The 115,343-nt window shown below is 64.0% G+C and carries 93 protein-coding genes, 2 pseudogenes and 1 riboswitch (2 of these 96 only partly in view); of the genes and pseudogenes, 51 read left to right on the top strand and 44 right to left on the bottom strand.

The window, feature by feature from the left end; all coding sequences use genetic code 11:
• On the top strand, positions 1-482 hold the final stretch of the coding sequence (locus AC56QX_RS30595) for a zinc-binding dehydrogenase (protein WP_497112285.1). Its footprint begins 1,045 nt before the window's first position; the window shows 482 of its 1,527 coding nt (coding positions 1,046-1,527); its start codon lies beyond the left edge, outside the window; its stop codon occupies positions 480-482.
• A gap of 188 nt (positions 483-670) precedes the next feature.
• A complete protein-coding gene (locus AC56QX_RS30590; RefSeq protein WP_497112284.1) occupies positions 671-1,705 on the top strand; it encodes a LacI family DNA-binding transcriptional regulator in 1,035 nt (344 codons plus the stop codon).
• Here the strand turns inward: AC56QX_RS30590 and AC56QX_RS30585 are convergent.
• The 3 genes from AC56QX_RS30585 to AC56QX_RS30575 form a co-directional block, all read right to left on the bottom strand.
• Entirely contained in the window at positions 1,693-2,643 is a 951-nt protein-coding gene (locus AC56QX_RS30585; RefSeq protein WP_497112283.1) for an alpha/beta hydrolase, read from the bottom strand. The two genes, AC56QX_RS30590 and AC56QX_RS30585, sit on opposite strands and share 13 nt — an antisense overlap.
• Before the next feature lie 23 nt (positions 2,644-2,666).
• Positions 2,667-3,815, bottom strand: a complete 1,149-nt coding sequence (locus AC56QX_RS30580; RefSeq protein WP_497112282.1) for a Gfo/Idh/MocA family protein — start codon at positions 3,813-3,815, stop codon at positions 2,667-2,669.
• Between the two features lie 266 nt (positions 3,816-4,081).
• Entirely contained in the window at positions 4,082-4,843 is a 762-nt protein-coding gene (locus AC56QX_RS30575) for a DeoR/GlpR family DNA-binding transcription regulator (protein ID WP_027036118.1), read from the bottom strand.
• Between the two features lie 162 nt (positions 4,844-5,005).
• Here AC56QX_RS30575 and AC56QX_RS30570 point away from each other — a divergent pair, with 162 nt between their 5' ends.
• From AC56QX_RS30570 to AC56QX_RS30515, 12 genes are all read left to right on the top strand, one after another.
• Positions 5,006-5,806 (top strand): beta/alpha barrel domain-containing protein, encoded by an 801-nt coding sequence (locus AC56QX_RS30570; protein ID WP_477220999.1) that lies wholly within the window; start codon positions 5,006-5,008, stop codon positions 5,804-5,806.
• Between the two features lie 3 nt (positions 5,807-5,809).
• Positions 5,810-6,760 carry a PfkB family carbohydrate kinase gene (locus AC56QX_RS30565; RefSeq protein ID WP_497112281.1) on the top strand — a complete coding sequence of 317 codons (951 nt, stop codon included), beginning with the start codon at positions 5,810-5,812 and terminating at the stop codon, positions 6,758-6,760.
• Between the two features lie 89 nt (positions 6,761-6,849).
• Positions 6,850-7,995, top strand: a complete 1,146-nt coding sequence (locus tag AC56QX_RS30560; protein ID WP_497112280.1) for an ABC transporter ATP-binding protein — start codon at positions 6,850-6,852, stop codon at positions 7,993-7,995.
• A 124-nt stretch (positions 7,996-8,119) separates the two neighbouring features.
• Positions 8,120-9,367, top strand: coding sequence for an ABC transporter substrate-binding protein (locus AC56QX_RS30555; protein ID WP_027058377.1), 1,248 nt, complete (start codon positions 8,120-8,122; stop codon positions 9,365-9,367).
• Between the two features lie 134 nt (positions 9,368-9,501).
• Complete coding sequence (locus AC56QX_RS30550) at positions 9,502-10,398, top strand: carbohydrate ABC transporter permease (protein ID WP_477302156.1); 897 nt, start codon at positions 9,502-9,504, stop codon at positions 10,396-10,398.
• Positions 10,399-10,403: 5 nt separating this feature from the next.
• A complete protein-coding gene (locus AC56QX_RS30545) occupies positions 10,404-11,246 on the top strand; it encodes a carbohydrate ABC transporter permease (protein WP_497112279.1) in 843 nt (280 codons plus the stop codon).
• A 62-nt stretch (positions 11,247-11,308) separates the two neighbouring features.
• Positions 11,309-12,130 carry a sugar phosphate isomerase/epimerase family protein gene (locus AC56QX_RS30540; protein WP_497112278.1) on the top strand — a complete coding sequence of 274 codons (822 nt, stop codon included), beginning with the start codon at positions 11,309-11,311 and terminating at the stop codon, positions 12,128-12,130.
• Between the two features lie 11 nt (positions 12,131-12,141).
• Positions 12,142-13,218, top strand: a complete 1,077-nt coding sequence (locus AC56QX_RS30535; RefSeq protein WP_497112276.1) for a Gfo/Idh/MocA family protein — start codon at positions 12,142-12,144, stop codon at positions 13,216-13,218.
• Positions 13,218-14,039, top strand: a complete 822-nt coding sequence (locus AC56QX_RS30530; RefSeq protein WP_497112274.1) for a sugar phosphate isomerase/epimerase family protein — start codon at positions 13,218-13,220, stop codon at positions 14,037-14,039. Before AC56QX_RS30535 ends, AC56QX_RS30530 begins: the two co-directional genes overlap by 1 nt.
• Positions 14,036-14,869 carry an alpha/beta fold hydrolase gene (locus tag AC56QX_RS30525; protein WP_497112273.1) on the top strand — a complete coding sequence of 278 codons (834 nt, stop codon included), beginning with the start codon at positions 14,036-14,038 and terminating at the stop codon, positions 14,867-14,869. Before AC56QX_RS30530 ends, AC56QX_RS30525 begins: the two co-directional genes overlap by 4 nt.
• Positions 14,866-15,588 carry a ribulose-phosphate 3-epimerase gene (locus AC56QX_RS30520; RefSeq protein ID WP_497112271.1) on the top strand — a complete coding sequence of 241 codons (723 nt, stop codon included), beginning with the start codon at positions 14,866-14,868 and terminating at the stop codon, positions 15,586-15,588. Before AC56QX_RS30525 ends, AC56QX_RS30520 begins: the two co-directional genes overlap by 4 nt.
• Complete coding sequence (locus tag AC56QX_RS30515; protein ID WP_497112270.1) at positions 15,585-16,604, top strand: ROK family protein; 1,020 nt, start codon at positions 15,585-15,587, stop codon at positions 16,602-16,604. Before AC56QX_RS30520 ends, AC56QX_RS30515 begins: the two co-directional genes overlap by 4 nt.
• A 71-nt stretch (positions 16,605-16,675) precedes the next feature.
• Here the strand turns inward: AC56QX_RS30515 and AC56QX_RS30510 are convergent, their stop codons facing one another.
• Positions 16,676-18,004 carry a dicarboxylate/amino acid:cation symporter gene (locus AC56QX_RS30510; RefSeq protein WP_497112268.1) on the bottom strand — a complete coding sequence of 443 codons (1,329 nt, stop codon included), beginning with the start codon at positions 18,002-18,004 and terminating at the stop codon, positions 16,676-16,678.
• 305 nt (positions 18,005-18,309) lie between these two features.
• Between AC56QX_RS30510 and AC56QX_RS30505 the strand changes: the two genes are divergently transcribed.
• The 3 genes from AC56QX_RS30505 (at position 18,310) to AC56QX_RS30495 (ending at position 22,002) form a co-directional block, all read left to right on the top strand.
• Positions 18,310-20,130 carry a sensor histidine kinase gene (locus AC56QX_RS30505; protein ID WP_497117975.1) on the top strand — a complete coding sequence of 607 codons (1,821 nt, stop codon included), beginning with the start codon at positions 18,310-18,312 and terminating at the stop codon, positions 20,128-20,130.
• Positions 20,127-21,515 (top strand): sigma-54-dependent transcriptional regulator, encoded by a 1,389-nt coding sequence (locus AC56QX_RS30500; protein ID WP_497112267.1) that lies wholly within the window; start codon positions 20,127-20,129, stop codon positions 21,513-21,515. The genes AC56QX_RS30505 and AC56QX_RS30500 overlap by 4 nt, the downstream gene beginning before the upstream one ends.
• A gap of 64 nt (positions 21,516-21,579) precedes the next feature.
• Entirely contained in the window at positions 21,580-22,002 is a 423-nt protein-coding gene (locus AC56QX_RS30495; RefSeq protein ID WP_497112265.1) for a GNAT family N-acetyltransferase, read from the top strand.
• On the opposite strand, the gene AC56QX_RS30490 is transcribed toward AC56QX_RS30495, so the two are convergent.
• The 9 genes from AC56QX_RS30490 to murA form a co-directional block, all read right to left on the bottom strand.
• A complete protein-coding gene (locus AC56QX_RS30490) occupies positions 21,999-23,114 on the bottom strand; it encodes an anhydro-N-acetylmuramic acid kinase (protein ID WP_497112263.1) in 1,116 nt (371 codons plus the stop codon). The two genes, AC56QX_RS30495 and AC56QX_RS30490, sit on opposite strands and share 4 nt — an antisense overlap.
• A gap of 10 nt (positions 23,115-23,124) precedes the next feature.
• Complete coding sequence (locus AC56QX_RS30485; RefSeq protein ID WP_497112262.1) at positions 23,125-24,129, bottom strand: serine hydrolase domain-containing protein; 1,005 nt, start codon at positions 24,127-24,129, stop codon at positions 23,125-23,127.
• 228 nt (positions 24,130-24,357) lie between these two features.
• Positions 24,358-26,103, bottom strand: coding sequence for an ABC transporter ATP-binding protein (locus AC56QX_RS30480; protein WP_497112261.1), 1,746 nt, complete (start codon positions 26,101-26,103; stop codon positions 24,358-24,360).
• Positions 26,100-26,939, bottom strand: a complete 840-nt coding sequence (locus tag AC56QX_RS30475; RefSeq protein ID WP_497112259.1) for an ABC transporter permease — start codon at positions 26,937-26,939, stop codon at positions 26,100-26,102. The genes AC56QX_RS30480 and AC56QX_RS30475 overlap by 4 nt, the downstream gene beginning before the upstream one ends.
• Positions 26,939-27,898 (bottom strand): ABC transporter permease, encoded by a 960-nt coding sequence (locus tag AC56QX_RS30470; RefSeq protein ID WP_497112257.1) that lies wholly within the window; start codon positions 27,896-27,898, stop codon positions 26,939-26,941. The genes AC56QX_RS30475 and AC56QX_RS30470 overlap by 1 nt, the downstream gene beginning before the upstream one ends.
• Positions 27,899-27,932: 34 nt before the next feature.
• On the bottom strand, positions 27,933-29,450 hold the full coding sequence (locus AC56QX_RS30465) for an ABC transporter substrate-binding protein (protein WP_497112256.1): 1,518 nt from the start codon (positions 29,448-29,450) through the stop codon (positions 27,933-27,935).
• Positions 29,451-29,547: 97 nt separating this feature from the next.
• On the bottom strand, positions 29,548-30,480 hold the full coding sequence (gene murQ / locus AC56QX_RS30460; RefSeq protein ID WP_497117973.1) for an N-acetylmuramic acid 6-phosphate etherase: 933 nt from the start codon (positions 30,478-30,480) through the stop codon (positions 29,548-29,550).
• Between the two features lie 157 nt (positions 30,481-30,637).
• Positions 30,638-31,516: a glucosamine kinase nucleotide-binding domain-containing protein gene (locus AC56QX_RS30455; protein WP_497112255.1), complete on the bottom strand. Its 879-nt coding sequence runs from the start codon at positions 31,514-31,516 to the stop codon at positions 30,638-30,640.
• On the bottom strand, positions 31,513-32,769 hold the full coding sequence (gene murA, locus AC56QX_RS30450) for a UDP-N-acetylglucosamine 1-carboxyvinyltransferase (protein ID WP_497112254.1): 1,257 nt from the start codon (positions 32,767-32,769) through the stop codon (positions 31,513-31,515). The genes AC56QX_RS30455 and murA overlap by 4 nt, the downstream gene beginning before the upstream one ends.
• 164 nt (positions 32,770-32,933) lie before the next feature.
• Between murA and AC56QX_RS30445 the strand changes: the two genes are divergently transcribed.
• Complete coding sequence (locus tag AC56QX_RS30445) at positions 32,934-33,794, top strand: MurR/RpiR family transcriptional regulator (RefSeq protein WP_497112252.1); 861 nt, start codon at positions 32,934-32,936, stop codon at positions 33,792-33,794.
• 3 nt (positions 33,795-33,797) lie between these two features.
• Here the strand turns inward: AC56QX_RS30445 and AC56QX_RS30440 are convergent, their stop codons facing one another.
• The 4 genes from AC56QX_RS30440 to AC56QX_RS30425 form a co-directional block, all read right to left on the bottom strand.
• On the bottom strand, positions 33,798-35,987 hold the full coding sequence (locus AC56QX_RS30440) for a TonB-dependent siderophore receptor (protein ID WP_497112251.1): 2,190 nt from the start codon (positions 35,985-35,987) through the stop codon (positions 33,798-33,800).
• Positions 35,988-36,123: 136 nt separating this feature from the next.
• Positions 36,124-37,008: a helix-turn-helix domain-containing protein gene (locus AC56QX_RS30435; protein WP_497112249.1), complete on the bottom strand. Its 885-nt coding sequence runs from the start codon at positions 37,006-37,008 to the stop codon at positions 36,124-36,126.
• Positions 37,009-37,141: 133 nt separating this feature from the next.
• Entirely contained in the window at positions 37,142-38,497 is a 1,356-nt protein-coding gene (locus tag AC56QX_RS30430) for a glutamine synthetase family protein (protein WP_477438438.1), read from the bottom strand.
• A 539-nt stretch (positions 38,498-39,036) separates the two neighbouring features.
• Positions 39,037-39,735, bottom strand: coding sequence for a GntR family transcriptional regulator (locus tag AC56QX_RS30425; protein WP_497112248.1), 699 nt, complete (start codon positions 39,733-39,735; stop codon positions 39,037-39,039).
• A gap of 388 nt (positions 39,736-40,123) precedes the next feature.
• Here AC56QX_RS30425 and ftsZ point away from each other — a divergent pair, with 388 nt between their 5' ends.
• The 17 genes from ftsZ to AC56QX_RS30340 all read left to right on the top strand — a co-directional run bounded on the left by ftsZ (position 40,124) and on the right by AC56QX_RS30340 (position 61,807).
• The gene (gene ftsZ / locus AC56QX_RS30420) at positions 40,124-41,161 is read left to right on the top strand and encodes a cell division protein FtsZ (RefSeq protein ID WP_497112247.1); all 1,038 of its coding nucleotides are present in this window, start codon (positions 40,124-40,126) and stop codon (positions 41,159-41,161) included.
• 142 nt (positions 41,162-41,303) lie between these two features.
• Positions 41,304-42,689, top strand: a complete 1,386-nt coding sequence (locus AC56QX_RS30415) for an SWIM zinc finger family protein (protein ID WP_497112246.1) — start codon at positions 41,304-41,306, stop codon at positions 42,687-42,689.
• Complete coding sequence (locus AC56QX_RS30410) at positions 42,686-44,113, top strand: DUF5691 domain-containing protein (protein WP_497112245.1); 1,428 nt, start codon at positions 42,686-42,688, stop codon at positions 44,111-44,113. Before AC56QX_RS30415 ends, AC56QX_RS30410 begins: the two co-directional genes overlap by 4 nt.
• A 29-nt stretch (positions 44,114-44,142) precedes the next feature.
• Positions 44,143-45,222: an ATP-binding protein gene (locus AC56QX_RS30405; RefSeq protein WP_497112242.1), complete on the top strand. Its 1,080-nt coding sequence runs from the start codon at positions 44,143-44,145 to the stop codon at positions 45,220-45,222.
• 4 nt (positions 45,223-45,226) lie between these two features.
• Complete coding sequence (locus AC56QX_RS30400) at positions 45,227-47,476, top strand: DUF5682 family protein (RefSeq protein WP_497112241.1); 2,250 nt, start codon at positions 45,227-45,229, stop codon at positions 47,474-47,476.
• Positions 47,469-48,704, top strand: coding sequence for a VWA domain-containing protein (locus tag AC56QX_RS30395; RefSeq protein WP_497117972.1), 1,236 nt, complete (start codon positions 47,469-47,471; stop codon positions 48,702-48,704). The genes AC56QX_RS30400 and AC56QX_RS30395 overlap by 8 nt, the downstream gene beginning before the upstream one ends.
• Before the next feature lie 238 nt (positions 48,705-48,942).
• Positions 48,943-49,917 (top strand): sugar-binding transcriptional regulator, encoded by a 975-nt coding sequence (locus AC56QX_RS30390; protein WP_095198847.1) that lies wholly within the window; start codon positions 48,943-48,945, stop codon positions 49,915-49,917.
• A 45-nt stretch (positions 49,918-49,962) separates the two neighbouring features.
• Positions 49,963-51,408, top strand: a complete 1,446-nt coding sequence (locus AC56QX_RS30385; protein WP_497112238.1) for an ABC transporter substrate-binding protein — start codon at positions 49,963-49,965, stop codon at positions 51,406-51,408.
• Positions 51,409-51,567: 159 nt separating this feature from the next.
• Positions 51,568-52,491 carry a carbohydrate ABC transporter permease gene (locus tag AC56QX_RS30380; protein ID WP_023777019.1) on the top strand — a complete coding sequence of 308 codons (924 nt, stop codon included), beginning with the start codon at positions 51,568-51,570 and terminating at the stop codon, positions 52,489-52,491.
• Between the two features lie 9 nt (positions 52,492-52,500).
• Positions 52,501-53,358, top strand: coding sequence for a carbohydrate ABC transporter permease (locus tag AC56QX_RS30375; RefSeq protein WP_497112234.1), 858 nt, complete (start codon positions 52,501-52,503; stop codon positions 53,356-53,358).
• A gap of 2 nt (positions 53,359-53,360) precedes the next feature.
• Positions 53,361-54,479, top strand: a complete 1,119-nt coding sequence (locus tag AC56QX_RS30370; RefSeq protein ID WP_497112232.1) for an ABC transporter ATP-binding protein — start codon at positions 53,361-53,363, stop codon at positions 54,477-54,479.
• Positions 54,476-55,600, top strand: a complete 1,125-nt coding sequence (locus AC56QX_RS30365) for an ABC transporter ATP-binding protein (RefSeq protein ID WP_497112230.1) — start codon at positions 54,476-54,478, stop codon at positions 55,598-55,600. The genes AC56QX_RS30370 and AC56QX_RS30365 overlap by 4 nt, the downstream gene beginning before the upstream one ends.
• On the top strand, positions 55,600-57,153 hold the full coding sequence (locus tag AC56QX_RS30360; RefSeq protein ID WP_497112228.1) for an FGGY family carbohydrate kinase: 1,554 nt from the start codon (positions 55,600-55,602) through the stop codon (positions 57,151-57,153). Before AC56QX_RS30365 ends, AC56QX_RS30360 begins: the two co-directional genes overlap by 1 nt.
• Positions 57,154-57,163: 10 nt before the next feature.
• A complete protein-coding gene (locus tag AC56QX_RS30355) occupies positions 57,164-58,204 on the top strand; it encodes a 2-hydroxyacid dehydrogenase (RefSeq protein ID WP_497112227.1) in 1,041 nt (346 codons plus the stop codon).
• A gap of 45 nt (positions 58,205-58,249) precedes the next feature.
• Positions 58,250-59,767, top strand: a complete 1,518-nt coding sequence (locus AC56QX_RS30350; RefSeq protein ID WP_497112225.1) for a glycerol-3-phosphate dehydrogenase — start codon at positions 58,250-58,252, stop codon at positions 59,765-59,767.
• Positions 59,767-60,825, top strand: coding sequence for a class II aldolase/adducin family protein (locus tag AC56QX_RS30345; RefSeq protein ID WP_497112223.1), 1,059 nt, complete (start codon positions 59,767-59,769; stop codon positions 60,823-60,825). Before AC56QX_RS30350 ends, AC56QX_RS30345 begins: the two co-directional genes overlap by 1 nt.
• Before the next feature lie 43 nt (positions 60,826-60,868).
• Positions 60,869-61,807 carry a sugar phosphate isomerase/epimerase family protein gene (locus tag AC56QX_RS30340; protein ID WP_497112221.1) on the top strand — a complete coding sequence of 313 codons (939 nt, stop codon included), beginning with the start codon at positions 60,869-60,871 and terminating at the stop codon, positions 61,805-61,807.
• A gap of 67 nt (positions 61,808-61,874) precedes the next feature.
• Here AC56QX_RS30340 and fba read toward each other — a convergent pair whose 3' ends face one another.
• Positions 61,875-62,939, bottom strand: coding sequence for a class II fructose-bisphosphate aldolase (fba, locus tag AC56QX_RS30335; protein ID WP_010914722.1), 1,065 nt, complete (start codon positions 62,937-62,939; stop codon positions 61,875-61,877).
• Between the two features lie 273 nt (positions 62,940-63,212).
• On the opposite strand from fba, the gene AC56QX_RS30330 reads away from it, so the two are divergent.
• The 3 genes from AC56QX_RS30330 to derI are packed head-to-tail and all read left to right on the top strand — an operon-like array spanning position 63,213 to position 65,230.
• Entirely contained in the window at positions 63,213-63,977 is a 765-nt protein-coding gene (locus AC56QX_RS30330) for a DeoR/GlpR family DNA-binding transcription regulator (RefSeq protein WP_497112219.1), read from the top strand.
• Positions 63,978-64,032: 55 nt separating this feature from the next.
• A complete protein-coding gene (locus AC56QX_RS30325) occupies positions 64,033-64,761 on the top strand; it encodes a triose-phosphate isomerase (RefSeq protein ID WP_497117970.1) in 729 nt (242 codons plus the stop codon).
• A gap of 28 nt (positions 64,762-64,789) precedes the next feature.
• Positions 64,790-65,230 (top strand): D-erythrulose-4-phosphate isomerase, encoded by a 441-nt coding sequence (gene derI, locus AC56QX_RS30320; RefSeq protein WP_497112217.1) that lies wholly within the window; start codon positions 64,790-64,792, stop codon positions 65,228-65,230.
• Here derI and dhaL read toward each other — a convergent pair.
• From dhaL to AC56QX_RS30300, 4 genes are all read right to left on the bottom strand, one after another.
• Positions 65,227-65,862, bottom strand: a complete 636-nt coding sequence (gene dhaL, locus AC56QX_RS30315) for a dihydroxyacetone kinase subunit DhaL (RefSeq protein ID WP_497112215.1) — start codon at positions 65,860-65,862, stop codon at positions 65,227-65,229. The two genes, derI and dhaL, sit on opposite strands and share 4 nt — an antisense overlap.
• A 15-nt stretch (positions 65,863-65,877) precedes the next feature.
• Entirely contained in the window at positions 65,878-66,891 is a 1,014-nt protein-coding gene (locus tag AC56QX_RS30310) for a dihydroxyacetone kinase subunit DhaK (protein WP_497112213.1), read from the bottom strand.
• A gap of 62 nt (positions 66,892-66,953) precedes the next feature.
• Positions 66,954-67,427: a 6,7-dimethyl-8-ribityllumazine synthase gene (locus tag AC56QX_RS30305; RefSeq protein ID WP_497112212.1), complete on the bottom strand. Its 474-nt coding sequence runs from the start codon at positions 67,425-67,427 to the stop codon at positions 66,954-66,956.
• 77 nt (positions 67,428-67,504) lie between these two features.
• Positions 67,505-67,652: riboswitch (FMN riboswitch) on the bottom strand.
• Positions 67,653-67,751: 99 nt separating this feature from the next.
• A complete protein-coding gene (locus AC56QX_RS30300; protein WP_497112211.1) occupies positions 67,752-68,927 on the bottom strand; it encodes an MFS transporter in 1,176 nt (391 codons plus the stop codon).
• A 48-nt stretch (positions 68,928-68,975) separates the two neighbouring features.
• On the opposite strand from AC56QX_RS30300, the gene AC56QX_RS30295 reads away from it, so the two are divergent.
• Positions 68,976-69,515, top strand: a complete 540-nt coding sequence (locus AC56QX_RS30295) for an Lrp/AsnC family transcriptional regulator (protein WP_497112209.1) — start codon at positions 68,976-68,978, stop codon at positions 69,513-69,515.
• On the opposite strand, the gene AC56QX_RS30290 is transcribed toward AC56QX_RS30295, so the two are convergent.
• Entirely contained in the window at positions 69,512-70,834 is a 1,323-nt protein-coding gene (locus AC56QX_RS30290) for a four-carbon acid sugar kinase family protein (RefSeq protein WP_497117969.1), read from the bottom strand. The two genes, AC56QX_RS30295 and AC56QX_RS30290, sit on opposite strands and share 4 nt — an antisense overlap.
• Before the next feature lie 8 nt (positions 70,835-70,842).
• The gene (gene oiaX / locus AC56QX_RS30285) at positions 70,843-72,093 is read right to left on the bottom strand and encodes a 3-oxo-isoapionate-4-phosphate decarboxylase OiaX (protein ID WP_497112208.1); all 1,251 of its coding nucleotides are present in this window, start codon (positions 72,091-72,093) and stop codon (positions 70,843-70,845) included.
• Between the two features lie 185 nt (positions 72,094-72,278).
• Between oiaX and AC56QX_RS30280 the strand changes: the two genes are divergently transcribed.
• Positions 72,279-72,992: a transcriptional regulator NanR gene (locus tag AC56QX_RS30280; protein WP_497112206.1), complete on the top strand. Its 714-nt coding sequence runs from the start codon at positions 72,279-72,281 to the stop codon at positions 72,990-72,992.
• A gap of 4 nt (positions 72,993-72,996) precedes the next feature.
• Here the strand turns inward: AC56QX_RS30280 and apnL are convergent, their stop codons facing one another.
• The 10 genes and pseudogenes from apnL to AC56QX_RS30230 all read right to left on the bottom strand — a co-directional run bounded on the left by apnL (position 72,997) and on the right by AC56QX_RS30230 (position 85,972).
• On the bottom strand, positions 72,997-74,835 hold the full coding sequence (gene apnL, locus AC56QX_RS30275) for a D-apionate lactonase (protein WP_497112204.1): 1,839 nt from the start codon (positions 74,833-74,835) through the stop codon (positions 72,997-72,999).
• The gene (locus AC56QX_RS30270; protein ID WP_497112202.1) at positions 74,832-75,866 is read right to left on the bottom strand and encodes a Gfo/Idh/MocA family protein; all 1,035 of its coding nucleotides are present in this window, start codon (positions 75,864-75,866) and stop codon (positions 74,832-74,834) included. Before AC56QX_RS30270 ends, apnL begins: the two co-directional genes overlap by 4 nt.
• A gap of 2 nt (positions 75,867-75,868) precedes the next feature.
• On the bottom strand, positions 75,869-76,933 hold the full coding sequence (locus AC56QX_RS30265) for an ABC transporter permease (RefSeq protein ID WP_497112201.1): 1,065 nt from the start codon (positions 76,931-76,933) through the stop codon (positions 75,869-75,871).
• Positions 76,933-78,492 (bottom strand): sugar ABC transporter ATP-binding protein, encoded by a 1,560-nt coding sequence (locus tag AC56QX_RS30260; RefSeq protein WP_497112200.1) that lies wholly within the window; start codon positions 78,490-78,492, stop codon positions 76,933-76,935. The genes AC56QX_RS30265 and AC56QX_RS30260 overlap by 1 nt, the downstream gene beginning before the upstream one ends.
• A complete protein-coding gene (locus AC56QX_RS30255; RefSeq protein ID WP_497112199.1) occupies positions 78,489-79,133 on the bottom strand; it encodes a DUF2291 family protein in 645 nt (214 codons plus the stop codon). The genes AC56QX_RS30260 and AC56QX_RS30255 overlap by 4 nt, the downstream gene beginning before the upstream one ends.
• Before the next feature lie 77 nt (positions 79,134-79,210).
• On the bottom strand, positions 79,211-80,152 hold the full coding sequence (locus AC56QX_RS30250) for a D-ribose ABC transporter substrate-binding protein (RefSeq protein ID WP_115143695.1): 942 nt from the start codon (positions 80,150-80,152) through the stop codon (positions 79,211-79,213).
• A gap of 298 nt (positions 80,153-80,450) precedes the next feature.
• Positions 80,451-81,278, bottom strand: a complete 828-nt coding sequence (locus tag AC56QX_RS30245) for a phosphogluconate dehydrogenase C-terminal domain-containing protein (RefSeq protein WP_497112197.1) — start codon at positions 81,276-81,278, stop codon at positions 80,451-80,453.
• A gap of 107 nt (positions 81,279-81,385) precedes the next feature.
• Positions 81,386-82,412 (bottom strand): annotated as a pseudogene (locus tag AC56QX_RS30240) (ABC transporter permease).
• Positions 82,409-84,880, bottom strand: coding sequence for an ATP-binding cassette domain-containing protein (locus AC56QX_RS30235; protein ID WP_497112196.1), 2,472 nt, complete (start codon positions 84,878-84,880; stop codon positions 82,409-82,411). Before AC56QX_RS30235 ends, AC56QX_RS30240 begins: the two are co-directional and overlap by 4 nt.
• Before the next feature lie 68 nt (positions 84,881-84,948).
• A pseudogene (locus tag AC56QX_RS30230) lies at positions 84,949-85,972 on the bottom strand (ABC transporter substrate-binding protein).
• A gap of 362 nt (positions 85,973-86,334) precedes the next feature.
• On the opposite strand from AC56QX_RS30230, the gene nanR reads away from it, so the two are divergent.
• The 3 genes from nanR (at position 86,335) to AC56QX_RS30215 (ending at position 88,955) form a co-directional block, all read left to right on the top strand.
• Complete coding sequence (gene nanR, locus AC56QX_RS30225; protein WP_027041306.1) at positions 86,335-87,048, top strand: transcriptional regulator NanR; 714 nt, start codon at positions 86,335-86,337, stop codon at positions 87,046-87,048.
• Between the two features lie 200 nt (positions 87,049-87,248).
• Positions 87,249-88,094, top strand: a complete 846-nt coding sequence (locus AC56QX_RS30220; RefSeq protein ID WP_497112195.1) for a phosphogluconate dehydrogenase C-terminal domain-containing protein — start codon at positions 87,249-87,251, stop codon at positions 88,092-88,094.
• 6 nt (positions 88,095-88,100) lie between these two features.
• Positions 88,101-88,955, top strand: coding sequence for a sugar phosphate isomerase/epimerase family protein (locus AC56QX_RS30215; RefSeq protein ID WP_497112194.1), 855 nt, complete (start codon positions 88,101-88,103; stop codon positions 88,953-88,955).
• Between the two features lie 37 nt (positions 88,956-88,992).
• Here the strand turns inward: AC56QX_RS30215 and mtnA are convergent, their stop codons facing one another.
• Positions 88,993-90,087, bottom strand: a complete 1,095-nt coding sequence (gene mtnA / locus AC56QX_RS30210) for an S-methyl-5-thioribose-1-phosphate isomerase (protein WP_497112192.1) — start codon at positions 90,085-90,087, stop codon at positions 88,993-88,995.
• A complete protein-coding gene (gene mtnK / locus AC56QX_RS30205; protein ID WP_497112191.1) occupies positions 90,084-91,358 on the bottom strand; it encodes an S-methyl-5-thioribose kinase in 1,275 nt (424 codons plus the stop codon). The genes mtnA and mtnK overlap by 4 nt, the downstream gene beginning before the upstream one ends.
• 136 nt (positions 91,359-91,494) lie before the next feature.
• On the opposite strand from mtnK, the gene AC56QX_RS30200 reads away from it, so the two are divergent.
• From AC56QX_RS30200 to AC56QX_RS30190, 3 genes are all read left to right on the top strand, one after another.
• Positions 91,495-93,006, top strand: a complete 1,512-nt coding sequence (locus AC56QX_RS30200) for a sugar ABC transporter ATP-binding protein (protein ID WP_497112189.1) — start codon at positions 91,495-91,497, stop codon at positions 93,004-93,006.
• 81 nt (positions 93,007-93,087) lie between these two features.
• Positions 93,088-94,083, top strand: a complete 996-nt coding sequence (locus AC56QX_RS30195) for an ABC transporter permease (RefSeq protein WP_095198815.1) — start codon at positions 93,088-93,090, stop codon at positions 94,081-94,083.
• Positions 94,084-94,132: 49 nt separating this feature from the next.
• Positions 94,133-95,185, top strand: coding sequence for a substrate-binding domain-containing protein (locus AC56QX_RS30190; RefSeq protein ID WP_497112186.1), 1,053 nt, complete (start codon positions 94,133-94,135; stop codon positions 95,183-95,185).
• Here AC56QX_RS30190 and AC56QX_RS30185 read toward each other — a convergent pair.
• The 4 genes from AC56QX_RS30185 to AC56QX_RS30170 all read right to left on the bottom strand — a co-directional run bounded on the left by AC56QX_RS30185 (position 95,091) and on the right by AC56QX_RS30170 (position 98,956).
• Positions 95,091-95,477: a type II toxin-antitoxin system RelE/ParE family toxin gene (locus tag AC56QX_RS30185; protein ID WP_497112185.1), complete on the bottom strand. Its 387-nt coding sequence runs from the start codon at positions 95,475-95,477 to the stop codon at positions 95,091-95,093. The genes AC56QX_RS30190 and AC56QX_RS30185 overlap by 95 nt on opposite strands.
• A complete protein-coding gene (locus tag AC56QX_RS30180) occupies positions 95,470-95,730 on the bottom strand; it encodes a ribbon-helix-helix domain-containing protein (RefSeq protein ID WP_425284665.1) in 261 nt (86 codons plus the stop codon). The genes AC56QX_RS30185 and AC56QX_RS30180 overlap by 8 nt, the downstream gene beginning before the upstream one ends.
• A 119-nt stretch (positions 95,731-95,849) precedes the next feature.
• Positions 95,850-97,904, bottom strand: a complete 2,055-nt coding sequence (locus AC56QX_RS30175) for a bifunctional aldolase/short-chain dehydrogenase (RefSeq protein ID WP_497112184.1) — start codon at positions 97,902-97,904, stop codon at positions 95,850-95,852.
• A gap of 86 nt (positions 97,905-97,990) precedes the next feature.
• Positions 97,991-98,956, bottom strand: coding sequence for a sugar-binding transcriptional regulator (locus AC56QX_RS30170; protein ID WP_497112183.1), 966 nt, complete (start codon positions 98,954-98,956; stop codon positions 97,991-97,993).
• Positions 98,957-99,157: 201 nt separating this feature from the next.
• Here AC56QX_RS30170 and AC56QX_RS30165 point away from each other — a divergent pair, with 201 nt between their 5' ends.
• The 5 genes from AC56QX_RS30165 to AC56QX_RS30145 all read left to right on the top strand — a co-directional run bounded on the left by AC56QX_RS30165 (position 99,158) and on the right by AC56QX_RS30145 (position 107,955).
• Positions 99,158-100,798 (top strand): acyl-CoA synthetase, encoded by a 1,641-nt coding sequence (locus AC56QX_RS30165; protein ID WP_497112182.1) that lies wholly within the window; start codon positions 99,158-99,160, stop codon positions 100,796-100,798.
• Between the two features lie 434 nt (positions 100,799-101,232).
• On the top strand, positions 101,233-101,838 hold the full coding sequence (locus tag AC56QX_RS30160; protein WP_497112180.1) for a TetR/AcrR family transcriptional regulator: 606 nt from the start codon (positions 101,233-101,235) through the stop codon (positions 101,836-101,838).
• Positions 101,839-101,886: 48 nt separating this feature from the next.
• Positions 101,887-103,029: an efflux RND transporter periplasmic adaptor subunit gene (locus tag AC56QX_RS30155; protein WP_497112178.1), complete on the top strand. Its 1,143-nt coding sequence runs from the start codon at positions 101,887-101,889 to the stop codon at positions 103,027-103,029.
• Between the two features lie 243 nt (positions 103,030-103,272).
• Positions 103,273-106,413, top strand: a complete 3,141-nt coding sequence (locus tag AC56QX_RS30150; protein WP_497112177.1) for an efflux RND transporter permease subunit — start codon at positions 103,273-103,275, stop codon at positions 106,411-106,413.
• 186 nt (positions 106,414-106,599) lie between these two features.
• Entirely contained in the window at positions 106,600-107,955 is a 1,356-nt protein-coding gene (locus AC56QX_RS30145; protein WP_497112176.1) for an LLM class flavin-dependent oxidoreductase, read from the top strand.
• Positions 107,956-108,015: 60 nt separating this feature from the next.
• Here AC56QX_RS30145 and AC56QX_RS30140 read toward each other — a convergent pair whose 3' ends face one another.
• The 4 genes from AC56QX_RS30140 to AC56QX_RS30125 form a co-directional block, all read right to left on the bottom strand.
• Positions 108,016-109,725 carry a trimethylamine N-oxide permease gene (locus AC56QX_RS30140; RefSeq protein WP_497112175.1) on the bottom strand — a complete coding sequence of 570 codons (1,710 nt, stop codon included), beginning with the start codon at positions 109,723-109,725 and terminating at the stop codon, positions 108,016-108,018.
• Positions 109,726-109,978: 253 nt separating this feature from the next.
• Positions 109,979-112,348, bottom strand: coding sequence for a trimethylamine N-oxide demethylase (locus tag AC56QX_RS30135; RefSeq protein ID WP_497112174.1), 2,370 nt, complete (start codon positions 112,346-112,348; stop codon positions 109,979-109,981).
• A gap of 346 nt (positions 112,349-112,694) precedes the next feature.
• Positions 112,695-113,315, bottom strand: coding sequence for a sarcosine oxidase subunit gamma (locus AC56QX_RS30130; RefSeq protein WP_497112173.1), 621 nt, complete (start codon positions 113,313-113,315; stop codon positions 112,695-112,697).
• Positions 113,308-115,343: the 3' portion of a sarcosine oxidase subunit alpha gene (locus tag AC56QX_RS30125; protein ID WP_497112172.1), read on the bottom strand. It continues 946 nt past the right edge of the window; 2,036 of the gene's 2,982 nt are visible here — the last part of the coding sequence; the start codon falls outside the window, past its right edge — the gene reads right to left on this strand; the stop codon is at positions 113,308-113,310. Before AC56QX_RS30125 ends, AC56QX_RS30130 begins: the two co-directional genes overlap by 8 nt.

Genomic DNA, 115,343 nt, shown 5'->3' with positions numbered 1-115,343 from the left:
CGGTGATCGCGACGGTCTCGAGCGACGACAAGGCGCGGGTCGTCGAGCGTCTCGGTGCGCACCATGTCATCGTCTATTCCCGTGAGAATTTCACCGAGGCCGTCATGCGGCTGACAGCGGGCAGGGGCGCAGATGTCGCCTATGACGCGGTCGGCAAAGACACGTTCGGCGGCTCGCTCGCGGCCCTTGCCGTGCGCGGCCATCTCGTCAGTTTCGGCCAGGCTTCCGGGCCGGTCGGCAATTGGGATATCGACCGCTTTGCCTCGAAGTCGCTGACCATTTCGCGGCCGAACTATGCCCACTACACCGACACGCCGGACAAACTTGCGCCACACGTCGCCAGGTTCTTTCAGGCGCTGCGCCAGGGTGTGGTCCGGATCGAAGCGCCGACGCGTTACACCCTCGCCAACGCTGCCGATGCGCACCGCGATCTGGAAGCCCGCCGCACCACGGGAGCCTTGGTCCTTCTGCCGAAGCCGTAGTCAAAGCCCGGATTTCAGTTTTAAAGCGTCAATAAATAATTTGACGCGCGCAACTCTTTTGCGTTGTACTGGAAACGCTGAAATTTGACTGAACAAATTTGGTCAAGCAATGCTGCCTCTCGGCAACGGCCGCAAGACTGATTCTGGCTGGAAGGTCGGCAGCGAGGGCAAAGGGGCCTGGAATATTGATGGCTGAGAAAACCCACCGCACGATGGATGATTTCGCCAGGGCGTCCGGCGTATCGCGGCCGACCCTGTCGAAGTATTTCGACGATCCGGCCAGCGTGAAGCCGGCGACCCGGGCGCGCATCGAGGCGGCGCTGCGATCCTCGGACTATCAGCCCAACGTTTTCGCGCGCAATCTCAACCGCAAGCGCACCCGCAATGTCGGCATCGTCGTGCCGACGATTACCGATCCGTTCTATGCCGAGATGGTCAGCCGCATCGAACTGCGCTGCCGCGACGAGGGGTTCTGGCCGATCGTCATCTCCTCGCACGGTTCGCCGAAGCTGGAGGCGGAATCGGTCAGGACGCTGATGTCGCTGAAAGTCGCCGGCGCCATCGTCGCGCCCCTGGGACTGGTCTCCGAACCCGGCGTCTTCGAGCGGATGAGCGAAGAGATTCCGATCGTCTATTTCGACACCTACATCGAGGGCGATACGCCGTTCGTCGGCAACGACAACCATCAGAGCACATCCACCATCGTCGACTACCTCTGCCGATCCGGCGAGCCGCCGGTCTATGTCGACATTCCGCACGTCAATCACAATTCGGGCGAACGCCTGCAGAGCTATATCGAGACGATGCGAGCCGCCGGCCTGGAACCTGTCGTTCTTGAGGCGGCGGGCGGCTACAACTGGGATTTTGAGCGCATCGGTCATGAGTGGATGGAGAGGACGCTCGAGAAGGGCGGCCTTCCGGCCCGCACATTGCTGTGCGCCAATGACCGTCTCGCCTTCGGCGTCATGGCGGCGGCTTTTTCGCGCGGGCTGAAGATCGGCCGCCGGGCCGATTGCGACTTCCGTGTCGCTGCCCATGACGATCATCCGCTGAGCCGCTACACCTGCCCGGCGCTGACCACCATGGCGCAGGATTTCGCCGCCATGGCCGGCCGCAGCGTCGAGATGTTGCTGGCCTTGCTCGATGAGGCCGATCCGCCCGGCCAGGGTCTGGCGCGCAACGTCAAGCTCGGCGCGACCCTGGTGATGCGTCAGTCGGCCTGAGCGGGCGTCTGCAGTTTGAACCAGGCCGCCGCCTCGCTCGCCACTTGCCTCGCGGCCGGTATATGGCGGCCCATCGAGACGAAGCCGTGGATCTGTCCCGGCCAGTGCCGCAGGACCAACGGCACGCCTCCGGCCCGCAGCCGTTCGGCATAGGCCGTGCCTTCGTCGGCAAGGATGTCATGGCCGGCGATGGCGACAAACGCAGGTGCAGCACCTGCAAGGCTTGACGCTAGCAGCGGCGAGACGCGCCAGTCCGTGATGTCGTCGGGTGTTCGCACATAATGGTCGCGGAACCAGGCCATGGTGGTGGCGGTGAGCCCGAAGCCGTCACCGAAGCGCCGATAGCTGTCCGCAATCTGGCGGGCATCGGTGTTGGGATAGATCAGGATCTGGGCGGCAAGCGGCGGCGCCAGCCCGTCACGGGCGAGCAATGCCAGAACGGCGGCAAGGTTGCCGCCGGCGCTGTCGCCGGCGACGGCGATACGGGCTGGGTCGATGCCGAACTCGCCGGCGTTTTCCGCCATGAAGCGGAGCGCCGCCGCGCAATCCTCGAGCCCTGCCGGGAATTTGTGTTCAGGCGCCAGCCGGTAATCGGGGCAGATAACGACGGCGTTGCCCAGATTGGCCAGCCAGCGGCAAATCTCGTCATGCGAGTCGAGATTGCCGATCACCCAGCCGCCGCCATGCAGATAGAGCACGGCGCGCGCCCCGGTCCGCGGCGTGCCGATGCCGCGATGGATGCGGATCGTGACCGGGCCGTTCGGCCCGTCGATCTCTTGTTGTGACGTTGCCGCCACCGGCTCGTGCTCGCCCTGCTGTGTCGGGAACGAGGTGATGTAGGCGGCCCGCGCCGCCGCCACGCTGCCGTTCTCGAACGGCTCGCCGCCGGCCGTCTGGGCGATTTCGAGGACGCGCAGCGCATCCGGATCGAGCGTCATCACCATCTCCGCCGTCACTGCGCCTAGGCGAGCAGACTGCTTGCCTCGTCCTCGGTCAGCAGTGCCGGCTGGACGACATCGCCGGCAATGGCGACCGAGCTCTTCGTTTCGCCCGAATGCAGGATAGCCTCCATGATCTCCAGCACATGCAGCGCCAGAGTGCCGGACGCGCGCGGTGTTGCACCAGTCTTCAGCGAGCGCACCAGATCGGCGACGCCGAGCATGCGGTAGTTGGCGCGGTCGGGCGCGGCATAGGGCCAGTTTCGGGCGCCGTAGAGTTCGCCTTCACTGGCGAAATTCTTCCACTCCGCGCCGCGTTCGGACAGCGAGACCGTGCCGCCGAACGTGTCGGGATCGGGCAGGCGCAGCGATCCTTCCGTACCATGCAGTTCGATCGGATGGTTGGAATGCTTGAAGACGTCCCACGAGGCGCCGAAGGTGACGGTGGCGCCGGAGCGGAATTCGAGCAGCGACAGCACGTTGGTCGGCGTGCCGACCTTGAACGTCGTGTTCTTGAACGGCCCCTCGGCAGTGATCAGCCGTTCCTCCTGGCCCTTGGTCGCCATCGCCATGACACGCGCGACAGGGCCGAGCAGATTGACCAGCATGGTGAGATAATAGGGACCCATGTCGAACACCGGGCCGCCGCCCGGCTGATAGTAGAATTGCGGGTTCGGGTGCCAGTGCTCCATGCCGCGTCCCATCATGAAGGCGGTGCCGGTGACCGGGCGGCCGATGGCGCCTTCATCCATCAGGCGCCGCGCCCGCCGGCCGGCGGCACCGAGGAACGTATCAGGCGCCGAGCCGAGCAGCACACCGCGTGAATTCGCCTCGCGGACCAGCCGTTGTCCGTCGGCAGCCGATGTCGCCAGCGGCTTTTCGGTGAAGACGTGTTTTCCGGCCGAAAGCGCTGAGAACGAAATGTCGAAATGTGCGGCAGGAATGGTCAGGTTGAGGACGAGATCAATCTCGGGGTCGGCGAGCAGCGCATCGACGCTAAGCGCCCGGATGCCATATTCCTTGGCCCGCAACGTTGCCATGTCGGCGGAGATATCGGCGCAGGCGCTGAGTTCGATTCCACCAAAGAGGGCGGCATTGCGCAAATAGGTCATCGAGATGTTGCCGCACCCGATCACGCCAATTCCGAGCTTGTCCTTTGATTTTCCCTGCATTTCCGGCCGTACCTCCCAACTTCGTCATGCTCTGCCGGATCCGCCGCGCCGGCAACGGATCATTCTGGAAAAGCGCTATACAACATTTTAAATATTGACGCGCGTAAAATTTTTATAGAACATGCGAAAATGCTGGCCGATATCGGAGGCTGCCAGCCCTGGGAGGAGAAAATGACAGACATGAAAAAGCGGCCGACCGCCGATGCGAATCCCGTGGGCAATGCGCGCATCGGATATTTCGGTCGCGGCCAGGGACCGCGACGGGGTCAGGCATAGATCACCTTGGCCCCGGTCCTATCAAGCTGGCTGCGTATCGGGCCGGAAAGGCCATCGTCGGTGATCACAACATCGACGCTCGACAGCGAAAATGCCTTGGAGGTTCCGCTGACGCCCCATTTGCTCGAATCCGCAAGGAGGACAACGCGCCGGGCCATGCGCACGAGGTTTCGTTTCGTTCGCGCCATGTCTTCGTTCACGTCGACCACATCCAGTGACGAGTCAATCGCATGCGCTCCAACAAAGACCTGATGCGCTACCAAGCCGCCGAGAGCCGTGTCGGCATCGGTGATCAGCGTGCTCACCGTGTCTGGATAGACCCGGCCACCGATCATGTGAACGTCGAGCCCGGGCCGATGCATCAGATGCTGGACGATATTCATCGCCGTGGCCGCGACCACGACATTGCTGAGCGGCGGTAACAGCATGGCAACCTGCATCAATGTGGATCCGCCGTCGAAGATGACCGATTGGTTGTCCTCGAACAGCTCTATCGCCGCCCGGGCGATGCGTTTCTTTGCGTCGAGGTTCGTTTGCATCCGCCGGGCGAAAGCGGCCGTGGTCGAATCCGTGGTCCGGGTCACCGCCCCTCCACGGGTCTTGGTCAGCAGCCCCTTGCGGTCCAGGATCTCGAGGTCGGAGCGCACCGTGACTTCCGACACGCCAAAATCGTCTGACAGGTCCTTGATGCGAACCTGTCCGCTGCGTTGCACTTCACCCAGGATCGATTGGCGTCTCTGCTCTGACAACATTGCCTTGTCCTTGCCTCCATGCGCCAAGCGATCGCCCTGGCCTCGGTTCACTCTACCAAAAATATGCGAATTCGAAAGATTTCGAAAGATTGCATTTATTCTTTCTTTCGAAAACACTGGGTCCAGGATTTTGAAGTCAATCAATTGGAGAATTTTGGACTCATGAGCCTCGGAACCAAGGTGCGCCTGGCGCGCCTCTTCTCACATCCATCGGGGAATCTTTTTGGCGGCGCGGTCGACCACTTTGTCGGCTATGGCGATGTGCGCAAAGGCGGTCTTGCCGACCTGCCGGGCGCGCTTGCACGCGTCATGATGGGCAAACCCGACTACGTCAGCATCCAGCCCGGCACCGCGCGCCATCTGTGGCCGCAATATGCGGGCAAGGCTGCCCTGGTGATCCAGGCCGGCTGCTTCACCCCGGACGATCGCATCAGTGAACTGATTGCAACGCCCGAGGATGCCGTGCGCGCTGGCGCCGATGCGTTGGCCGTGGCCATTCCGGTGCGCGGCGCGACCGAGGGCAAATACATACGCTGGCTGACCGATTCGGTGAATGCGGCGGCCCGCTACGGCATGCCGGTGGTGGCGCATATCTACCCTCGCGATTTCACCGATGGGGCAAAAATCGTCTTCACCCCCGACGAGATCGCCTATGCGGCGCGCATCGGCTACGAGTCCGGCGTCGACGTGATCAAGATCGGCTACACCGGCGATTTCGACTCGTTCCGAGAGACCGTTCGGACCTGCCCGGTGCCGGTTGTTATCGCCGGTGGTCCGAAGACCGACACGCTGCTCGGCGCGCTTCAGCAGACGGCGGACGCCATCCGTGCCGGCGCGCGCGGTGCCGTGGTGGGCCGCAATCTCTGGGGGCATGGCGATCCGGAAAAGGCAGCGATTGCCTTTCGGGGTGTCATCCATGACGGCCTTTCGGCGCAAGACGCGTTGGCGAAGGCGGGTGCCTGAACGATGCCCACCGTCCCTTCAATCCTCGGCTTCGGAGCTATTGCGATCGACGACATCGTCTATGTCGATCAGCCGTTGTCGGCGGGCAAGGGGAAGGTTCTGCAAAGTGCCCGGGCGTTCGGGGGAAATGTCGCGACGGCCCTTGCCGCCGTCGCGCGGCTCGGCGGCAGCGCCGGCTTCGTCGGATGGCTGGCCAGTGCCGCCGACGACGCCGTGCTGTGTGATCTCGTTGCGAGCGGTGTTGAAACCGCATTCGCGCCGCGCCACGCCGACGCGCGCCCGGTGCGCTCGCGTATCACCGTCGGTTCGGACGGAGAGCGGTTCATCGCGTATGACGACGAAGCGATGCTGGGCACCGCGCCGGACTTTCCGGACGAGGTCCTCAGCCGCGCGACCGTCCTGATCGTCGATAGCTATGCGATCCGGTCGCTGGATGTCGTGGCTCGGGCACGCGATCTCGGCCTTGCGATCCTCGGCGATATCGAATGGAGCAGCGGCCCGGCCACGGAGCGGCTGATCGCGCTCTGCGACCATCTCATTCTTCCACTCGCCTTTGCGCGGACTGCCACGGGGTGCCGATCGCCCGCCGAGATGCTCGATGCATTGTGGTTGCCGTCGCGGTCCGCCGTGGTTCTGACCGATGGTGGCAGGGGTGTGTACTATCGCGGACGCGATGAGACAGGGCTCTGGCACCTGCCTCCGCACCGGGTTGTCGTCGTCGACTCGACCGGTGCCGGTGACTGCTTTCATGGCGCCTATGCCCATGCATTGACGCGCGGTGCCGACACCGCCGGCCGGGTGGCATTCGCTGCCGCGGCGGCGGCCTTTTCGATAACGGGGCGTGGTGGGCGCGAGGCGCTTCCGACCGAAGACCAGGTCACGGAACTCCTGGCGTCGACGAACGCGCCGTCGGCAGTCGAACTCAGATATGCGCAACTCGATACCGGAACATAGCCCGAACTATCCGAGGAAACATTTCGCAGGTGAATATAAGCCGAGGACAATCATAAAAATCAGTGGCTTAGACTTGTGGAGGGAGGAATATGGCAGAAGTCGTTCTTGAGAATATCTGCAAGACCTACGGGAACAATTTTCACGCAATCGACCAGTTGAACCTGTCGGTCGAGGACGGCGAGTTTTTGATTCTCGTCGGGCCGTCCGGCTGTGGAAAATCCACCGCGTTGCGGATGATCGCGGGATTGGAGGACATCACCAGCGGCAGCCTTCGGATCGGCGGTACCGACGTCGTCGACATGCCGCCCAAGGACCGCGACATCGCGATGGTCTTCCAGAGCTACGCCCTTTACCCGCATATGACGGTATTCGAAAACATCGCCTTTTCGATGCGGCTGGCAGGTAAGCCGAAGGCCGAACGCAAGAAGCGCGTCGACGAGATCGCCAAGACCCTTCAGCTGACGTCTTTGCTGGACAGCAAGCCCGCCAACCTTTCCGGCGGACAGCGTCAAAGGGTTGCCATGGGCCGCGCCATGGTGCGCGAGCCGGCCGCCTTTCTCATGGACGAACCCCTTTCCAATCTGGACGCGAAACTGCGCGTGCAAATGCGCGCCGAAATCACCCGCCTGCAAAAGCAGCTCGGCGTGACGACCATATATGTGACCCACGACCAGACCGAAGCGATGACGATGGGGGACAGGGTCGCCGTGCTGAAGGGCGGCGTGCTGCAGCAGGTCGACACACCCAAGAGGCTCTACGAATCGCCGGTGAACGCCTTCGTTGCCGGCTTTATCGGTTCTCCCTCGATGAACCTTTTCGAGGCGACCATGACGGGCGGCGAACTGATGTCCGGTGCCTTTGCCATTCGGCTGCAGGATGCAGCCTTCGTGCGCAGGCCGGGTTTGAAGTCGTATGCGGGGCGCAAGGTCGTGTTCGGGATACGACCGGAGGATCTCTATGACAGCAGCCTCGAATCCGGCCGCAGGTATCAGACGATACCGGCAAAGGTGACCTCGATCGAAGAACTCGGGTCGGAACATATCGTCCATCTGAACATCGACGCGATCAGGGTGGACTCCGGCGACCCCGACGCGGTGCAGGATTTCGGCCTGACGTCGAATGCGGTGGCGAGATTCGAACCGGACAGCACAGTCCGCTCCGGTTCGGCAATCCGGTTGGCCCTGGATGATACCAAGCTCCATTTCTTCGATCCCGAGACGCATCTGGCGATCTGAAGAATTGTGGCAGAGCCCGCAGGCGAGGGTGAGGCGCCTGCGAAAGTACGCGTGAGAAGACTTCTGAATGAAGCAGACGATCGGCCGCATTGTGCGGTCGATCCCAGAGAAGGAGGAGAACAAAATGACGTTTCGGATAAAGCCCGCGATGCTGAAAATAGCCGCGGCAGCCTGGTTGCTTGGCGCAACCGCCGCCATGGCGGACACGACGCTGGAATTCACCCAATGGTGGGAGCCTGAGCTGCCCGCAGGCTCCTTGCGGAAAATCATGGACGATTTCGAGGCCGCGAATCCCGGCATCAAGGTGACGCTGGTCAGCGGTCCCTATGCGACCACTCGAGACCAGATCTCGGTTGGCGCTGCAACCGGAACGCTCAGCGACGTCGTCGGTCTCGACGGCGCCTGGGTGAACAATCTGAACGCGCAGGGTGCGCTGGCCGACATGAACCCGATGATGGATGCGAGCAAGTTCGACAAAGCCCAGGTCGCGGACATCATCAAGGTGGATGGCAAGGCGGTGATGTTTCCCGTCGCTTCCTTCGTCTATCCTGTCTTCGTCAATCTGGACCTCGCCGCCCAGGCAGGCGTGACCAAGCTGCCGTCGACCCGCGCCGAGTTTCTCGAAGCTGCCAAGAAGATGACCCATGCCGACAAGAACCAGTATGGCTGGGTGCTGCCGCTGTCGCTGCAAACGCCGTCGGGCGTCCAGAACGACATGATGTCGTGGGTCTGGGCATCGGGTCAGTCGATGATGGCGGACGGCAAGCCCGCACTCGAGGGCAAGCCGGTGGTCGACATGCTCACCTTCGTCAAATCGCTCAACGACGCCGGCACCATCTCGCCCGGCATCGCCACCAAGACCGAACAGGAAAAGGTCGAGGAATTCGTCAACGACCGGGTCGGGATGATGATCGACTCGCTCGCGCATGTGAACCTCATCCGCAAGCGCAATCCCAAGCTGAACTTCGACCTCATCCCGGTCCCGGTCGTGGAGGGCTATACGGGCAAGCGCGGCCTTCCCTATGCCTCCTGGGGCATCGGCATATCTGCTGCCTCGAAACATCAGGAAGAGGCCTGGAAACTCGTCCAATATCTGATGAGCGAAAAGGTGAACGCCAAGCTCGTGTCGCTTGCAAACGCCTTCCCGGGCAACGTCAACGCCAAGCCCGATTTCGTGACCTCGGACAAGGCTTTCGCCAAGGCTTTCGAAATCTTCAAGACCGGTTATCTCGCCAATGAGTTCACCGGCCTGCCGGTGGCTGAAGACCTGATGACCCAGTTCGACGTGCAAGCCCAGAAGATGCTCGCCGGCGAGCAGTCTCCGGAACAAGCCGCCGCCGCCGCTCAGAAGGGCTGGATGGCGAAATTCTGATCGGCCTGTTCCCGTTTCTTCGACCGGGTGGCCTGACTTCGGGCAGGCCACCCGGCAACAACGGATCGGCAATTTGAAGATGGATCTGTTTTAGAAGCTTACCTTCTCTTGAAGGCGTATCCCAAGGTTGGCACATGACCCGGCAAAAGCGCTCCCACCACAAGCTGAAACGAGCGGTCGCACCCTACCTCTATCTGTCGCCCTCGCTGCTCATCATCGGGCTTCTGATGCTGCTGCCGATGGTGACGGTGATTGGCTATTCGTTCCAGAACAGCGCGGTGCTGCGTCGCGACCCGTCCTTTGCCGGGCTGAAACACTACCAGGCGATCTTCAACGATCCGGTGTTCTGGGCTTCGCTGTGGCACACGCTCTACTTCACTTGCATGAGTGTCATTTTCCACATGACCATCGGCATGATCTTCGCGCTCATGCTGAACAGCGACCGCATCAATCCGATGCTGCGCAATATTCTGCGTGTGCTCTACATACTGCCCTGGCTGTTCACCGCGGTGATTATCGCCGTGATCTGGCGCCTGCTGCTCGAGCCGAACGGCGTCGTGAACAGCATTCTCCTGCAATTGGGCATCATCGGTTCCAAGGTCGAATGGTTTTCTTCGCCTGAGACCGCGCTGCACGCCGTCACCTTCGCCAACATCTGGGCGGGCTATCCGCTCTTCATGGTCAGCCTGCTCGCGGGTTTGCAGGGCATTCCCAAGGATTTCTACGAAGCAGCCGATATCGACGGGGCAAAAGCCTACCAGAAGCTGATCTTCATCACCATTCCGCAGCTGATGCCGATCATCATCAGCATCTCGCTGCTCGACTTCATCTGGACCATGCAGGTCTTCCCGTTGATCTGGATAACGACGGGCGGTGGCCCGATCTACTCGACCGAGGTCCTCAGCACCTACACCTACAAGCTGGCGTTTTCGAGCTACAACCTGTCGCAGGCTTCGGCGAGTGCCGTGGTCATCTTGTTGATCTCTCTCGGCCTGACGCTGTTCTACATCCGTTATCAGAAGGCTCGGTAGTCACCATGAGGAAACGAAACTCTGGCAAAGACAAGCTGATCACCGTCGCGCTCCATGTAGCGCTTGCAGTGGGGCTCTTTTTCGCGGCATTCCCGATCTACTGGATGCTGAGCAGTTCGTTCAAATCGAATACCGAAATCTTTGCCTTGCCACCAACCATCCTGCCAAAGGCCTTCACGCTGGAAGCGTATGCAGCCATCCTTGGCGACCCGGTAAAGCTACGGTTTTTCTTCAACAGCTATTTCGTGGCGGGAGCGGTGACCGTGCTGACGGTGCTGATCGCCTTGCTGGCGGCTTACGGGTTCAGCCGCTTCAACTTCCGCGGCAAGGGCAGCCTGAACACACTCATCATCAGCACACAGACGATTCCGCCGATCACACTTTTGATCCCCTTCTTCGGGCTTGTCGTCTCATACGGTATTTTCGATACCTACGTCGCACTGATCCTGACTTACCTGGTGTTTACACTGCCCTACGCGATCCTGCTGATGACGGGATATCTGAACACCTTGCCCCGCGATCTCGATGAGGCCGTGGCTGTCGATGGCGGCACCAGTTGGACAGCGCTTTGGCGGGTGGTCGTCCCGATTTCATTGCCAGGTATCGTGGCGACGTCGGTCTACACCTTCCTTCTGTGCTGGAACGAATTTCTCTTTGCGCTGACGCTGACGAAGTCGACCTCGATGCGCACCGTCCCGATCGGCATCCAGCTGTTGATGGGGCAGCACGCCTTCGAATGGAACCAGATGATGGCGATGAGCGTGCTCGGCTCGCTACCGCTCTTGATCATCTACCTCGTTGCCCAGAGGTACTTCCTCGCCGGCATGACCGCCGGCTCGGTCAAATAGGATGTCCTTCCCAGGGCGACGCAGGTGGCATCAAGTAATAAGCGGTATCAAGGATTGAAAGGATGAACGTGAAAGACCTCAAAGTCGGCTGCCAGACCTTCACCTGGGAAATGCTGGGCGACCGTTTTACCGGCGGCCCCGACGATTTGTTGAAGGCCATCGCCGATGGCGGTTATTCCGGCATCGAGATCACCGACACCATGATCGGCCGCTACGCCGACCGGCCGTCGGAATTCGCCGCCGCGCTGAAGTCGTCCGGCCTGACGCTCGTTTCCTTCGCCTTCGGCTCGGACAGCGGTTTTACGCTCGAGGAGGAGATCGGCGCCGACCTCGAGGCGGCGCGGCGCTGGATCGATTTCGCTTCCGCCTTTCCCGGCGCGCTTGTGTCGATGGGGTCGGCAACCGTGGTGTCCGACGGGCCGCGCGACGACAAGTTCGCCATCGCCGCCGAGGTTTACAACAAGGCCGGCGAACTCGGTCGCAAGGCCGGCGTCCAGGTGGCGGTGCATCCGAGCTCGCACCACAACACGCTGCTGTTCGACCGCGCCGACTATGACAAGATCTTTGCCTTGCTCGATCCAGCCCTCGTCGGTTGGGTGCCGGATACCGGCCATATATTGCGCGGCCACAAGGACATGTCCGACACGCTGCGCACCTATCGCGACCGCATCCGCTACATCCATCTGAAGGATGTCGATGCCAACGGCACCTGGGCGATGCTGGGCCAAGGCGTCTGCGACACATCAGCGGTCATCGAGATCGCGAACACCGCGCCACACTTCAACGGCTGGCTGGTGCTTGAAGAGGAATCCGACACGGCCGCCGCCGATCCCGCCGGCGCGGTCAAGACCAACCGCCAGACAATGCGCAGCTACGGCGCCTGAAGAACGAGACGATGATCAAGAAACAAGACAGACGCCTCAGGGTCGGTGTGCTCGGCTGCGGCCCCATCGCGCAGTTCGCGCATCTGCAATCCTGCACGAAGGCCGCCAATGCCGATCTCTACGCCATCTGCGACGCGGCGCCTGATCTGCTCGCCCGCATGGGCGCCACCTACGAACCGCAAAAGATGTATGCCGATTACGACGCCATGCTCGCCGATCCGGAGCTGGAAGCCGTGATCGTCGCCACCTCTGATGCCTATCACGTGCCGATGTCGATCAAGGCGCTCGACGCCGGCAAGCACGTGCTCTGCGAAAAGCCGATCGGCACCTCCGTCGAGGAAGGCGAGGCGCTGGCGGCGGCGGTGAAGCGTTCGGGCAAGGTGCTGCAGGTCGGCCACATGAAGCGCTTCGATCCGGCGCTGGAGGCGGCCCGTGACTTCGTCCGCGACGAGATGGGCGAGGTGCTGGCGCTGAAGGCCTGGTATTGCGATTCCACCCACCGTTACACCAACACCGACGCCATCCAGCCACTGCCGGTCACCAGCAAGCTGGCGAGGAAGCCGGGAGGCAATCCCAAGGCCGATCTCAGGCAATATTTCATGCTGGCGCACGGCTCGCATCTCGTCGACACGGCACGTTTCCTCTGCGGCGAAATCACCGCCGTGCGCGCGCGCCTCAACGAACGCTTCGGCGCCTATTGCTGGTTCGTCGAGACCGAGTTCGCCAGCGGCGCGCTCGGCCATCTCGACTTGACCGTCGCCGTGCGCATGGACTGGCACGAAGGCTTCCAGCTCTATGGCGAGAACGGTTCGGTGATCGCGAAAACCTTCAATCCCTGGTATTTTCGTGCCAGCGAGGTCGACATCTTCCACGAGAAGGATGCGACCGCGCGCAAGCCGCTCGGCGCCGACGGCCATTTCTTCCGCCGCCAGTTGGAAGGTCTTGCCGATACGGTGCTGAACGGCACGCCGATGCGCGGCGCCAATGTCGAAGACGGCATCGCCTCGATCCGTGCCATGGTCGCCATTGCCCGCTCTGTCGAGACTGGTGAGCGGGTCGAACTCGCCTCGGTTTCGGGTGCGGTCTGATGCGTCTGGGCATCTTCGCCAAGACTTTTCCCGGCGCTGACCCGACCGCCGTGCTGGCCGCGGTGAAGCAGGCGGGCTATGAGACGACCCAGTTCAATCTCGCTTGCGCCGGCCTGCCGTCGATGCCGGATGCCGTGCCTGATACAGCCATCCTGGACATCCGTGCCGCCGCGCGATCGTCCGGTGTTTCGCTCGCCGCTCTGTCGGGCACCTACAACATGGCGCATCCCGACAAGGCGGTGCGCGACGATGGCCTTCGCCGTCTCGCCGTAGTCATCGAGACGGCAGCAGCCCTCGGCATTCCGCTGGTCACGCTTTGCACCGGTTCGCGCAATGCAGCCGATCAATGGGCGTATCATCCCGACAATGCGACACCGGCCGCCTGGTCGGACATGGCTGCTGAGATGGCGAAGGCACTGGCGCTGGCCGAAGACGCCGGCGTCGATCTCGGTATCGAGCCCGAGCAGGCCAACATCGTCACCTCGGCCACGGACGCGACGCGCCTGATTGCCGATATGGGCTCGAAGCGTCTCAAGATCGTGCTCGATCCGGCGAACCTGTTCGAACACGCGACGCCGGACGAGGCACGCGCCATCGTCGCTGCCGCGATCGACGAAGCCGCCAGCCACATTGCAATGGCACACGCCAAGGACCGCCATGGTGACGGCCGCTTCGCCACGTCAGGGCAAGGCATCGTCGACTTCCCGGATTTAGTCGCGCGTTTGAAGGCCGTAGGTTTCGACGGGGCGCTCGTCACCCACGGGCTGTCCGCCGATGAGGCTCAGGGCGTTGCCGCCTTCCTGCGAGGGCTGCTCCGATGAGTGCGGCGCCGACGATCCTGCTGCGCGATGATGCCGCTCTTCGTGTCTTCGACACGGGGCAGGGCGGGCTTTCTACCGTCTTCCAGCATGGCCTCGGCGGCGATGCCGCCCAGGTGGCGCAGAATTTTCCCGATGGCCCGTCACGCCGCCGGCTGACGGTGGAATGCCGCGCGCAGGGCGGCGCCAGTGCCGGCAGCAAGCGTCCGTTTTCGATCGCCATGTTCGCCGATGATGTGCTGGCTGCCGCGGATGCGGCTGGGCTCGACCGCTTCGTCGTCGGCGGCATTTCGATGGGCGCGGCGATCGCGATGCGACTTGCCGTCCGCCATCCGGACCGCGTCCTTGGCTTGGTGCTGGTGCGCCCTGCCTGGGCCTTCGACGCGGCGCCGCAGAACATGCGCCCCTATGTCGAAGTGGCCGAACTCATCCGCCGGCTTCCGCTGGCTGAAGCCCGCGACGCCTTCGCGTCCTCCGCGACATCGACCCGTTTCCGCGCCGAGGCGCCGGACAATCTCGCCTCGCTGCTCGGCTTTTTCGCACGTGAGAACGCGACCGTCTTCGCCGAGGTGATGCAGGCGATCGCAAAGGATGGGCCTGGTGTGACGCGGGCCGAAGCCGCTGGCCTTGCAATACCCACGCTGGTCATCGGCAGCGGCGTCGATCTCGTCCATCCCTTGGCGACCGCGCGCGAGCTTGCCGAGACCATCCCCGACGCAGCCTTTGCCGAGGTGACACCGAAAGCCACAGACAAGGATCGCCATTTCGCCGAAATCCGCGCCGCCATCGGCGGCTTTCTCGACAGACATTTCAACAAGCAGGACCCATCATGACTTCAAAGCCCCTGTCAGGCCCCGCCGCCATCGCCGCATTGCCGCGCGATCGCTTGATCGCCGAATTCTCGCTCTGGTCGGCCAATCTCGCCAATTTCGAGAGCGACCTGAAACGGATCGAGCCTCATGTCGATCTGCATCACATCGACGTCGCGGACGGCCACTTCGCGCCGTCCTTCCTGTTCTTCCCCGATCTCGTCGCCCGCATCGCGGGGCTGACGGCCAAACCCATCCATGTCCATCTGATGGTCGATGACGCGATCGTCGAGGCACAGACGCGCCAGTTCATCGAGGCCGGCGCCGACATGATCAGCGTCCATGCCGAAAATGGCGAGGCGGGATTGCGCGCCGTGCGGCTAGCACGCGAACTCGGCGCCGAAGCCGGTGTCGTGCTCAGGCTGGAGACGCCGGTCGAGGCGGTGACGCCTTTTGTCTCCGAGGTCGCCTTCGTCACGCTTCTGGGCACCGCGATCGGCGTCAAGGGCCAGAGCCTGTCGGAGAAGGCCTGCGACAGGCTGGGCGCCGCCCGTGCGATCCTGAGAAAGGCCGGCCGCGAGGCGGAAGTGGTTCTTGCCGCCGACGGCGGCATCCGCCACGAGACGGTGCCCTTGCTGCGTGCCGCCGGCGCCGAGACGGTGGTGCTGGGTTCGCTCGCCTTTGGCGACAAGGATCTCGCCGGCCGCATCGGCTGGCTGCATGGTCTGAAGGTTGCGGCATGACCACTGAAGCCGCCCTTGCGATCGATCTTGGCGGCACAGAGCTTCGTGCCGCTCTGGTCGACCGTGACGGCAAGATCCTGGCCTTCGCGGCGGTGCCGACACAGGCGCAGGCCGGACCCGACGTGGTGATCGGTCAGATCGAGGCGCTGGCCGCGACCGTGCATGCCGAGGCGCCAGGCCTCGCCATTGTCGGCGTCGGTGTCGGCGCGCCGGGACCGCTCGATCCGCTGGCCGGCATTGCCGTTGGGCCGCCGACGCTGGCCGGCTGGCAGGACGTGCCGCTGGCCGACATCCTCGAGCGCCGGCTCGGCCTGCCGGTGCGGCTGGAGAACGACGCCAACGCTGCAGCACTCGGCGAATGGCGCTTCGGTGCCGGCCATGGCGCCCGCTCGCTGGTCTTCGTCACGGTCTCCACCGGCATTGGCGGCGGTGTCGTTGCCGACGGGCGCATCTTGCATGGCCGCCGTGGGCTGGCCGCCGAGATCGGCCATATGACCATCACCAATGAGGGCGAGCGCTGCGTCTGTGGCGTCGTCGGCTGCTTCGAGGCCATCGCCTCGGGCACGGCACTTGGCCGCCGCGCCAATGCCGCGACATCGGCCTTCGATGGCTCGACGCTGCGTCGTCTTTCGGCCAACGGCGAGGTCACCGGTCGTCACGTGGTCGAGGCGGCGCGGCTGCAGGACGACCTTGCTGCCGTCTTGCTCGAGGAGGAGGCGCGCTGGCTGGGCGTCGGCTTCACCAATCTCCTGCATCTTTATTCGCCCGACGTCCTGGTCGTCGGCGGCGGCATCGCCAATGGCCTCGACCTGATGCATCCGGTCATCGAGGCGACCATCCGGCAGCGCGCCATGCGCGCCTATCGCGACGTGCCTGTCGTCCAGGCCCAGCTCGGCCGCCATGCCGGGCTGGTCGGCGCCGCCAGCCTTGTCCTGTTCGACGATGGCAGCCTGGCGGCCCGCATGCCGGTCGGCCCAAGCACGTTCCCGGAAGCGCGGAGGGACTTCAATGGCTGACACGTCAAGGTAAAAAAATGGCCGGAGGCGCGATGCCTCCGGCCATTTGCATTGCTGTGCAAGCGCCTGGATTACTCGGCGGGAACGACATCCGCCGGCAGGCTGTCATCGGCCGTGCCGGCCAGGGCTCTCGCCAGCTTGGCCTCGTCGAGTTCGCCTTCCCAGCGCGCGACAACCAGCGTGGCGACGGCATTGCCGACGAAGTTGGTCAGCGCCCGGCACTCCGACATGAAGCGGTCGACACCGAGAATCAGCGCCATGCCGGCGACCGGCACCGAGGGAACCACCGAAAGCGTGGCGGCCAGGGTGATGAAGCCGGCGCCGGTGATGCCGGCAGCACCCTTGGACGAGAGCATGGCAACCAGCAGCAGCAGGATCTGGTCGCCCATCGACAGATGGATGTTCGTCGCCTGCGCGATGAACAGCGCGGCCAGCGTCATGTAGATGTTGGTGCCGTCGAGGTTGAAGGAATAGCCGGTCGGGATGACCAGGCCGACCACCGAGCGCTTGGCGCCGGCCTTTTCCATCTTCTCCATCAGCGAGGGCAGGGCGGCTTCCGACGAGGAGGTGCCCAGTACCAGAAGCAGCTCTTCCTTGATGTAGCGCAGCAGCGATAGGATGGAGAAGCCGTTGTAGCGGCAGACCGCACCCAGCACGACGAACACGAACAGCAGCGATGTCGCGTAGAAGGTGCCGACCAGCATGGCGAGGTTGATGACCGAGCCGATGCCGTATTTGCCGATGGTGAAGGCCATGGCGCCGAACGCGCCGATCGGGGCTGCCTTCATCAGCACGCTGACCAGCTTGAACATCGGCGCCATCAGCGCCTGCAGGAAGTTGAGCACTGGTGCGCCCCTGTCGCCGACCAGCGCCAGCGCGATGCCGAACAGCACCGAGAAGAACAGCACCTGCAGGATGTCGCCATCGGCGAAGGCGCCGACGATCGTGCCGGGGATGATATTCATCAGGAAGCCGGTGACCGACTGGTCATGCGCCTTGGCGGCATAGGTGTTGACGGTCGAGGCATCGAGCGTCGCCGGGTCGATGTTGAAGCCGGCGCCCGGCTGCACGACATTGGCGACGACAAGGCCGATGATCAGCGCCAATGTCGAGAAGGTGAGGAAGTAGAGCATTGCCTTGCCGGCGACACGGCCGACCTTCTGCAGGTCGCTCATGCCGGCAATGCCGGTTGCGACGGTCAGGAAGATGACCGGGGCGATGATCATCTTGACCAGCTTGATGAAGGCGTCGCCGAGCGGCTTCATGCTCTCGCCGACAGAGGGATAGTAATGGCCGAGCAGGATGCCGACGGTGATCGCCACCAGAACCTGCACGTAGAGTTGGGCATAAAGAGGCTTGCGCTGCGCGGCGGGCGCGCCTGATTGGTCTGCGATGTGCATCGATCTCTCCCTGGCCGGATGGACGGAAACCGCCCTGCGTGACTTCTCCCATCGCGGCGTTCCGGTCGCCCGCCGCTGGAAGGAGTTTTGCAAGCGCTGTGCCAGATGGGGGAATGCCCGGAATCCCGGGATTCCGGGCATTCTTCGGCGCCCTTCGGTGGAGGTTTGTGCGGATTTCCGCACGCGAAACATTTTGCCTGGGCGGAATTTCGCATTACAGTGACCTCGAGGCCGCTAGCAAAGGGAGAGGGCAGACGCTGCAAGCAGGCACCGATAGCAGCTCAGCCGGGTTTGCTGGCCGCGAACTGCTGCGCGAGGCGGTTGGCCGGCTGCGCGATGGCCGCTGGCTTGTCGCGGTCATCGCCTTGGCCATACTGGCTGGCGCGATCGTCATCGCGGGACGCATCGCCACCGGCCAGGCGACCGATGATCTGCGCGACACAGCGCTTGCCGCTCTGCCGCTGGCAGCGGGAACGCTGACCGGCGAAATCGAAAAACAGCGCCTGGTTCCCTTGGTGCTGGCCCGCGACGATGCTGTGCGCGGGGCGCTGCGTCGGGCCGGGAAGATGCAGGAAGCGGCCCTTAACGACAAGCTCAAGGCGATTGCCGGCGATGCCTCGGCATCCGCCATCTATGTCATCGATACGGCAGGCATCGCGATATCAGCCAGCAATGCCGGCGAGCCGACGAGCTTTGTCGGCATCGATTACAATTTCCGCCACTATTTCAACGAGGCGATGGCGAAGGGCTCCGCCAGCCAGTATGGCCTCGGCACGATCAGCGGCCGGCCGGGACTCTATCTTTCGAGCCGGGTCGACGACAACGGCAAGCCGCTGGGCGTCGCCGTGCTGAAGGTCGAACTCGACGGCGTCGAAGCCAATTGGCGCTCCAGTGGCTTTCTCGTTTTCGTCACCGACGAACGCGGCGTCGTGCTGGCCACCAGCCAGCCCGAATGGCGGTTTCACGCGCTGGCCCCGCTCTCCGCCCAAGACGCCGCCGCTGCCCATGAGCAGCTTCAGCTGACGGACGCCGCCTTCGAACCGCTGCCGATACGGCGCGGTGCCGGCGACGGCCTGGCGACGATAGAGAGCCCGGGCAAGCCGCGCCAGTTCGTCGAAGTGGTGCAGGATCTGCCCGGTGCGGTCCCCGGCTGGCGCCTCTGGCTGCTGACACCGGCGGACGCCGCTCTCTCATCGGCCGCCAACACGGCACGTTTGACCACGCTGCTCGGGCTGCTGCTGACCGGTCTGCTTGCCTACGTGCTCACAAGACGCCGCCGCACACGCCTGCTGCGGCAGGAGGCGCTGGCGCGTATGAATGCCGAGCTCGAAAGCCGCGTGTCGACGCGAACCGCCGAGCTGACCCGCTCCAACACCGCGCTTGCCGGCGAAATCGCCGAGCGGGAGAGCGCAGAGGCCAAGGTGCGCCGGCTGCGCGACGATCTCGCCCAGGCCAATCGGCTTTCCATCCTCGGCCAGATCGCGGCCGGCGTGGCACACGAGATCAACCAGCCGGTCGCCGCCATCCGCACCTATGCCGAGAATGCCGGCCGCTTCCTCGAAACCGGCAAGACCGAACCGGCAAGCGGCAATCTGACCTCGATCATCTCGATGACCGAACGCATCGGCGCCATCACCAGCACCTTGCGCACCTTTGCCCGCCGGCCCGGCACTGCGGCTTCGCCCTTGCCGGTGCGCGAGGCGATCGATGGCGCGCTGTCGCTGCTGTCCGGCCGCATCCGCGATTCCGGCGTCACCATCGTCAAGCCGCGCGGCACTGCCTCGCCATTGGTGATGGCCAGTCGTATCCGGCTGGAGCAGATCCTGGTCAACCTGCTGCAGAACGCGCTCGACGCCATGAAGGACCAATCCGATCCCCGCATCGAGATCCAACTCGCCGAGCGCGGCGATCGGGTGCTGATTTCGGTGCGCGACAATGGCCCCGGCCTCGGGCCGGAGGCGGCCGGCAATCTGTTCATGCCGTTCCAGACCACCAAGGAGAAGGGGCTCGGCCTCGGGCTGGTGATCTCGCAGGAGATCGCCCAGGAATTGGGCGGCACGTTGCGGCTCGATCCTGACAGCGCCAAAGGCGCGTCCTTCACCATCGATTTGAGGCGGATTGAATGACCGATAAATCAGGGTTGGTCGCACTCGTCGATGACGATGCCGACCTTCTGCACGCCACCACGCAATTGCTCGAACTTGCCGGCTTCACGGTCGTCGCCCGCGATGCCGCCGAGGCGGCACTTGCCGTCGTCGACAGGGATTTCGACGGCGTGGTCGTCAGCGACATCCGCATGCCGGGCATGAACGGGCTGCAGCTCTTCGATCGCATCAAGGCGATCGACCCTGATATACCCGTGATCCTGGTCACCGGGCATGGCGATGTCGATCTCGCGGTGGCTGCGCTCAAGGATGGCGTCTACGATTTCATCCCGAAACCCTATGCTGGCGACCGCCTCGTCGAGGCGCTGAAGCGGGCGAGCGAGAAGCGGCGGCTGGTGATGGAGAATCGGCGGCTGCGCGAAGCAGCCGCTCTGGCCGCCGACGGCCTGCCGCTGATCGGCGAAGCGCCGGCCATAAGGCGGCTGCGCGAGACCTTGCGGCAGATCGCCGACATGGATGTCGACGTGCTGGTGGAAGGCGAGACCGGAACCGGCAAGGAAGTGGTGGCCGACCTGCTTCACCGATGGGGCCGGCGCCGCGCCAAACCCTTCGTGGCGCTGAATTGCGGCGCCTTGCCCGAGACCGTCATCGAAAGCGAGCTGTTCGGCCACGAGGCCGGCGCCTTCACCGGCGCGCAGCGTCGACGGATCGGCCGCGTCGAACACTCCAGCGGCGGCACGCTGTTCCTCGACGAGATCGAATCCATGCCGCCGGCCCTGCAGGTCAAGCTGTTGCGGGTGCTCGAGACGCGCAGCCTCACGCCGCTTGGCTCGAACGAGATCCGGCGCATCGACCTGAGGGTCGTCGCGGCGACCAAGGTTGATCTCGGCCGGCCCGACCAGCGCGGCGATTTTCGCGAGGATCTGTATTTTCGCCTCAACGTGGTGACGCTGCGCATCCCGCCTTTGCGTGAGCGGCGCGGCGACATTCCGATGCTGTTCGGCCATTTCCTCGGCAAGGCGGCGGAACGCTTCGGCCGGCCGGTTGCCAAGGTCAACGCCGCGGTCAGCGATCATCTCCAGTCGCATGCCTGGCCGGGCAATGTGCGCGAGCTTGCCCATTTTGCCGATCGCGTTGCACTTGGCCTCGGTCCGGACGACGAAACGAAGGCTGTTTCCCCGCAGTCACCGGAGCCAGCGGCCGCCTCGCTGCCCGAACGCGTCGGCCACTACGAGGCGCAGCTCATCCGCGACGCGCTGCGTGACCATGGCGGCGATGTGCGCGGCGCCATCGACGCGCTCGGCGTGCCGCGCAAGACCTTTTACGACAAGCTCAAGCGCTACGGCATTGCCGCATCCGAATTCCGCAATGGCGGCGATCCGCAGCCTGTTCGAGAGCAGACATAGATTGCGCGGGCCCCACGCTTCATAACCCCTTCATCCCATCCAGCCGAGTCTTCCGGAAAGAGCCATGAACACGACACTCGAAACAACGGCAAACCCCTTGCCTGATGACCTCGCCTTTCTCAGCGAGCGCCTGACGGCGTTCAACGACGGCGATGTCGGCGCGTCGGAAAGAAAGGCGCTCGCCGTGTTCGTGCGCGACGAGGACGGCACCGTCGTCGCCGGGATTTCGGGTTACACCGCCTGGGGTTGGCTTTACGTGCAGTGGCTGTGGGTCGATGAAAGGCTGCGCGGCCAGCACATGGCAGGCCAGATGCTGGCCGCGGCCGAGACGGAGGCCGTGGCGCGCGGCTGCCACGGCGCGTTGATCGATACCTTCAACCCGAACGCCGCCAAGGTCTACCAGCGCCAGGGCTACCAGTCCTTCGGCACGCTGGCCGATTTCCCGGTCGGTCGCAGCCGCATCTTCCTGCAGAAGAAACTGGCTTAACCGGCGAGCTTTCCGCCGCGCATTGGCTGCGGCGCGCCGGTGGTGCTTGGAAAACTGATGGGCAAGCCGCGCAGCACGCGCACGGCGAGGAAGGCAAAACACTCGGCCTCCACCGCGTCGCCGCTCCAGCCGAGGCTTTCGGCCTGCACCACCTCGACGCCGGCGCGGCTGGCCAGCATGGCCATCATCGTCGGATTGTGGCGACCGCCACCGCTGACCACCAGCTTTTTCGGTCGGCTTGGCAAGAGGTCGAGCGCCTTGCCGACGGCGCCGGCGGTGAAGGCGGTGAGCAGGGCGGCACCATCCTCGGCGTTGAGGCCATCGGCCATGGCGGCGCCGAAATCGAAACGGTCCAGCGACTTGGGGTAGGGCTTGCTGAGATAAGGGTGCTGCAACAGCTTGGCGAGCCTTGCCTCGTCGACCGTTCCCGCACGGCCAAGCGCGCCGTCGCGGTCCATTTCGCCGAGCCCCTTCGACTTGATGAAATCGTTGAGCGGCGCGTTGGCGGGGCCGGTGTCGAAGGCGACGACATTGTCGGCGCCATCCCACCAGGTGACGTTGGCGACGCCGCCGAGATTGAGCACGGCCACCTCGCCGCTGGCGCCGGCGCTGCGCATCAGCGCGGTGTGATAGGCGGCGGCCAGGGGGGCGCCTTGGCCACCGGCGCGCATGTCGGCCGAGCGGAAATCATAGGCGACCTTGGTGCCCAATATGCTGTGCATCAGCTCGCCGTCGCCGAGCTGCCGCGTCTGGCCGAGCCGCCCGACCTGCGGCGCGCGATGCAGCACCGTCTGGCCGTGAAAGCCGACGACGCCGATATCGGCCATGGTCATGCCATACCCCTCGACCAACTCCTTCACCGCCGCCGACTGGGCGCGCGTCAGCGCTTCCTCGGCCTTGCGGAAGATAGCCGGTTCCGGCCCGACGAAATTCCAAGCTCTGGCCGCCGTCAGCGTCTCTTCCAGCAGCGCCCGGATCGATTGGGGATAGGGCATCAGCCGGTAGGTGCCGAAATCGTCGATCCGCTCGCCATCGGTCTTGATCAGCGCAACATCGATATTGCCGTCAAGCACGGTGCCGGTCATCAGGCCGACGGCCCAGATTGGTTCCATCATTGAGCTCCTACAGTCCGTTGACGAGATCGCCGACCGTCTGCCGCAGCGAGATGATTCCGCTGTCGAAATGACGTGTCGGATGGATCCTGTTGGTGAGCAAGGTCCAGGCCCTGCCTTGATCGAAGTCGATCCACAGGCCGGTGCCGGTAAAGCCGGTGTGGCCGATGGTTCCCGGGCTGCACAAGGCCCCATCGGACCAGCCGTCATAAGGGCGCTCCCAGCCATGGGTGCGGGTAGCGGCCAAGGGGGTGCGCATCAACGCGATGGACCGTTCGGAAGCGCCCGTGCCGTCCAGCAGCCCCTGCGCGAAATCCAGCACCGAAGTGGCTGTGCCGAACAGCCCGGCATGACCGGCTCCTTGCAGCGCCGAGCAATTGTCGTCGTGTACCTCGCCGGAGAGCACACGATGACGCCAGGTGCAGTCCTCGGTCGCCGCGGCGACATCCGGCGCTGTCGACCAGGCAAAACCCGGGCCGGGGTCCATGTCGCGGATGGTCTTGCCCGACAACCGCTCGAGCGCGAAGCCGAGCAGGATGAAATTGATGTCGGAATAGACGGGGTCACGGGCGCGCCATTCGCGCTGCAGGATGAAGGCGCGCAACAGCTGGGGGTCCCGCCCGTAAGTGTAGATCGGCTCGACGGCCGGAAACGGTGTCTGGTGGCCGAGACACTGGCGGAACGTCACCTTCCGCTCCCAGGCCTCGGCATCATATTGGCGCAGGTCCGGCAGCACCGAGATCAGCGGCGCGTCGAGATCGATGACGCCGTCTTCCGCCAGCGCCAGGATGCGCGGCGTGGTGAAGATGATTTTGGTCAGGGACGCCAGGTCGAACCAGGTTTCGACCTGCATGGGGCGCTGCTTCGGCACGAGTTGCGCCGAGCCGATTGCCCTGATGATGCGGTTGCCATTTTTGTCGACGATGCCGAGCACGCCGCCGGGGATGCGCTTGGCTGAGACCGCTGTTGCGACAGGCTGGAATGCGCGGTCGAAGAGTGGGGCGAGGGCGCTCAATGCCGACCTCTTTTCGAAAGGCCGCGATCCGTCACACCCCCTCTGTCCTGCCGGACATCTCCCCCGCAAGGGGGGAGATCGGATGTCGCCTCGGCTTTCGCCAATCTCCAACGTTGGAAGGTTGGCGGAACATCAACGCTGCCAATCTCCCCCCTTGCGGGGGAGATGCCCGGTAGGGCAGAGGGGGGTGCTGTCCCGCCAACCTCGGATATCCCAGGGTACCGTCAATCACCCTTCAACCCTCGCCATATGATCCCTGCCAAACTGCTCCCACCGCGCCGGCGCCGGCTCGAACCCCTGCGGGCGCACAAGCGACGGCACCTGTCGTGTGTCGATCTCGAAATGCTCGCGCCGCCGGTCGATGGTCGGAACGGCGGCGATGAGTTTCTTCGTATAGGAATGCTTCGGCCTCGACAGCACCGAGGCCGCATCGCCGATCTCGACGATCTGGCCGGCATAGATGACGGCGATGCGGTGCGCGATCCGCTCGACCACCGCCATGTCATGCGAGATGAACAGATAGGCCAGCCCAAAGTCGCGCTGCAGGTCGACCAGCAGCTCCAGCACCTTGGCCTGCACCGAGACGTCGAGCGCCGACACCGCCTCATCGAGCACGACCACGGACGGGTTGAGCATCAGCGCACGGGCAATGCACAGCCTCTGCCGCTGGCCGCCGGAGAATTCGTGGGGATAACGCTGCAAGCTATTCGCAGGCAGGCCGACACGTTCCAGCAAGCTCGCCATCCTGGCACGCGTCTCGGCATTCACGCGACCACCGGTGGCGATCACCGGCTCGGCCAGGATGCTCTCGATGCTGAGCCTCGGATTGAGCGAGGCATAGGGGTTCTGGAACACCATCTGCACGGGCTTGGCGCTTTGCTCGGCTGAGGCCTTTCGGGCGCCGACCGAGAAACTGCCACGCGTCGAGCGCACCAGGCCGAGCACCGCCTTTGCCGTTGTCGATTTGCCCGAGCCGCTCTCGACGATGGCCAGCGTCTCTCCCGGCATCAGGTCGAAGTCGACGCCGTCGACGGCGTGCACGGCGCCGGTGGCGCGGCTGAAGAAATTGCTCTTGAGAGGAAACCGCACCACCAGGCCATCGACCTTCAAGGCCGGTTTTGCGGGTATGTCGTTGTCGCGTCGTCCGTCAGCGCGCGTCGCGCTTCCGTTGGCGAAATGCGGCACGGCATGCAGCAGATGCTGTGTGTAGGGATGCTGCGGCCTGTCGAGGATCTGGTTCAGTTCGCCTTGCTCCACGGCCTGCCCGTTCTGCATCACCATCACCCTGTCGGCGATGCCGGCAACCAGGCCGATATCATGGGTGATGAAGATCATCGACATGCCGGTCTCGCGCTTCAACTCGGCCAGCAATGCCATGATCTGCGCCTGCACGGTCACGTCGAGCGCAGTCGTCGGCTCGTCGGCGATCAGCAGGCGCGGATTACAGGCCAGCGCAATGGCGATCATCACCCTTTGCAGCATGCCGCCCGACAGCTGGTTGGGTGTGTATTTCAATCGCCTTGCTGCATCGGGAATGCGCACACGGTCGAGCGCATCCTTGGCTGCCGCCGTGGCCTGCCGGCCGGTCAGCCCGCGGTGCAGCCGGAACGATTCCTCGATCTGTGTGCCGATGGTCAGCACCGGATTGAGCGAGGTCATCGGCTCCTGGAAGATCATGCCGATCTCGGCGCCACGGATGCCGGCCAGCTGCGGCTCGGTCGCGCTTATCAGGTCGAAGATAGTCCCATCGGCACGCTTCAGTTTCATCGCGCCGCTGGTGATGCGGCCACCGCCGAAATCGATGAGACGGTTGATCGACAGCGCGGTGACGGATTTGCCCGAACCGCTTTCGCCGACGATGGCCAGTGTTTCGCCATCCGCCAGGTCGAAGCCGACGCCGCGCACCACTTCGTTGGCTTGAGGATTGCGGCCGAAGCCGACGCGCAGATCGCTGACCGACAGCAGCGGGATCATGCCGGCGCCCTCCGCATCTTCGGGTCGAGGATATCGCGCAAGGCGTCACCCAGCAGGTTGAAACCGAGGATGCTGATCATGATAGCCAGCCCCGGGAAGATCATCAGCCAGGGCGCGGTCTCCATCAGATTGCGGCTGTCGCTCAGCATCAGGCCGAGCGAGGCGGCGGGCGGCTGTGTACCAAGCCCGAGAAAGCTCAGACCAGCTTCCGTCAGCAGCGCCCAGGCCAGCGCCAGCGTCACCTGGACGGTCAATGGCGCCACCAGGTTGAGCAGCAAATGGCGCGTGACGATGTGGAACGAACTGCTGCCGAAGGTGCGCGCGGCGTCGACGAATTCGCGTGCCTTAAGCGACAGGGCAGGGCCGCGCACCACGCGGGTGAAGATCGGTGTGTAGACGATGCCGATGGCAACGACACTGGTCCATGTGCCCGGTCCGGCAACGGTGACGATGAGCAGCGCCAGAAGGATCGCCGGGAAGGCCAGCAGCACATCCATGATCCGCATCACCACGCCGTCCCAGCGGCGTCCAAGCCAGGCGGCGGCCAGCCCGAACACGGTGCCGGCCAGGGTGGCGAAGGCCACCGAGAAGAAGGCAACCGTGAGCGACTGCCCGACCCCCGCCATCAGCCGGCTGGCGACATCGCGGCCGAATAAGTCGGTGCCCATCCAGTAGGCGCCATTGGGCGCATGCAGCCGGTCGACGCGGAACTGCGTGATCGGGTTGTGCGGCGTCAGCCCGACCAGGCCGAGGATGGCGATGAGCAGATAGACGCCGACGATGACGCCGCCGATGCGGCCGCTGCCATGGCCGAAGATGGCGCGCAGAATGCGCATCACTGCTCTCCCAGCCGGATGCGCGGATCGAGCGCGACATAGGCGAGGTCGACCAGGAGATTGACGATCATGAAGTTGAAGGCGATGAACAGCACGGCTCCCTGCACCAGCGCATAGTCGCGCTGCAGGATGGCATCCAGCACCATGCGTCCGAGGCCGGGCAGGGCGTAGATCTGCTCGACGATGACGGCGCCGCCCAGGAGATAGCCGAACTCGATGCCGCTCAGCGTCACCACCGGGATCAGCGCATTGGGCAAAGCATGCCGCCAGATGACGCTGCGCGCCGAGGCGCCCTTGCTGCGCGCGGTGCGGACATAGTCGTCGCTCAACACGTCGAGCATTGCCGAACGCGCTATGCGGGTGACCGACGCGGCGAAGGCGAAGCCCAGCGTGATGGCGGGCAGGATCAACTGGCTGAGATTGCGCAAGGGATCCTGCCAGAGCGGCGCGAATTCGCCCATCGCCGGCAACACGCCGAAACCGGCCGACAGCGTGTAGATGATCAAGAGGCCAAGCACGAAGCTCGGCGTCGACTGGCCGATCATAGCGGCGATGCGTACCCCAAGGTCCGACAGTTTCTCATTGTGCGTGGCGGCGAAGATTCCGGCCGGCAGGCCGACCACCAGCGCGATCATCATCGACAGGACGGCCAGCTCCAGCGTCAACGGGAAGCGTTCGAGAATGACGTCGAGCACCGGCCTGCCATAGGTGACGGAGATGCCGAGATTGCCGTGCAGGATGCCGCCGATCCAGCGCCAGTACTGGACGAACCAGGGCTGGTCGATGCCGAAATAGGCGGCAAGCGAATCCCGCTGTGCCGGGGTCAGCAGGCCGGCCTCGGTGCCCAGCATCGCCGTGATCGAATCGCCCGGCACCATCCGGATCGCCACGAAGACCAGGATGGACACGCCAAGTAGGACGAGAGGAAACGTCGCCAGTCGTCGCATCAGATAGTTCACGCGAAGAAGTCCTCTCGTCCAATGCCTGTGCCGGCTACTGCTGGATGGTAACCTTGCTCAGGCTGAACAGCGTGCCCGTCGGCGTCGGCACGAAGCCGGCGATGTTCTTCTGCTGGGCCGTGTAGCTGTAGGACGTGTAGAGCCAGATCCATGGCGATACCTCGGCGAGGTGCTTCTCGAACTCGGCGAAGATCGCCTTGCGCTTGGCCGGGTCGGTCTCGGCGCGGCCCTGCTGCATCTGGCTGTCCAGCGTGTCGTCGATGTAGTTCGCCACCTTCTGCAGATTGCCTGCCTTGGTCCAGTAGCGGTTGTACATGGTGTAGGGGTCAGCGCGGCCGCCATTGAGGGCGATCGCCATGTCGAAATCGCCCTTCAGCCAGGCGTCGACATAGACGTTGAGCTCCATCATCTTGATGTCGAGCTTGACGCCGATTTCGGCGAGCTGCGACTGGATGACCTGGGCTTCCGCCGCCGCCGTCGGCGGCTCGCCGGTGGCGCCGATCACGGTCGCCGAAAAGCCATCGGCAAAGCCGGCCTCGGCCATCAGCTTCTTGGCCTTTTCGACGTCGCGCTTGTAGCAGAACAGCTGGCTCGGATCGGTCGCCAGCGCCGGGATGGTCAGCGGGCCGGTGACCTTGCCTTCGCCGAGCGAAGCGGTGTCCAGCACCTCCTGCCGGTCGATGGCGCAGGAGATCGCTTGGCGCACCTTGAGCTCGGTCATCGGCTTGCGCGACGGATTGAGCTGCAGCACGTGATAGGAGAGCACCGGCACGCGGTTCAGCTGCAGGCTGGCTTCCTTCGGCACCAGCGTCGCGACCAGCGGGTCGTTGAGCAGCGCGAAATCGATCTGCTTGGTGCGCATGGCAGCCAGGATCGCCGCTTCGTCCGGCAGCACGCTGATCTCGATGCCGTCGACGCCGGTCGCACCGCCGCCCCAGTCCTTGTTGGCACTCAGCACTTCCTTGGCGTTGGGGTCCCATTTGTCGAGCTTGAACGGACCGGAGCCGACCGCCTTGGTGCCGATCGAGCCGGCCTTGATTTCACTGGCCGGGACGATGGCGGCGTTGACGTCGCTCATCGCCGTCAGGATCGGCACGTCGGGCTGCGACAGATGGAACACGACGGTTGCCGCATCCGGCGTGTCGATGCTGGCGATCGACAGGAAGTTGGCGCGGGCGGCAGCCCCCGTCTTCTCGTCGAGGATGCGCTCGAACGAGGCCTTGACGTCGGCCGAGGTCACGGCCGTGCCGTCCTGGAATTTCGCCTTGGGATCGAGCTTGAAGGTCAGTTCCTTGCCGTCCTTGGAGAATTCCCAGGACGTGGCGATGGCGGGGATAATCTGCAGGCTGGCGTCGACCCGCACCAGCGGCTCATAGATCAGTTCCAAGAGCCTCAGCGACGAAAACGCCGTCTGCTTGTGCGGATCAAGCCCGGTGGCGTCCTGCGACCAGGCCATGTGCAGCGTCGCCGCCTGCGTCGAAACCGCAGCCACGCCGAGCATCGTGGCAACCGTGATGCCCGATAGCAGTGTTCTTGTGAGATGCCCTATCATTTTCGTCTCCCATTATGATTTGACTTGATGCCTTGCAGTTCTGCGGACCGCTTCCAAGACACACATGCTTTGGAGTATCGGCCCAGTCTATGCGGCCTCACGCCGTCTTGTCGCTGATTGCCTTTCGCAGGAAGCCTCCGGCCTTGCCGAGGGCGGTTCGCGCCGCCTCGACATCAAGGCCAGTGATCGTCACCAGGATTGCCAGCTTCACATCGTTGCCGGTCTGGGCGAGCGCCTGTTTGGCCTGCTGCCCCGAGCAGCCGGTCGTCTGCATGACGATCCTGATCGCCCTCGCCACCAGCTTCTTGTTGGACGGGTTGAGGTCGACCATCAGATTCTGAAAACTCTTGCCGATGCGGATCATCGAGGCCGTGGTCAGCATGTTGAGCACCAGCTTCTGCGCGGTTCCCGATTTCAGCCGGGTCGAGCCGGTGAGCACTTCCGGACCGACGACCGGCGAGATGGCGATGTCGGCGATGTCGGCGATGCCGGCAATGGTCGAGGCCGGATTGCAGGACAGGGCGACCGTCGCCGCGCCCACCTGCTTTGCATAGTTCAATCCGCCGATGACGTAGGGCGTGCGCCCGCTGACTGCGATGCCGACCACCACGTCATCCGGTGTGAGCCCGATCTCCTGCAATGCCCGAGCGCCCATTTTCGGATCGTCCTCGGCGCCTTCCAGCGACCGTACCAGGGCATCGGGACCACCGGCGATCAGGCCGACGACCATGTCTTCAGGAACGCCGAAAGTGGGGGGACACTCCGAAGCATCGAGGACCCCGAGGCGCCCACTGGTGCCGGCGCCCATATAGATCAGGCGGGCGCCTTTCTGGAAGGCAAGCACAATCCGGTCGACCGCTGCGGCGATTTCCGGCAGCACCTTTTCGACAGCCGCCGGGACAAGCCTGTCCTCGTCATTGATCTTGCGCAGCACATCGACGGTCGGCAGCAGGTCGATGTCGACAGTCCTCGGGTTGCGGCCTTCGGAAACCAGCCCGCCCAGCTCAGACATCAACCCTTGCTCGGTCATTCCAGTGCTTTCAAAATCATGCTGCCCGGCATGGCTCAACGGGCCAGTGCAGACGGACCTGAGGTCCGTCATCTCGGTTTTTCTTTGTTAACTTTTTAGAATTGAATATTCACATCGTCAACAGAAATTTGGAATATTTTATTCCTATCTGCGAAGCCTACCGAGTGCAGAGCGAACGCTTGGCAAGGATGATCGCGCCGGACACGGCGTCGCCGTCGGCGGGCTTCAGCCTGCGCCGCACATCGGGCGAAAGCCAGGGTTCCAGCGGGCTGGCCAGGCCGCCCAGCAAGGTGACGCGCGGCGCGCCTTTTTCGAACAGCACCCGCACCAGCGTGTCGATCTGCTCGGCCGCACTTTGCACGATGCGCCGTCCGGCCGGATCGCCCTGATCGGCGTGGCGCATCACCATCGGCGCCAGCGCCGCGTAGTCGGTGGCGCTGGCGCGGTCCATCCAGGCGACCGCCTCCATCGCATCGCCCTCGAAGCGCTGCATCACCTCCGCCAGCAGCGCCGTCCGCTCGTGCCGGCCGTCATGGGCGCGCAGCGCCAGCTGCACGGCCTTCAGGCCAAGATCGGCGCCGCTGCCTTCGTCAGAGATCGGAAAGCCGTAGCCGCCGACACGCAAATCGCGGCCTTCGACAAAGCCAAGGCCGATCGAACCGGTGCCGGCAATAACGATGGCGCCGTCCTGGCCGGAGTGCGCGCCCAGGCAGGCGCCGACGCCGTCGCTGACGAAATCGATGCTGGCAAAGGGATGCGCGATCGCCCGCAACGCCTCCAGCGCACCCTTGCGGCCAATGCCGGCAAGGCCAATGCCGGCGCGGATACGGGCGGTCTCGGCCGGCCCGAAGCCCGTCTCCTCGATTGCCGAGCCGAAGGCTTTGGCAATGGAAGCCCAGGCCGCGTCGATGCCGAGCCGTGTCGTCGCCGGGCCGGAGAGACCCTGTCCCAGCACGGTTCCCTCCGCATCCTCGATTCGGGCCCGGCAGCCGGTTCCGCCGCCATCGACGCCGAGAAAATAGCCCACGCCGCTCATGCGATCAGCCGCTCGATGTCGGCGCCGCACAGGCGCAGCTTGCGGTCCAACTGCTCATAGCCGCGGTCGAGGTGGTAGACGCGGTTGATGATGGTCTCGCCTTCGCAAACCAGCGCCGCCAGCACCAGCGACACCGAAGCGCGCAGGTCGGTGGCCATCACCTGCGCACCATGCAGCCTCTCGCCGCCGCGCACCAGCGCCATGGTTCCCTGCAACTTGATGTTGGCGCCGAGCCGCATCAGTTCCGGCACATGCATGAAACGGTTCTCGAAAATGGTTTCGCGCAGCAGCGACGCGCCCTCGGCGCAACACATCAGCGCCATGAACTGCGCCTGCAGATCGGTCGGAAACCCCGGATAGGGCTCCGTCGTGAGATCGACGGCCTTGAGCGGCCGGTCGCGCGACACGATCAGCCCACGGTCGCCGGGCCAGACGCTGACGCCGGTGGCCTCAAGCAATTGCACCACCGATGCCATGTGCTCGAGCCGGGCATGGGTCAGTTCAAGCTGGCCGCCGGTGATCGCCGCGGCAATGGCATAGGTGCCGGCCTCGATGCGGTCCGGGATGATGTCATGCCGGGCCGCATGCCAGCTGGTGTCGCCGGCAATCAGGATGCGATGCGTGCCGGCGCCTTCGATGCGCGCGCCCATGGCGTTGAGGCAAGCGGCGAGGTCAGCCACTTCCGGCTCGCGCGCGGCGTTGAGGATCTCGGTTTCACCCTTGGCCGTGGTCGCCGCCATCATGGCGGTTTCCGTTGCCCCGACGGACGGCGAGCTGAGCACGATGCGCGTGCCGACAAGCCCGTTCGGCACTGAGGCGACGATCGAGCCGTTCTCGACCGCAATCCTTGCACCCAGCGCCGCGAGCGCGGCGACATGCATGTCGACCGGCCGCGCACCGATCGCGCAGCCGCCGGGCAGTGAAACCCGGGCGTGGCCGAACCGGGCGAGCAGCGGCGCCAGCACCAGCACCGTAGCCCGCATTTTCCGCACCGTGTCATAAGATGTTTCCTTCGAAACGGCGGCACTGGTGTCGATCGTCGCGGCATGCGCCGACCGGGTCACCTCGGCGCCGTGAAGCCGCACTACGCCGAGCATGTTTTCGACGTCGGTCACATCTGGCAGGTTGGTCAGTTCGAGCGGGTAGGGGCTGAGCAGGGCGGCGGCTATCTGCGGCAGAGCAGCGTTCTTGGCGCCGGATATGGTGACCGCGCCTTCCAGTCTTCGTCCGCCGACGATCCGCAATCTGTCCATGGCTGAACCCTTGTATGGCGAAAGCCGGTCCGGTCTTTCCGGAAGACCCACTCGATTCCCGAACTTGGCCGGTCCAATCGAGAATTAATTCTGCGTTCTTGGCTGTCAATCGAAATTGGAATAATTTATTCCTCTGACGAGCACCCAAGCGCTGTAGAGGGTTCATGTCCGTTCTGAAGACGATCAATGCGAAGCTCGACGGCATGGCGGCCGGCGATCGTGAGATCGGCCAGTACATCGTCGACAATCCCGACCAGATGCTGCGGCTGTCGACGGCTGCGCTTGCGGCCGAGATCGGCCGCAGCCAGTCGAGTGTCGTCAAGTTCAGCCAAAAACTCGGCTATGCCAGCTATCAGGAGCTCAAGCTCGCCGTCAGTGAGGCCAAGGCGCAGGACTGGCAAGTTCCGGCCGGCGTCATCCACGGTTCGATCGATGTCGGCGACACCTATCCGGTCATCCTGAAGAAGCTGATCGGCAGCAAGCTTCTGTCGATGCAGCAGACCGTCGCCGCCAACAGCGAGCGCATCATTTCCCGGACGCTGGAACTGTTGGATGGCGCGCGCCGCATCCATCTGGTTGGCGTCGGCGCTTCCTCGCTGGTGGCCCGCGATTTCTCCTACAAGCTGATGAAGCTCGGCCGCAACGTGCTGCATGACAGCGACAGCCACATCCAGATGGCCAATGCCGCGACGCTCGGGCCAGGCGACGTGCTGTTCGCGCTCTCCTATTCCGGCGCCAGCATCGAAACCTTGCGCATCGCCGAGCTTGCCCGCAAGCGCGGCACGACGGTGATCGCCGTCACCGGCCTGCACGACAATCCGCTGAGCCGTGTCGCCGACATCCGCCTCTACACCATCGCCGATGAAGAGCGTGCGCGCTCCTCCTCGATCACCGCGCGCGACGCGCAGCTGACGCTGACCGATCTGTTGTTCATCCTGCTCGTGCAGAAGCAGCCGGACGCCAACGACTATGTCCACAACAGCGAGATGGCGGTCTCGGTGCTGAAGGCCGAGCGCTCCTCGTAAGCGCTACCAGGTCGTGTGCATCTTCAGCTTGAACGAGCGTCCTTCGCCGTAGGAACAGGTCAGCGTCGTCTGGCAACTGGCGACATAGGTCTTGTTGAAAAGATTGGTGACGTTGAGATCGACGCCCCAATCCTCCTTCTCGTAGCCGAGTTTCAGGTCGGCCAGTGTCACGGCCGGCACCTTCGCCGTGTTCTCATTGTCGGCCCATGACGAGCCGATATAGCGCAGACCGCCACCAATCGAGATGCCGTCATACCAGTCACCGCGGAATGTATAATCGGCGGAAGCCGAGGCCATCACTTCCGGGACGATAAAGGGCGTGTTGCCGATGAGCGCCGAGTTGGCGTCCTTGGTGATGTCGATATCGTAAGCGGTGAAGGCGCCCGTCACCCGGAAATCATCGGTAATGTCCACCTTGCCTTCCAGTTCCACGCCGCGCGAGCGAACTTCGCCGGTCTGCATCTGCGTGAACAGGGTGACATTCGACGGCACGTTCTGACGCGTCAGGTCAAACAGCGACACAGTGAACAGGCCATCGACAAAGGTCGGCACATACTTCACGCCGACTTCATATTGCGTACCCTCTTCGGGCTTGAAGAGATTGCCCATCGCGTCGGTGCCGATGATCGGATTGAAGAAGGTTGCGATGCTGGCATAAGGGGTGACGCCGTTGGCGAACTCATAGGCGAGGCCGGCGCGGCCGGAGAAGTCGCCGACGGTTTGGCTCTGCGTGCTGGAACTCGCCGAGTAATAGGTCGGACGATTATCGGCGTCGAGCCAGCCACGGTCGTAGCGGCCATTCAGCGTCACCAGCCAGCCATCGCCAAAACGCAGCTGGTCCTGCGCATAGAAGCCAAGCTGCTTCTGCGTCAGGTTCTGGTTGAGGTAGCTGACACGCGGCGTCAGCGGCGAGCCGTATACCGGATGGAAGGCGTCGATGGGATTGTCGTAGTTTGGATCGTAGAGGCCAGACGACTGGACCTGGTCGATGTTGTAATATTTGAAATCGATGCCGGCGAGGATCGTGTGCTCGACCGGGCCGGTCGTCACCTTGCCTTCGATCTGGTTGTCGAGAAGGAAGGTCTTTGCCGTGGTGTCGTGGTCGAAGTTTATTCGTGCCAGGTCGGTAGGCCCGCCGGTCAGCGACCAGCCGTTCGGATAGACACTGACCTCATTGATATCGGCGGCGGTGAAGCGGGCGTTGGAACGCACCGTCCAGAAATTGTCGAAATCGTGTTCGAACTCATAACCGATCGAGCCCTGTTCACGCTTGTAGAGATCGATGCTCGGTTCGGTGAAATTTGCATCGGGGTCGATGCGCCCGTAGTTCACCCCGCCGACTATGTGGTCCGTCACCGTGCCGTCATAGGGCAAGAAACTGCCGCCATTGTGGTTCTCGTCGATGTGGCTGTAATTGGCCAGGATGGTCAGCGTGGTCGCTTCGTCCGGCTTCCAGGTGATGCTGGGCGAGATGAAGCCGCGCCAGCCGTTCTGCAAATCGCTGTAAGTGTCGCCGCCAGCGACTTTGCCATTGATGCGGTAGCTGACCGTACCATTGTTGGCCACGTCGCCGACGTCGAAGCCGAGATAGACATTGCCGGCATCGTTGACGCCGGTTTCGACATAGCGCTTGCGTTCGAAATCCGGCCGCTTGCTGACATAGTTGACTAGGCCGCCGGGATTGCTGCCGCCATAGAGCACCGAGGCCGGGCCTTTCAGCACCTCGATGCGCTCGAGCCCGAAACTGTCGACATAGAAGCCGCCGAAGCCGTAGCTGAACAGCTGCAAGCCATCCATGTAGGAGCCGGTGGCGGTCGCCTGGAAACCGCGGATGAACAACCAGTTGGTGTCGCTGTCCGGGCCGAAGGGCTGCGCAAAGACGCCGGCCGTGTAGCGCAAGGCCTCATCCACTTTCTGCGCACCCTGATCGTCGATCTCCTGACGGCCGACCACCGAGACCGATTGCGGGATGTCCTTGATGTCGGTCGCCGTCTTGGAGCCGGTCGTAGCCTTCTTGGCGACGACACCGTCGACCGGTCCGGTGGCGCTGCCGCCAGCCTCGCCCTCGACCACCACCGGTTCAAGCTGGGTGCTCGCAGGTGCTGTTTGCGCGAACGCGGCCATCGGCGGGATAATCGCGGCCGCGGCGACGCTGGCCGCCAAAAGCGCCTTCATCCGGTAAAGTCTGCTCATCAGGAAAGTCCCCGCCTGTCGTCGTTGAGATACTTGATTATTTATATCAACTTATCTGCGGGTCATTGGACGGATTTGGGCGGCTTGTCCATTCTTGTCCAAACGAGGGACATCGCGGTGCCATGTTGCGGAAATGTCACTGGCGGTCGGCGCTCTTCATCCAGGCGCCGGGCGTCACGCCGACCACCGACTTGAACACCCGCGTCAGATGCGCCTGGTCGAAGAAGCCGGTCGCCTCGGCGATGTCGGCAAGCGAGGCGGCCTGACGCGCCATCATCGCCTTCGCCCTGTCGATCCGCGCCTGCATCTGCCAGCGGTGCGGCGGGACGCCCGTCGCCGCCTTGAAGGCATGGCTCATCGCGGTTTCGGACAGGCCGGTCAGCGCGGCGAGATCGGCAAGCCGGATCCGGTCCAGGCAGTGCGCGTCGATATAGTCGGTGACTAGGCGCAGCTTGCGGCGCGACAGCGGTGACCGACGCCTAGCGGCATCTGGCTGATCGATCTGGAACAGGCTTGAGAACAGAGCGTTGAGCAGGCCCTCGCCATAAAGATCGTGCAAAGGCTGGTCGCTGCCGCATTCGGCGGCGATCAGGCCGGCGAGCATGGCGATGCGGTCGTCGCGAAACTGGAAGCGCGACATCTGCAAGGCTTCGCGGTCAAGGCTGCGGCCGAAGCGACGCGTCAGCGTCGCCACGTCGAAATGCAGGTCGAGATGCCGGATGCGGTGTAGCCCCTCGACCCGGCCGCGGATTGGCACACCGGCCGGAATGTAGGCGATGGAGAGGGCCCTGTCATGGCGTGACAGTTCACCCTTGGCGCCTTCGACGAAGAAGGCGCCGTCGCCATCGACGTCGAGCGCGACAAACAAGCGGGGATCGGGGGAGACATAGTAACCCCCGGCCCTGTCGCCGCACGAGACATCCCAGAGGTCGGCAACCACGCCGTCCCACAGATGCCATTTCAGGTCGCCGATGACGGAAAAGCCCTCTATCCGGCTTTCCATGCGCGCAACGAAGGTCAAGTCCTGTCTATCCCCGGGCATAATACATGACAAAAATTATCATGTTTATGCCCGGTTGACGACGTCACCGCAAGTCCCTTGCGTCCCGGCTTGTTCGAAGGTCGTCCGCACCGATGCTGTCGGTCAGGGGAGCCTAAACGCTTTCGAGATAGGTCTCGATCTCGAAGTCGCTGACATTGAGGGCGAAGGTGTTCAGCTCCTGGCGTTTGCAGGCGACGAAGGAGTCGCGCAGGATCGCCGGGAAAATCTCCGCCACATGCGTTCCGCTCTCGAAGGTCGCGATCGCGGAGGCCCAGTCCGGCGGCAGCTTGGCCGGCACAACGCCTTGCCCATCGCTGCCTGTCGGGTCACCCGGCGACATCTGCCTTTCAATGCCGATCAATGCCGCGCCCAATATCGCCGCAAGCACCAGATAGGGATTGGCGTCCGCTCCCGACACGCGATGTTCGATGCGGCGCGCGCCGGTTGGGCCGCCGGGAATGCGAATCGCGACCATGCGGTTCTCGTAGCCCCAGGCGACCGCGGTCGGTGCATAGGAGCGCGGGCGAAGCCTGCGGTACGAATTGAAGTGCGGGGCGAACACCAGCGTGCTCTCGGCCATTGCCGCCAACAACCCGCCGACCGCATGGCGCATGATTTCGGAGCCCTGGTCTGTGCCGTCGTCGAACACGTTGCGCCCTTCGGCGTCGACCAGGCTGAAATGGACGTGAAAGCCGTTGCCGGCCCGATCGCCATAGGGCTTGGCCATGAAGCAGGCGGCAAAGCCGTGCTTGCGCGCAATGCCCTTCACCGTGCGCTTGAACAACACCGCATCGTCAGCCGCCCGCAAGGCGTCGGCGACATGGTTCAGGTTGATCTCGAACTGGCCGACGCCATTTTCGGCAATGGCCGTATCGACGGGAATGCCTTGCGCCCGGCAGGCCTCGTAGACGTCATGGATGAAGGATTCGAAATCGTCGATCTCGTCGATCGACAGCGCCGCGTCGGAATCGAGACGGCGCCCGGTGACCGGTGACACCGGCCCAACCGGCCGTTGCGATTGCGGATCGACCAGGTAGAATTCGAGTTCGGTCGCCGCGACCGGGGTCAGGCCGAGCGCCTTGTAGCGGTCGAGGATGCGGGCCAGCGCCCGCCGGGGATCGCCGAGATAGGGCGCGCCGCTTTCGTCGGCGAGCCAGAGCGGGACGAGCGCCGTCGGATGCGCCGTCCAGTCCACCGGCAGGATGCCGCGTCCCGTCCATTGGCAGAGGCCATCGGCGTCGCCGGTCGAGAAAACCAACGTGTTGCCTTCGATATCCTCGCCCCAGATGTCGAGCCCGATCAGCGAGTAGGGCATGCGCAGCTTGCCCTCCAGCGCCTTGCGGGCCTGCTCGACAGGAATGCGTTTTCCCCGCATGACGCCGTTGAGGTCGCACACCGCCGCCCTCAGGCTCTGGATGTCGTTTCTGCTTTCAAGCCAGCTCAAAACGTCCGCAATTGCATCGCTCAATTTAAAACCTCTGGTTTTCGAAGGTGCCTCAGCCTGATCGGCTGCACTGTCCCTGGTAAAAAATGCTTGTGAGTTTTCAGGAAGCCTATCCGGCTGTTGCCGAATATTTTTCCTTATTTTTTCAAGTCACTAACCGGGATGTCGGGAGGCATTTTCAAAACCAATTTCGCGATCTGCGATCGCAACATAGAGGCAAGAAGATGGAAAGCCAAGGGGGCATTTCGATTGCTTGCACTGCCGAACCGCAGCCTTGGTGATGAGCAGAAACGCCCATCGCGTCGTCATCCACGGGCGGAGCAAGGAGCGTAGCGACGCGGCGCAGACCCGAGGATCCATGCCGGGACTCCTGAGCGCTGCCACGGTGCAGAATTCTGCTCCGCTGCACCCGTCGGCAAGGTCGCGGCATGGATCCTATGGTCTGCGCCGCGTCGCTTCGCTCCTTGCTCCGCCATAGGATGACGAAGTTGGGGGCTGCAGCCTATCTCCAAGGTCTGCGATGGTCCGCTGAAAGGACGGTAGGCGCCTTTCACCCTCCAATCCTAGCTTCTTGCGTCCGGAAATCTGGCCTGCCGCAGGATGTGTGCAGCGCCTTCTTCGATGTCGCGCACGATGGCCCCGCGGGCACGCGCGCCGTCCTGCGCCTCGATCGCCGCGACGACCTCCTCGTGATAGTCGATGTCGAGGATGGAGGAGAGGTCGTCCTCGAACCCCATGGCGAGATTCCTGAGGAAGGGGCCAACCTGCATCCACACGGTCTCGATCAGGAAGATCATCTGCTCGTTGCCGCAATGGCGGTAGATCGAGAATTTGAAGGCGTAATTTTTCCTCAGATAATCGTCGATATCGCCCTGGCGCGCCGCCAGGGTCAATTCGGTGCTGTGGCGCCGGATCGTCCGCAGATTGTTGCCGTTGATGCGTTTTGTCGCGAGCTCCGTCGCTGACCCTTCGAGGATCGTGCGCACGGCGGTCAATTGCGAGAACCGGTCGGCGGAGATCACCGGCACCTCGACGCTGCCGTTCGGCATCGGGCTCAGCGCCCGCAGCGCCTGCAGCCGCATGAAGGCGCTGCGCACCGGCATGTCGCTGGTGCCGAGTTCCTTGGCGAGCTTGCGCGAGGTCAGCTTCTGCCCGGGCGTGAACTGACCGGACATCAGGGCCCTCACAAGCTCCAGATAGACCTTCTCATGCAGGGGCACGCTGTCGACGGCGCTCAACCTGAATTGTGTTCTGTCGGCCATTGGCAGGGGCGCTACTTCATTCGTTCTGAGATATGGCCTGACGACCACGGACAATCGCGATCGTGCCGAGCGTGGCGGGAGGCCGAAGCCCTGCGATCTGTAGGACCATGATAGACGCTTCAATCCTTGCACGGCAAGACTTGGCGCGTTGCCCGGATTGCCGGGTTTTTCGGCCTGGCTTGCAGGCGCGCGGCATCGCCGGCGCCGTCTGCAATATCGTCATCACAAATCTTGAGCTTTCGCGCACTTGCACGTCCGGCCGCTCTCTGGCTTTTTGGGGCACCCATCCGAACGGACTGATTCGCGTCATGCCGCTCGATTGCAATGTCCTAGAGGCAGTCTGCTCGTGGGTCGTGAAGCGCGCGCAATTGGCGAAGGAGAAGCAGGCATGGCCGAGTTCAAGAAGCCGGAAATCTCCGAGATGAGACCCAAGATCACTGTTATCGGCGTCGGCGGCGGTGGCGGCAACGCCATCAATAACATGATCACGGAGGAGCTTCAGGGAACCGAATTCATCGCCGCCAACACCGATGCGCAGGCGCTGACCATGTCGAAGGCGACGCGGCTGATCCAGCTTGGCGCCCACGTCACCGAAGGCCTTGGCGCCGGCTCGCTGCCCGAGATCGGCCGTGCCGCGGCCGAAGAATCGCTTGACGAGATCATGGATCATCTGGCCGGCACGCATATGTGCTTCGTCACCGCCGGCATGGGCGGCGGCACCGGCACCGGCGCTGCCCCGATCATCGCGCAAGCGGCGCGCAAGGCCGGCATACTGACGGTCGGCGTCGTCACCAAGCCTTTCACCTTCGAGGGCAGGCGCCGCATGCAGATGGCCGAGGAGGGCATCGAGCGTCTGCGCGAGGCCGCCGACACGGTGATCGTCATCCCCAACCAGAACCTGTTCCGCATCGCCGATGCCAAGACCACCTTCGCCGACGCCTTCGTCATCGCCGACCGGGTGCTCTATTCCGGCGTCAGCTGCATCACTGACCTGATCGTCAAGGAAGGCCTGATCAATCTCGACTTCGCCGACGTCAAATCGGTCATGCGCGGCATGGGCCGCGCCATGATGGGAACCGGCGAGGCGTCGGGCGAAAGCCGGGCGATGAAGGCGGCGGAAGCCGCGATCGCCAACCCGCTGCTAGACGAAGTGTCGATGAAGGGCGCCAAGGGCGTTCTGGTCTCGATATCGGGCGGCCGCGACATGACCCTGTTCGAGGTCGATGAGGCCGCCACCCGCATCCGCGAGGAGGTCTACGAGGACGCCGACATCATCGTCGGCGCCATCTTCGACAAGAGCATGGAAGGCCGCTTCCGGGTCTCGGTGGTGGCGACCGGTCTCGATAGGGCGATCGGCGCCGAGGATGCCGGTCTCGGCGTCGCGCATGATCGCGCCGCCCAGTCGCCATTGCGGACGCTGCAGTAAGTCGTAGGTTGGCTGGCGCAACGATCGCGGTCAGCTGTATCGATCTCTGTGCCGCTGCTGCTACAAGAATCCGTCATAGGCGGTCCTCTATACTGGCAGTCCGTATCGTTCGAGCGACGAGAGGCGCGGCTTGGAATTTGACTTGAAAACCATCGAAGCGCTCGCGCCTGATCAGGCGTCGCTGAGCTCCGCTTCCAAGTTGACCAAGCAATCGAACTGGCCGCGGCTCGAAAAGAACGAACAGCTGGCGCTCATCTGGGGAGAATGCCAGGGCTCAGGCTCCAATCCCTATCGCGTGGTCGTCGACACCGGCGACCACGGCTACAAATGCACCTGTCCGTCGCGAAAATTTCCCTGCAAGCACACATTGGCGCTGATGTGGATCGCCGCCACCACGCCAGCGAGTTTCACCGCCGCCGGCTCGACGCCGGAATGGGTGAATGACTGGCTCGGGCGTCGCCGGAAAACCACCTCGCAGCCGGCTGCACCGGCCCCCGGCGCGGCAGGCAAGAGCATTGGCGAGGCCTCGCGCGACGACGAAAGCGCCGTTGTCGAGGACGCCGCCACGGTCGAGCGCCGCGAGGCCGCGCAGCGCAAGCGCGCCCAGGATACGCGTTCCGCGGTTGCGACCGCACTGGACGAGCTCGATCAATGGATATCGGATCAGCTGCGGCTCGGCCTTGCCGGCTTTGTCGACAACAGCAGCGACCGTTGCCGCCGCATTGCCGCACGGCTGGTCGACATGAAGGCGACAGCACTTGCCGGCCGCATCGACGAGGTTCCGTCACGGCTGATGGGGCTGCGCAGCGAGGAACGTCCGGATGCCGCGATCCGCGAACTCGGCAAGCTTGTGCTGCTGGCCAAGGCCTGGCGATCGACGCCTGATGATGCCGAACTGCGGCGGCTGGTATCGACGTCGGAAAGCCGCGAGCAGGTTCTGGCCAATTCCGGCGCGATCCACGTCGACAGCGTCTGGGAGGTGCTCGGCGAGAAGATCGAGACGCGCCGCGACGGTCTTGTCAGCCATTCGACCTGGCTGCTCGATCTAAACAGCGCCAGTCCGCGATTCGCCCTGCTGCTCGACTATTTTCCGGCCTCTGCCGGCCGTCGGTCCAACGCTTTCACGCCGGGCGATCGTTTCGATGCAAGGCTGGTCTTTTATCCGGCGCGCCAGCCGCTGCGGGCGTTGGTGGTCGAGCGCAAGGGCGATGTCTCGTCGAGGGACTGGCCGGCATTCGGCTTTGACGCGGCCGATCCGCTCGCGGCCCATGTCGCTCACCAGGACATGGCGCCCTGGCTCACCGATTGTCCCGTCATGCTGCCGCCCGGCGCGATCCTGCTGGACGACCGCGGCGATGCGTGGTGGCAGTCCGCCGACAATCCGCATGGCATCGCCTTGCCGATTGCCGATACGGTCAACCCGACGCTGCTTGGGCTGGACCTCGCGGCGACGGCAGCGCTTTGGAGCGGCAGCCGGCTTCATCTGCTGGCGGCGCAAAGCGGCTTCGGGAGGCTTGATCTGTCGTGAACGAGATCGAGCAGACGGGTCTGGCGACCATGCGTGATTGCTGGATCACCGGCGGCACCAGCTTTGACCTGGCTCCAGCCGCGTGGAAGGACATCGCCGCCGGTGCCAACCCCGACGAGCGCGAGCGGCGGCTGCTGGCGATCGCCGCGCAAGCCCTCGAAATTGCCTTGCGGCCGGCAGCGCCGAAGACGCTGAAGCGTCGCCCGCCACTGCCCGAGCTTGCCTTGCCCATGCTGCCTGAGCGGCTGCGACCGCTTTTGCGGGCAGCGCTGAAACACGCGGCCGACGCGAGAGCCAAGTCGCGTGTGGTGGCCCTCGTCGCCAGCCGCGGCTTTGTGCTGCATCCGATGGACTGGATGCCTGCCGCGTCGGACCAGACCAGTCCGGATGTCTACGCACCCTGGATCGACTGGCAGGCCGGCGTGGATGGCGAAAAACGCACAGACCGGGAGCAACTGACGGTGCAGAATTGGGACGATTTCTATCCCGCCGCGCGCCGCAGTGCGCTGGCCGATATGCGCCGCACCGCACCGGCTGTGGCCCGGCAACTGATCGAGACCAGGGGATCAAGCGAACCGGCGGAGGTCAGGCTTGCGCTCATCGCACTCATGCACTTCGGCCTGGGCGCCGATGACGTGCCCTTCCTGAAAAGCCTGTCCGCCGATCGTTCCGGCAAGGTGCGTGAACTCGCCGGTCGACTGCTGGCGCGGTTGGGCGAGCACGGCCAGCCAGGCGATAGCGGGCCGGAAGACCCGATAGCCGAACTCGCTGCCTTCATCACGGAAGGCAAATCCGGCTTCATCCGCCGCCGCACCACCTACGCGCCGGCAAAGCTGAAATCGCCGGCGCAGGAACGACGCCGCGCCGAATTGTTCGAGACCTGCAACCTGGTCGACCTTGCCGCGCGTTTCGGCGTCTCCGAATCCGACTTCATCGGCGCGTGGCAGTTCGGCGACGACAACAATGTCGATATCCTTGTCGCCCGCATGGTCGCGGCGTCAGGCAGTGACGCCGCGGTCACGCACATGGCCGATACGCTTGTCGCTGAAGGCGGCAAGCCGGCGCTTTTCGTCCTCCATTTGATGCCGCGTCTAGACAGTCGCCGGCAACGTGTCCTGGTCAGGCTGATCCTGAAAGACACGCAATATCTCGGTGCGCTCAGCCTGGCCGAGGGCGTCGAAGCAGGCTGGCTGGACTGGGCCGACCTGACCAACGGCAAGACGCTGCCGGCACTGCGCGCCGCCGTCGCGGGAAGTGATGATGCCGCTAAGCGCGGCGTCGACCAGTTTCTGGAAACGCTGGGCTTTCTCGCCACCGCGGAGGCGGCGGAAAAATTGATCGGCGATGTCGTCGCGGCCGGCATGGCGCCGGCGGCACCTTCGCTCGCTCTTCTGCGCCTCAACGCATCCCTGGCCGGGCCCTGAACCAACATGATCAATCCGGAGAACAGCAAATGAACGCAGCCATCCGTCTTCCGGTCGAGCAGGCCTACGCCACCGAATTGCAGGCGCTTGCGCGCAATGACGACCGGCAAAGACCCGCCGGCTGGAGCCTGTCGCCAAAGGCGGTGCTGACCTATCTGCTTGGCGGAAAGGCTGACGACGGCACGCTGATCACGCCCAAATATGTCGGCCGCCGCCGGCTGATGGAAACCGCGGTGGCGACGCTTGCCACCGACCGCGCGCTGTTGCTGCTCGGTGTTCCCGGCACCGCCAAATCCTGGGTGTCGGAGCATCTCGCCGCCGCCATCATGGGCGACTCGACGCTGATCGTGCAGTGCACGGCCGGCACCGACGAAAACCAGATTCGCTATGGCTGGAACTATGCGCAGCTGCTGGCCAAAGGCCCGAGCCAGGAGGCGCTGGTGCCGACGCCGCTCTACCGCGCCATGCAGGACGGCAAGCTCTGCCGCCTCGAGGAGCTGACGCGCATGAGTTCTGATGTGCAGGATACGCTGATCACCGTGCTGTCCGAAAAGATGATGCCGATCCCGGAACTCAACACCTCGATCTACGCGCAGCGCGGCTTCAATATCATCGCCACCGCCAACAACCGCGACAAGGGCGTCAACGAGCTGTCGTCGGCACTGAAGCGCCGCTTCAACGTCGTCGTGCTGCCTTTGCCCGAAGACATGGCGGAGGAGGTGGCGATCGTCTCCAAGCGCGTCGGCGAGATGGCCGGCGGCCTCGACTTGCCGGTGCCGAAAAATGTCGGCGAGGAGATTGCGCGGGTCCTGACCATTTTCCGCGAGCTGCGCTCCGGTGCAACGGCAGATGGCAAGGTGACCTTGAAGACGCCGTCGGGTTCGCTGTCCACGGCCGAGGCGATCGCAACCATGGTCGGCGGCCTCAGCCAGGCGGCCTGGTTCGACAGCGGCAAGCTCGGCGCCGAAGGCCTTGCCGCCAGCCTGGTCGGCGCGATCGTCAAAGATCCGGTGCAGGACAAGCTGGTGCTGGAGGAATATCTGGAGACCGTGCTCAAGAAGCGGCCCGATTATGCCGGCTACTACGCTGCCTTGAACGCAGCGATCTGACGCCATGGCGCTGGGCGACGTTTCCTATTTCGGCATACGCCATCACGGGCCCGGCTCCGCCGCCAGCCTGGTGCAGGCGTTGCAGGAGTTGAAGCCGGTCGCCGTGCTGATCGAGGGGCCGGCCGACGCCTCGGCGTTGCTGCCATTGCTCGCCCGCCCCGAAATGCAGCCGCCGGTGGCGCTGCTGTGCTATCCCGAAGACGATCCGGCCTCGACGAGCTTTTGGCCCTTTGCCGAGTTCTCGCCGGAGTATCAGGCGACGCTGTGGGCCGTCGCCAACAACGCGACAGTGCGCTTCATCGACCTGCCGTCGTCGGCCCGAGTTGCGTCGGCTGAGGCCACGCAGGAGGCCGAGGCCGATGAGACGAAAGCCGAAGTCGAGACTGAGTTGGCGCCGCATTTGCGCGATCCGATCGGTACGCTGGCGCAGGCCGCCGGCTATGAGGATGGCGAAAGCTGGTGGGCTGACATCATCGAGCAGAACCCTGAGCCCGGCCCGATCTTTGTTGCCATAGCCGATGCGATGACGACGCTGCGCGAGGGTGAAGGTCCGCTTGCCGAATTCGAGGCAAAACGCGAAGCGCATATGCGGCTGGAGATCGCTGCCGCGCGCAGGGAATTCGACGGGCCGGTTGCTGTCGTCTGCGGCGCCTTCCATGTGCCGGCACTGCAGGCGGCACGTCCGCTGAAGGAGGATCAGGCGCTGCTCAAGGGGCTCGCCCGGCGCAAGAGCACGATGACCTGGGCGCCATGGACGGGGCCGCGCCTGGCGCTCGGCTTCGGTTATGGCGCCGGCGTCGTCGCGCCCGGCTGGTGCAAGCATCTGTGGCAGACGCGTGGGCAAGGCGACGCCTCGGTCCTGTGGCTCGCGCGCATCGCCACGGTGCTGCGGGCGAAGGGGCACATGGTGTCGACCGCCTCGCTGATCGAGGCCGAAAGGCTGGCCCGCACGCTGGCTGTGATCCGCGAGCGGCCAAAGCCCGGTTTCGAGGAATTGCGCGATGCAGCGATCGCCGCTCTGTTCAACGGCGAAGCTATATTGTGGGCACTCGTCGAAGCCGAACTGTTGCTCGGCGCCGATGTCGGTGAAATTCCGCCTGATACCCCGCTGGCGCCGCTGATCGAGGATCTGCAGCGCAACCAGAAGGCGGCGCGGCTGAAGCCGGAGGCGCTGGAGCGCGAATTGTCGGTCGACCTGCGCAGCGAAAGCGGGCTGTTCCGGTCGACCTTGCTGCACCGGCTGAACGTGCTTGGCGTGCATTGGGGCAGACTGACCGACAGCGGCCGCAGTCGCGGCACGTTTCGCGAGCGCTGGACGCTGGCGTGGCAGCCGGAATATGCCGTTCGCCTGGTCGAGAACCTGATCTACGGACCAACCATCGAAAAGGCGGCCAATGGCCGGCTGATCCAGATGATCGGCGCCGCGACCTCCCTCGATGCGCTGGCGGCTCTGGTTCAGGGCGCCATCACGGCCAATTTGTCGGAGGCGTCGACGGCTGGCCTGGCGACATTGGAGGAACGCGCGGCACGCAGCAGCGAGTGTCTGGAAATCCTGGCATCGGTGCCGCCGCTCGCCGACATCATCCGCTATGGCGAAGCCCGCAAGACCGAAACCGCGCGCCTGTCCGGCCTGCTGGAGCGGCTGATCGTCGAAGGCGGTATCGCGCTTCCCTACGCCGCCCGCGACCTCGATGCCCAGGCTTCGACGGCGCTGGTCAGCGCCATGCGCAAGGCCGACGAGGCGATCAAGCTGGTCGAATCGGAACAGGATGTTCTGGACGCCTGGCGCAATGGACTGGCGACCGTGCTCGACGGATCGCGATCGACGGCGCTGGTGGCCGGCTGTGCCGCGCATCTGCTTTACGAAGCCGGCCATCTGTCCGCCCACGCCGCGGCGGGCCTGATCGCGCGGCGCCTGTCGCCGGGAACGCCGGTCGCCGAGGCCGCTGGGTTTTTCGAGGGCTTCTTCAGCACCGCCGGTCAGCGGCTGATCTATGATGAAGGCCTGCGCGGAGCGGTCGATGCCTGGCTCAAATCCCTCGACGAGGATGCTTTCATCGCGCATCTGCCGTTGCTGCGCCGGGTCTTTTCGCATCTGGATTCGATGGAGCGGCGTCGGTTGATCGAAGCGGTCCTCGGCCGAGCCAGGCGCCTGCCGGCCGGGCTGACACCGACGCCGAACGACGACGAGGCCTGGCGCCGGCATCTGGAACGGCTTGCACCTCTGCTGATGAGCGAGAATGGCAATGGATGACGAGGCCGACATCAGCGAAACCGGGCCGACCGGCGACGGACGCGAGCGCCGCTGGCGCCTGGCGATCGGCGCCGATGACGAGAACTCTTCAGCGCTTTCCGACACCGACAAGCGGCTGTCGGCAGCGCTTGATGCTCTCTATGGCGATGGCGCCGGCGATGCGGCTGCCGATGCGCGTAAGCGGCGCGGCGGGCTTGGTCGCTCGGCGCCGAAGGTGGCGCAATGGATGGGCGATATCAGGTCGTTCTTTCCCGCGCAGGTCGTGCAGATCGTCCAGAAGGATGCTTTCGAGCGGCTCAATCTGAAGCAGATGATGATGGAGCCGGAATTCCTCAAGGCGATCGAGGCCGACGTCAATCTCGTCGCCGACCTGATCTCGCTGCGCTCGGTCATGCCGGCCAAGACCAAGGACATTGCGCGCACGATCATCGCCGACATCGTTGCCAAGCTGATGCACCGGCTGGAGCAGAAGACCGCCGAGGCGATCCGTGGCGCGCTCGACCGGTCGCAGCGCACCAACCGCCCCCGGCAGCGTGACATCGACTGGCCGCGAACCATTTCGGCCAACCTTCGCCATTACCAGCCCGAGCACAAAACCATCGTCCCGGAGAAGCTGGTCGGCTTCATGCGCAAGCAGCGCAGGCTGGTCGATCTCGACGAAGTCGTGCTCTGCGTCGACCAGTCGGGCTCGATGGCAAGCTCGGTGATCTACGCCTCGATCTTCGCCGCCGTGATGGCCTCCTTGCCGGTGGTGCGCACCAAGCTCGTCTGCTTCGATACGGCCATCGTAGACCTGACCGAGGAGCTCAGCGATCCGGTCGAAGTCCTGTTCGGCGTGCAACTTGGCGGCGGCACCGACATCAACCAGGCCGTCGCCTATTGCGCCGATCGCATCGAGCGGCCGACCAAGTCGCATATGGTGCTGATCACCGACCTGTATGAAGGCGGCAACGGCCAGGAATTGCTGCAGCGGCTGGCAGGGCTGGTTCGCTCCGGCGTCAATGTCGTGGTGCTGCTGGCGCTGACCGATCAGGGCAGGCCGGGCTATGACCCCAAGATGGCAGGGTCGGTGGCAGCGCTCGGCATTCCGGTCTTCGCCTGCACGCCGGATCTGTTTCCAGACATGATGGCGGCGGCCTTGCGACGGGAAGATGTCGGCGCATGGGCGGCAGGCGCCGACATCAAGCTGGTTCGCGCCGAGGCCGACAGCCCGGCGGCCGACGTCTAAGGCGCGCTCAACTCGGCGTTGTCAAAAGCGGCAATCCAAAACCTGGCTTGAACAGCCGGCAGTGCTGGCCTGCACGCCGGATAGGGCTCGTCGCATCGCCATTCACTGACATCGCCAGACAGTCGGCCGAAAGCCCGCTGCGGCCGTCATGTCGTGATTTGCACCAATCGGTCGCTTGACTCTGAGCGCGCCTTGTGAAAAATTTTGCAGCAACTGATAAAAATATCAAAGGGTGGAAATGGTAGGGTTCGGCAACGGTCTCCTGCGCGACGATGAAACCAGCATGGCGACACGCGCCGCGTGGCTTCACTATGCCGGTGGCCTGACCCAGTCCGAGGTCGCCAAGCGGCTCGGGTTGACCAGCCTCAAGGCCCACCGCCTCATCACCAAGGCCAACCAGGAAGGGTTGGTGAAGGTCTATATCGACGGCGAAGTGTCGGAATGCGTCGAGCTTGAAGACGAGTTGTCCCGCCGCTACGGCCTCGACTATTGCGAGGTGGTTCCGGACTTCGATTCCGAGGATCTGCCGCTCAAGGCGCTGGGCATTGCCGGCGCGCAGTTCCTCAAGCGTGAGATCGAACGCGGCGAGGAGGCGCTGATCGGTGTCGGCCATGGCCGCACGCTTGCCGCTTGCGTCGAATATCTGCCGCGCACCTCGACCGACAAGATCCGCTTCGTCTCGCTGCTCGGCGGTCTGACGCGGAAATTCTCGGCCAATCCGCACGACGTCATTCATCGGCTCGCCGAACGCACCGGCGCCGAAGCCTATGTCATGCCGGTGCCGATGTTCGCCAACACGGCGGAGGACCGGACCGTCCTGCTCGGGCAGAAGGGCATCAGCGAGGTCTTCGATCTCGCGCGCTCCGCTGACCTGTTGTTCGCCGGCATCGGCACCGCCGAACGCGAGGCATCGCTGGTCGCCACCGGCATGATCGAAAAGGGGGAGATGGAGGAGATCCGCCGCAATGGCGGCGTCGGCGAATTGCTCGGCCATTTCTTCGACGAGGCCGGCAAGGCGGTGGCGACGACCGTTTCCGACCGGGCGCTGGCCTTGACGCGTGAGGACATTGCCAGCCGCCGGATCGTCGCCGTCGCCGGCGGCAAGATCAAGGTTCGCGCCATCAAGTCGGTGCTGGAGGGCCGCTATCTCAAGGGCCTGATAACAGACGAGCGGACGGCGCGATCGCTCGTGGAAGAGACGCCGGTCGGGTAGCCGGTTTCAGTTTGGTTGAAACTACCCTGTGGAGGAGAAAACGAAATGCATGAGAAAGAGAAAGACCTCATTGACGCCTTCCTGCGCGGACAAGTCGACCGTCGTGGGCTGATCAAGGGCCTGGGTGCCATGGGCCTTGCCGCCGGCACCGCCGGTACGCTGCTCAATCTGGGACAGACCCGCGCGCTTGCCGCGGATTTCGACTGGCAGGCACACAAAGGCAAGACCATCAAGCTCCTGCTCAACAAGCATCCCTATGCCGATGCGATGATCGCCGATCTCGAAAACTTCAAGAAACTGACCGGCATGGAAGTCGTCTACGACGTATTCCCGGAAGACGTCTATTTCGACAAGGTGACGGCAGCACTTTCGGCCAGCTCGCCGGAATACGATGCCTTCATGACCGGCGCCTACATGACCTGGACCTATGGCCCCGCCGGCTGGATCACCGACCTCAACGAATGGATCAAGGACCCGGCCAAGACCAACCCGAACTATGCCTGGGACGACTTCCTGCCCGGCGTCAAGAACTCCTGCGCCTGGAATGGCAAGCCGGGCGGCGCGCTGGGTTCGGAAGACGCCAAGCAGTGGTGCATTCCGTGGGGCTTTGAACAGAACAACATCACCTACAACAAGGCGATGTTCGACAAGGCCGGCGTGGCCATTCCCGGCAATATGGACGAGATGGTTGCCGCGGCGGCCAAGCTCACCAAGGATGTCGGTGGCGGCGTCTACGGCATCGGCGTGCGTGGCTCGCGCTCCTGGGCGACGATCCATCCCGGCTTCCTGTCGGCCTATGCCAATTTCGACCAGAAGGATCTGAACGTGTCGGCCGACGGTAAATTGTCGGCCGCCATGAACACCGCCGAATCCAAGGCCTTCCACAAGCAGTGGGTGCAGATGATCCAGGAGAGCGGCCCCAAGGACTGGTCGACCTACACATGGTACCAGGTCGGTACCGATCTCGGCGCCGGCGCCTCGGCGATGATCTTCGACGCCGACATCCTCGGCTACTTCATGAATGGCGGCGACAACAAGATGGCCGGCAAGCTCGCTTTCGCGAACTTCAAGGCCAATCCGGCAGCCAAGGCGGCGACACCCAACATCTGGATCTGGTCGCTGGCAATGTCCAACTTCTCGAAGGACAAGGACGCGACCTGGTACTTCATGCAATGGGCCTCCGGGCCGGAGCATGGGCTGTTCGGGGCGACCAAGATGGACTTCGTCAATCCTGTCCGCCAGTCGGTCTGGAAGGATCAGGGGTTCCGCGACAAGCTGAACAAGAGCTACCCGGGCTATGTCGAGATGTTCGACGCCTCGGCGCCGGGCGCCTCGATCAAGTTCACCGCGCAGCCGCTGTTCTTCGACCTCACCACCGAATGGGCGGCAACGCTGCAGAAGATGGTGGCCAAGGAAGTGCCGGTCGACGAAGGCCTCGACAAGCTGGCCGAAAGCATCAACGGCCAGCTCAAGGAAGCCGGTCTCGGCTAAGTCGCAGCGAGGGCCGGCCTGCTTGGCGGACCGGCCCTCATCACACCTTTTGACGTTTGCGATGCGGTGCCGGAAGGTGGCCGCTATTTCGCCCGACCGGTCGCCTTGCTCCCTTGGGCGGCCGGCAGGGCGAAGCGACAGCAACAACGGAGCAGCTCGATGACTGCGGTGGTATCGCAAAGGCCCAAGCCATCCGGCTTCAGGATCAGCAAGCGGGTGTTGCCCTATGTGCTCAGCCTGCCGGCCTTGCTCGTCTGCATCGGCATTCTGATCCCGTTCCTGACCTCGGTCGTCTATTCCTTCCAGCGCTACCGGCTGAGCCAGCCCTGGGCGCGGCAGTTCAACTGGGGCGACAACTACATCTCCTTCTTCACCGATCCAAAATTCTGGAACACGCTGAAAGTGTCGTTGCTCTATGCCGGCACCACGGTCGTGCTGGAACTGCTTCTCGGCCTCGCCATTGCGCTGCTGCTGCAGAAGCGCTCGACACTGAACAATTTCATCTCGATCATGCTGTTGATGCCGCTGATGACGGCGCCGGCGCTTGCCGCGCTGATGTGGAAGCTGATGACCAATCCCGGCTTCGGTGTGCTGAGCTATCTCGCCAGCCTCATCGGGCTGCAGGATTTCCGCTGGGCCTCGTCGCCGTCGACGGCGCTGTTCACCGTCGTGCTCGTCGACATCTGGGTCTACACGCCCTTCATCATGATCCTGCTGCTCGCCGGCCTGCGCAGCCTGCCGACACAGCCTTTTGAGGCCGCCGCCCTCGATGGCGTGCCGAGAAGCTTCGTCTTCTTCCGCATCACTTTGCCGATGCTGACGCCCTACATCCTGACGGCGACATTGTTCCGCCTGCTCGATTCCATCCAGCAGTTCGATATCATCTACGCCATGACGCAAGGCGGGCCGGGCGACACGCTGACCGTGTTCCAGGTCGAGGCCTATCTCAACTTCTTCCAGTCGACCAATGTCGGCCGCTCGGCGGCGCTGATGATCATCCTGTGGGCGATCACCTACTTCCTCTCCAACATCTTCATCAAGAACTGGCTGCGGCTGCGCGAACGCGCCCGTGGTCAGGCATAGGAGGCCGGGATGGAACACACATCTTTGCTCGAACGCATCCTGCGCGGCGCCGCGCTGACACTGGTCGTGATCTTCTTCATGTTCCCGATCGTCTGGATCTTCATGATGTCGTTCCAGACCAACGAGACCATCCTGCGCATTCCGCCGCAGCTGATCTTCGAGCCGACGCTCGCCAACTACACGGCGCTGATCACCGGCAAGCTGATCACCGCCGCCGGCACACTCGACATCGCCTTCATGCGCAACCTCTGGAATTCGGTGTTCCTGTCGGTGACCTCGGTGGCGGTCGCGCTGCTGCTCGGCGTTCCCGCGGCCTACGCCTTCGCCCGGCACAAATTCCGCGGCTCGGAGGACATCGCCTTCACGCTGCTGTCGTTCAAGTTCGCGCCGGCGCTTCTGGTGCTGTTGCCGCTCACCCTCTATTTCCAGAAGCTCGGTCTCGCCAACACCTATATCGGGCTGATCTGGGTCTACCAGCTGATCTGCCTGCCGCTGATCCTGTGGATCGTGCGCGGCTATTTCGAGGATATTCCGGCCGACATCGAATATGCCTACCGCATCGGCGGCCATTCCTGGTTCGCCACCTTCCGCAAGATCGCGCTGCCGCTCGCCGGTCCCGGCATCGCCGCCGCCGGCCTGCTTGCCTTCATCTTCGCCTGGAACAATTTCGTCTTCGCGCTGGTGTTGGCCTCGGCAGACAAGCAGCCGGTGACGGTCGGCGCGCTCGCCTTCATCACCTCCTCGGGCATACAGTACGGCCAGATTTCGGCGGCCATCGTGCTCTCGATCACGCCGACGCTGGCGCTCGCCCTCTATGCACAGCGCTATCTGGTCGAAGGCCTCTCGCTTGGCGCGGTGAAAGGATAGACATGGCCAGCCTCGAACTGAAAAATGTCGTCAAGCGCTACAAGAGCCAGACCGTCCTCGACAATCTGTCGCTGACCGTGGCCGATGGCGAAACCCTCGTGCTGTTCGGCCCGTCCGGTGCCGGCAAGACAGTGCTGCTCAGGCTCGTCGCCGGCGTCATCGATCCGGATGAGGGCAAGATATTTATCGGCGGCGACGACATGACCGATGTCGATGCGGAGTTCCGCGGCATCGGCATGGCGTTCCAGAATTTCGCGCTGTTTCCGCATATGACCGCCTTCGACAACATCGCGACGCCGCTGGAGGCCAAGCGGTCCTCGCAGAGTGCGATCAAGGCCGGCGTCGAGAGCGTCGCCAAGCTGTTGAAGATCGCCCATGTGCTCTCCCACAAGCCGCGCGCGCTCTCCAACGGCCAGAAGCAACGCACCGCACTGGCTCGCGCGCTGGTCGGCTCGCCGCCGCTTCTGCTGCTCGACGATCCGTTGCGCAATGTCGACGCCAAGCTGCGCTTCGAGATGCGGCTCGAACTGCCGCGCCTGCTCGCCGATCGCGGCGCCACCGTCGTCTACGTCACCCAGGACTACAAGGAAGCCATGGCGCTCGGCGACCGCATCGCGGTCATGTCTCAAGGCGTCATCAGGCAGCTCGGCACGCCCGAGCAAATCTATCGCGAACCGGCCAATATCGAGATCGCCCGGCTGTTCGGCGACCCCACCATCAACCTGCTCGACGTTAAGCCTTCGCGCGACGCCAAGGGCATCTATGTCGGCCTGTCCAATGTCCAGGTCCATCTCGCCGGTGCCTACGACACGGCGGTCGGCCGCGACTGCGTGATCGGCCTGCGGCCCGAAGCGCTGAGCTTCGTCGAGGAGGGCACTGCCGCCGCCATTCCGGTGACGGTCGAGGCCGAGACGCCGCTCAACGAAAAGATCGTCACGTTGGTGCGCACCGTGCGCGGCCGCGAGATCCTGGTTTCGCGCCCGGCCGGAACGCCGGGCCGCAGCGAGGGCAAGGCCCATATCGCCGTCGACGGCAAGAGCGCCTTGCTGTTCGATCACGCCAGCGGCGACCGCATCGGTTCGAAGAACGTCGTCGCTTTGCGCAATGGAGAAGCGGCATGAGCCAGAGCGCACTCACCATCTCCGGTGTCGACAAGTTCTATGGCCCGATCGACCGGGGCGTGCACGCCGTCAAGAACCTGACCATGGAAATCGCCAAGGGCGAGATCGTGGCCCTGCTTGGCTCGTCCGGCTGCGGCAAGACCTCGACGCTGCGTATGATCGCCGGCTTCGAGGATGTGTCGCGCGGCGAGATCGCCGTCGCCGGCCGCAAGGTGCACACTCTGGCGCCGGTCAAGCGCAATGTGGCGATGGCCTTCGAAGGCTATTCGCTCTACCCGCCGCTGACCGTGCGCGAGAACATGGCTTTCGCGCTGAAGGCGGCGAGGCTGCCGAAGACCGAGGTCGACGCCAAGGTCGCCAGCATCGCCAAACTGCTTGAGATCGAGGACATACTGGAGCGCTACCCCAGCTCCATATCGGGCGGTCAGCAGCAGCGCGCCAGCCTCGGCCGGGCGCTGATCCGCGAGGCCGACCTGCATCTCCTGGACGAGCCGATGGGGCAGCTCGAACCGCAGCTGCGCGCCGTGCTGCGCGGCCGCATCAAGCACTTCATCAAGGAGCGCGGCCTGACTGCGATCCTGGTCACCCACGACCAGACCGAGGCCAATGCGCTTGCCGATAGGATCGCGGTGATGGAAGGCGGCGTGCTGCAGCAGTTCGATACACCGGACCGGATCAAGGAGCGCCCGGCGAACCTGTTCACCGGAACTTTCGTCGGCGAACCGCCGATGAATGTCTTCGAGGCCTATGTCGGCGCCACCGCCAGCCGCATCAATTTGCGGCTGCCCGACGGCCTTTCGCTCGATTACGACAAGGACGCCTTCAGCGCTCCGGTTCGCGATCAGTTGCTCAGCCGCGAGCGGGTCGTCATCGGCATCAGGCCTTACGCGGTCCGGCGCTCGAAGGAAGGTGTTCCGGCCAGGGTATCGGCCAACCAATGGCTCGGCGACCAGACCCATATCGCCGCCGACTTCGCGGGCGGCTCGCTGGTCCTGGTCGAGCATGACCGCACGCGTCTCGATCTGGGTGCGCCGATCAATGTCAGCATCGATCCGAAGAACCTGCACGTCTTCGACCAGGCGAGCGGCGAGGCGATTTCGCACGGCATGGAGCTTGCCTGATGCGTGACATACTGATCGGCATCGACGCCGGCACCTCCGTCATCAAATCCATCGCCTTCGACATAGCGGGCCGGCAGATCGCCGCCGCCGCACTGCCCAACCACTATGAAACGCTGCCGGGCGGCGGCGCCGAACAGGATCTTTCGCGCACATGGAGCGATGCCGCCACGACCTTGCGCCAGCTCGCCGACAAGGTGCCGGACCTCGCCAGCCGGACGGTGGCGATCGCGGTCACCGGGCAGGGCGACGGCACCTGGCTGATCGACGCCAAGGGCGAGCCGGTGGCGAAGGGCTGGCTCTGGCTCGACGCGCGCGCCGCTGCCGTCGTGGAAGAAATCCGCGCACGTCCCGAGGACCGGCTCCGCTTCGAAAAGACCGGCAGCGGTCTTGCCGCCTGCCAGCAGGGTTCGCAATTCGTCTTCATGAAGCGCACCATGCCTGAAATGCTCGGCAAGGCGGCGACGGCGTTTCACTGCAAGGACTGGCTCTATTTCAGGCTGACCGGCGAACGCGCCACCGATCCGTCCGAGGGCACCTTCACCTTCGGCGATTTCCACACCCGCGACTATAGCGACGAGGTGCTCGACGTGCTTGGCGTCGCCGATCTCAGGCATCTGCTGCCGCCGATCGTCGATGGCACCAGGCACAGCACCGGGTTGTCGCAAGCGGCCGCCGACGCCACCGGGATGTTGGCCGGCACCCCCGTGGTGCTTGGCTATGTCGACGTCGTCTGCACCGCTCTCGGCGCCGGCCTGCTCGACCGCGAGCGCAAGCCGGGCTGCTCGATCATCGGCTCCACCGGCATGCATATGCGGCTGGCCGAGACCCCCGACGATGTGCAGCTGAACGACGCGGCGACGGGCTACACAATGGCGATGCCGGCGCCCGGCGTGTTCGCGCAGATGCAGTCGAACATGGCGGCTACGCTCAACATCGACTGGGTGCTCGGGCTCGCCTCCGGCATTCTCGCCTCGCAAGGCATTTCGCGCAGCAATGGCGAGATGATCGCGCTGGTCGATGCCTGGATAGCCGCCGCGCAGCCAGCCTCGCTGCTCTATCAGCCATACGTGTCGGAGGCGGGTGAGCGCGGGCCGTTCGTCGATGCGAATGCCCGTGCGGGGTTCGTCGGCATTTCTTCGCGGCACGGCTATGCCGACCTCGTCCGCGCCGTCTTCGAGGGCCTGGCCTTTGCGGCGCGCGATTGCTACGCGGCCATGGGACCGCTGCCGCGTGAAGTCCGCCTTACCGGTGGCGCTGCCAGAAGCCCGGCGCTGCGCAAGATCCTCGGTGCAGCGGTGGGGGCCGACATTCGCACCAGCGCGCGCGAGGAAGCGGGCGCGGCGGGTGCGGCAATGATCGCCGCGGTCTGCGTCGGCCTCTACCCGTCCATGGATGCGTGCGTCGGCGAATGGGTGACGCCGCTGCTTGGCGAAGCCGAGCCCAGCGACCGCAGCCTCGCCGCGATCTACGACAAGATGACCCCGTCCTACATGTTGGCGCACCAGGCGTTGCGGCCGGTCTGGCGCGCGATGGCTGCAGCGCAGGAAAATTGAGAAGTTGAGTATGCGTAAGAGAATAGCGATCATTGGCGACAACTTCATGCTGCCGGAGGTGTTTCGCGCCAAAATCGAGAACGTTGCGACCGGTGACCTCGACATCAGGACATTGCAGACGGCGTGGCCCGACGAACCGATGGAGTTCGGCAATCCGGCGCTCGGTCTCGACAAGGTCAAGGAGTATTTCGGCCACCCCGACGAAGTTGTCGATTTCATCGGCGATGCCGAGATCCTGGTCACGCAGCTCGCGCCCCTGTCGGACAGCATGATGCGGCGCCTGCCTGATCTCAAGCTGGTCGCGGTTTCGCGTGGCGGCCCGATCAACATCGACATGGCTGCTGCAAGGGCGCACGGCGTCACAGTGGTCAATGTGCCTGGCCGCAACGCCACTGCCGTCGCCGAGTTCACTCTCGGCGCCATCCTGGCCGAGACGCGTCTGATCCGGGTCGGCCACGAGGCCTTGCGCAAGGGCGAGTGGCGCGGCGATCTCTACCGCGCCGACCGCACCGGCCGCGAGCTCAACGAAATGACCGTCGGTGTCATCGGCTACGGCAATATCGGCACCAAGGTCGTCCGCCTGCTGCGCGCCTTCGGTTGCCATGTCCTCGTTTGCGACCCTTATGTTCAATTGAGTGCCGACGATCGCAATGCCGGCGTCGAACTCGTCGCGCTGGACGATCTGCTGTCCCGCTCCGATGTCGTCACGCTGCATCCCCGGGTGACCGAGGAGACGCGCGGCATGATCGGCACGGACACCATCGCGCGGATGAAGCCGGGCGTGATTCTCATCAACACCGCGCGCGGGCCGCTGGTCGACTATGACGCACTCTACGAGGCGCTGGTTTCAGGGCAGATCGCCAGCGCCATGCTGGAGACGTTCGCGGTCGAGCCGGTGCCTGCCGACTGGCCTTTGCTGCAGCTTCCCAATGTGACGCTGACGCCGCACATCGCCGGCGCTTCGGTGCGCACCGTCACCTATGCCGCCGAACAAGCCGCCGAGGAGGTGCGCCGCTATCTCGCCGGACTGCCTCCGGTCAATCCGTGCTGAGGCAGCCGCCATGACACATCACATCGGCATCGAGGCCACGGCGACATGAACGGCGGTCCTGAAATCGTCGACCTCTTTGTCATCGGCGGCGGCGTCAATGGCGCCGGCATAGCGCGCGATGCCGCCGGCCGCGGCCTTTCGGTCATCCTGTGCGAAAAGGACGATCTCGCCGAAGGCACCAGTTCACGCTCGGGCAAGCTCGTCCATGGCGGCCTGCGCTATCTCGAATATTACGAATTCCGTCTGGTGCGCGAAGCGCTGATCGAGCGTGAGGTGCTGCTGGAATCAGCGCCGCACATCATCTGGCCGATGCGCTTCGTGCTGCCGCACAGCCCCGACGACCGACCGGCCTGGCTGGTGCGGCTCGGCCTGTTCCTCTACGACCATCTCGGTGGCCGCAAGCGGCTGCCGGCGACCCGCACGCTCAACCTGCGCACCGCGCCCGAGGGTGCGCCGATCAAGGACGCCTTCCGGCGCGGTTTCGAATATTCCGACTGCTGGGTCGACGATGCCCGCCTCGTCATCATCAACGCGCTCGACGCCGCCGAGCGCGGCGCCAGGGTTTTCACCCGTACCGCCTGCACCGCCGCCCGCCGCGAGAACGGCCTGTGGGTTGTCGAGATGCAGGATGGCAGGACGGGCATCAGGACGGTGGTTCGGGCCCGCGCGCTGGTCAATGCCGCCGGCCCCTGGGTCAACGACATCGTCAACCGCGTTGCCGGCCAGAACTCCAGGCGCAATGTGCGCCTGGTCAAGGGCAGCCACATCGTCGTGCCCAAATTCTGGGAGGGGCGGCAGGCCTATCTCATCCAGAACAGAGACAAGCGTGTCATCTTCATCAACCCCTATCAGAACGATCTCGCTCTGATCGGCACCACCGACATCCCATATGAGGGCCGGCCCGAGGATGTGGCCGCGGATGAGAGCGAGATCGATTACCTGATCAAGGTGGTCAACCGCTATTTCAAGCGCGGCCTTGCACGCGGCGATGTCGTCTATTCGTTCTCCGGCGTCCGGCCGCTCTATGACGACAATGCCGACAATCCCAGCGCGGTGACCCGCGACTATATTTTCGAGCTCGACGCGCCGGATGCGCAGGCGCCGCTGCTCTCCGTCTTCGGCGGCAAGATCACCACCTTCCGCAAACTGGCCGAGCATGCGCTGGACAGGATCGCTCCGTTCTTTCCCAAAATGGGCAAGCCCTGGACAGCGAAGGCGCATCTGCCTGGCGGCGACATCGCCAATGCCGATTTCGAACAGTTTCTCGGCGACCTCGGACGCGAATATCCATGGATGCCGGCATCGCTGCTCAAGCATTATGGCCGGCTTTACGGCACCAGGACGCGGGCTTTGGTTGGCGCTGCCCGCTCGCTCGATGACCTCGGGCGCTGCTTCGGCAAGGATTTTTTTGAGCGCGAGGCCAACTATCTCTTCGACCGGGAATGGGCGGTGACATCGGCCGATATCCTGGAGCGACGCACCAAGCATGGCCTGCATCTGTCCGCCGAGGAGAGGGCGGCCTTCGAGCATTGGTCCGCAAACCGGTTGGCGAGGGCAGGCTGATGGCGCATACGGGCGACAACCACTCCAGCGAATTCTGCATGCTGCGTTCCTTGTCCGCCAGCATCGGCGCCGACCCGCTGCTGGTCCAGGGCGCCGGCGGCAACACCTCCATCAAGCAGGCCGGCGTGCTGTGGATCAAAGCCTCGGGCACCTGGCTGAAGAACGCGCGCGACGATGAGATCATGGTGCCGGTCGCGCTGGCGCCGTTGCTCGATGCCGTGGCTCAGCGGAGCCGGGCGGCGGAGACGGCCGGTCAGTTCACGCTGGCGGACCTCAACCCTCGCCAACTGCGGCCCTCCATCGAGACGACGGTGCACGCGCTGCTGCCGCAGAAGATTGTCGTCCACGTCCATTGCGTCGAGACGATTTCGATCGCCGTGCAGGCCAATGCTGAAGCCTTGCTGGAGGAGCGCCTGCGTGGGCTCGATTGGGCGTTCGTGCCCTATCGCCGGCCCGGCCTGCCGCTGGCGCAGGCAATCGCCGAGCGGCTGAAGCCCGCGACCAACGTGCTCGTGCTTGGCAATCACGGGCTGGTGGTCGCCGCCGACACGGTCGGCGAAGCAGCCTTGCTGCTGCAACGGGTGACCGGGCTGCTCGCGCGCCCGCCGCGACCGGCCCCGCTAACCGATCTTGACGCTTTGCTGCGGCTCGCCGCCGGCAGCGACTACCGGCTGCCGGCCTCGGCGGCCGCGCATGCCGTCGCGACCGATCTCGCCAGTTGCCGCATCGCCGCTTCCGGCAGCCTTTATCCGGATCACGTCATCTTTCTCGGTGTCGGTTCGGTGATCGCCGGCCCCGCCGAGAACGCGGCGGCGGTCGTCGCCCGCACTGCGGCCGCGCCGACGTCCGTCCTCTTTCCCGGCAAGGGCGTGCTGATGCGCCGGGATGCCAATGCCGGCGCCGAAGCGATGGCGCGCTGCCTGGCCGATGTCGCCGCGCGCATCGATGGTGCCGCGCGCGTCAACTATCTCAGCCCGAATGAGAATGCCGAACTGTTGAACTGGGACGCCGAAAAATACCGCCAGCAACTCAACCGCGAGGGGACGACGCTGCAATGACGGCCGTCACCGCCCCGCGCCAGCGCTGAGGAGGGATCGCCTCTTGGCCTTCACGCTCTCTCTCAACACCAATCCGCTGGTCAACCGATTTGCCGATCCGGACGACCTGATCGACACCATCGCCTATGATATCGGCATAAGGGACGTCCAGCTCACGCATGAGTTCATCAACCCCGGCTGGCCGGCGGCGACGATCGTCAAATTCGTCCGCCTGTTCCGCGGCGCGCTCGCCCGCACCGGCGTGCGCGTCACATCAGGCATGACCGGCCCCTACGGCCGGCTCAATCATTTCGGCCACCCCGACGCCGATGTGCGCCGCTACTATGTCGACTGGTTCAAGACCTTCGCCGACATCTCCGCCGAGCTTGGCGCCGGCGGCATGGGCACGCAATTCGCCATTTTCACCCACCGCGATTTTGACGACCCAGAGCGCCGTGCGCAGCTATTCGACATCGCCCTGGACTGCTGGCGCGAGGTCGCCGAGCATGCCAAGGCGGCAGGCCTGACCTATTTGTTCTGGGAACCGATGTCGGTCGGCCGCGAGTTCGGCCACACCATCGAGAACTGCCGGCAGATGCAAGGCGCGATCGACGCCGCCCGAATGGCCGTTCCGCTGGAGATGATGGTCGACATCGACCATGGCGATGTCACCTCAAGCAATCCCGCCGACATCGATCCCTATGCCTGGGCCGAGGCCTTTCCCCGGAAATCGCCGATCATCCACATCAAGCAATCGTCGATGAACAAGGGCGGCCATTGGCCGTTCACCGCGACCTACAACAGGGATGGCCGCATCACGCCGGAAAAACTGCTGGAGACGGTGCGGCGCGGCGGCGGCACCGACAACGAGATCTGTCTCGAATTGTCGTTCCGCGAGCGCGAGCCGGTCGACCATCAGGTCGTCGCCATGATCCGCGAGTCCGTCGACTACTGGGCGCCGTTCATCGACGCCGGCAGGTCCGGTCTGCTGCCAAAGGCCTGATAAAAAAGGGCAGGAGCTGATGCAGCTCCTGCCCGTCGAACTCTGCAGATTTGAAGTCGCCAGAACCTCAGCCGAATTTCGGGTCGAGGCTGCCCGACTTGTAGCGCTTGGCCATCTCCGAGACCGGCAGCGGCTTGATCTTCGGCGCGTTGCCGGCGGTGCCGAACTGCTCGAAGCGTTCCTTGCAGAGCTTGCGCATGGCAGCCATTGCCGGCGTCAGATATTTGCGCGGGTCGAACTCGCTCGGGTTTTCCGTCAACACCTTTCGGATCGCGCCGGTCAGCGCCATGCGGTTGTCGGTGTCGATGTTGATCTTGCGCACGCCATGCTTGATGCCGCGCTGGATCTCTTCCACCGGCACGCCCCAGGTCGGCTTCATCTGGCCGCCATACTTGTTGATGATCTCCTGCAGATCTTCCGGCACCGAGGACGAGCCGTGCATGACCAGGTGCATGTTCGGCAGACGGCGATGGATCTCCTCGATGACGTTCATGGCCAGCACCGCGCCATCGGGTTTGCGCGAGAATTTGTAGGCGCCGTGGCTGGTGCCCATGGCGACCGCCAGCGCATCGACATGGGTGTCCTTGACGAATTCCACCGCCTGTTCCGGATCGGTAAGCAACTGGTCGTGGCTGATCGCGCCTTCGACGCCGTGGCCGTCCTCCTGCTCGCCGCCGCCGCTCTCCAGCGAACCGAGCACGCCGATCTCGCCTTCGACCGACACACCGCCCCAATGCGCCATGTCGACGACGCGCTTGGTGATGCCGGAATTGTAGGCGTAGTCGGCCGGCGACTTGCCGTCTTCCTTGAGCGAGCCGTCCATCATCACCGAGGTGAAGCCGTACTGGATCGCGGTGACGCAGGTGGCTTCGTTGTTGCCATGGTCGAGATGCATGCAGACCGGGATGTCGGGGTGGATTTCGACCAGCGCATCGATCAGCTTGGCCAGCACCACGTCATTTGCATAGGCGCGCGCACCGCGGCTTGCCTGCAGGATGACGGGCGATTTGGTCTCTTCCGCCGCCTCCATGATGGCGAGGCCCTGTTCCATGTTGTTCATGTTGAAGGCCGGCACGCCATAGCCGTATTCGGCGGCGTGATCGAGCAATTGTCTCAGTGTGATGCGAGCCAACGAATAGTCTCCCGTATCTGGTTTCAAACCTGGTGGTTGCGAACTGTCCGCGCATCGTCCAGCCCACCGATGCTTCTGGCCGGATTTCCGCGCAACCGCAACCGTGACAGACCGTCCCGGCAGCAATTCTTGTTACAGGGCCGCGATCGGGGCAACCGGAATGTCCCAGAGAATTATCTCATTATCACAAAATATTTGATACTTTTGCGACGATAGCTGTTATATCTTCGACCCCATCAAGGAGCCACGCTGCGGCGTTGGCGGTCAGCGGCGATGAAGAGCGATATCAGGCGTCAAGGCATCATGGAGTTTCTGATGGATGCCGGTCAGGCCGGCGTCGACGATCTCGCCTTGCGCTTTGGCGTCTCCAAGATGACCGTGCACCGCGACCTCGACGAGCTCGAGGAAAGTGGTTTCCTGCGCAAGGTGCGTGGCGGCGCCTCGATCCAGCCGAGCAGCCTGTTCGAAAGCGATTTCCGCTACCGGCAGAAGCAGGCGATCGAGGAAAAGCAGCGCCTGGCCGCGGCCGCCGTGGCCATGATCGAGCCCGGCCAGACGGTGATCATCGACGACGGCTCGACGGCGGGCGGCATTGCGCGCCATCTCGCCGGTCTGCGGCCGCTGACGGTGATCTCCAACAATCTGGCCGTCATCCAGGAACTGGCCGGGGCGGGAGGCATCAACCTGATCGCGCTCGGTGGCGAATACAGCAAGAAATTCCACGGCTTCTTCGGCCTGCTCGCCGAGGACATGCTCAGATCGCTGCGCGCCGACGTCGCCTTCCTGTCCTCATCCGCCATCCATGGCGCCTCCGCCTTCCACCAGGACCAGGAGGTGGTGCAGGCCAAGCGGCTGATGATGACGGCGGCAACCCGCAAATACCTGCTGGTCGATCACGGCAAGTTCGGCCGCACGGCGCTACATTTTCTCACCGACCTCAAGGCGTTCGACACGGTCTTCACTGGCCGTGAGCTCGAGCCGGGGTTGTACGAGGCGCTGGATGCCGCCGGTGTGTCGGTGGCCCTGGTCGGTAACTGAGTTCGGCACTGAATAAGGAGCACGCGTGGTGTATTGGGTCGGTACAAGCTGGAAGATGAACAAGACGCTGGCCGAGGCGCTGGATTTCGCGGAGCGCCTGGCCGGCTTCATTCCCGGTTTCGATGACCGTATCCAGCCCTTTGTCATCCCGCCTTTCACGGCGGTGCGCGAGGTCAAGCAGGCGCTGTCGTCGACGCGCATCAAGGTCGGTGCCCAGAACATGCATTGGGCCGATGCCGGCGCCTGGACCGGCGAGATTTCGCCTGTGATGCTGCGCGACTGCGGGCTCGATCTGGTCGAACTCGGCCACAGCGAGCGGCGCGAGCATTTTGGCGAGACCGATCGCACGGTCGGCCTGAAGACGGCGGCCGCCGTGAAGCACGGCTTGATCCCGCTGATCTGTGTCGGCGAGACGCTGGCCGAGCGCGAAAGCGGGCAAGCCGATACCGTGCTGACCGCTCAGGTCGAGGGCGCGCTGCAATTCCTCGAAGGCGAGAGGAAGGGCGCAAAAGTCCTGTTTGCCTACGAGCCGGTCTGGGCGATCGGCGACAAGGGCATTCCGGCCAGCGCCGACTATGCCGACAAGCAACAGGGACTGATCAAGACGGTGGCCGGCGGCCTGCTCCCGTCCGTGCCGCGGGTGCTCTATGGCGGCAGCGTCAATCCCGGCAATGCCGCCGAACTGATCGGCCAGCCCAATATAGACGGCCTCTTCATCGGCCGCTCCGCCTGGCAGGCGGAGGGCTACATCGACATCCTCGGCCGCGCCTCGGCGGCGATCTGAAATCAATCAAACACGAAAGGGAAAACCCATGAAAATAGCCATTGGAGCCGACAGCGCCGGCAAGCCGCTGCTCGATGTCATCGCCGCACACCTCGCGACCAAGCCGGGCCTCACGGTCAGCGACCTCAGCCAGGCCGGTTACTATGCCGACCTCTCGCAAAAGCTCGCCCAGACCATCATCGACGGCGAGAACGAGCGCGGCATCCTGTTCTGTGGCACCGGCATCGGCGTCTCGATCTCGGCCAACAAGGTGCCGGGCATCCGCGCCGCACTTACCCACGACACCTATTCGGCCGAGCGGGCGGCGAAATCCAACAACGCCCAGATCATCACCATGGGCGCCCGTGTCATCGGCCCGGAGCTGGCCAAGGCGATCGTCGACACCTGGCTCGCCTCGGAGTTCGACGAAAAGGGACCGTCGGCCGGCAATGTCCAGGCGATCGACAGGCTCGACGCGGCGAAGATTTAACCCAGGCTCTTGCGTATCGCGCCGATGACGGTGACGGCCGACGCCGCGCCCGGATCCATGTGGCCGAGCGATCGCTCGCCGAGCCGCGAGGAGCGGCCCTTGGCGGCGATCATGTCCTTGGTCGCTTCAGCACCAGACTCGGCGGCGGCAAGGGCCGCCTCGAGGCTCTGAGCCAAGGTCTTGCCGGTGAGATTGGCTGCGGCGGCCGCTTCCGCCGCCGGTTGCCAGGCATCGACCATCGTCTTCTCGCCAGGTTCCGCTTTGCCGCGATCCTTGATGCCTTGCGCCATGGCCTGGAACAGGGCGATGAAATCCGCGTCCGCCAGCGTCGCCTTGCCCTTGACGGCGGCGGCGGCGCGCATGAAGGCCGTTGCGTAGAGCGGGCCTGACGAGGCGCCGACGGCATTGAGGAACGACTTCGCCGCCGTGTTGAGCAGCGCCGTCGGCTCGGTCGTTGCAAGGTCGAGTGGCGCCAGCGCATCGCGCACGGCATTGAAGCCGAGCTCCATGGCGATGCCGTGGTCGGCGTCGCCGATGACGCCGTCGAGCTGGCAGAGCCGGTCCTTGTCGGCCTCGATCGCCACCGCGATCGTATCGAACATTCTTTTCAGGTCGGCGGCATCGATGGTCACGGGAATGCTCTTTCGTCAGCCGGCACGGAACATGGCGCAGTCGCAGGGATGGTCGAGCATGGCCTGCAGCTCCTCGTCGAGATGAAGAAGCGTCACCGAGGCGCCCGCCATTTCAAGCGACGTGCAGTAATTGCCGACCCAGGTCGCGTGAATGGAAACGCCGAGCGCGTCGAGCCGCTGCTTGACCCGGCGGTTCATGATGTAGAGCTCCATCAGCGGCGTCGAGCCGAGCGAGTTGACCAGCACCGCGACCTTGTCGCCGTGCTTCGGCGCCATCTCGGCGAAAATCTTGTCCAGCATCTCGTCGGTGATCGCGTCGGCGGTGCCGAGCTTGCCGCGCGCGATGCCGGGCTCGCCATGGATGCCCATGCCGATCTCCATCTCGTCGGCCCCGATCTCGAAATTCGGCCGCCTTGTCTGCGGCAGCGAGCAGGGCGACAGCGCCACGCCCATGGTGAAGGTGTGGTCGTTGGCCTTGCGCGCGATGCGCTCGACCTCGTCCAGGGAGAGCATGAGGTCGCAGGCGGCACCGGCGGCCTTGAAGATGAAGAAATTGCCGGCGACGCCGCGGCGCTTCTGCCGCTGGTCGCGCGGCGCCGAAGCGACGTCGTCGGTGGTCAGCACCGTGCGCACCTCGATGTCGTCCATCGCTGCCATCTCGGCGGCCATGTCGAAATTCATCACGTCGCCGGCATAGTTGCCGTACATGAACAGCACACCGGCGCCGCCGCTCACCGCCTTGGCGCATTCCAGGATCGGATCGGGCGGCGGCGAGGCGAAGACGTTGCCGATCGCCGCCGCGTCCGCCAGGCCCTTGCCGACAAAGCCGAGAAAGGTCGGCTCATGGCCGGAACCGCCGCCGATGACGAGGCCGACCTTGCCGGGTCGCGGCCCGTCGCGGGCGATGATCGAGCGCGGGCTGCCGTCCGCGCTTTTAAGATGGCGAGGATGCGCGGCGAGAATCCCTTCGAGCATCTCGTCGACTGCGCGATTGCCGTCATTGATGATCTTCTTGGTCTGCACCGGCATCCTCCCGATTTCTGGCAAATACTACCGGGTGTTATCGCGATTTCCACCCGGCCGGGAAGATTTCATGCCGCGATCTTTTCCCGTGCGGCGAGAATTTCCACGCAGGCCTTGGCCGCTTCCTTGCCCTTGACGGTGAAGTGCTCGAAGAAGAAGCGATGGTGCTCGGCGCTGTCGTGGTAGTTGTGCGGCGTCAGCACCGCCGAAAGCACCGGAACGCCGGTCGACAGCTGCACGTTCATCATGCCGTCGATGACGGCGCTGGCGACGAACTCGTGCCGGTAGATGCCGCCATTGACGACGAAGGCCGTGCCGAGGATCGCGGCATAACGGCCGGTCTCAGCCAAGGTCTTGGCATGCAGCGGGATTTCGTAGGCGCCGGGCACGTCGAAGACATCGATGGCGAAGCGACCGCCGCCGATATCGGCCAGTTCCGCCTCGAAGGCGTGCACGCACTGATCGACGATGTCCGCATGCCAGCGCGCGCGAATGACGGCGATACGAACAGTTTCATAGTCTTTGTGGGAATGCTGATTCATGGGTCCATCCTTCCGTTTCGAACCAGAATCAGGACGCACGATACGGAATCCGGCCCGCCAAGGCGGTCCGTTTTCCGTTTCGTTCTCTTTCATCCGGACTTTAACCGTCGGCTCCGGAATCACACCGGATCTGCTGACCTTTCCGATTTTGCCGGAAAGCGCTCGCGGGCTTGGGTCGAGACCCCTACCGCCGGTGGGGACTTTCACCCCGCCCTGAGAACATTAACGCCGTTTGTATGGAAGGGCAGGGGTGCTGCTGTCAACCGCGCGAGGCCAGTGGCCAATCACGTTCTGTCGACTGGAGCAATTGCGCGAAAGAAGCGTTTATCGCGTGCGCCACGCCGCCGCCGAAGCGGCAACCAGCATCAGCAGCGCCGCAACCATCGCGCAGACGGCAAAGCCGAAGCTGGAATAGAGCGGCCCGAAGCCAGTGGTGCCGATAAAGACCGCCAGATAGGTCACCGCGCTGTTCAGGCCCATGATCGTGCCGCGCCGTGAGGGATCGAGCGCCGACAAGCGCATCACCAGGACGTTCAGTCCAAAATGATTGGCAAGCCCCCATAGCGCCACCATGGCCAGGGTCAGTCCAAAATTATTGCTCGCTGCGGCAATGGCAACGTAGACGATGGCGACAAGAAGATAGGCGAACGGCATGACGCGCGGGGCGCCAAGCCGGTCGATGACACCATCGAGAAGCGCTGCCATGCCGAAGCCCACGCCATAGGCAAGCGCGGCCAGCCCATTGGCGCTGACTGGCTCTCCCAGGCCGACATGAAGATGGTCGCCCAGATAGCCATAGACACCGTAGAACGAGGTCATGAAGGCGGCGCAGGCAACCAGCAGCGGCAGAATTCCGGGAATGCTCAGTGCCTCCAGCGGGGCGGGCGCAGGTCCCGCCTTCCTGGCGTCGCTGAGCGACGACATCGTCAGCCCGACCCAGGCCAGGGCGGCAAGTACCGCGACGGCGGCGAAGACGGCGCGCCAATGCACGAGATCAGCAAGCACGGCCGACAGCGAAACGCCGGCCACCATGCTGAGCGTCCATCCGGTCAGCACGACGCCGATGGTCCCGCTTTCGCGGCCAGGCGGCGCGATCGCCGCCGAACTCGCATAGATCGCCGGCATGGCGACGCCGGCGGCGATGCCGGCGACCAGCTGGGCCGCGACCAGCATGATCAGTATCGGTGCGGCTGCACTGGCGACAAGAGCAATGGCCAGCAACAGCAGTGCACCCTGCAGCATCCGGCGGGCGCCGAGCCGGTCGATGTAACGAGCCAGGAACAGGGCGCTTGCCGAAGTGCCGAGGCCGAATGCGGCCGCCGCGATCATCACCACCGGTACGCTTGTTCCGAACGAGGCGGCGACGGCTGGTGCTATTGGCCCCAGCACAAGCGAATTCGAGCCGATGACGGCAATGCAACCTGTCAGCAGATAGGCAAGCGCCGGGATCGGCGCACGGGCGCTCGCCACCACCAATGTAACTTGATCAATGTTCGACATATCGACATAATGACCGTATTCTATTCAGCGACAATCGGGAAATTGGCTATGGATGAAGAAACAGATGGCATTCCGCAGAACAAGCCTGCTGCCCGCGACCTCGACGCTATAGACCGAAGAATATTAGGCGTTCTCGTCGACGACGCCACCATCAGCTACGCCGAACTCGGCGATCGTGTGGGCTTGTCGCCACCCGCTGCACATGAGCGCGTCAAGCGTCTTCGGCGCAGTGGCGCCATTCGCGGCACCGCTGTCATCATCGACCCCAAGGCGGTGAAGAAGCCGCTGCTGGCCTTCGTGCATATCGACACCAGGGGCTGGGGCAAGACCCCGGAATTGATGGCGGTTTCGCAATATCCGGAGGTCGAGGAGATACACACCGTCGCCGGCGACACCTGCATGTTGCTGAAGGTCCGTACGGAAGATACGAGGGCGCTGGAAGGCCTGCTCGCTCGCCTCTACGAAACGCCCGGCGTCACGTCGACGCGAAGTTATGTCGTTCTCTCGACTTATCTCGAAAGGCCGGTGCAGCCTGGCATCACCGAGACGTGGCCGACGCCCAACCATATGAGCAAGCCGCTGTATTAACCACCAAGCCGAATCGTCTCGAAATAGGCGTCGGTGCCGACCTGGCCGCCCTTCAGCGCGATTTCGAGACCGTCGATGTCGCCGCCGCCATGGGCAAGGCAAAGCGGCGAGCCCGGGGATTGCGGCAGCGGCATGCGCACGGTCAGCGCATCGATGGAGAGCTGTCCCAGCGCATGGCTGGACGTGTCGCCGCCGGCGATCACCGCGCGCTTGAGTTTTTGGTCGACGACCAGCCGCCTCAGAATGTCCCCCAGTGCCCGGCCAAGCCTGTTCCGCGCGCCTTCGATATGGTCGATCTCGGCACTGCGATCAGCCTGCGGACCAAGGGCGGTGTAGAGGATGACGCTGCGCCCTGCCGCCAGGCTCGCCAGGCCGCTCGCGACAGCGCTCTCGATCGCCTCGCCGGCGCCGTCCGAGACCAACTGCATGGCATCCGTCTGGATACCGTCGAAGCCATGGGCGAGCGCGAAGCGGATCTGCTTCTCGGTGGTTGGCGACACACTGCCCGAGACCACGGCGAGCCGGTCCACCGGACCGGGCGGCGCGAAGGATGCGTGCCCAGCGGCGATGCCCGTGCCGGCCCATTCGGTAAGCAGCGCATATTCGACGCCCGAGGATCCAACGACGAAACCATGGCCTTGTTCGCAAATGCGCCAGATCTGTTCGCCGACGCGTGCCTGCGTCTGGCGGCTTTCGACGTCGAAGAGGACGATCGCCTTGTCCTGCAAGACATGGTCGACGGTCTGCGAACGATCATCCGCCTGCAGCGCCGCCAGGTCGACAAGGCCGGAACCGAGATCGGTCTGGCGCGAGAGGTGGACGAGCAGGTCCGCCTCGTTCATCGGCGTCACCGGATGCCGGCTCATGACCGGATGGCGGTCGATGCGGAAATAGGTGCCGCGAAATGCGGCGAAGAGGTTTCCGAACGCCGTGTAGCGTTTGAGCTGGGGCGCTCCGACAACCACCGGCACGGCCTTCTGGTCAAAGACACGCCGGCCGATCTCGATGGCGCGGCCGATGCTGCCGACCGTCGGGCTGGAATCGAAGGTCGAGCAGATCTTGTAGTGGCAAACCGCCGCCTCGAGGCTTCTCAGCCATTCGAAGGCCGGCGCCAGATTGTCGTCCATCCATTGCGGCGTTTCGCTGCGGCTGGTGCCTGCCAGCCCCATGGCGCGGCACTGCGAAAACCGTGAAAGCAGTTGCTGGTCGGGACGGCGCATGAACAGCACCGTCGGCACGCCGCCAAGCTCGAGCGCCTCCATGACGTCGGTCGAACCGGTGAGGTCGTCGCCATAATAGCTCAGCAGCAGGTTCTGCATGACCTCGCTCACGCCGCCTTGCCGTCGCCGAACTTTTCGATCGATCGCGCCAGTTCGGCATGGTCACGGGCATAGTCGGCCAGCGGAATGCCCACGACAGCGGCCTGCCAGGCCTGCTGGACGGCGCGCACGCCTGCACCCGGGCCATCGGGATGGCTGACGATGCCACCGCCGCAGAGATAGAGCAGATCGACCGTCCGCCCGGTGCGCTCATAGGTCTCAGGTGCCTGTCCGCCCCATTGGCCGGAACCGGCGACCGGCAGGGCGCAATCGTCCGGCGAAAACAGCGGCGTCGTCACCGCCTCGAAGGAGCGGACGAAAGACGCGTCCGGCTCCCAGTATTTCGAGGCGATGCCGTTGATCTGGAACTGGTCGACGCCGAGCAGGCGCCAGAACTGCTGCCAGACCTTGAAGTCCATGCCGAGGCCGGGATGGCGGGTGAGGATGTCCCAGCCATTGCGGTGGGCGTGCAGCACCAGGCCGGAGCGTTTCCTGAGATAGGCCATGCCGCCGAAGCCGATGGAGTTGATGTTGACCACGGCGCAATTGCCGCCTGCCGCAAGCACCAGATCGTGGTTGCGCGTCATCTCGTCCGGGTCGGCATGCGAGATGCCGAAGGCATACATCACCTTCTTGCCGGTCTTCTGCTCGTGGTCGAGGATCAGCGGCATGATCGCCTTCACCCGTTCCGCCAGCGGCGAGTAGGCCGGGCTCATCAGTTTTTCATCGTCCTTGATGAAATCGACGCCGGCCGCGATCAGTTCGCCCACCATCGCGGCCGTCTCGGGTGGCCGCAAGCCCAGCGCCGGCTTGACGATGGTGCCGATGATGGGGCGGCCCTCGACGCCGGTCAGCCTGCGGCTGCCGGCGACGCCGAATTGCGGGCCGGGATGGGCGCCCCTGAATTCGTCCGGCAGCTTCATGTCGACGACGCGGATGCCCGACAGGCCCTTGATCGAATAGGTGCCGCCGATGGCGATGGTCATCAGCGCCGACAGGTCGGTGCCGATCGCATCGAACGGAAAGCCGATGTCGACATCGGCGCGCTTGAAAGGTCCGCTACCGGCCTCGGGAATGGACGGCTGCTGCGCATCAGGCAGATGCCGGATCGCCAGCACCCGCGCCGCCACGCGTGCCTTCAGCTCTTCGGTCTCACCGGGCAAGGCAACGAAGGTGCCGGTCGATTGGTCGCTGGCGATCTTGGCCGCCAGCGCCTCGGTGCTATCAGGTGTTTCGATGCGATAGGTGAAGGTGATCATGGGGAGCCGGCCGGTCGAAAAGGGTCCGAAAAAGTTTCGTCGCGTCTGAAATCTGGTATAATGAGTACATAAGTATTGCAAGCAAATATCCGGACCTCGTGCGACGCGGCGGGCAAGGCGCAGGCATTCCGGGAATCACGCCGGCAATGCTAAACAGGAACCGGGCCAGGGAGTGATTCGTCACGATGAACCGTTCGGAGCCGATCGTCCGGCGCAAACTTTCCGACGAAGTCTTTGCAAGGCTGAAGCGGCTGATCACCAGCGGCGAATTGCAGCCGGGCGACGACATGCCGTCGGAGCGCGAATTGATGGAGCGCTTCGAGGTTGGCCGGCCGGCCATTCGCGAGGCGATGCAGGCGCTGAGCAATATGGGCCTCGTCGCCATTTCGCATGGCGAGCGGGCCAAGGTGCTGCAACTCACCGCCAAGTCGATCATCAAACAGGTCGACGGCGCGGCCAAGATCATTCTGTCTTCGTCGAAGGACACGCTCGAGCACCTCAAGACCGCGCGCATCTTCTTCGAGCGCGGTATGGTCAGGGAGGCCGCCGAAAAGGCCACCGTCGAGGATGTGCAGCGGCTCAAGGCAACTGTTGCCGAGCAGCGTGCCGCGCGCGGCGATTCCGACGCCTTCATTTCCGCCGACATGAACTTCCACACCCAGATCGCGGCAATATCGGGCAACCCGATCTATGTCGCCGTCAGCGAGGCCATGCTCGGCTGGCTGAAGGAATATCACACCGAGATGCTGATCTGGACCGGCAAGGAAAAGTTCACGCTGACCGAGCACGAAGAGATCGTCGACCGCATCGGGCAGAGGGACCCCGAGGGTGCCGAGAAGTCGATGATCAAGCATCTCGAACGCTCGCGCGCGCTCTACGTGATGAACTCCGAGAAGTAGGCTCTTAGCCGATCCGGGTAATGGCGTAGGGCGACATGATGAGATGACCCTGGCCAAGCGCCGACGCGTCGACCGGGACATCGTCCGCCGTCAGGTTCGCCAGCCACACGATGGTCTCGCCCGACGCGGAGCGGCCGGCCAGCGCCGCAATCCTCGTCTCGTCGCTTGTCCTCGCGGACACATGGGCGAGCCCAGCCAGCTCGCAAAGCCCTTTGATGGCCTCGAAGATCGGCCGCGGTGACCCTTCAGCGACGGCTTCACCGGATGCCGCCAGCAGACCGAACGGCCCGCTGAAGCCGGACAGCGTCAGCATCTCCAGCCCGGCCGGTGCGACACGCGCGGCATAGCCGATGGTCCATGCCGCGGCGAACAAGCCGTTGTGTCGCGGATCGCAGTTCGCCATGGCGATGCGCTGTCCCTGCGGATTGTCCTTGGTCGCGCCGCCGTAAGGGTTCTGCCGCATGGCAATGGTCGAAGGCCCGATCCTGTAAGGCTTGTCGCCGAAGATCGCCCGCGCCGACCGGGTGATGAACGGCAACGCCTCCAGCGACTGCATGACGCTGAGATCGTCGGCGGCATGCACGATCGGGCAGGTGCAATGGGTGACGAAATCGAGCAGCCCGGCCGGGACGAGTTTGCGGTTGAGCTCGGTGAAATAGCTGAACATGCCGCCGCCGAGACGGATATCGGGAAAGGCGCGCCGCGCCGCGGCATAGACATCTTCGAGTGGCGGGCAGGGCGGCCAGGCGCTGCCCGGCGGTGTCGATTGCCGGTCGACCGAAGGCGACACCGCGATGGCGTCGAGCCGCAGACCTGCCCGGCGCACCATGTCGGCGACCTCTGCGAGTTCGGCATCGAGATCGCCGCTGCAGGCGACCACGCATTCGAGCGTTGTGCGGGCGCGATAGCTGTCGGCGAGCCGGGCGAAAGCGTGCAAGGCGTCGAGCCCGTGACCGCGCGTCGGATCGTAGTGAAACAGCAATTGTTGTGGCCCGAGCGCCGACAAGGTGGCGAGGTTCGCCAGCACCGTCTCGACATCGCCGGGATAGATGATCACGCCGACGTCCGGCAGCGCCGGACCGGGCTCGCCGAGGGTCACGCGCACCGCGCCGGATGCCTCGGCGACGGCTGGCGTCCTGCCGACGCTGGCAATGCGCAGGCTGATCGTCTGGCGGTTGGTTTCGCCGGCCGGCAAGACATAGGGCCACGGCAGCGCCAGCGGCCGCACATAGGTCTTGTAGGAGGCGTCGGACCAGTTGCGCTGGTCCTCCATCTCGAAAACGTCGCCTTCCATCCGGCATTCGGCGCTGACGCCGGGACGCACCTCATGCGTGATGGCGCGCAAATCCTTGAAAGGCTGCCAGGGGTCGATCAGGTCAGGCAGTTTCGTCGCCACCACGCTGCCATCCGTGTGCTCAACCGTCACCGGGCTGCCGGCCAGCCCGGCGATCGGATGCAGGATGCAGAAGCCGCAGCGGTTGGTCTCGAAATCGCTCTCGGGTAGCGCGCTCACGTCGAACACCAGCTGTCCGTCCGCCGAGCCCTTGATGGTGGCGCGGAAGACGAGCCGGCTTCTACTCGTCCCGGCGCAGCTCGCCGTATAGCTGACAGAGAACGCATCGGCGCCTTGGTCGATGACAAGGTCTGCCAACACGGGCTCGTAGGTACCCCAGTCGCGGTCGCGCACGATATAGGCGATGGCGCGCAAGACCTCCGTGCCGCCATGGCGGATGGTGCGCAGATTGCCGTTGACGAAATCGGCGCTGAGCGGCCCGGCGCTGAGCCGGACCGGTTCGGCTTCCGCCGCGCGTGTGCCGCAAAGCAGGAAGCGATCCGCCGTCATTTCAGCAGGCCGTCGATCACCACCGGCTGCCGGGTTGCGGCGCCGGCATAGGCGGCCTCGACCAGCGCGAATGTCTTCAGGTTGTCGGCGCCAGAGGTTGCCGGCGCCTTGCCTGATGCAAGGCTGTCGACCCAGTGGCGCTGGATCGCCAGCACGCTCTCCTGGATGTTGTGCCATGGCCGCGAAGCCCAGGGCAGCAGCGGCGGCGAGACATCCTTGACCGTTGTGCCGCTCTTGCCGGTGACGGTGAGCTGGTATCCCTGCGCCAGCCGCAGGGTCCCGTCGCTGCCGTCGATCTCGATCAGCGTTTCGGGAAACGGCTCCACCGCAAGCCGCGTCGCATAGCTGCAATCGACCACCGAAGTGGCGCCGCTCTTGTGATCCAACAGCATGGTGGCGACATCCTCGCCGGCGATGGCCGGATTGATGCGTGCCGTCCGGGCGGTGAGGCTCGAGACGTCGCCCAGCAGGAAACGCGCGATGTCGAGGATATGGATGCCGAGATCTTCGATGATGAAACGCTTGCCCGTCGCCAGGTAGGGCTGGCCGGAAAACACGTCATAGGCGGAGCGGAAGGAGATGCGCCCGAAGAAGGGCGTGCCGATCTCGCCGCTGTCGAGCACGGCGCGCACCGCCTGGATTGGCGACTGCCAGCGGAAATTCTCATGCACCATCAGCGGCACGCGGGCCTCGGTGCAGGCCGCGACCATCGCTTTGGCGTCGGCCAGCGTCGGCGCGAACGGCTTCTGGCAGATCACCGGGATGCGGTGAGCGGCGGCCATCTCGACCAGTGGCCGATGGCTGCCGACGGTGGTGGCGATGTCGACGAAATCGAGCGTCTCGGCCGCGAACAGTGCTGCCGCATCGGTGTAGCGCCGCGCCACGCCAAACTGGTCGCCGACGATCCGCAACCTTTCCGGATCGCGGTCGCAGATTGCGACGATGGAGGCGCCGTCGATGTCGCGCCAGGCATGCATCTGGTTGACGGCGAAGAAGCCGCAGCCGATCAGCGCTCCACTCAAGCTCGCCATGATCAACCAGCCTTTGCCATCTGCATCAGGGTAACACGCTGCTGAAGCCGGCGCTGCGCCTGGTCGACGACCACGGCGACGATGATGACGAGGCCCTTGATCACCATCTGCCAGAAGGAGCTGACGCCCATCATCACCAGCCCGTCCGACAGGATGCCGATGACGAAGGCGCCGACGATGGTGCCACCGATCGTGCCGCGGCCGCCCGACATCGAGGTGCCGCCAAGCACCGCTGCGGCAATGGCATTCAGTTCGAAGCTTTCGCCCGTGGCCGGATGCGAGGCCATCAGCTCCGACGAGATGATCAGGCCGACGATCGCCGCGCAGAAGCCGGAGAACATGTAGACGAACATCTTCACCATGTTGACGCGCACGCCCGAGATGCGTGCCGCGCGCTCATTGCCGCCGACCGCGAAGATGTGGCGGCCGAGCGGGGTGTATCTGGCGAGATAGGCTGCCCCCAGCGCCACGACGATCAGGATCCAGATCGAGACCGGCAAGCCGGCGAGCCGGCCGGCACCGAGGAAGCCGAAGCCAGTGGTGCCGAGTTCCGGCTTGCCGACCAGATTGGGGAAGGTGCGCCCGTCGGACGACAGCAGCGCCAGGCCGCGCGCCACGTAGAGCACGCCGAGCGTGGCGATGAACGGCGCGACATTGAGCCTGGTGATCAGCAATCCGTTCACGGCGCCGATTGCTATGCCGACCACTAGCGTGATCAATGCGATCTCGACCACGTTGAAATAGATGGTGTAGCCGATCTGCAGATCGATGCCGTTGAGCACGAGATAGCCGGCCACCATGCCACACAGGCCGACGATCGAGCCGACCGAAAGGTCGATGCCGCCGGTGATGATGACGAAGGTCATACCCATGGCGAGGAAGGCGTTGAGCGCCACATGTTTGGCCATCAGGATCAGGTTCGCCGCCGACAGGAAGTTCGGCGCTGCGATGGAGAAGAACACCAGCACGGCAATCAGCGCGATGAAGGTCCTGAGCTTCATCAGGGTCAGCAGCGCCGAGCCGCTGGAGGCCGAAGAGTGAGCCGCCCTGGCCGGAATATCAGTCATCAGCGTTGCTTTCCATGTGCGGGGGCAAGATGGGCGGGTCCGTGGCCGAGCGCCGATGCGGCGACGATCGCGGCTTCAGTCGCCTCGGCGCGGTCGAACATGCCGGTCAGTTTGCCATTGCTCATCACCGCGATCCTGTCGGACAGCGCCATCACCTCGTCGAGGTCGGACGTGGCGAAGAGGATGCCGAGCCCATCGCGCGACAGCTTGCGCATGGTGCGGAAGACATCGGCCTTGGCACCGACATCGATGCCGCGGCTGGGCTCATCCATCAACAGCACCTTCGGTCCGGTGAGCAGCGCCTTGCCGATCACTACCTTCTGCTGGTTGCCGCCGGAAAGCGACGAGACCTCTTGCGCCGGATCGGCGACCTTGATCGCGAGTTCCCGCACCATCTGCGCCACAGCCTGCCGCTCGGCACTGCCTCGGATGTGGAACAGGGTGACGAAGCGCGACAGGCTGGCCAATGTCAAATTGCTGGCGACGGACAGGATCGACACCAGGCCCTCGCGCTGGCGGTCTTCCGGGATCAGCGCCAGCCCGCGCCTGATGCGCCGTGTCGTGTCGCGCTCCCTGATATGGTTTCCGTCGATGAAGATCTTGCCGCTGGCATGCCCATGGCGGCCCATGATGCAGTCGAACAGCTCGCTGCGCCCGGCGCCCATCAGGCCGTAAATGCCCAAGATCTCGCCGGCGCGCAGCGACAGCGAGACGTGGTCGACCGCCAGTCCGCCGGTGGCGCGCGGCAGGCAGATGTCCTCGGCGCGGAAGATCTCTTCGCCCGGCACATGGCCGTCGGCCTTGGCAAAATCCTTGGCGTCCGAGCCGATCATCTGCCGCACGATCCATTGCGTGTCGACGTTTTTCACGTCCTCCTGGCCGGTGATGCGGCCATCGCGCAACACGGTGATGTAGTCGCCGATGCGGATCAGCTCCTCGAGCCGGTGCGAGATGTAGACGATCGCCACGCCGCGCGCCTTGAGGTCGGCGATCACCTTGAACAGGATCTCGACTTCGGACGCGCTCAGCGCCGAGGTCGGCTCGTCCATGATCAGGATGCGCGCATCGAGCGAGACGGCCTTGGCGATCTCGACCAGCTGCTGCTGGCCGATGCGCAGATCCTCGACCAGCATGTCCGGCCGAATACCGGCTTCGAGTCGATCGAGGAATTCACCGGCCCGCCGCTCCTGCTCCTTGCGGTCGATCTTGCGAAACCGGTTGGTGATCTCGCGCGTGGCGAAAATATTCTCGGCAACGGTCATGTTGCCGAACAGATTCAGCTCCTGGAACACCATGCCGATGCCGCGGTTCACCGCGTCACCCGAGGAGGAGAAGGAGACCTCGTTGCCGTCGAGGAGGATGCGGCCGGCTGTCGGCTGCTCGACGCCGGCGATGATCTTCATCAGCGTCGATTTGCCGGCGCCGTTTTCGCCGACCAGCACATTGACCGCGCCCTTGCGCACCTCGAAATTGGCCTGCTTGACCGCGACGGTGCCGGCATAGACTTTCGAGACGTCCTCCAGCTTCAGGATGATTTCGTGACCGGTCGCCGTGCTCATGGCTTCGGCCCGATCTCGGCCTCCGCCGGGGTCACCAGCGGCAGGTCCTGGCCGGCTTCGATCGTATAGGCGCCGAGCACCTTGGCGGTGCGGCCCTCCAGCGCCTCACGCGGCAACTTGGACAGCACGCTCTTGTCGGCGTAGGCATTGAACGCCTTGCCGAACTTGGCGAAGTCGATCTGGTTGGTGAAATCGTTGAACTGGACGAAGTCGAGGCTGTCGCGCAGTGCGGTTCCGCGCATCGCCGGCCCGATCTGCACGCGCGCATCCGCCTTGCCGTCGCCGTCGACGTCGATATCCATCGTTGCCGCGCGCGACTGGGTGTTGGCGGCGACGATCTTGCCCTCGACGCGGACCGCGAAGGTCCACGGCGAATTCGCCTGTTTCTTGGGGTTGCCGTATTTGGCGCCTGCTGCCGCCTGATCGGTCTTCGCCAGCACATGGACCTCGGCGAACGGCCCGGCCTTCTGCTGCAGGTAGGGGATGACCTTCGCCACCCAGATATCCTCGACCATCTTGTCCGGATTGAAGCCGGTCGCATTGGCGCCGTCTTGCGCGGAGGGCGTCGGCAGAATCTTGCAGGCGCTGAGGCTAAGGCCGGCGAGCGCGACAAGGGTCAGCCAGGTCAACTTCTTCGGCATTGCGGTCAAGCATCCCAGGGAAATGGAGACGAGGGACGAACCCTAGGTTCGCCCCTCGCGGATTGCATTGCGCCGGCTCAGTTCTTCAGCGCGAAGGTTTCCAGCTTGGCGGCATTGTCGCCATTGACGAGCACGCAGTCCATCAGCTGCTTTTCCTTCTCGGGCGACTTCTTGTTCTTGATGAAGTCGTTGGCCTGCTCGACCGCCATCTGCGCCTGGGCATAGGCCGGCTGCAGCACCGTCGCCTTGATGCCGCCTGAGGTGATGGAGTCGCGCACGTCGTTGGAGCCGTCGAAGCCGACGACGATGACATCCTTGCGGTTCGCTGCGGCAAGCGCCGCATAGGCGCCCATTGCCATCGTGTCGTTGCCGGAGATCACGCCCTTGATGTCGGGATTGGCCTGCAGGATCGATTCCATCTTGGAATAGGCCTCGGTCTGGCTCCAGTTGGCCGACTGCTGCGCCACCATCTTCAGGTCCGGATAGTCGTCGATGACGTCATGATAGCCCTTGGAACGGATGCCGGCATTGGTGTCGGATTCCTTGCCGACCAGCTCGACGAAATTGCCCTTTTCGCCCATCAGCTTGACGAACTCCTGCGCGCCGAGCTGGGCGCCCTGGTAGTTGTTGGAGACGATCTGCGCCACGGCGACGCCGGTGGCGTTGATCTCGCGGTCGATCAGAAAGGAGGGGATGCCGGCATCCTTGGCCTTCTGCACCGCGGCGACGGTGGCGTCGGCGCCGGCATTGTCGAGGATGATCGCCTTGGCGCCACGGCCGATCGCGGTGTCGATCAGTTCGGACTGCTTGTTGGCGTCGTCGTCATGCACCAGCACAAGCGCCTCGTAGCCGAGCTCCTTGGCCTTTGCCTCGGCGCCGACGGCCTCCGCCTTGAAGAACGGATTGTCGTGCGAGGGGGTGATGATGGCGATCAGGTCGGCCGCGAAGGCTGGCGCCGCCGTGCCGAGTGCCAATACGCCGGCGAAAGCCGCAAGCGTCATTCTGCGAGTGAGTTTCATGAAGTCCTCCCGTTGAAAAGACATCGCCTCGACCAACCGAGGCCATTGTCTGCATTTTGAATTCATCAGGCAGTGCGGGCAGCACAGGCTCGGTCAGGCAAAGCCGCTTGCGACTTTCCAACCGAACCGATTTTCGCTCCCGTTCCCCGCCATCCTCCGCTCGTCCCGGCTTCAATCCGAGCGCAGGAGTAGCTTAGCCAACTGGTATAATGAGTCAATCACTAATTAAGGTGATCTGTACCTGACAAGCCGCCGTGGCTCTCCCTTCCCCGCAGGCGAGAAGGAGGGGCGGAGCCCCTCAGGTAATGCGCTGGATGCTGGCGGCGATTTCTTCCGGCTCGAAGACGCGCTTCCAGTCGTCGCGCATCAGCACCGGCTTGCCGAATTCGATGGCCTTGTTGCAGGCATCGGAGAACACGCCCTTGGTCTCGCCGAAGATGACGGCGCCGAGCACATTCATGTGCCCGAGCAGGAAATCCAGTGCGGCCTGCCGGTCGACGCCGCGCGCCACGACCTCGTCGAGGGCTTCCTTCATGACGACGAGCAGCGAAGCGCACACCGTCTCCGAAAGGCCGGGCTCGAGCAGCGCCATATGCTCGACCGTGACGCGGTGCGAGCGCATCACCGGCGCCCAGATGATCTGGGCGATCTTCTCACCCTTGGCGTAGTCCGCCTCTGGCCCTTGCATCAGGGCGCTGACGAAATGCTGCTTGGCTTTGACGCCGCCGAAGAAGTCCTTCTTGGCGGCCATGTCGGTCTCGTCGTTGAAGATCGGGGGATGGCAGGGATGGGTAACGAAATAGGTAAGGTCGGGACGGTCAGGCAGATGCCCGGCGAACGGGGCCGCCGCATCGAGCACGATCACCATGGTGCCTGACGCAAGCTTGCTTTCGATGCTGGCGGCGACCTTGCCGATATGCGTGTCCGGCACCGCCAGGATCACCACGTCGGCGCCCTTGAGTGCCTCATCGACACCGACCGCGTCGAAGCCCAGACCGGTCTTCAGCCGCTCCTTGCCCGCTTCGCTGATCTCGACATGGCGGATCGTGTAGTCCGATCCGCGAAAATTGGTCGACAGGCGGTAGCCCATTTTCCCGCCCGCACCGAACAGCGCAATCGTTGTCATCTGACCTTGCTCCTTGAACCCTGGGCGATCGTCGTGCGATCGTCACCTTATATACTGGTATGATCACTCTACCATAATTTGGCAAGAGGAATCCTTGGCTTTGGTCGTCACTCCGGCGGGGCCGTGGCCGAGCTCGCCTGCGTCTTCGGCAACGCCCCAGCATCGACAGTGGCGCGCCGCGCCATTGCCTGTCGCCCCGCTAGCGCCAGCACGAAGATGACGACGATGCCCTGGACGATGTCCTGGGCCGCCAGGAGGCAGCCCGATGATCTGCATGGTGGTGACGATCAGGATGAGCAGGATGCTGGCGAACAAGGTGCCGAGCGCGGTCGCCGAGCCGCCGAAGATCAGCGTGCCGCCGAGCACCACGGCGGCGATCGACTGCAGCAGATAGGGCTGGCCCATTTCGAGGAAGGCGCCACCGATATAGGCGCCGAGCAGCAGGCCATCGAGCGAGGCCAGCACCGACGAGATGATGAAGGCCGCCGCGATCACCCGGCCGTTCTTGATGGCGGCGAGCCGGGCAGCGGTCCGGTTCTGGCCGACCGCCGACAGCAGCTGGCCGAACACGGTGTAGCGCAGCACGAAGGAGGCGATCGCCACGCCGAGAATGGCAATGATGGCCATGATCGGAACACCCGAGATGCGGCCCGTCGCCAGATCCTTGAGCGCCGGGCTGACGGCGAAGCCAGGGATTGCCTTGTTCGACAGCAGCGTCGCGGTCGCCAGCACATAGCCGGTGGCGAGTGTCGCGATGATCGCCGGAATGCCGAGGCCGACGACGAGCAGCGAATTGAGCAGCCCGACAGCGAGGCCGAGCAGGACGGCGGCCGCGACGCCAATGGCAAGGTTGGCATCCTGGCCCTTGATGGTGAGCAGCGCGACGAAGGCGCTGAGCGTGATCACCGAGGCGACGGAAAGATCAATATTGCCGCGCCCGGTGGTGACGACGAACATCTGGCCGATGCCGACGACCGTCAGGAACGAGGCCGACAGGATGATGCCCGACAGGCTGGACAGGCTGAACCGGTTGGTGACCACGGAGAGCACCAGCCAGAGCAGGAGCACGCCGATCGCCGCCCAGATCCAGCGGTTCCTCTGGGCCCACAAGGTGAAGGCGGACAGCGCGTTCATTGCTCGCTCCCACGGTCCGCCGTCAGGCCACGCAGCGTCAACAGCGCGATCAGGATCAGCCCTTGCGTCGCGGCGTTGTAGTCACTGCTGACATTGAGCGTGCCAAGCAGCGCGCCGATCAGCGACAGCGTCACCGCGCCGGCAATGGCGCCAACCGGAGAGACGATGCCGCCGAGCAGCGAGCAGCCGCCCATCACCACGGCGGCGACGCTGAGCAGCGTGAACGAATTGCCGGAATTGATGTCGCTCGCCGTGTTGATCGCCGTCAGCGACAGGCCGGCGGCCGCCGCGAACAGCCCGGCGATGAGATAGCGCACCAGTGCGTAGCGTGTCGGCGACCAGCCCGAGCGGATCATTGCCGTCGGATTGTTGCCGAAGCCACGCAGCACCACGCCGAGCGGCAGGCGGTCGATCACCAGCACCACCAGGGCGACCGCGGCGATGAGGATGATGGATGTTGGCAGGAAGTCGAGCGACCAGCCGAACAGCGCCGTCAGCCATTCTGGACTGGCGCCGCCGGGCGTCGGCTGCAGCGCATAGCCCAACCCCACCCAGATGAAGGAGGCGCCGAGCGTGACGACGATGGCCGGGATCTTTCGCGCCTGGATAAGCCCGCCGAGACTGGCATAGGCAACGACCGCAGCCAAAAGCGCCAACGCGCCAAGCCATGGCTGGTCGTAGAGCAGCGTGGCGCTGAGCACGCTGACCAGGCCGGCGAAGGCGCCGACGCCGAGATCGATTTCGCTGCCGCCGACGATGAACATCTGCGCCGCCGTCACCAGCACCAGCGACAGTGCCGGCATCAGCAGCAGGTCGAACCCGAAGAGCGAGGCGACCGCCGGATTGGCCGAGATCATCACCGCCAGCACGGCGGCGAGGCCGATGAAGGGAGCTGCGTTCACGAGCTTGCGGGCAAGCGCGGCCGCGCCGGCTTTACCCTGCGCGGCGTCGGCGCGCTTGTCCGCTTGCTGGACGAAGGATGCCCCGACGATCGCCGCTTCGGTGATCGCCTCGCCGGTCAGTTCCTTGACGATCCGGCCTCCGGCAAAGACCAGCACCCGGTCGCAGGCCAGCAGTTCGGCGTCCTCGGTCGTGTGCCAGACAAGGGATCGCCCGCTGCGCGCAATATCGTTGCAGAGCCGATAGAAATCCTGCTTGGTGGCGATGTCGACGCCGCGCGTCGGATCATCGAGCAGGATGATCGGCGTATCGGCGACGAGCGCGCGGGCAACCAGCGCCTTCTGCTGGTTGCCGCCGCTCAGCTCCAGAATGTTGGATCCGAAGCGGTTTTCGTCGAGCCGCAGCCGGCCGGCGGCGTCGGCCGCGGCCTCGCGGTTGACCCGGTCCGAAACCAGGCCCAGCGCCGGGCGGCGCGCGAGGCTGCCGATGGAGATGTTGCCCAGCACGCTCCACAGCGGGAACACGCCTTCCTTCTGACGGTCGCCGGCAATGAAGCCGGCTTCGCCGGTGCGGGTGACGGCTGCATCCTTTCCCGGCTTGAAGATGGCATGCAGCAGGTCCTTCTGGCCGCTGCCCTCGAGCCCCGCCAGTCCGACGATCTCGCCGCGCGCGATCTCGATGTCGTGGCCGAGTTCGGATGTCAGCGCTCCTGACAGGTGCACCAATGCGCCTCCGGTGCTGGCGACGGTGGCGCCATGCTGGTGGACCGTATTGGCGTCGCCGCCCATGAGCTGCACCAGCTTGCCGATCGACGTGTCCGCCACGTCGCCGCGCCAGGCAGAGCGTCCATTGCGCAGCACGACCACTTGCGCGGCGATGTCGATGATTTCCTGCAGCTTGTGGCTGATGAAGATGAAGGCGAGGCCGGCCTTGGCCCGCTCGCGGATGAAAGCCCGCAACTGCCTGGAGCGATCGAGATCGAGCGAGGAGGTCGGCTCGTCGAGAACGATGAGCCTGACGCCCGGTGTCGCGGCGGCGCGTGCAATCTCGACCATCTGCCGTTCGGCGATGGACAGCTGACCGACATCGGCATCCACATCGATGCCGTTGCCGGGGAAGACGGCGTCCAATGCCGAGCGCGCGCGGCCTCTGTAAAGCTTCCGCCAACCCGGCCGGCTTGCCGCGTCCTGCGGCGTCTCCAGAAAGAAGTTCTCGGCAACCGACAGGTTGGCGCACAGCGACAGTTCCTGATGCACCATGCGGATGCCGCGCCGTTGCGCTTCCGCCGTGTTGTAGTCGGTGAAATCAAGCGCCTGGCCGGCGAAAGCGATCGACCCCAGGGTCGGCCACATGGTGCCGCAAAGAATGCGCATCAGCGTCGACTTGCCGGCGCCGTTGCCGCCGACGAGGCCGATGATCTCGCCGGCCGAAACGGCGAGATCGATCTCGGCATTCGCCAGCGTCGGCCCGAAACTCTTGGTGATCTGTGAAAGCGAGACGATTTCCTGCCGAGCGGCGGGTGCCATGGCGGCTGCACCCTTCTGATCGGCAACGGCAAGATGGGACATTCGTCCTCCGTTTCGTCACGGCCAAGGATCGGGCGCCATCCGGCGTCCGATCCATTGTGCTGGTCGCGTTACTTGCTCAGCAGGTTCTGCTTGACCCAATCAAGCGAATAGCTCGGGCTGATGATCTGGCCGCCCGGCAGCTTGGCGTATTCCTTGAGGTTGCTGGCATCGACGGTTGCCACAGGCATGATCATCATCTTGGGTGCCTTGGCGCCCTTGAGTAGGGACAGGCCGAGCCAGAAAGCAGCGCCGCCAATGCCCGGCGTCGTGTTCATCGACACCGTCTGGTAGCCATTCTTGGCGTTTTCGTCGGCCCACCATTTGACGAAATCGGTGCCGCCGCCGCCCTCGATGATCGGCATCTTGCCGGCATAGTCGCCGCCATACTGGACAAAGGCCTGGGCGATGCCGACATCGTCGCTGCCACCTTGGCCGAGCACCGCATCGACATGCGGCAGCGAGGGCAGGACATTGGCGATGGCTGCCTGCGCCACCGAGGCCGTCGCCCTGGCCATAGACGGTGGCGACAACCTTGATGTCGGGATACTTCGCCAGCACCGACTGCTGCGCGTTGAACATGTCGTTGTCCGGGGCAGAGCCCTTGACGCCGCGCACCTGGATGACATTGCCCTTGCCGCCGAGCATCTTGAAGACGGCCTCGGCCTGGGTCGCCTTGTAGCCCTTGAAATCGAAATTGAGCTGGTAGTTGCAAGGCGCTGACGCGACCGAATCGAAGGAGACGACGATAATGCCGGCCTTGCAGGCTTTTTCGATAATGCCGTTGACCGCGGTTTCCGAGGCGGCGTCGACGGCGAGCACATCGACCTTCTTGAGGATCAGCTCGGCGATCTGGCTGTTCTGCTGTGCCACCGAGCCATCGCCGTTCATGACGATGTAGTCGGAGATCTGCCCAGCTGCTTTTGCTTCCTTGGCCGAGGCTTCGAAGGCCTCGACCATCTGGTGCCGCCAGGTGTTGCCGTAATAGGCGTTGGTCAGCGCGATCACCGGTGCATCCGATGACGCTGCTGCCGGCAGCACAAACACACTCCCCAGCGCGGCGCTGGCAAGCGCCGCCACGATTGCAAACTTCATGATACTTCCTCCCAAAAAACACCGACCTGCATGGTCGGCTTGCATGCCAACCCGTAATGGCGTCCCGCGAAAGACACCATACCATCTACATGTTATACCAGCATACCAAATAGGCAAGCCGGTACCCAGAACTGTTGATGCATTGACGAGAGCGAAACGCGGCCGATCGTTTCGTCTTTCTTGCCTTTGGCCAGTCGGGCCGGTTCGCGCCGGTAAACCCGTTTGCCGGTCGCGTAGCCAACCAGCATCGACCACAGGCAGAAATTATGTCATCATATATGTAATGTCAATTAGCCATGGGGCCTTGCCTGTCGCTGCGACTTGAGGTCGATAATGCCAAAGAGTGAATAGCGGAGGGATGGATGGAACCGGTCCAGAAGAAGAAGCTGTATGTGGAAGTGCTGGACCGGCTGATGGCGGCGATCTCGACGTCCGAGTTTCCGCCTGGCTCTCAGTTGCCGTCGGAAAAGGAACTGATGACGATGATCGGCGTGGGACGGCCGTCGATCCGTGAAGCCATGCTGACGCTGCAGCAGATGGGGCTTATCAAGATTTCCCATGGAGAGCGTGCGCGCGTTATCAATCCGACGCCCGAGGTGATCGTCGATCAGGTTTCCGCAGCGATGGTCATGATGCTGGCGACAAACTCCCGTGGCCTCGAAGAACTGAAGGAAGTCAGGCTCTTGCTGGAAACCGGTCTGGTGCGGATAGCCACGCGGCGCGCCACCGCCAAGAGCCTGGAACGACTTGCCGAGACCTTGCGCCAGCTGCGGGATGCCCGGGGTGACCAGGCGCGCTTTGTGGCCGCCGACATGGAATTCCACGCGGTCATTGCCGAGATGAGCGGCAATTCGATGATAGCGGCGGTTGCGAAGGGAATGCTCGAATGGCTGTCCCGCTTCAAGCGCGACCTTGTGGCGGTCAAAGGTGCCGAACGCCTGACGGTCGAGGAGCACGAGCGCATCTACAAGGCGATCGCCAGCGGGGATCCGGAAGGCGCGAGCCTTGCCATGGCCGAACACATCGGCCGCGCTAATGAGCTCTATTCGAAACTGATCGGCGGCGAAGCCGGCTGAGTGTTCTGATCACTCAAAAAATTTTGAGTGCCAAAACTCATGTGATGACATGATATCTTTTTGGTGCTAACGCTCGTGTCCATTGAATGTCCGTCCAGCGTGGACGCTGCATTGACCGGCCGGGTCTCCGGGGCCGCGCCGCGGGGTTCGACTGAATCGGCGCCACAGGCGCACAATCAAGGCAATTGGGAGAGATACGAATGACAATATCCGTGGCGTTGCTGGGAGCAGGCGGCAAGATGGGCTTCCGCGTGGCGCGCAAGCTGATCGAAGCGGGCTACGATGTCCGTGCCGTGGAAGTCGGCGAGGCCGGCCGCAAGCGGCTGTCGGAGGCCGGCATCAGCGCCGTCTCCATGGAAGAGGGCGTGCCCGGCGCCAGGGTCGTGGTCATGGCCTTGCCGGACAATATCATCGGCCAGATCGCACGGCAGATCTCGCCGATGCTCGCCAAGGACACAATGCTTCTCATCCTCGATGCCGCCGCACCCTATGCCGGCGATCTGCCCAAGGATCGGCCCGATCTGACCTATTTTGTCGGCCACCCCTGCCATCCGCCTTTGTTCGGCGACGAGACGGAATGGGCGGCCCGCCGCGATTATCATGGTGGCATCGCCGTGCAGTCGATCGTCTGTGCTCTGATGCAGGGCCCGGAAGAGCATTACGCGCTTGGTGAAGAGGTGTGCAAGGCGATGTGGTCACCGATCATCGACAGCCACCGCGTCACGGTCGAACAGCTGGCGATCCTTGAGCCGGGCCTGTCCGAGATGGTTGCCATGCCCTTCGTCGACACCATGGTCGAGGCTGTCGAGGAATGCGAACGCAAATACGGCATTCCCAGAAAGGCCGCGCTCGACTTTCTGATTGGCCACCTCAATGTCGAGATCGCCATGTGGTTCGGCTTCTCCCCGAAAGTGCCGTCCGACGCAGCGCTGCGCCTGATGCGATTCGCCAAGGGCGTCGTCGTCCGCGACGATTGGCGCGAGGCCTTGTCGCCGGCCAAGGTGAAGGAAGCGTCCGAACTGATCGTCTACGGCAAGGGAGCCTGAGCGCCGTTGTCGTCGCCACGGATCATATCGGTATCGACCGCGCTCTTCGACGGCTATTCCATGGAACTGGCCATCGAGGAGATATCGGCGGCTGGCGGCGGCTATGTCGAACCCGCCTTCATTCGCGGCTATGTCGATTTCGATGAAAGCATGTTTGCCGACAGCAAGGCTTCGAAGCTGCGTCAGACAGCAGACAATGCCGGGCTTGGGATCAATGCCGTATCGGGTCATCTCGACCTGTCAGGCCCGGATGCGCTGGATGCCTTATCGCGACGACTGACCTTTGCAGCCGGGCTTGGCGCTAAATTCCTGATCACCAATGCCGGCCCGATGACAAATCGGGCTGACATCCGCGGAAAGATCGATGCTGTCCTGCCGAGGCTGGAACAGGCCGGCATCGTGCTCGCGCTCGAGAACCCCGGGCAAGGCAAAGGCGATTTGCTTGGCAACGCTCGATTGGGGGCGAGCTTCATCCGCGACATCGGATCGCGGCATGTCTGTCTGAACCACGACGCCGGAAATGTCTTCACCTATAGCGGCGAGGCAACACAGCCGGCGCAGGATATCGCGGCGGCCCTCGATGCGGTTGGTCATGCTCATCTGAAGGATGTCATCAGCACCGACGCAGGGTGGGCATTCTGCGCCGTCGGTGACGGCTCGATCGACTACGAAGCCTATTGGGCAGTCCTTCCGCCAACGCTGCCGGTCAGCATCGAACTGCCGTTGCGACTGGAGCGCCCGCAGCGCCGCGATCCCCAACGGCGAAACACACCTGTCGATATCGCAACCATTCGTCGCGCCCTGCAGCGCTCGTTGCATTTCGTCAACTCGCTGGAGACCGCAACGGGCAGCGCTTTCTGAACTCCGAATTGGCCCTGCGAGCCCGGCGTATAAACGCCTATCCGCGTTCGGGGAACATCGCCTTCAGGCCCTCGCGCGAAGCCTTGGCGATGCCGCGTTCGGTGATCAGGCCGGTCACCAGCCGCGCCGGGGTCACGTCGAAGGCCGGGTTCGCAGCCGGCGTCGCTTCGGGTGAGATGCGCACCTGGGCGATCTCGCCACTGGCGGTTTTGCCCCAGACCAGTGAGACTTCATCGGCCGAACGCTGCTCGATCGGGATTTCCTCGAGCCCGTCATGCACCGTCCAGTCGATGGTCGGCGAGGGCAGCGCGACATAGAACGGCACGTCATTGTCGGCGGCGGCGAGCGCCTTGAGATAGGTGCCGATCTTGTTGCAGACATCGCCGTCGGCGGTGGTGCGGTCGGTGCCGACGATGACCATGTCGATTGCGCCGCGCTGCATAAGGTGACCGCCGGCATTGTCGACGATCAGCGTGTGCGGCACGCCATGGCCGGCCATCTCCCAGGCTGTCAGCTGGGCGCCCTGGTTGCGTGGCCGCGTCTCGTCGACATAGACGTGGACCGGGATACCGGCTTCGGTCGCCAGATAGATCGGCGCGGTGGCGGTGCCGTAATCGACGGTCGCCAGCCAGCCGGCGTTGCAGTGCGTGAGAATATTGACCGTCTCGCCCGGCTGCTTGCGGGCGGCGATCGCCTTGATGATGGCAAGACCGTTCTCGCCGATGGCGCGGTTCAGCCCGACATCCTCGTCGGCGATCTCACCGGCGCGCCGGTAGGCGGCCGCGGCGCGTTGTTCTGTCGGCAGCGGGCGCAGGAAGCGCCGCATTTCGTCCAGCGCCCAGCGCAGATTGATCGCGGTCGGACGCGTCTCGTGCAGCGTCTCCCACACGGCATCGAGCGCTTCGTCGGACGGATCATCCGCCATCTGCATGGCCACGCCGTAGGCGGCGGTGACGCCGATCAGCGGCGCGCCGCGCACCCACATGTCGCGGATCGCGATGGCGATGCCGGTGACGGTGCCGATGGTCTCGACGCGGAAATCATGCGGCAGCCAGCGCTGGTCGATGATGTCAACCGAACGCCCGTCGTCGCTCAGCCAGATGGTGCGATAGTGGCGGTCGCCGACGTTCAAATGCTGTTCTCCTGTTCGATCAGCGTGGCCAGGGTGTTGACCTCGTCGATGCTGTGTATCTGGCGCCGGTTGACGGCGATGTGACGGCCGAATTTGAGCGCCTTCGCCTCGCACGAGGCGCGCAGGTCCTCGTCGGCGATGGTCTCGAAATCGGCATTGTGGGCGAGGCCGAGGATGCGCCGGTGCACCTCGATACCGGCAAAGCCGAGCAGATCGGTCCAGATCTGGTGCAGCACATGATCGAGCGCCTGTTCCGCGCCCAGCCTGTCGCCCTGATCCTCGAACAGGCTTTTTTGATAGAGCATGCCGGTGCGCTCGCTGCGCCACAGACGCGAGAACTCGGTACGGAACACCGCCCATGTCTCCGCGGTGACTCCGAGCAGATAGGAACGCATGGCATCGCGCTTGCCCTTCTGCTCATGCCCGCGCTGCGAGAAGAACGACATCCAGAAATTGGCGAGCAGCATGCCGACATCGAACGCCATCGGGCCGTAGAAGGCGAACTCCGGATCGATCATCCGGGTCTCCTGGTCGGTGACCATGATCGAGCCCGAATGCAAATCGCCATGCAGCAGCGTCTCGGCATTGGCGGCGAAAATATGCTTCAGCCGCTGCGCCTCGACCTTGAGGTCGCGATCGGCACGCAGTTGGGCGACGAGCCCGTCGAGTTGCGGCGACGTATGCCGGTTCATCTTGGCGTCGAAATAGGGATCGGAAAACACCAGGTTCTCGGTGATGTCGCAGAGGTCGACATTGTCGGCGAACAGCGCCAGATCGGCCTTGCGGTCCCTGGTCACCATCGACAGGTCGGAACCGCGAAACAACGTACGGGCCATGAACAGGCCGATATCCCTGGCGATGTTCGGAAGCTGGCGTCCGTCGATCAGGGCGCGCCTGAGGATGATGTGCGGCGGCGCCAGATACTCCATGATGATCAGCGCCTGGCCTTCATCGAAATAGTAGATCGCCGGCACCGAGCCCGGCGCACGGGCCTCCTGGCGGGTCAGAGCGTGATATTCGAAGAAGGAGCGCTTCAGCGGCAGTGGCCAGCTGTCGCCGACCAGGCGGACATAGGGCAGGGCCTGCTTGACCACCGCGGCACCGCTGGCGCCCTCGACGATGAACACCAGGTTGAGATTACCGTCGCCGACCTCACGGACCTTCCATTGTGCTGTGTCCTTGCCGATCTTGGCGCATAGCGCCTCGTTGGCGCCAAGGCGCGTTGCAAGCGTCTCGACCGACAGTGCTTCGAACGGCAATTTCTGCGTCATCGTCATCCTCCCGCATATGCGCTCCGAACATAACGGAGGCATGGCGGCGCGGCCAAGCTAGGAAGCGATTTGGCAATTGTCAATCGTGTTGACAATTGCCGATATTGACCATAGCGTCGTGGTCAGGGAGGAGCGCATGGTCGGCAATGCCGTGTTCCGCGTAGAGGGACTGAGGAAATCCTTTGGCCGCAACGAGGTGCTTGGCGGCATCTCGCTTGAGCTGCATTCCGGCGAAGTCACCGTGCTGATGGGCGCCAATGGCGCCGGCAAATCCACCCTCGTCAAGATCATCAGCGGCGTCTACGAGCGTGGCGGCGGCACTATGACGCTTGCCGAGCAGGACTTCGCGCCGAACACGCCGGCGGAAGCGATCCGTGCCGGTGTCGTCACCGTGCACCAGAACATCAATGACGGTGTGGTTGCCGACCTCGATGTCGCGACCAACCTCACGCTCGACAGGCTGAGCGGCCGAGGCGTGCCGACCCTGTTCAATCCCGCCCGCGTTCGCCGCGAGGCCAAGGCGGTCGCCGACCGCATGGGTCTGGCCATCGATCTCAAGGCCCGCGTCAGTGACCTTTCGCTGGCCGATCGCCAGATGGTGGCGATCGCGCGTGCCCTGGCGCATCAGCCGAAGGTGCTGATCCTCGACGAGCCGACCTCCTCGCTCTCCAGCGCCGAGGCCGACCGGCTGTTCGCGCTGATCGACAGGCTGCGCGAGCAAAACGTGGCGATCCTCTACATCTCGCATCGCATGTCCGACATCAGGCGGCTTGCCGACCGCATCGTCTCGATGCGTGACGGCGTCATTTCGGGCGTCTTCGATACCAAGCCGCTCGACTATGAAGGCGCGGTCAACGCCATGCTCGGCCGCAAGATCCATCTTGACCAGATCGTTGCCAGGGACTCAGTCAAACCGGTCCTGACCGTCGAAGGTCTGCGTATCGCGCAGGGTGCCAAGCCGATCTCGCTGACGCTTGGTGATGGCGAGGTCGTCGCCATCACCGGCCTCGTCGGTGTCGGCAAGACGGCACTTGCCGAAACGCTGTTCGGTGTGCGCAAGCCGCTCGCCGGCACCATGATGATGAACGGCAAGCCCTATGCGCCGCGCTCGGCAGGCGATGCGATCGCCGCCGGCGTGTTCCTCGTCGCCAAGGACCGTGCCACAAGCGGCATCGTCGGCGGCTTCAACATCGAGCGCAATGTCAGCCTGCCGTTCCTGAAGCGGATGTCGAATCTGAGCGTGCTCAAGCGCCGGCTCGAACGCGCCACCGCGCGCCGGCAGATCGAGGAACTCAGCATCGTCTGCCGCTCCGAGAAGGACGAGATGTCGGCATTGTCCGGCGGCAACCAGCAGAAGGTGATGGTCGCCCGCTGGATGGCGCAGGATGCCGCGCTGTTCATCCTCGACGAGCCGTTTCAAGGTGTCGACATCTCGGCCAGGCGCGACATCACTGCCAAGCTGAGGGCGTGCGCCCATGGCCGCGCGACGCTTTTGTTCGTCACCGAACTCGACGAGGCGCTGGAGACGGCCGACCGCATCCTGGTGATGTCGGAACACACAATCGTCGGTGAACACCGCAATGCCGAAGTCGATCTCGATCGCCTGCTGGCCGAGGTCGCCGGCGGGCCGCTGCACAGCGCCGCCTGAGCGTGGCGGCGGGTAGAATTGGAATGGAGAGACTATGGGTTTGAGTTGGGTAAGAATGGTCGCGTCGCGCGGGTGCGCTGAATGACGCTGCGCGACTACGCCATCCGCTATGGGTTCATTGTCCTGTTGTTCGGGCTGGTCGCCTATTTCGCGATCGCCGCCGATGGGTTTGTCTCGCCGCAAAGTGCCGTCTTCATCTTCCAGTCTGTCGCCATCACCGGCGTGCTGGCGCTCGGCGTCACCGCCACGCTGGTCGTTGGCGGCTTCGACCTGTCGATCGGCTCGGTCGCTACCTCGGCCATGATGGCGGCTGCCTATGTCATGGTGGTGCTGGAGCAGAACGCCGTCGTCGCGGTCGTGGTCTGCCTGCTCATCGGTGCCATTGTCGGCCTGATCAATGGCTGGCTGATCGTCTATATGCGCGTGCCGGATTTGCTGGCGACCCTCGGCATGATGTTCCTGCTCGTCGGCCTGCAGCGCATCCCGACCGAAGGCCGCTCGATCGCCACCGGCATGACCATGCCCGACGGTTCGGTCGCCAATGGCAAGTTTGGCGATGCCTTCCTGGCGCTTGGCCGCCACCGCTTCGACTTCTTCATCCCGAACCTCATTCCGGTATCGGTCGTCGTGCTGCTGGTGCTCGCCGTGCTGATCTGGTTCTTCCTCGAATACACCCGCTTCGGCCGCATGATGTATGCCGTCGGCTCCAATGAGCGCGCTGCCGAACTCGCCGGTGCGCCGGTCAAGGCATACAAGATCTGGGCCTACGTCATTTCAGGCGTCTTTGCCTCGATCGGCGGCATTTTGCTCGCCGCCCGGCTTGGCCGTGGCGACATCGCCTCGGGCAACAATCTGCTGCTCGATGCGGTCGCCGCGGCGCTGATCGGCTACGCGGTGCTGGGTGCCGCCAAGCCGAACGCCTTCGGCACCGCCATCGGTGCGCTGTTCGTCGGCATCCTGCTGCAAGGCCTGACGATGATGAACGCGCCTTACTACACGCAGGATTTCGTCAAGGGCGTGGTTCTGGTCGTCGCCCTTGTCTTCACCTTTGCCCTTTCGGGTCGGGGCAGGGGATAGTTTCGACCGGGACAGGATTTTCGAGTTCAACACAAGTGGAGGAAACAAGGTGAACATCACAAGAAGACTTCTGGGGAAGGTGGCGCTCGGACTGGCCGGCGCAACCATGCTGATGCAGTTCCCGGCGCTGGCCGCCGACAAGCCGGCGCCGTTCGACAAGCCCGGCGTCAAGATCGCGCTGGTGCGCTATCTCTCGACTGGCGACTTCTTCCAGGCCTATCTCTCGGGCGTCGAGGCGCAGTCGAAGGCGCTCGGCATCGACCTGCGCGTGCTCGACAGCCGCCAGGACGCGGCGCTCCAGTCCGACATGGTCGACCAGGCCATCGCGCTTGGCGTGCAGGGCATCATTATCCAGCACGGCCTGACGGAATCGATGAAGGACGCCGCCCAGCGCGCGGTCGATGCCGGCATCAAGGTGGTGGCCTTCGACGTCAATGTCGAAAACCCCAAGATCCCGCAGGTCGAACAGTCGGACAAAGACCTGGCCCGCCTTGCGCTCGAGCAGGCGGTCAAGGACAATGGCGAGAGCTGGAACGCCGGCTATGTCTATGTCGCCGGCATTGCGCCGCTCGACCGCCGCAACGAGACCTGGGTCGACGTCAAGAAGAAGTACGCGGGCATCAAGGAAGTCGCGATGTTCGGCACGCTCGATAACCCGATAGCCAACTCCGTCGCCAACCAGGCGCGTTCGGTGCTGTCGGCGCATCCCGATATCAAGGTGATGTTCGCCCCCTATGACGAATTCGCCAAGGGCGTGAAGATCGCCGTCGACGAGGCCGGCCTGAACAAGGGCATCAAGATCTATTCGGCCGATATCTCGACTTCCGACATCGCGGCGATGCGCGAGCCAGACAGCGCCTGGGCGGCGACCGCCGCCACCAACCCGGCCGTCGTCGGCCAGGTCTCGGTGCGCGCGCTGGCGCAGCTGCTGGCCGGTGAAGATCCCGGCCACAACGTCATCGTGCCACCGACGCTGATCACCCAGAAAGAGTTGATCGACAAGGACATCAAGAACATGGAAGACCTATCGGCGAAGTTGCCGCAGTTCGCCCATGCGGATGTCGCCATGCCTGCCTGGATGCCGAACCCGAACGCGAAGTAAGTGTGGGTCCGATAGAACCGAAAGGGCGGCCACGAGCCGCCCTTTTAATATGGAGGTAGGCTCTCGGTTGCGGTTCGTAGATGACGATGTAGCGGCCTTCGATGAGCACGCGGGCTGTCGCGCTCAATTCGGGCCGGACCGTGCCCATCTTGGGGTGCTGTGCCGCCAGGTCCAGCTTTTCAAAAATGCGCATCAGCAGCCTGTCCGCTGCCTTTTCATTGTCGATTGCTATCGTGTGCCAGATGTCCCGCAAATCCTGCGAGGCGCGCGGTGTGAGCCGATATCTAGCCACGAGCGCGGCGTTCTGCTTTCAGATTGCGTAGAAACTCGGCGGGGTCGATTTCCACCGGCTTGCCGCTGGCCATGCCGTCGGCATAGGCGCGTTTCAGGTGCTCGAGCTCCAGGGCACGCAATTCCTCGCGCTGCTCCCACAGGCGCAAAGCGTCGCGGACAATCTCGCTGTTGGAGGCATAGCCACCACCTTCGATGGCGCTTTGCAGGCGCGCACTCTGCTTCGCGGTGAGGGAGATGGTGAGGGTGCGCATCGGTTCAGCTTTCATGCCGATCCTGTATCATGACTCACAAGAACTAACAATATTTGTTAGGATTCCGGTGTCTCATGTCTTGATCCCCTGCCTTGTGGCAGGGGATCACAAGGTTTTCCCTACCGCAGCGCTGCCGCGATGTTGCCGCCGTCGACCGTCGTCACGTCGGCGGTGGTCCGTTCAGCCAGCGCGTGATGCAGGAAGGCTTGTGCCACGTCCTGTGCCGTCACTTCTTGGCCAAGCAGATTGCCGGACATGTATTCCTTCTCCGACACGCCGCGCGCGCCGGAGCGGCTGGCGATCATGGCATCGGTCAAAATGCCCGAGCGTATGCGGTCGGCGTTGACGGCGTTCGAGCGGATGCCATGGGCGCCATAGTCGAGCGCATATTGCCTGGACAGGAACAACGTCGCCGCCTTCGGCACGCCATAGGCGCCGAATTTCGGACCCGGATTGACGGCCTGCTTGGAGGTGTTGAACAAAAGCACGCCGCCGGTGCCCTGTTCCAGCATGATGCGCACGGCGTTCTGCGCCACCGACTGGTGAGCGAAGAAGTTGAGCTCGAAACTCTTGCGCAGCAGCGCATCGTCGAGCTCGCCGATACGGCCTTCCCAGGCTGCACCCGCATTGGAGACGAGAATGTCGACGCCGCCGAACACGGCGACCGCTTTGTCGAAGGCGGCGCGTACCTGGGCCGGGTCGGTGATGTCGGCGCCGACGCCGATCGAATTGTTGCCGGCTTTCTTGGCGGCGTCAGCCGCCTTTTCGGCGTCGAGATCGACGACGACCGCATGGGCGCCATTGTCTGCGAACAACTTCGCGGTTGCAGCACCAATCGCGCCGGCGCCGCCTGTGATCAGCACCACCTGGCCGGTCAGCGGCTTCGGTTTGTTGGAGGCAAGCTTGGCCTGCTCCAGCGACCAGTATTCGAGCGGGAAGAGGTCGGCTTTGGACAGCGGATGGAACCGGCCGACGGCTTCCGCGCCGCGCACCGCCTCGATCCACATCTCGCCGACATCCGACGCGATCCTGGCATCCTTCAGCGTGCGGCCATGGCCGAACATGCCGAGCCCCGGCACCAGCGTCAGCCGCGGCATCGGGTCGAGCATGGTGCGCTTGACGTCGTCGAGGGCATCGTTGGTCTCGAAATAGGCACGATAGTCCCGGGCGAAGGCTTCGACATGGCTCTTGATGACGGCCTTGTAGTCGCCGGCCTTGTCGGCATCGGGCGCCGGCACCGCCATCGGCCCGGTCTTGATGCGGATCGAAAGATCCGGCGTCGACACGCCGCGTCCGGCATAGTCGGCAATCTCTGCCGAGCTGATGAAGTCGACAATTGCATCCGAGGTGCGGAAATCGGAGATCATGCGGTCGAAACGGCCTTCGCCACGTGCCACCGCGACGGCACCGCGCAGCATCGGAGCGATGGAAGCCGGCGTTGAAAGCTTTGCCGGCAACGCCGCCTTGGCAGCCTTTGGCTTGGCGTTCTTGGCGACATACTCCTCGGCGACGTTCACATAGTGGATCATCCGGTCGTAGGCCTGTTTGGCATCGTCGCCGAAGGTGAAGATGCCGTGCTTGTCGAGGATCAGGCCCTCGACCGTAGGGTCGGCATCAAAGACGTCGGCTGATGCCTTGGCGAGGTCGAAGCCGGGCATGATGTAGGGCACGTAGCCCATCTTGCTGCCGAACACCGTTTTCACCAGCGGCTTCGAGTCTTCCTGGTCGACGATGGCCAGGATGGCGGTCGAATGGGTGTGGTCGACGAATTTGTGCGGCAGGAAGGCGTGCAGCAGCGTTTCCACCGAAGGATTGGGCGATGAGGGGTCGATGAGGTTCGCCCGCTGCAGCGCCACCATGTCCTCGTCGGCCAGCTTGTCCAGCGCGCGCGCCTTGAGCAGGGCGCCCATCTTGACCGCTGGCAGGCCCTGCGGCTCAATAACGGCCATGTCCCAGCCGCTGCCCTTGACGCACAGCACGTCCCATTCGTCGCCGACGAGATCGGTCGCCTTGATCTTGCAGGAGGTGTTGCCGCCGCCATGCAGGACCAGTTGCGGCACGCCACCCAGCAGCCGCGTCGTGTAGACGCGCAGCGCGAGATCGCGGCCAACGCCCTTCTTCGCATAGTCGGCAACGAGTTTCTCGGCCGCGTCGTCGTTCCACAAATTCTTCATGTTCGCTTCGTCCAGTTGTTGTCTTGGGTGGTGAAACAGGAATGCCGCGACGCCTTGATGACAATGCGCCGGCGAAGGGTTGTTTTTCAGGATGCTTTTTGTGGCGCCGCTCCGGCATGATCGAGCAGCCGTTGCGCCATATGCGCCCCGACCACCAGATGCGTGCAAAGCCCGCCGGCGATCGCCGCCAGCAGCGGTTCGAACTTGCTGTCCTCCTGCACCACCATCAGCCGCCTGGCGATGGCACGCAGCGAGGCAAGCTCGGCGGAGATCACCCGGCGGTTGTAGCTGCAGTCGAGCACCGTGCCTTCGGCGTCGATGATTTGCCCGGCAATGACGCCTGCGGCACCACGGCTGCGCAGCTCCGCCATCTCATCTGATGTCAGCGCGCCGCATTTGACCAGATGGCTGTCGGCGTCGACCGCGCCAACCGAGTAGAGCGCCAGGTCGCAGTCCTTGACCCCCGACAGCTGCTCGCGGATCACAGGCTCGGCCCGCAGCGCGCGCGCCAGCTCTTCCGTCGACAGCACCAGTGGCGCGTAGAAATTGAGGCCCTTGGCGTTGAGACGGCGCGCGATTTCCATCGTGCATTGGTCGGGCCGGTAGGAATAGGGCGCGCCGAGATTGCCGCAGAGCTGCACCACCGTGACATCCTGCAGATCGGCATAGGACATGATGTCGGCGATCGTGTAGACGGTGCGGCCCCAGGCGACGCCGATGCGGTCGCCCTTCTTGACCAGTTCGAGAAAGACGCTTGCCGCCAGCACGGCAATGTCCGTCGATGGGTCGGGGATATGGCCGTTCTCCGGTGCGATCCAGACCGCGTCGAGGCCCAGCGCGTCCTCGAGCTTGCGCGCCATCACGTCGTCGGTGAACAGCTGCGTCGAGGTCGAGATGTTGACGATGCCGGTCTCGCGCGCCTTGCGCAGATACATGGCCACCGAGGCACGGGAAATGTTAAGCTGGCTTGCAACCTGGTCCTGCCGCAGGCCATGCGCATAATAGAGCCAGGCGGCTTTGTGTATGAGCTGTTCTGCCGGTCGGATCGCCATGCCGTCTCCTCGGCTGACATTAGTCACGGCTCTCGACAAAAGTCAAATTGGCATGCGGGGACGCGATCGCCCCTCAGCAAGGCGCATCCGGGATCGCCATTCTGCAAAGCCAGCATAGCATAGCATTTTCGGCCATTCAGGGGGATGGCCTGACGAGAGTCCTAAGGTTAGAAAGTCGAAAAGGACTTTGGGGAGAACGGGATGGGCAATCCTTACGAACAGGATCTCGACAGGAACGCGGCCAACCACCAGCCGCTGACGCCGCTCACCTATCTGGAGCGCGCGGCAAGGACCTATCCTGACCACATCGCGATCATCCACGGCCGTCAGCGCATCTCCTATCGCGATTTCTGGCGCCGCTCGTTGAAGTTTGCCTCGGCGCTGCAGAAGCGCGGCATCGGCAAGGGCGACACGGTCACCGTCATGCTGTCCAACACGCCGCCGATGCTGGAGGCGCATTTCGGGGTGCCAATGACCAAGGCGGTGCTGCACTCGCTCAACACCCGCCTCGATGCCGCGGTCATCGCCTTCCAGCTCGACCACGCCGAAACCAAGGTACTCATCGTCGACCGCGAATTCTCAGGCGTTGTCCGGCAAGCGCTCGATCTGGCCAAGGTCAAGCCGCTGGTCATCGACTATGACGATCCCGACTACGCCGCCGACGCGCCCTATCTAAAGGGTGAGCGGATCGGCACAGCGGACTATGAGGATTTTGTCGCCAGCGGCGACGAGGATTTCGCCTGGTCGATGCCGGACGACGAATGGGACGCCATCTCGCTTAATTACACCTCCGGCACCACAGGCAATCCGAAGGGCGTCGTCTATCACCATCGCGGTGCCGCCCTGATGGCCTACACCAACACCATCCATGCCGGCATGGCCAAACACGCTGTCTATCTCTGGACGCTGCCGATGTTCCATTGCAATGGCTGGTGCTTCCCCTGGACGCTCGCCGTCCAGGCCGGCACCCATGTCTGCCTGCGCTGGGTGCGGCCAAAGCCCATCTATGATGCGATCGCCGATCATGGCGTCACCCATCTGTGCGGCGCACCGGTCGTGATGTCGGTGCTGATCAACGCGAAGGACGAGGACAAGCGAACGTTCGCCCAGACCGTGACCTTCAACACCGCGGCCGCACCGCCGCCGGAAGCCGTGCTGTCGGGCATGGCCGATGCCGGCTTTGCCGTCACCCATCTCTACGGCCTGACCGAGACCTATGGTCCGGCGGTGGTCAACGAATGGCACAGCGAATGGGACGGTCTCGCAAAGGGCGAGCGCAGCGCCAAGAAGGCACGTCAGGGCGTGCGCTATGCCGCGCTCGAAGGGTTGACCATCATGGACCCCGAGACGATGCAGACAACGCCGGCCGACGGCGAGACGATCGGCGAGGTCATGTTCCGCGGCAACATCGTCATGAAGGGCTATCTCAAGAACCGCAAGGCAAGCGACGAAGCCTTCGCCGGCGGCTGGTTCCATTCCGGCGATCTCGGCGTCATGCATCCCGACGGTTATATCCAGCTCAAGGACCGCTCCAAGGACATCATCATCTCCGGCGGCGAGAACATTTCGTCGATCGAGGTCGAGGATGCGCTCTACAAGCACCCGGCTGTGGCGTCATGCGGTGTGGTTGCCCGCGCGGACGACAAATGGGGCGAGGTGCCGGTTGCCTATGTCGAGCTAAAGCCCGGCAAGGCCGCGACCGAGGTCGAGATCATCGAGCACTGCCGCGCGCTGCTTGCCCGTTTCAAAGTGCCGAAAGCGGTGATTTTCGCAGAGATACCGAAGACCTCGACGGGCAAGATCCAAAAATACCGGCTGCGGGAAATGGCCAAGGTGGCGTGAGCGCACCGTCATTCTTGCAGGCCCCGACAATTTGCCGCAGACCTGGACGACTTCGTCATCCTAGGGTGGAGCAGTCGCGAAGCGACGTCGCGGAAACCCTAGGATCCATGCCGTGACCTGGCCGCTGTGCTCCAACGGCTCTCCGCAAGCTGCCGGCGCTGATCGGCGTAACTCTTTGATCCGCCTCGTTCTTCGGCAGACGTCGCGGCATGGATCCTAGGGTCTGCGCCGCGTCGCTTCGCTCCTTGCTTCGCCCTAGGATGACGAACTCATGAGACGTGCGCCGCCAATCGCGAGCGCCGGTTGTCATACCCGCTCACTGTCACCATCTGTCACTATCTTGTACACGTACGTCGATTTCGCGTTGACATCCCGCTCCCTTCAATTTACGACTGACGAAAATTGAAATTCGTCACTTGTCAAACGAAAGAGCCATGTCCGAAGCCGCCAACATAGTCGCTGATGCCGCCAGGCAGGAGAATGTGACGCGCATTCTCGACTGCGCCGAGCGCCTGTTCCGGCACTATGGCTACGGCAAGACCAATGTCGCCGACATTGCCCGCGAACTCGGCATGTCGCCGGCCAACATCTACCGCTTCTTCGCCTCCAAGGTCGAAATCCACCAGGCCGTTTGCGGCCGCATGCTCGGCGCCAGCTACAAGATGGCCTACGAGATCATGCACCTGCCGGTCGGTGCCGAGGAGCGGCTTCGTCGCTACATTCACGCCCAGTACAAGATGACGCTCGAGACGATGCTCGACGAGCAGAAGGTGCATGAGATGGTCATCGTCGCGCTCGAGCGCGACTGGGCCGTCATCGACGCGCACGTCAACAGCATCCACGACCTGTTCGCCGAGGTGATCCGCGACGGTGTCGAGACCGGCGAGTTCAGGCAGCAGGATCCCGAAGCTGCCTCGCGCTGCTTCGGCGCCGCCACCGTCATCCTCTGTCACCCGCAGATGGTGGCACAGTGCCTTGCCAAGACCAACCGGGCAATGCCCGACGAACTTATCGACTACGCCATCAGAGCCTTGAAATAGCCGCCGCTCGCCGGTGTTGCCAGTCCGCCTCCAGTCGGGAGTACCACGATGTCTTTGTCCAATTCCATCATCAGCCGGTTGCCGGTCGCGGGCTTGATCGTCGGGGCGCTCGCTCTGGCCGGCTGTAGCCAGGAGAAGGCCGAGGTCAAGGACATCATCCGCCCGGTCAAGGTCGTCGAGATCGCCCAGGCGCATGACACCCGCATGCTTTCCTATTCCGGTTCGGTGCGAGCCCGCACCGAAAGCGCCCTGGCTTTCCGGGTCAATGGCAAGATCACCGAGCGTCTGGTCGACATCGGCCAGCATGTGGCGCTGGGCGATGTGCTCGCCCGCATCGATCCCACCGACTATGACCTCTCGGTCAAGAGTGCCCAGGCTACGCTCGATGCCGCCGAACGGCAGGTCGAGACGACAGAGCTTGCCCGCAAGCGCGCCGAGCAGCTTTTCGCCAAGAATTTTTCACCAAAATCGCAGCTCGAACAGGCAACGCTGACCTATGACCAGGCGGTCGCCACGCGCGACTCCGCCCGCTCGTCGCTTGACCAGGCGAAGAACCAGGTTGGCTATACCGACCTCAAGGCTGACAAGGACGGCATCGTCACCGCTGTCAACGCCGATGTCGGCCAGGTGGTTGGCTCCGGCACGCCTGTGGTCACTGTCGCGGTCGATGGTGAAAAGGAAGTGCTGATCGCGGTCCCGGAAATGGAAATCGCCGAATTCAAGCCAGGCAAGTCAGTCAAGGCCGGCTTCTGGTCCGACAACACGCTGACGCTCGACGGCAAGGTCCGCGAAGTCGCCGGCAGCGCCGATACGCAGTCGCGCACCTTCGCCGTCCGCGTCAGCCTGCCCAACGATCCGCGCGTGCTGCTCGGCATGACCGCCAATATCGAGGCTTCGGCGGCCAATGAAAAGCAGCTCGTATCGATCCCGCTGAGCGCGTTGGCCGAGAAAGACAGCCAGTCGATCGTCTGGACCGTCGATCGTGGCGCCGACACCGTTCATGCCCGCCCGGTCAAGGTCGCCGAGTTCGCTGCCGATGGCGTGCGTGTCACTGAAGGATTGAAGCCCGGCGACATCGTGGTCGCCGCCGGCACACAGTTCATGACCGAGAATCTCAAGGTGAAGCTCGCCGGCGGCGTGGCGCAGCAATCCGCCTCCGCCGAGGGCGAAGACGCCAGCCAGCTGCGCTGACGACAGACAGGTTGGCCGCGCGTTCCCGCGGCCGCAGGTTTCCGGGCGGCGTGCGCCCGAAGGTCGAGACGTCAAGGCCGATGTCCCCCCGCATCGATCCTAGCGTCCCACCGCGATGAGTGTCTCTCCACTTGGAAAGCCTCGCCGCCCGGAAGCCTGATCGAAGGCAGATGATTTTGTTTCGCGCGCCGCGCTTCTTCGAAGCACCAGGCGCCGGCAACCAAGCAAAGTGGACCAGCACCGATGACGACCTCCACTGAAGAAAAGCGGCCTTTCAATCTGTCGCGTTGGGCGATCGGCCACCCCTCCATCGCGCGGTTCCTGTTCGGGCTGATCATCATCGCCGGTGCGCTCGGCCTGATGCGCATGGGCCAGAAGGAAGACCCCGACTTCACCTTCCGGGTCATGGTCGTGCAGGCGATCTGGCCGGGTTCCTCGATCAAGGAGATGGAAGACCAGGTCGTCAACAAGATCGAGCGCAAGCTGCAGGAAACGCCGCATCTCGACTTCGTGCGCTCCTTCACCCGCGCCGGCAGTGCCATCATCACCGTGCAGATCAAGGGCGACACCAACGCCGCCGAGGTGACGGACGCCTTCTATCAGGTGCGCAAGAAGGTCGGCGACATCTCAGGTGACCTGCCGCAAGGCCTGCTGGGCCCCTATTTCAACGACGAGTTCGGCGACACCTTCATCACGCTGCATTCGATCAGCGGTGACGGTTTCTCCTATCCCGAGCTGAAGAAATTCGCCATCCAGGCGCGCGACATGCTGTTGACGACGCCCGGCGTCGAGAAGGCCGTCATCATCGGCGATCAGCCGGAAAAGCTCTACATCGACGTTTCATCCAAGGCGCTGGCCGAGCGCGGCCTAACGCTGACCGACTTGCAGAACGCGATCAAGGGCCAGAACAATGTCGATCCGGCCGGGTCCGTCGACACCGGTATGAATTCGGTGCGCATCTCCGTCGAAGGCGACGTCACCAAGGCGGCCGATATCAGGGAATTGCGTCTGCGCGCCGGCGGCCAGGTCACCCGGCTTGGCGACATCGCCACCGTGACCTCGGGGCTCGAAGATCCCTTCCAGCGCAAATACCGTTTCAACGGTCATGACAGCGTGCAGCTCGGCGTCGTCATGGCCAAGGGCTTCAAGGTCACCGACGTCGGCAAGGATGTCGAGGCAACCTACAAGCGCTTCGAGGAGGCGCTGCCTTATGGCGTGTCGGTCGACCAGATTTCTGACCAGCCGGGCGTCGTGACGGATGCTGTCGCCGAATTCATGCACGCGCTCGGCGAAGCGCTGCTGATCGTGCTTGTCGTCTCTTTCCTGTCGATCGGCTGGCGTTCGGGCCTGGTCATCGCCATCGCCATTCCGCTGGTTTTGGCCGCCACCTTCGCCATCATGTACGAGCTCGGCATCGACCTGCAGCGCATTTCGCTGGGCGCCCTGATCATCGCGCTCGGCCTGCTTGTCGACGACGCCATGATCGTCGTCGAGATGATGGAGCGCAAGCTGGAGGAGGGGCTGGTCAAGATCGAGGCCGCGAGCTTCGCCTATTCCTCGACCGCCTTCCCGATGCTGACCGGCACGCTGATCACCACCGCCGGCTTCATCCCGGTCGGCTTCGCTGCCTCGACGGCCGGCGAATATGTGCGCACGCTGTTCTATGTCGTCGGCATCGCGCTGATCGTGTCATGGTTCGTCGCGGTCTATTTCACGCCATGGCTCGGCTACATGATCCTCAAGCAGCGCAAGCACGCCGGCAGCCATCATGACGCCTTCGACACGCGCTTTTACCGCCGACTTCGTTCGACCGTCGGCTGGGCGGTGCGCCATCGCATCATCGTTCTGGCGATGACGCTGGTGACCTTCGGTACCAGCCTGTGGGCGTTCCAGTTCATTCCGCAGAACTTCTTCCCGCAATCGTCGCGGCCGGAAATCCTGGTCGACCTCTGGCTGCCGGAAGGCACCAGCATCAAGGAGGTCGAGACGCAGGCCAAGGCGCTTGAAGCCAAGATGATGGACGACAAGGACAAGCGCTTCATCGCCACCTATATCGGCGAAGGCGCGCCGCGCTTCTTCCTGCCGCTCGACCAGCAACTCGCCAATCCGAACTTCGCCCAGATGCTGGTGATGGCCAATGACGAGCCGGCGCGCGAGCGGCTGATCGTCAAGTTGCGCACGGTTCTGGCCGAAGACTTCCCCTCGATCCGCGGCAAGGTCGACCGCCTGTTCCTCGGCCCGCCGACCGGCTGGCCGGTGCAGATGCGCGTCATGGGTCCGGATCGCCAGGAGGTGCGCCGCATCGCCGATCAGGTGAAGGCGAAGTTCCGTGAGGATCCGCTGCTGGGCGCGGTCCATGACGATTGGCTCGAACCCGTGCCGGCAATGAAGCTGGTCATCGACCAGGACCGTGCCCGCGCGCTCGGCGTCACCTCGCAGCGCATCCGCCAGATGCTGCAGGCATCGATGTCCGGTGCGCCGCTCGACGACTTCCGCGACGGCGAGGAGACGGTGTCGATCGTCGCTCGTGAGCCGGATGCCAGCCGCAGCCTGCTGTCCTCGGTCGACTCGGTCTATATCCCGACCGATTTCGGTGGCTTCGTGCCGCTGTCGCAGGTGGCCAAGGTGGTGCCGGTGCTCGATCAAGGCATCGAATGGCGCCGAGACCGCTTGCCGACCATCAGCGTGCGCGCCACGCTGCCTGACGGTGTGCAGTCCAACGACGTCGTCACCAAGATGTACAAGGACATGCAGGGCCTGCGCGACGGCCTGGCGCCCGGCTACAAGATCGAGATCCAGGGCGGTGCCGAGGATTCGGCCGAAAGCCAGGCGTCCATCGCCGCCAAGGCACCGATCATGCTGGCCATCATCGTCGTGCTCCTGATGATCCAGCTGCAGAACTTCGGCAAGGCGATGCTGGTGCTGGCCACCGGTCCGCTCGGCATCATCGGCGCTGCCGCGGCATTGCTGATCAGCGGCGCGCCGTTCGGCTTCGTCGCCATCCTCGGCGTCATCGCGCTGCTCGGCATCATCATGCGCAACTCGATCATCCTGGTCGACCAGATCGACCAGGACATCGCCAGAGGCATGGATCGCTCGGAGGCCATCATCGGCTCGGCTGTCCGCCGTTTCCGGCCGATCGTGCTGACGGCGATGACGGCTGTGCTGGCGCTGATCCCGATTTCGCGCGCTGTGTTCTGGGGGCCGCTCGCCTACGCCATGATGGGCGGCATCGTTGTTGCCACCGTGCTGACCATTCTCGTGCTGCCGGCAGGCTACGCCCTGTTCTTCGGCCGTGAGCCGAAGAAGGTGGTGAATAGTGAGCAGGCGCCCGAGCCGGAGCTGCACGCCGAGCGGCCGCAACTGGCCTTGGCCGCGGAATAGAGCGGTTCCATCGCATCATCCGCCGTCTGTGATGGGATGATGTCGCGTGACGGTTGGTCCGTCACGCCGATGAAAATGCTCCCCGGAGCGGATTCTGCAAAACAGAATTCCTTCCCAGGACCGCAAAGCGGTCCCATCCTGCGCTACATGGAGCGGCAACGCTCGTCCTCATCAGGGTGTCTTCCCATGGCAGAAAAACGGCAATTGCGGCTCGGCGCCTTCATGCGCCCTGTCAGCCTGCACACCGGCGCCTGGCGCTATCCTGGCGCCTATCCCGACGCCAACTTCAACTTCGCGCATCTGAAGCGCTTTGCGCAGACGCTGGAGGCGGCGAAGTTCGACGCCTTCTTTATGGCCGATCATCTGGCCGTGCTCAACATGCCGATCGAGGCGCTGCGGCGCAGCCACACGGTGACCTCGTTCGAGCCGTTCACGCTGCTGTCGGCGCTTGCCGCCGTTACCGACCATATCGGCTTGGTCGCCACCGCATCGACGACCTTCGACGCGCCCTATCACATAGCCCGCCGCTTCGCTTCGCTCGACCATATCAGCGGCGGCCGCGCCGGCTGGAACATCGTCACCACGTCCAATCCCGATGCGGCGCTCAATTTCGGGCTGGACGAGCATGTCGAGCATGACGAGCGCTATCACCGGGCGCGGGAGTTCTACGATGTCGTCACCGGCCTTTGGGACAGTTTTGCTGACGATGCCTTCATCCGCGACGCTGAAAGCGGGCTCTATTTCGACCCCGCCAAACTGCATGTGCTGGATCACAAGGGCGAGCACCTCTCCGTGCGCGGCCCGCTCAACATCGCGCGACCGGTGCAGGGCTGGCCGGTCATCGTCCAGGCCGGTGCCTCGGAAGCCGGGCGGCAGCTGGCCGCCGAGACGGCCGAGGTGATTTTCGCCGCCCACGGTGATCTCGCCGCCGGGCAGCGCTTCTTTGCCGACGTCAAGGGCCGAGCCCAGAAACTCGGCCGCTCGCGCGATGACATCAAGATCCTGCCCGGCGCTTTCGTCATCGTCGGCGACAGCGTCGAGGAAGCGCGGGCCAAGCGGGCGAAGCTCGACAGCCTGGTCTACTACGAGAGCGGCATTGCCTCGCTCTCGATCGCGCTTGGACATGACGCGTCGGCCTTTGATCCCGACGCCGCTTTGCCGGACATACCGGAAACCAACGCCTCGAAGAGCAGCCGCGAGCGCGTCATCGAGCTGGCGCGGAACGAAAACCTGACGGTGCGCCAGCTTGCCCAGCGGCTGGGCGGCTATTCCGGCCTGGCTTTCGTCGGCACGCCGCAAACCATTGCCGACGAGATGGAGGAATGGCTGGTCACCGAGGGATCCGACGGCTTCAACATCATGTTCCCCTATCTGCCCGCCGGGCTCGATGATTTCGTCGAGAAGGTGGTGCCTGAACTGCAGCGGCGAGGGCTCTTCAGGCGCGAGTATGAGGGAACGACCTTGCGCGAGAACCTCGGCCTGAAGCGGCCACCCAACCGGTTCTTCGACGATACGAAAGAGACGATCCGCAAGGCCGGCTGAGGCTCACCGTGAAAACAAATGGGCGCGCCGAGGCGCGCCCATTTGTTTTGCTCTTAGTCGTCAGATGACGAAGAACCAGTTGGCGAGCAACATCACCACAACACCGGCGATCAGCGTCAGGTAGGGCAGCATTCCCGCTTTCTTGACCGCGAGGTCGGCTCCCGTCATGCCGAGATCGGCCAGCATGTGGTCAGGGAATTTGCCCTTGTCCTGGATGTAGTGGCGGAAGCAGAACACCGGGATGATCAGCGCCGCGGTGATCAGCCCGGCCCACAGCGCCATTGGGTTCCACACCTTGGCACCGGCGCCCATGAAGATCGCATTGACATAGGCGAAGATCGCCCCGATTCCCAACAGCCAGCTCGGCGCCTTCCATGGCCGCGCGATATGGCCGTTGTCGATGCGGTGGATCCAGCCGGCATTGAGGTTGAGGAAGTTGAAGATGATGTAACCACAGTTCGACACGGCGAGGATGAAGAAGAAGCTCGTCGCGTCAGCCGAGGCGATGGCCAGCACGATAAGGTTGAAGATGAGATCGGTCCACATCGCCCGCGTCGGCGCGCCATGCTCATTGACGTGGCTGAGATAGCGCGGCAGCCAGCCATCCACGGAACCCTGATAGAGCGTGCGTGAGGAGCCGGCCATGGCGGTCATGATGCACAGCACCAGTGCCAGGATCATCAGCATGACCAGCAGGCTGTGGATCAGCGCGCCCCCACCGACCATGCCGGCCAGAGCGTCGGCAACGCCGGAGCCGTCGACGATCGGTGTCGCGAGCATGCCGTTCAGGCCGAGCACGCCCTGGAAGGTGAAGGGCACCAGGATGAACAGGAGCATGCAGAGCAGGCCGGAATAGAAGATGGCCTTGAAAGTGTCGGTGCCCGGGTTCTTGAACTCGGATGTGTAGCAGACGGCGGTTTCAAAGCCGTAGGTCGACCAGGCGGCGATGAACATGCCGCCAAGCACCAGCGTCCAGCCGGCGATGTTCCAGGCGCCCGGCTCGGGCGCATAGGCGGCGGCCAGCGGCACCAGCGGCGAGAAATTCGCCCAGTTGATCTGCCCGGTGACGATCGGCACGACGCCGACGATCAGCATCGGGATGATGACCAGCAGGCCGATATACTTTTGCACATTGGCGGTGCCGAGGATGCCGCGATGCTGGATCGAGAAGATGATCAGCATCAGCACCGCGCCGATGAAGAAGGTCGCATTGAACGTGAAGGAGACCGGGCCCAGCGTGTGGCTGTACAGCGTCCAGTTACGGATCGCCGGTGTCGCGGCCGCGGTCACCGCCGTGATCGCGTCGGCGGGTGCCGTTCCGGCATGCGCCGCGATATAGGCGACGACATCGGCCGAGGTCTCGGTGAACAGCGGCACCGGCGCCAGCGCGTTGAGGATATAGGCGGCGGCGATCGAGCAGCCGAGCGACAGCACCGGCGACCAGGCGAACCAGTTGCACCACACCGACAGCGGCGCGATGAACTTGGAATAGCGCAGCCAGGCGGTGGCGCCATAGATCGAGGCGCCGCCCGACTTGTTCGGGAACAGGCCAGCGATTTCGGCATAGGTGAAGGATTGCAGGAAGCCCATGATCATGGACACCGTCCAGATCAGGAAGGCCAGCGTTCCCGTCGTGCCGGCGATGCCGCCGATCGAAAACAGGACCAGCGCCGGAACGCCGCTCGCCACCCAGAAGGCGCCGCGCCAGTCGATATGCCTGAGCAGCTTGCTTTCGGCAGGCTGCTCGAGGGCCGTGCTTATAGTGCTCATGTCAGTGACTTCCCCTTTTCCAGTGTTCCCCGCCGGCGATGCCTCGGCTTTGCGAAGCTTGCTCCCCGGCACATGACCGAACGACTCCGGTGTTTCCACTCAGTCGTATTTTTTTCTTAAGAGTGAAGATTGATCCGGCGTGGTTTCACGTCAAGCGTTTTGTGAAGTCGTGCACATCACGGTTGCGCGCGCAGGCAACAATACGCCTCGCGGGGCTGCTAACGCCCGGTTTTGCCTATCCGGAAGGCAGCAGTCAGGAGCGCGGTCTGGTCTTCTGCGGATCGTAATGGGCGAAGGCAACGACTCGCGCCGGCAGCCGTTTGGCATGGCCGTCGAGCTTGCCGATCTCGACCTCCGTGCCCATGGCTGCATGGGTGACGTCGAGCCTCGCCAGCGCGATGTTCTTGTTCAGCACTGGCGAACGCATGCCCGAGGTGACGACGCCGATCTGGGCGCGGCCGACATGGACGCAATCGCCATGGCCGACGGCGACATTGCTGTCGATGTCGAGCCCGACCAGTTTGTTCTGCGGGTTCTCCTTGCGCCGGATCAGCGCCTCGCGGCCGATGAAATCGTCGGTCTTGCTCTTCAGCGGGACGGTGAAGCCGATGCCCGCCTCGAACGGATCGGTCTGGTCGGAGAATTCATAGCCCGCGAAGATCAGTCCGGCCTCGATACGCACCATGTCGAGCGCCTGCAGCCCCATCGGCTTCAGCCCATGCGGCTGCCCGGCTTCCCAGATGGCGTCGAACACTTTCTCGGCGTCGCGCGGATGACACCAGATCTCGTAGCCGAGCTCGCCGGTATAGCCGGTGCGCGAGACGACGACCGGAATGCCGTTGCCGCCACCGATGCGCGCGACGGCGAAGCGGAACCATTCGAGTTCATCGATCGACGGCTGCAGCGGGGAGGTCCAGATCACTTCTCGCAGGATGTCGCGGCTTTTCGGCCCCTGGACGGCGACATTGTGCATCTGGTCGGTCGATGACCGCACCAGCACATTGAGACCGAGCTTCTTGGCGGTCTCGCGCAGCCATTCACCGGACAGATCGTCGCCGCCGACCCAGCGGAAATTGTCCTTGCCGAGCCGCAGCAGCGTGCCGTCGTCGATCATGCCGCCATGCTCGTAGCACATGGCGGAATAGACAACCTGGCCCACGCCGAGCTTCTTGACGTCGCGGGTCAGCGTGTATTGCAGCAGCGCTTCGGAATCTGGCCCGGTCACTTCGAACTTGCGCAGCGGCGACAGGTCCATGATCACGGCGTCCTGGCGGCAGGCCCAGTATTCGGCGATGCCGCCTTCCCTAGCGAAGGAGTTGGCTAGCCAATAGCCCCTGTACTCCGAGAAGTTGCGGGTGTGCTTGGCAAAGCTCGAATGAAAAGCGGTCTCGCGGGTCATTTTCGGTTCCGAATCGGGCGTCATGCGTCTGGCGATCGCTCGCGAGAATTTGTGCTGGCCGGAATAGGTCCGCACATGGATGTCGGTGAGGTCCCAGCCATTGGCCGGTGTCGTGTCGTCAGGGCAGGCGGAGGAGACGCAGACGATGTCGGTGAGCGCCCGCAGCAGGACATAATCGCCGGCGCGTGACCATGGCTCGTCCGACACCATGATGCCATGCGCGTCGATCGCCGTGTTGAAGAAGAAGTTGATCGCCATCCAGCCGGCGCGAGGATTGACGCCCTTGCCGGCCAGAGCGCCGTTGAAATTCTCCGAGCAGTTGGTGTGGCCGGGATAGCCGATGTCGTCGTAATATTTGGCGGCGCAGGCGAGCGCAAAGGCGTCGTGCCGGCCGCATGTGTCCTGAACCACTTCGACCAGCGGCTCCATGTCCTGGTCGTAATATTTCGAATGCAGGCCGGGCATCGGATAGCTTGATCCCATCAGCGTGCGCGTTGTCGTCACGTCGAGCGGATGGTCGAGGCCCTTGTCCAGCTTGCGCGCGGAAAAGCACTGGAAGTCGGTGCACTGGCGTCCGTCGACGTCGATGATCTGCAGATAGTCGCCCGCTTTGACGAAATAGGATTCGGCCGTCGCCGAATGAACGCGCAGGTCGAGCACCGGATCGGCGAGCGGATCGGCAAGCTGCGATTTTGTTTTCAGGCGGATCGTATTGCGCCGCACGATGACGGTGAGCGGCGTTGCGGTGTCGTGACCGTCGACCAGCATTGGCCCGCCGGGCGCGGCGATGACCATCGAGCCGTCACGCGTGACCGTAAATGCTTGTTCGGTACCGGCAGGCGTGGTGGCGCCGAACACGCGCACAGCCTTGGCCTGGTCGAGCTGCACCTGCCGGCGCGCAATGCCGCGCCGCAACGCGCCGATACTGTCGTCGCCCTCAGTGAGCAGTGCCTTGATGCCGGCGGCGTTGCTGTTCGATCCTTCACCGAAGATGCCGGGATCCGTCGCGCCTGACTTGTCCCACGCAACCAGCTCGCAGGCCTGGCCGCCCTCGACATTGCGCACAGTGATCGTGTCGCCGGCCTCGACCTCGATCAGCACCGCGCCATTGCCCTGAATCGTATAACGCTCCATGCCCGGCGGCAGCGCGATCTGGCCGGGCCTCAGGATGAGGCTCGGCCGGGGCGGTCCGGCTGTGATTGTGGGGTGGGGCGACTGGCTCATCTCAGCCTTGCGGTTCGAGAAACAAGTTTGCCTGTGTGTGAAATTATTTTAGCAGCAAGAATAGCAGGGGCGTCGCGTTTGGCAAGGCGAAGGTGACGGGCCGGATGTGAACACGGATAGGAATCCGCTGCTCAGCCTGATCTTCCAAAAGTCTGCGCTGCCCCTCATCTGGCTGCCGCCATCTTCTCCCCGTAAACGGGGCGAAGGACGCTGTCGTCGCCGGCTTCGCCAATCGCCAACATTGCAGAAATGGCGCGACGACGCGGCCGGCTTCTTTCTCCCCGTTTACGGGGAGAAATGCCCGGCAGGGCAATGAGGGGCGGCGCCGAGATCTACAATTGGTGAGCTAGAATTCCTCGGAATGCCCGATATCGACGCCGTATTCTGCGGCCGAGTCCAGAATCATGTGCCACAGGCTTTCGGCGAAAGTCGCGAACACCAGAATGTTGAACACGGCAAATCCATCTCGATCACTGCTCCGCCAGAGCGTGACGCTGGTGTGATCCATCGAGGTCACGGCCGCCGCACCAACCGCGAACGCATCGGCGTGCAGATCGATCGACGACAGCTTGGCGAGCATCGCCCGCGCCTTGTTACCCGAGATGCTGATCAGCACCCGCGCATGCGATTGGTCCGACAGCGAGGCGGAAGACGCAAACGCCTGAGTGAGTGTCCCAATCGCATGCTTCCCGCCTTTCGACAGAACGAAGAACTGGTCCGGTCCCGACCAGATTAGCGTGGCATCCGCGGTCTGCGCCACCTTCCGCGTTTCCGGAGCCACAACACCGAAGTGAGCCTCTGCAGCCTTGGCCATCTCAGCCGCCTTGCCGCGCCGCGCCATCACCTGGACGAGGTCGAAATTGCGGATCTCGGTCAGCGAAACGCCGGCATCGCCATGCGCGCCATAAGGCCCGGCAACGAGCGCGCGGTCGAGCGGGCTGCGGACATCCCAGGAAAACTCAGCCACGCTGGCGCCCTCCATCGGGGTCGTAGAAGACGGGATTGCAGAGCTCGACATCATAGTCTTCGCTGCGTATCGGATCGTGCGCATGGACGATCTCGCCGATGCGCTCACGGCCGCGCTCGACAAGTGCGAGCCCGATCCACTGGTCCGATGTCGGCGAGAAGCAGACAGAGGTGATATAGCCCTGGTCGTTACCCGGTCCGGGCGTCTGCCCTTTCGGGATGATGTGCGCACCGGAGCGCAGCCGGCGCGCTCTGTCCTTTGGTTTGATACCAACCACGACCTGCCGGTCCGGCGCGACCAGCGCCTCGCGCCCGGCCATGACGCGGCCGATATAGTCTTTCTTGGTCGACATCATCTTGCCAAGGCCAAGGTCGGCGGCCGTCGTCGTGCCGCTCAGTTCCGGTCCGGCGATGTGGCCCTTTTCAATGCGCATGACGCCGAGTGCTTCGGTGCCGTAAGGCGTCACGCCGAATTGTTTGCCGGCCAGCATCAGGTTGCGCGCCATCGCCTCGCCGTAACGGGCCGGCACCGAAATCTCGAACGCCATCTCGCCGGAGAAGGAGATGCGGAACAGCCGCGCCTTGATGCCGCCGCGCAAAGCGACTTCGCGCGCGCCCATGAACGGGAAACCCTCGTTGGAAAGGTCTTCCGCAGGATCGACGATCTCCTTGAGCAGGTCGCGGGTCTTCGGTCCCGCGATCGAGAATTGCGCCCACTGGTCGGAGACCGACGTCAACTGCACATCGAATTCGGGGAACAGCACCTGCCGGCAGAATTCGAGATGCTGCATCACCAGCCCGGCCTTGGCCGTGGTGGTGGTGAGGAAATAGTGATCCTCGGCCAGCCGCGATGTCGTGCCGTCATCATAGACGATGCCATCCTCGCGCAGCATCAGCCCGTAACGGGCTTTTCCCACGGCGAGATTGGAGAAGGTGTTGATGTAGACGCGGTCGAGGAAGGCGCCGGCATCCGGGCCGTGCACGTCGATCTTGCCAAGCGTCGAGACATCGCAGAAGCCGACGCCTGAGCGCACCGCCTTGACTTCACGCGTCACCGATTCCAGCCAGTCCTTTTCACCAGCGCGCGGATACCATTGCGCCCGCTTCCACAGGCCGGTGTCGACGAAGATCGCGCCCTGTTCGGCGGCCCAGTGATGCGACGGGGTCAACCGCGTCGCATGGAAAGTCTCGTCGCGATGGTGGCCGGCGAAGGCACCGATGGCGACCGGCACGTAAGGCGGCCGGTAGATTGTCGTGCCGGTCTCGGGAATGGACCGGCCGCTGACAGCCGCCATGATCGCGAGGCCGGCGACATTCGAGGTCTTGCCCTGATCGGTCGCCATGCCGAGCGTGGTGTAGCGCTTCAGATGCTCGACCGATTCAAAACCTTCGCGCTGCGCCAGTTCGATGTCGGAGGCGGTGACATCGTGCTGGTAGTCGACAAAGGCCTTGCCCTTGCCGGCAACGTGCCAGAGCGGCGCCAACGAAAAGGCCTCGTCATCGGCGACTGGTGCTGAGCCGGTCTTGCCAGCGCGCCCAACATCACGCGCCGCCGCTGCACCGGCAGCGAACCCTTCGGCCAGGCAGGCGCCGAGGCCGAAGGCACCGTTGGCGGCACCGGCGGCGACCATGCCGGGAGGCGCGCCGTCTGGCACGAAGGCGGCAATGTCGTCGCGCCATTTTGGCCGGCCGCGATGATAGGAGGTCAGCCCGACCGCCGGGTTCCAGCCACCGGAAACCGCAAGCCCGTCGGCCTCGACTTCGGCGCGTGCTCCGCCGGTCAGCGACACCGCGATCTTGCGCACTCCATCCTTGCCGCCTTCGACGCCGCTGACCGAGCCATGCAGCACTGTGAAGCCGCCCTTGGAGGCGAGCGAGCGGTGAGCAGGCGATACATCAGACCGCGCGTCGATCACCGCCGCTATCTGCAAGCCCGCGGCGAGTGCTGTCTCGACCGTGCGCCAGCCATCCTCATTGTTGGTGAACAGCGCGACCCGCTTTGCAGGAGCGGCGGCATAGCGCGCGACAT

It is taken from the genome of Mesorhizobium sp. RCAM 06353, assembly GCF_059683585.1.
Note: the sequence above shows the minus strand (reverse complement) of the source record. Positions and strands in the feature narration are given on the sequence as shown.

Coding starts and splice junctions, on each gene's coding strand:
- AC56QX_RS30500 (WP_497112267.1), top strand. CDS start 20,127: ATGACCGATAAATCAGGGTTGGTCGCACTCGTCGATGACGATGCCGAC.
- AC56QX_RS30305 (WP_497112212.1), bottom strand. CDS start 67,427: ATGAATCAGCATTCCCACAAAGACTATGAAACTGTTCGTATCGCCGTC.
- AC56QX_RS30550 (WP_477302156.1), top strand. CDS start 9,502: ATGACCCGGCAAAAGCGCTCCCACCACAAGCTGAAACGAGCGGTCGCA.
- AC56QX_RS30370 (WP_497112232.1), top strand. CDS start 53,361: ATGGCCAGCCTCGAACTGAAAAATGTCGTCAAGCGCTACAAGAGCCAG.
- AC56QX_RS30465 (WP_497112256.1), bottom strand. CDS start 29,450: ATGATAGGGCATCTCACAAGAACACTGCTATCGGGCATCACGGTTGCC.
- AC56QX_RS30475 (WP_497112259.1), bottom strand. CDS start 26,939: ATGCGCATTCTGCGCGCCATCTTCGGCCATGGCAGCGGCCGCATCGGC.
- AC56QX_RS30345 (WP_497112223.1), top strand. CDS start 59,767: ATGGCGCATACGGGCGACAACCACTCCAGCGAATTCTGCATGCTGCGT.
- AC56QX_RS30400 (WP_497112241.1), top strand. CDS start 45,227: ATGGCGCTGGGCGACGTTTCCTATTTCGGCATACGCCATCACGGGCCC.
- AC56QX_RS30565 (WP_497112281.1), top strand. CDS start 5,810: ATGCCCACCGTCCCTTCAATCCTCGGCTTCGGAGCTATTGCGATCGAC.
- AC56QX_RS30150 (WP_497112177.1), top strand. CDS start 103,273: ATGACGACCTCCACTGAAGAAAAGCGGCCTTTCAATCTGTCGCGTTGG.
- AC56QX_RS30325 (WP_497117970.1), top strand. CDS start 64,033: ATGAACAAGACGCTGGCCGAGGCGCTGGATTTCGCGGAGCGCCTGGCC.
- AC56QX_RS30300 (WP_497112211.1), bottom strand. CDS start 68,927: ATGTCGAACATTGATCAAGTTACATTGGTGGTGGCGAGCGCCCGTGCG.
- AC56QX_RS30200 (WP_497112189.1), top strand. CDS start 91,495: ATGGTCGGCAATGCCGTGTTCCGCGTAGAGGGACTGAGGAAATCCTTT.
- AC56QX_RS30525 (WP_497112273.1), top strand. CDS start 14,036: ATGAGTGCGGCGCCGACGATCCTGCTGCGCGATGATGCCGCTCTTCGT.
- AC56QX_RS30355 (WP_497112227.1), top strand. CDS start 57,164: ATGCGTAAGAGAATAGCGATCATTGGCGACAACTTCATGCTGCCGGAG.
- murA (WP_497112254.1), bottom strand. CDS start 32,769: ATGGACAGATTGCGGATCGTCGGCGGACGAAGACTGGAAGGCGCGGTC.
- AC56QX_RS30560 (WP_497112280.1), top strand. CDS start 6,850: ATGGCAGAAGTCGTTCTTGAGAATATCTGCAAGACCTACGGGAACAAT.
- AC56QX_RS30155 (WP_497112178.1), top strand. CDS start 101,887: ATGTCTTTGTCCAATTCCATCATCAGCCGGTTGCCGGTCGCGGGCTTG.
- AC56QX_RS30375 (WP_497112234.1), top strand. CDS start 52,501: ATGGAACACACATCTTTGCTCGAACGCATCCTGCGCGGCGCCGCGCTG.
- AC56QX_RS30515 (WP_497112270.1), top strand. CDS start 15,585: ATGACCACTGAAGCCGCCCTTGCGATCGATCTTGGCGGCACAGAGCTT.
- AC56QX_RS30520 (WP_497112271.1), top strand. CDS start 14,866: ATGACTTCAAAGCCCCTGTCAGGCCCCGCCGCCATCGCCGCATTGCCG.
- AC56QX_RS30385 (WP_497112238.1), top strand. CDS start 49,963: ATGCATGAGAAAGAGAAAGACCTCATTGACGCCTTCCTGCGCGGACAA.
- AC56QX_RS30455 (WP_497112255.1), bottom strand. CDS start 31,516: ATGAGCGGCGTGGGCTATTTTCTCGGCGTCGATGGCGGCGGAACCGGC.
- AC56QX_RS30510 (WP_497112268.1), bottom strand. CDS start 18,004: ATGCACATCGCAGACCAATCAGGCGCGCCCGCCGCGCAGCGCAAGCCT.
- AC56QX_RS30145 (WP_497112176.1), top strand. CDS start 106,600: ATGGCAGAAAAACGGCAATTGCGGCTCGGCGCCTTCATGCGCCCTGTC.
- AC56QX_RS30260 (WP_497112200.1), bottom strand. CDS start 78,492: ATGAGCACGGCGACCGGTCACGAAATCATCCTGAAGCTGGAGGACGTC.
- AC56QX_RS30165 (WP_497112182.1), top strand. CDS start 99,158: ATGGGCAATCCTTACGAACAGGATCTCGACAGGAACGCGGCCAACCAC.
- AC56QX_RS30245 (WP_497112197.1), bottom strand. CDS start 81,278: ATGACAACGATTGCGCTGTTCGGTGCGGGCGGGAAAATGGGCTACCGC.
- ftsZ (WP_497112247.1), top strand. CDS start 40,124: ATGGCCGAGTTCAAGAAGCCGGAAATCTCCGAGATGAGACCCAAGATC.
- apnL (WP_497112204.1), bottom strand. CDS start 74,835: ATGACGGCGGATCGCTTCCTGCTTTGCGGCACACGCGCGGCGGAAGCC.
- AC56QX_RS30490 (WP_497112263.1), bottom strand. CDS start 23,114: ATGGAACCAATCTGGGCCGTCGGCCTGATGACCGGCACCGTGCTTGAC.
- AC56QX_RS30265 (WP_497112201.1), bottom strand. CDS start 76,933: ATGACTGATATTCCGGCCAGGGCGGCTCACTCTTCGGCCTCCAGCGGC.
- AC56QX_RS30590 (WP_497112284.1), top strand. CDS start 671: ATGGCTGAGAAAACCCACCGCACGATGGATGATTTCGCCAGGGCGTCC.
- AC56QX_RS30365 (WP_497112230.1), top strand. CDS start 54,476: ATGAGCCAGAGCGCACTCACCATCTCCGGTGTCGACAAGTTCTATGGC.
- AC56QX_RS30195 (WP_095198815.1), top strand. CDS start 93,088: ATGACGCTGCGCGACTACGCCATCCGCTATGGGTTCATTGTCCTGTTG.
- AC56QX_RS30545 (WP_497112279.1), top strand. CDS start 10,404: ATGAGGAAACGAAACTCTGGCAAAGACAAGCTGATCACCGTCGCGCTC.
- oiaX (WP_497112208.1), bottom strand. CDS start 72,093: ATGATCACCTTCACCTATCGCATCGAAACACCTGATAGCACCGAGGCG.
- AC56QX_RS30395 (WP_497117972.1), top strand. CDS start 47,469: ATGGATGACGAGGCCGACATCAGCGAAACCGGGCCGACCGGCGACGGA.
- AC56QX_RS30140 (WP_497112175.1), bottom strand. CDS start 109,725: ATGAGCACTATAAGCACGGCCCTCGAGCAGCCTGCCGAAAGCAAGCTG.
- murQ (WP_497117973.1), bottom strand. CDS start 30,480: ATGACCGAGCAAGGGTTGATGTCTGAGCTGGGCGGGCTGGTTTCCGAA.
- AC56QX_RS30540 (WP_497112278.1), top strand. CDS start 11,309: ATGAACGTGAAAGACCTCAAAGTCGGCTGCCAGACCTTCACCTGGGAA.
- AC56QX_RS30585 (WP_497112283.1), bottom strand. CDS start 2,643: ATGACGCTCGATCCGGATGCGCTGCGCGTCCTCGAAATCGCCCAGACG.
- AC56QX_RS30270 (WP_497112202.1), bottom strand. CDS start 75,866: ATGGCGAGCTTGAGTGGAGCGCTGATCGGCTGCGGCTTCTTCGCCGTC.
- AC56QX_RS30280 (WP_497112206.1), top strand. CDS start 72,279: ATGAACCGTTCGGAGCCGATCGTCCGGCGCAAACTTTCCGACGAAGTC.
- AC56QX_RS30480 (WP_497112261.1), bottom strand. CDS start 26,103: ATGATCCCGCTGCTGTCGGTCAGCGATCTGCGCGTCGGCTTCGGCCGC.
- AC56QX_RS30160 (WP_497112180.1), top strand. CDS start 101,233: ATGTCCGAAGCCGCCAACATAGTCGCTGATGCCGCCAGGCAGGAGAAT.
- AC56QX_RS30310 (WP_497112213.1), bottom strand. CDS start 66,891: ATGCCGGTGCAGACCAAGAAGATCATCAATGACGGCAATCGCGCAGTC.
- AC56QX_RS30380 (WP_023777019.1), top strand. CDS start 51,568: ATGACTGCGGTGGTATCGCAAAGGCCCAAGCCATCCGGCTTCAGGATC.
- AC56QX_RS30580 (WP_497112282.1), bottom strand. CDS start 3,815: ATGCAGGGAAAATCAAAGGACAAGCTCGGAATTGGCGTGATCGGGTGC.
- AC56QX_RS30170 (WP_497112183.1), bottom strand. CDS start 98,956: ATGGCGATCCGACCGGCAGAACAGCTCATACACAAAGCCGCCTGGCTC.
- AC56QX_RS30135 (WP_497112174.1), bottom strand. CDS start 112,348: ATGAGCCAGTCGCCCCACCCCACAATCACAGCCGGACCGCCCCGGCCG.
- AC56QX_RS30570 (WP_477220999.1), top strand. CDS start 5,006: ATGAGCCTCGGAACCAAGGTGCGCCTGGCGCGCCTCTTCTCACATCCA.
- AC56QX_RS30405 (WP_497112242.1), top strand. CDS start 44,143: ATGAACGCAGCCATCCGTCTTCCGGTCGAGCAGGCCTACGCCACCGAA.
- AC56QX_RS30255 (WP_497112199.1), bottom strand. CDS start 79,133: ATGCCGAAGAAGTTGACCTGGCTGACCCTTGTCGCGCTCGCCGGCCTT.
- AC56QX_RS30530 (WP_497112274.1), top strand. CDS start 13,218: ATGCGTCTGGGCATCTTCGCCAAGACTTTTCCCGGCGCTGACCCGACC.
- AC56QX_RS30425 (WP_497112248.1), bottom strand. CDS start 39,735: ATGGCCGACAGAACACAATTCAGGTTGAGCGCCGTCGACAGCGTGCCC.
- AC56QX_RS30180 (WP_425284665.1), bottom strand. CDS start 95,730: ATGCGCACCCTCACCATCTCCCTCACCGCGAAGCAGAGTGCGCGCCTG.
- AC56QX_RS30440 (WP_497112251.1), bottom strand. CDS start 35,987: ATGAGCAGACTTTACCGGATGAAGGCGCTTTTGGCGGCCAGCGTCGCC.
- derI (WP_497112217.1), top strand. CDS start 64,790: ATGAAAATAGCCATTGGAGCCGACAGCGCCGGCAAGCCGCTGCTCGAT.
- AC56QX_RS30555 (WP_027058377.1), top strand. CDS start 8,120: ATGACGTTTCGGATAAAGCCCGCGATGCTGAAAATAGCCGCGGCAGCC.
- AC56QX_RS30175 (WP_497112184.1), bottom strand. CDS start 97,904: ATGAAGAATTTGTGGAACGACGACGCGGCCGAGAAACTCGTTGCCGAC.
- AC56QX_RS30290 (WP_497117969.1), bottom strand. CDS start 70,834: ATGCAGAACCTGCTGCTGAGCTATTATGGCGACGACCTCACCGGTTCG.
- AC56QX_RS30445 (WP_497112252.1), top strand. CDS start 32,934: ATGTCCGTTCTGAAGACGATCAATGCGAAGCTCGACGGCATGGCGGCC.
- AC56QX_RS30235 (WP_497112196.1), bottom strand. CDS start 84,880: ATGTCCCATCTTGCCGTTGCCGATCAGAAGGGTGCAGCCGCCATGGCA.
- AC56QX_RS30350 (WP_497112225.1), top strand. CDS start 58,250: ATGAACGGCGGTCCTGAAATCGTCGACCTCTTTGTCATCGGCGGCGGC.
- AC56QX_RS30330 (WP_497112219.1), top strand. CDS start 63,213: ATGAAGAGCGATATCAGGCGTCAAGGCATCATGGAGTTTCTGATGGAT.
- AC56QX_RS30535 (WP_497112276.1), top strand. CDS start 12,142: ATGATCAAGAAACAAGACAGACGCCTCAGGGTCGGTGTGCTCGGCTGC.
- AC56QX_RS30250 (WP_115143695.1), bottom strand. CDS start 80,152: ATGAAACTCACTCGCAGAATGACGCTTGCGGCTTTCGCCGGCGTATTG.
- AC56QX_RS30295 (WP_497112209.1), top strand. CDS start 68,976: ATGGATGAAGAAACAGATGGCATTCCGCAGAACAAGCCTGCTGCCCGC.
- mtnK (WP_497112191.1), bottom strand. CDS start 91,358: ATGACGCAGAAATTGCCGTTCGAAGCACTGTCGGTCGAGACGCTTGCA.
- nanR (WP_027041306.1), top strand. CDS start 86,335: ATGGAACCGGTCCAGAAGAAGAAGCTGTATGTGGAAGTGCTGGACCGG.
- AC56QX_RS30575 (WP_027036118.1), bottom strand. CDS start 4,843: ATGTTGTCAGAGCAGAGACGCCAATCGATCCTGGGTGAAGTGCAACGC.
- AC56QX_RS30220 (WP_497112195.1), top strand. CDS start 87,249: ATGACAATATCCGTGGCGTTGCTGGGAGCAGGCGGCAAGATGGGCTTC.
- AC56QX_RS30360 (WP_497112228.1), top strand. CDS start 55,600: ATGCGTGACATACTGATCGGCATCGACGCCGGCACCTCCGTCATCAAA.
- AC56QX_RS30495 (WP_497112265.1), top strand. CDS start 21,580: ATGAACACGACACTCGAAACAACGGCAAACCCCTTGCCTGATGACCTC.
- AC56QX_RS30390 (WP_095198847.1), top strand. CDS start 48,943: ATGGTAGGGTTCGGCAACGGTCTCCTGCGCGACGATGAAACCAGCATG.